At 68.2% G+C, this 112,719-nt stretch carries 113 protein-coding genes and 1 tRNA gene (2 of these 114 only partly in view); 71 read left to right on the top strand and 43 right to left on the bottom strand.

The window, feature by feature from the left end:
* The 3 genes from KF889_16255 to KF889_16265 form a co-directional block, all read right to left on the bottom strand.
* A protein-coding gene (locus KF889_16255; GenBank protein ID MBX3500993.1) for an LLM class flavin-dependent oxidoreductase crosses the window boundary here: on the bottom strand, positions 1-215 show its start. The gene continues 1,021 nt to the left of window position 1, outside the view; only the first 215 of its 1,236 coding nucleotides appear in the window; the start codon lies at positions 213-215; its stop codon lies beyond the left edge, outside the window.
* 91 nt (positions 216-306) lie between these two features.
* Positions 307-627, bottom strand: a complete 321-nt coding sequence (sugE, locus tag KF889_16260) for a quaternary ammonium compound efflux SMR transporter SugE (GenBank protein MBX3500994.1) — start codon at positions 625-627, stop codon at positions 307-309.
* A gap of 105 nt (positions 628-732) precedes the next feature.
* Positions 733-1,125 (bottom strand): nuclear transport factor 2 family protein, encoded by a 393-nt coding sequence (locus KF889_16265; GenBank protein ID MBX3500995.1) that lies wholly within the window; start codon positions 1,123-1,125, stop codon positions 733-735.
* A gap of 104 nt (positions 1,126-1,229) precedes the next feature.
* Between KF889_16265 and KF889_16270 the strand changes: the two genes are divergently transcribed.
* On the top strand, positions 1,230-2,006 hold the full coding sequence (locus KF889_16270; GenBank protein MBX3500996.1) for a glutathione S-transferase family protein: 777 nt from the start codon (positions 1,230-1,232) through the stop codon (positions 2,004-2,006).
* A 1-nt stretch (position 2,007) separates the two neighbouring features.
* Here the strand turns inward: KF889_16270 and KF889_16275 are convergent, their stop codons facing one another.
* The 3 genes from KF889_16275 to KF889_16285 all read right to left on the bottom strand — a co-directional run bounded on the left by KF889_16275 (position 2,008) and on the right by KF889_16285 (position 4,458).
* The gene (locus KF889_16275) at positions 2,008-2,817 is read right to left on the bottom strand and encodes an SDR family oxidoreductase (protein ID MBX3500997.1); all 810 of its coding nucleotides are present in this window, start codon (positions 2,815-2,817) and stop codon (positions 2,008-2,010) included.
* Between the two features lie 144 nt (positions 2,818-2,961).
* Complete coding sequence (locus tag KF889_16280) at positions 2,962-3,462, bottom strand: DUF992 domain-containing protein (protein MBX3500998.1); 501 nt, start codon at positions 3,460-3,462, stop codon at positions 2,962-2,964.
* Positions 3,463-3,546: 84 nt separating this feature from the next.
* Positions 3,547-4,458, bottom strand: coding sequence for a LysR family transcriptional regulator (locus KF889_16285; GenBank protein ID MBX3500999.1), 912 nt, complete (start codon positions 4,456-4,458; stop codon positions 3,547-3,549).
* 95 nt (positions 4,459-4,553) lie between these two features.
* On the opposite strand from KF889_16285, the gene KF889_16290 reads away from it, so the two are divergent.
* On the top strand, positions 4,554-4,754 hold the full coding sequence (locus tag KF889_16290) for a DUF1127 domain-containing protein (GenBank protein MBX3501000.1): 201 nt from the start codon (positions 4,554-4,556) through the stop codon (positions 4,752-4,754).
* 3 nt (positions 4,755-4,757) lie between these two features.
* Positions 4,758-8,339, top strand: a complete 3,582-nt coding sequence (locus KF889_16295; protein ID MBX3501001.1) for an ABC transporter ATP-binding protein — start codon at positions 4,758-4,760, stop codon at positions 8,337-8,339.
* A 3-nt stretch (positions 8,340-8,342) separates the two neighbouring features.
* Here the strand turns inward: KF889_16295 and KF889_16300 are convergent, their stop codons facing one another.
* Both KF889_16300 and KF889_16305 read right to left on the bottom strand, forming a co-directional pair.
* A complete protein-coding gene (locus KF889_16300; protein ID MBX3501002.1) occupies positions 8,343-8,567 on the bottom strand; it encodes a hypothetical protein in 225 nt (74 codons plus the stop codon).
* A gap of 17 nt (positions 8,568-8,584) precedes the next feature.
* Complete coding sequence (locus KF889_16305; protein ID MBX3501003.1) at positions 8,585-9,469, bottom strand: LysR family transcriptional regulator; 885 nt, start codon at positions 9,467-9,469, stop codon at positions 8,585-8,587.
* A gap of 46 nt (positions 9,470-9,515) precedes the next feature.
* Between KF889_16305 and KF889_16310 the strand changes: the two genes are divergently transcribed.
* Positions 9,516-10,634 carry a TauD/TfdA family dioxygenase gene (locus KF889_16310; protein MBX3501004.1) on the top strand — a complete coding sequence of 373 codons (1,119 nt, stop codon included), beginning with the start codon at positions 9,516-9,518 and terminating at the stop codon, positions 10,632-10,634.
* Here the strand turns inward: KF889_16310 and KF889_16315 are convergent.
* The 6 genes from KF889_16315 to KF889_16340 form a co-directional block, all read right to left on the bottom strand.
* A complete protein-coding gene (locus KF889_16315) occupies positions 10,631-10,918 on the bottom strand; it encodes a hypothetical protein (GenBank protein ID MBX3501005.1) in 288 nt (95 codons plus the stop codon). The genes KF889_16310 and KF889_16315 overlap by 4 nt on opposite strands.
* A gap of 64 nt (positions 10,919-10,982) precedes the next feature.
* Positions 10,983-12,173, bottom strand: coding sequence for a PLP-dependent transferase (locus tag KF889_16320; protein ID MBX3501006.1), 1,191 nt, complete (start codon positions 12,171-12,173; stop codon positions 10,983-10,985).
* A gap of 84 nt (positions 12,174-12,257) precedes the next feature.
* Positions 12,258-12,860: an aminodeoxychorismate/anthranilate synthase component II gene (locus tag KF889_16325; GenBank protein ID MBX3501007.1), complete on the bottom strand. Its 603-nt coding sequence runs from the start codon at positions 12,858-12,860 to the stop codon at positions 12,258-12,260.
* Between the two features lie 31 nt (positions 12,861-12,891).
* Entirely contained in the window at positions 12,892-13,728 is an 837-nt protein-coding gene (locus KF889_16330) for a hypothetical protein (protein ID MBX3501008.1), read from the bottom strand.
* Between the two features lie 2 nt (positions 13,729-13,730).
* Positions 13,731-14,249 carry a GNAT family N-acetyltransferase gene (locus KF889_16335; GenBank protein MBX3501009.1) on the bottom strand — a complete coding sequence of 173 codons (519 nt, stop codon included), beginning with the start codon at positions 14,247-14,249 and terminating at the stop codon, positions 13,731-13,733.
* Complete coding sequence (locus tag KF889_16340) at positions 14,246-14,842, bottom strand: helix-turn-helix transcriptional regulator (protein ID MBX3501010.1); 597 nt, start codon at positions 14,840-14,842, stop codon at positions 14,246-14,248. Before KF889_16340 ends, KF889_16335 begins: the two co-directional genes overlap by 4 nt.
* Before the next feature lie 205 nt (positions 14,843-15,047).
* Here KF889_16340 and KF889_16345 point away from each other — a divergent pair, with 205 nt between their 5' ends.
* The 5 genes from KF889_16345 (at position 15,048) to KF889_16365 (ending at position 22,140) form a co-directional block, all read left to right on the top strand.
* Positions 15,048-16,643 carry a peptide ABC transporter substrate-binding protein gene (locus tag KF889_16345; protein MBX3501011.1) on the top strand — a complete coding sequence of 532 codons (1,596 nt, stop codon included), beginning with the start codon at positions 15,048-15,050 and terminating at the stop codon, positions 16,641-16,643.
* Positions 16,644-16,792: 149 nt separating this feature from the next.
* A complete protein-coding gene (locus tag KF889_16350; protein ID MBX3501012.1) occupies positions 16,793-17,692 on the top strand; it encodes an EamA family transporter in 900 nt (299 codons plus the stop codon).
* 52 nt (positions 17,693-17,744) lie between these two features.
* Positions 17,745-18,929: a divergent polysaccharide deacetylase family protein gene (locus KF889_16355; GenBank protein ID MBX3501013.1), complete on the top strand. Its 1,185-nt coding sequence runs from the start codon at positions 17,745-17,747 to the stop codon at positions 18,927-18,929.
* A gap of 48 nt (positions 18,930-18,977) precedes the next feature.
* Positions 18,978-20,429, top strand: coding sequence for an amidase (locus tag KF889_16360; GenBank protein MBX3501014.1), 1,452 nt, complete (start codon positions 18,978-18,980; stop codon positions 20,427-20,429).
* A gap of 103 nt (positions 20,430-20,532) precedes the next feature.
* Positions 20,533-22,140 (top strand): AMP-binding protein, encoded by a 1,608-nt coding sequence (locus tag KF889_16365; GenBank protein MBX3501015.1) that lies wholly within the window; start codon positions 20,533-20,535, stop codon positions 22,138-22,140.
* Here the strand turns inward: KF889_16365 and KF889_16370 are convergent, their stop codons facing one another.
* The 3 genes from KF889_16370 to KF889_16380 all read right to left on the bottom strand — a co-directional run bounded on the left by KF889_16370 (position 22,141) and on the right by KF889_16380 (position 24,687).
* Positions 22,141-22,983 (bottom strand): sigma-70 family RNA polymerase sigma factor, encoded by an 843-nt coding sequence (locus KF889_16370; GenBank protein MBX3501016.1) that lies wholly within the window; start codon positions 22,981-22,983, stop codon positions 22,141-22,143.
* A 29-nt stretch (positions 22,984-23,012) separates the two neighbouring features.
* Positions 23,013-23,669, bottom strand: a complete 657-nt coding sequence (locus tag KF889_16375; GenBank protein ID MBX3501017.1) for a glutathione S-transferase family protein — start codon at positions 23,667-23,669, stop codon at positions 23,013-23,015.
* A 73-nt stretch (positions 23,670-23,742) separates the two neighbouring features.
* Complete coding sequence (locus KF889_16380; protein MBX3501018.1) at positions 23,743-24,687, bottom strand: hypothetical protein; 945 nt, start codon at positions 24,685-24,687, stop codon at positions 23,743-23,745.
* A 54-nt stretch (positions 24,688-24,741) separates the two neighbouring features.
* On the opposite strand from KF889_16380, the gene KF889_16385 reads away from it, so the two are divergent.
* The 4 genes from KF889_16385 to KF889_16400 all read left to right on the top strand — a co-directional run bounded on the left by KF889_16385 (position 24,742) and on the right by KF889_16400 (position 28,709).
* Positions 24,742-25,566 (top strand): hypothetical protein, encoded by an 825-nt coding sequence (locus KF889_16385; protein MBX3501019.1) that lies wholly within the window; start codon positions 24,742-24,744, stop codon positions 25,564-25,566.
* A gap of 71 nt (positions 25,567-25,637) precedes the next feature.
* Positions 25,638-26,849: an acyl-CoA dehydrogenase family protein gene (locus KF889_16390; protein ID MBX3501020.1), complete on the top strand. Its 1,212-nt coding sequence runs from the start codon at positions 25,638-25,640 to the stop codon at positions 26,847-26,849.
* Positions 26,850-26,867: 18 nt separating this feature from the next.
* A complete protein-coding gene (locus tag KF889_16395) occupies positions 26,868-28,082 on the top strand; it encodes an acyl-CoA dehydrogenase family protein (GenBank protein ID MBX3501021.1) in 1,215 nt (404 codons plus the stop codon).
* A 126-nt stretch (positions 28,083-28,208) separates the two neighbouring features.
* On the top strand, positions 28,209-28,709 hold the full coding sequence (locus tag KF889_16400; protein ID MBX3501022.1) for a hypothetical protein: 501 nt from the start codon (positions 28,209-28,211) through the stop codon (positions 28,707-28,709).
* A 4-nt stretch (positions 28,710-28,713) separates the two neighbouring features.
* Here the strand turns inward: KF889_16400 and KF889_16405 are convergent, their stop codons facing one another.
* The 8 genes from KF889_16405 to KF889_16440 form a co-directional block, all read right to left on the bottom strand.
* A complete protein-coding gene (locus KF889_16405; GenBank protein MBX3501023.1) occupies positions 28,714-29,841 on the bottom strand; it encodes a glutathionylspermidine synthase family protein in 1,128 nt (375 codons plus the stop codon).
* Between the two features lie 12 nt (positions 29,842-29,853).
* Positions 29,854-30,294, bottom strand: a complete 441-nt coding sequence (locus KF889_16410; GenBank protein MBX3501024.1) for a hypothetical protein — start codon at positions 30,292-30,294, stop codon at positions 29,854-29,856.
* 17 nt (positions 30,295-30,311) lie between these two features.
* Entirely contained in the window at positions 30,312-30,722 is a 411-nt protein-coding gene (locus tag KF889_16415) for a DUF350 domain-containing protein (GenBank protein MBX3501025.1), read from the bottom strand.
* A gap of 38 nt (positions 30,723-30,760) precedes the next feature.
* Positions 30,761-31,531 carry an SDR family oxidoreductase gene (locus KF889_16420; protein ID MBX3501026.1) on the bottom strand — a complete coding sequence of 257 codons (771 nt, stop codon included), beginning with the start codon at positions 31,529-31,531 and terminating at the stop codon, positions 30,761-30,763.
* Between the two features lie 10 nt (positions 31,532-31,541).
* Positions 31,542-32,354: an enoyl-CoA hydratase/isomerase family protein gene (locus KF889_16425; GenBank protein MBX3501027.1), complete on the bottom strand. Its 813-nt coding sequence runs from the start codon at positions 32,352-32,354 to the stop codon at positions 31,542-31,544.
* 111 nt (positions 32,355-32,465) lie between these two features.
* On the bottom strand, positions 32,466-33,089 hold the full coding sequence (locus KF889_16430) for an N-acetylmuramoyl-L-alanine amidase (protein ID MBX3501028.1): 624 nt from the start codon (positions 33,087-33,089) through the stop codon (positions 32,466-32,468).
* Positions 33,090-33,195: 106 nt separating this feature from the next.
* Positions 33,196-34,719 (bottom strand): anthranilate synthase component I, encoded by a 1,524-nt coding sequence (locus tag KF889_16435; GenBank protein ID MBX3501029.1) that lies wholly within the window; start codon positions 34,717-34,719, stop codon positions 33,196-33,198.
* 95 nt (positions 34,720-34,814) lie between these two features.
* Positions 34,815-36,752, bottom strand: a complete 1,938-nt coding sequence (locus KF889_16440; protein ID MBX3501030.1) for a peptidyl-prolyl cis-trans isomerase — start codon at positions 36,750-36,752, stop codon at positions 34,815-34,817.
* A gap of 153 nt (positions 36,753-36,905) precedes the next feature.
* Between KF889_16440 and tpiA the strand changes: the two genes are divergently transcribed.
* Positions 36,906-37,643 (top strand): triose-phosphate isomerase, encoded by a 738-nt coding sequence (gene tpiA / locus KF889_16445; GenBank protein ID MBX3501031.1) that lies wholly within the window; start codon positions 36,906-36,908, stop codon positions 37,641-37,643.
* A gap of 4 nt (positions 37,644-37,647) precedes the next feature.
* Here tpiA and KF889_16450 read toward each other — a convergent pair whose 3' ends face one another.
* Complete coding sequence (locus tag KF889_16450; protein MBX3501032.1) at positions 37,648-38,061, bottom strand: four-helix bundle copper-binding protein; 414 nt, start codon at positions 38,059-38,061, stop codon at positions 37,648-37,650.
* Positions 38,062-38,215: 154 nt separating this feature from the next.
* Between KF889_16450 and secG the strand changes: the two genes are divergently transcribed.
* The 3 genes from secG to KF889_16465 all read left to right on the top strand — a co-directional run bounded on the left by secG (position 38,216) and on the right by KF889_16465 (position 41,138).
* Entirely contained in the window at positions 38,216-38,569 is a 354-nt protein-coding gene (gene secG, locus KF889_16455; GenBank protein ID MBX3501033.1) for a preprotein translocase subunit SecG, read from the top strand.
* Positions 38,570-38,728: 159 nt separating this feature from the next.
* Positions 38,729-40,357 carry a CTP synthase gene (locus KF889_16460; GenBank protein ID MBX3501034.1) on the top strand — a complete coding sequence of 543 codons (1,629 nt, stop codon included), beginning with the start codon at positions 38,729-38,731 and terminating at the stop codon, positions 40,355-40,357.
* Between the two features lie 100 nt (positions 40,358-40,457).
* Positions 40,458-41,138, top strand: coding sequence for a DJ-1/PfpI family protein (locus KF889_16465; protein MBX3501035.1), 681 nt, complete (start codon positions 40,458-40,460; stop codon positions 41,136-41,138).
* Positions 41,139-41,150: 12 nt separating this feature from the next.
* On the opposite strand, the gene KF889_16470 is transcribed toward KF889_16465, so the two are convergent.
* The gene (locus KF889_16470; GenBank protein ID MBX3501036.1) at positions 41,151-41,618 is read right to left on the bottom strand and encodes an MAPEG family protein; all 468 of its coding nucleotides are present in this window, start codon (positions 41,616-41,618) and stop codon (positions 41,151-41,153) included.
* A 25-nt stretch (positions 41,619-41,643) separates the two neighbouring features.
* Entirely contained in the window at positions 41,644-41,973 is a 330-nt protein-coding gene (locus KF889_16475) for a helix-turn-helix transcriptional regulator (GenBank protein MBX3501037.1), read from the bottom strand.
* Positions 41,974-42,091: 118 nt separating this feature from the next.
* On the opposite strand from KF889_16475, the gene KF889_16480 reads away from it, so the two are divergent.
* Together KF889_16480 and eno are read left to right on the top strand one after the other, a co-directional pair.
* Entirely contained in the window at positions 42,092-42,796 is a 705-nt protein-coding gene (locus KF889_16480; protein ID MBX3501038.1) for a glutathione S-transferase family protein, read from the top strand.
* A gap of 64 nt (positions 42,797-42,860) precedes the next feature.
* On the top strand, positions 42,861-44,144 hold the full coding sequence (eno, locus tag KF889_16485; protein ID MBX3501039.1) for a phosphopyruvate hydratase: 1,284 nt from the start codon (positions 42,861-42,863) through the stop codon (positions 44,142-44,144).
* On the opposite strand, the gene KF889_16490 is transcribed toward eno, so the two are convergent.
* Both KF889_16490 and KF889_16495 read right to left on the bottom strand, forming a co-directional pair.
* Positions 44,108-44,614 (bottom strand): N-acetyltransferase, encoded by a 507-nt coding sequence (locus tag KF889_16490; GenBank protein MBX3501040.1) that lies wholly within the window; start codon positions 44,612-44,614, stop codon positions 44,108-44,110. The two genes, eno and KF889_16490, sit on opposite strands and share 37 nt — an antisense overlap.
* The gene (locus KF889_16495) at positions 44,611-45,102 is read right to left on the bottom strand and encodes a cupin domain-containing protein (GenBank protein ID MBX3501041.1); all 492 of its coding nucleotides are present in this window, start codon (positions 45,100-45,102) and stop codon (positions 44,611-44,613) included. The genes KF889_16490 and KF889_16495 overlap by 4 nt, the downstream gene beginning before the upstream one ends.
* Positions 45,103-45,269: 167 nt before the next feature.
* Between KF889_16495 and KF889_16500 the strand changes: the two genes are divergently transcribed.
* The 11 genes from KF889_16500 to KF889_16550 all read left to right on the top strand — a co-directional run bounded on the left by KF889_16500 (position 45,270) and on the right by KF889_16550 (position 56,593).
* Positions 45,270-45,566, top strand: coding sequence for a septum formation initiator family protein (locus tag KF889_16500; GenBank protein ID MBX3501042.1), 297 nt, complete (start codon positions 45,270-45,272; stop codon positions 45,564-45,566).
* A gap of 108 nt (positions 45,567-45,674) precedes the next feature.
* Positions 45,675-46,646: a TAXI family TRAP transporter solute-binding subunit gene (locus tag KF889_16505; protein ID MBX3501043.1), complete on the top strand. Its 972-nt coding sequence runs from the start codon at positions 45,675-45,677 to the stop codon at positions 46,644-46,646.
* Between the two features lie 131 nt (positions 46,647-46,777).
* Positions 46,778-48,832, top strand: a complete 2,055-nt coding sequence (locus tag KF889_16510) for a TRAP transporter permease (protein MBX3501044.1) — start codon at positions 46,778-46,780, stop codon at positions 48,830-48,832.
* Between the two features lie 173 nt (positions 48,833-49,005).
* Positions 49,006-50,064 (top strand): pyruvate dehydrogenase (acetyl-transferring) E1 component subunit alpha, encoded by a 1,059-nt coding sequence (gene pdhA, locus KF889_16515; GenBank protein ID MBX3501045.1) that lies wholly within the window; start codon positions 49,006-49,008, stop codon positions 50,062-50,064.
* Positions 50,065-50,093: 29 nt separating this feature from the next.
* On the top strand, positions 50,094-51,482 hold the full coding sequence (locus KF889_16520) for a pyruvate dehydrogenase complex E1 component subunit beta (GenBank protein ID MBX3501046.1): 1,389 nt from the start codon (positions 50,094-50,096) through the stop codon (positions 51,480-51,482).
* Between the two features lie 12 nt (positions 51,483-51,494).
* Positions 51,495-52,793, top strand: a complete 1,299-nt coding sequence (locus tag KF889_16525) for a pyruvate dehydrogenase complex dihydrolipoamide acetyltransferase (protein MBX3501047.1) — start codon at positions 51,495-51,497, stop codon at positions 52,791-52,793.
* Between the two features lie 11 nt (positions 52,794-52,804).
* Positions 52,805-53,170: a cupin domain-containing protein gene (locus KF889_16530; GenBank protein ID MBX3501048.1), complete on the top strand. Its 366-nt coding sequence runs from the start codon at positions 52,805-52,807 to the stop codon at positions 53,168-53,170.
* A 1-nt stretch (position 53,171) separates the two neighbouring features.
* A complete protein-coding gene (gene lpdA / locus KF889_16535; GenBank protein ID MBX3501049.1) occupies positions 53,172-54,584 on the top strand; it encodes a dihydrolipoyl dehydrogenase in 1,413 nt (470 codons plus the stop codon).
* A 4-nt stretch (positions 54,585-54,588) separates the two neighbouring features.
* Positions 54,589-55,077: a hypothetical protein gene (locus tag KF889_16540; protein ID MBX3501050.1), complete on the top strand. Its 489-nt coding sequence runs from the start codon at positions 54,589-54,591 to the stop codon at positions 55,075-55,077.
* A gap of 81 nt (positions 55,078-55,158) precedes the next feature.
* The gene (gene lipA / locus KF889_16545; GenBank protein MBX3501051.1) at positions 55,159-56,121 is read left to right on the top strand and encodes a lipoyl synthase; all 963 of its coding nucleotides are present in this window, start codon (positions 55,159-55,161) and stop codon (positions 56,119-56,121) included.
* Between the two features lie 7 nt (positions 56,122-56,128).
* A complete protein-coding gene (locus KF889_16550; protein MBX3501052.1) occupies positions 56,129-56,593 on the top strand; it encodes a type II toxin-antitoxin system RatA family toxin in 465 nt (154 codons plus the stop codon).
* 87 nt (positions 56,594-56,680) lie between these two features.
* Here KF889_16550 and KF889_16555 read toward each other — a convergent pair whose 3' ends face one another.
* The gene (locus KF889_16555) at positions 56,681-57,181 is read right to left on the bottom strand and encodes a CinA family protein (GenBank protein MBX3501053.1); all 501 of its coding nucleotides are present in this window, start codon (positions 57,179-57,181) and stop codon (positions 56,681-56,683) included.
* Positions 57,181-58,383, bottom strand: a complete 1,203-nt coding sequence (locus KF889_16560) for a bifunctional 2-C-methyl-D-erythritol 4-phosphate cytidylyltransferase/2-C-methyl-D-erythritol 2,4-cyclodiphosphate synthase (GenBank protein ID MBX3501054.1) — start codon at positions 58,381-58,383, stop codon at positions 57,181-57,183. The genes KF889_16555 and KF889_16560 overlap by 1 nt, the downstream gene beginning before the upstream one ends.
* Before the next feature lie 85 nt (positions 58,384-58,468).
* Between KF889_16560 and dusB the strand changes: the two genes are divergently transcribed.
* The 11 genes from dusB to KF889_16615 all read left to right on the top strand — a co-directional run bounded on the left by dusB (position 58,469) and on the right by KF889_16615 (position 70,982).
* Positions 58,469-59,521 (top strand): tRNA dihydrouridine synthase DusB, encoded by a 1,053-nt coding sequence (dusB, locus tag KF889_16565; protein MBX3501055.1) that lies wholly within the window; start codon positions 58,469-58,471, stop codon positions 59,519-59,521.
* 1 nt (position 59,522) lies between these two features.
* Positions 59,523-60,662 carry a PAS domain-containing protein gene (locus KF889_16570; protein MBX3501056.1) on the top strand — a complete coding sequence of 380 codons (1,140 nt, stop codon included), beginning with the start codon at positions 59,523-59,525 and terminating at the stop codon, positions 60,660-60,662.
* Positions 60,663-60,680: 18 nt separating this feature from the next.
* Positions 60,681-62,168 (top strand): nitrogen regulation protein NR(I), encoded by a 1,488-nt coding sequence (ntrC, locus tag KF889_16575; protein ID MBX3501057.1) that lies wholly within the window; start codon positions 60,681-60,683, stop codon positions 62,166-62,168.
* A 175-nt stretch (positions 62,169-62,343) separates the two neighbouring features.
* On the top strand, positions 62,344-64,599 hold the full coding sequence (locus KF889_16580; protein MBX3501058.1) for a PAS domain-containing sensor histidine kinase: 2,256 nt from the start codon (positions 62,344-62,346) through the stop codon (positions 64,597-64,599).
* Between the two features lie 34 nt (positions 64,600-64,633).
* Positions 64,634-66,034 (top strand): sigma-54-dependent Fis family transcriptional regulator, encoded by a 1,401-nt coding sequence (locus tag KF889_16585; GenBank protein MBX3501059.1) that lies wholly within the window; start codon positions 64,634-64,636, stop codon positions 66,032-66,034.
* 176 nt (positions 66,035-66,210) lie between these two features.
* Entirely contained in the window at positions 66,211-67,071 is an 861-nt protein-coding gene (locus KF889_16590; GenBank protein ID MBX3501060.1) for a D-amino-acid transaminase, read from the top strand.
* Positions 67,068-67,724, top strand: a complete 657-nt coding sequence (locus KF889_16595) for an HAD hydrolase-like protein (protein ID MBX3501061.1) — start codon at positions 67,068-67,070, stop codon at positions 67,722-67,724. Before KF889_16590 ends, KF889_16595 begins: the two co-directional genes overlap by 4 nt.
* Positions 67,725-67,845: 121 nt before the next feature.
* Complete coding sequence (gene hfq / locus KF889_16600; GenBank protein ID MBX3501062.1) at positions 67,846-68,106, top strand: RNA chaperone Hfq; 261 nt, start codon at positions 67,846-67,848, stop codon at positions 68,104-68,106.
* Positions 68,069-69,499: a GTPase HflX gene (hflX, locus tag KF889_16605; GenBank protein MBX3501063.1), complete on the top strand. Its 1,431-nt coding sequence runs from the start codon at positions 68,069-68,071 to the stop codon at positions 69,497-69,499. The genes hfq and hflX overlap by 38 nt, the downstream gene beginning before the upstream one ends.
* Before the next feature lie 333 nt (positions 69,500-69,832).
* Entirely contained in the window at positions 69,833-70,120 is a 288-nt protein-coding gene (gene groES / locus KF889_16610; GenBank protein ID MBX3501064.1) for a co-chaperone GroES, read from the top strand.
* A 19-nt stretch (positions 70,121-70,139) separates the two neighbouring features.
* Positions 70,140-70,982: an inositol monophosphatase gene (locus KF889_16615; GenBank protein MBX3501065.1), complete on the top strand. Its 843-nt coding sequence runs from the start codon at positions 70,140-70,142 to the stop codon at positions 70,980-70,982.
* On the opposite strand, the gene KF889_16620 is transcribed toward KF889_16615, so the two are convergent.
* From KF889_16620 to KF889_16630, 3 genes are read right to left on the bottom strand one after another with little or no spacing between them, the layout of a single operon-like run.
* Positions 70,928-71,335 (bottom strand): response regulator, encoded by a 408-nt coding sequence (locus KF889_16620; GenBank protein MBX3501066.1) that lies wholly within the window; start codon positions 71,333-71,335, stop codon positions 70,928-70,930. The two genes, KF889_16615 and KF889_16620, sit on opposite strands and share 55 nt — an antisense overlap.
* Before the next feature lie 44 nt (positions 71,336-71,379).
* Complete coding sequence (locus tag KF889_16625; GenBank protein MBX3501067.1) at positions 71,380-74,910, bottom strand: PAS domain-containing protein; 3,531 nt, start codon at positions 74,908-74,910, stop codon at positions 71,380-71,382.
* 28 nt (positions 74,911-74,938) lie between these two features.
* Positions 74,939-75,988 carry a chemotaxis protein CheB gene (locus KF889_16630; protein ID MBX3501068.1) on the bottom strand — a complete coding sequence of 350 codons (1,050 nt, stop codon included), beginning with the start codon at positions 75,986-75,988 and terminating at the stop codon, positions 74,939-74,941.
* A gap of 266 nt (positions 75,989-76,254) precedes the next feature.
* Here KF889_16630 and KF889_16635 point away from each other — a divergent pair, with 266 nt between their 5' ends.
* Positions 76,255-76,482 (top strand): hypothetical protein, encoded by a 228-nt coding sequence (locus KF889_16635; protein ID MBX3501069.1) that lies wholly within the window; start codon positions 76,255-76,257, stop codon positions 76,480-76,482.
* A 3-nt stretch (positions 76,483-76,485) separates the two neighbouring features.
* Here KF889_16635 and KF889_16640 read toward each other — a convergent pair whose 3' ends face one another.
* Entirely contained in the window at positions 76,486-77,580 is a 1,095-nt protein-coding gene (locus tag KF889_16640; GenBank protein MBX3501070.1) for a helix-turn-helix domain-containing protein, read from the bottom strand.
* Between the two features lie 144 nt (positions 77,581-77,724).
* Here KF889_16640 and KF889_16645 point away from each other — a divergent pair, with 144 nt between their 5' ends.
* The gene (locus KF889_16645; protein ID MBX3501071.1) at positions 77,725-78,030 is read left to right on the top strand and encodes a hypothetical protein; all 306 of its coding nucleotides are present in this window, start codon (positions 77,725-77,727) and stop codon (positions 78,028-78,030) included.
* Here the strand turns inward: KF889_16645 and KF889_16650 are convergent.
* Positions 77,996-78,613 carry a DUF938 domain-containing protein gene (locus KF889_16650; protein ID MBX3501072.1) on the bottom strand — a complete coding sequence of 206 codons (618 nt, stop codon included), beginning with the start codon at positions 78,611-78,613 and terminating at the stop codon, positions 77,996-77,998. The genes KF889_16645 and KF889_16650 overlap by 35 nt on opposite strands.
* A 122-nt stretch (positions 78,614-78,735) precedes the next feature.
* On the opposite strand from KF889_16650, the gene KF889_16655 reads away from it, so the two are divergent.
* The 4 genes from KF889_16655 (at position 78,736) to KF889_16670 (ending at position 85,360) form a co-directional block, all read left to right on the top strand.
* On the top strand, positions 78,736-79,872 hold the full coding sequence (locus tag KF889_16655; GenBank protein MBX3501073.1) for an alcohol dehydrogenase catalytic domain-containing protein: 1,137 nt from the start codon (positions 78,736-78,738) through the stop codon (positions 79,870-79,872).
* A 116-nt stretch (positions 79,873-79,988) separates the two neighbouring features.
* Positions 79,989-80,144 carry a hypothetical protein gene (locus KF889_16660; protein MBX3501074.1) on the top strand — a complete coding sequence of 52 codons (156 nt, stop codon included), beginning with the start codon at positions 79,989-79,991 and terminating at the stop codon, positions 80,142-80,144.
* A gap of 135 nt (positions 80,145-80,279) precedes the next feature.
* A complete protein-coding gene (locus tag KF889_16665) occupies positions 80,280-81,614 on the top strand; it encodes a Rieske 2Fe-2S domain-containing protein (protein MBX3501075.1) in 1,335 nt (444 codons plus the stop codon).
* Between the two features lie 188 nt (positions 81,615-81,802).
* On the top strand, positions 81,803-85,360 hold the full coding sequence (locus KF889_16670) for an autotransporter outer membrane beta-barrel domain-containing protein (protein ID MBX3501076.1): 3,558 nt from the start codon (positions 81,803-81,805) through the stop codon (positions 85,358-85,360).
* Positions 85,361-85,469: 109 nt separating this feature from the next.
* Here the strand turns inward: KF889_16670 and KF889_16675 are convergent, their stop codons facing one another.
* Together KF889_16675 and KF889_16680 are read right to left on the bottom strand one after the other, a co-directional pair.
* Positions 85,470-85,727, bottom strand: coding sequence for a GIY-YIG nuclease family protein (locus KF889_16675; protein MBX3501077.1), 258 nt, complete (start codon positions 85,725-85,727; stop codon positions 85,470-85,472).
* Positions 85,728-85,824: 97 nt separating this feature from the next.
* Positions 85,825-85,914: transfer RNA gene (locus KF889_16680), tRNA-Ser, on the bottom strand.
* Between the two features lie 218 nt (positions 85,915-86,132).
* Here KF889_16680 and KF889_16685 point away from each other — a divergent pair.
* The 4 genes from KF889_16685 (at position 86,133) to KF889_16700 (ending at position 89,586) form a co-directional block, all read left to right on the top strand.
* Positions 86,133-87,185 (top strand): TRAP transporter substrate-binding protein, encoded by a 1,053-nt coding sequence (locus tag KF889_16685; GenBank protein MBX3501078.1) that lies wholly within the window; start codon positions 86,133-86,135, stop codon positions 87,183-87,185.
* Positions 87,186-87,248: 63 nt separating this feature from the next.
* Positions 87,249-87,878 (top strand): TRAP transporter small permease, encoded by a 630-nt coding sequence (locus tag KF889_16690; GenBank protein MBX3501079.1) that lies wholly within the window; start codon positions 87,249-87,251, stop codon positions 87,876-87,878.
* A 5-nt stretch (positions 87,879-87,883) separates the two neighbouring features.
* A complete protein-coding gene (locus KF889_16695) occupies positions 87,884-89,170 on the top strand; it encodes a TRAP transporter large permease (protein MBX3501080.1) in 1,287 nt (428 codons plus the stop codon).
* Between the two features lie 62 nt (positions 89,171-89,232).
* Positions 89,233-89,586 carry a cupin domain-containing protein gene (locus KF889_16700; GenBank protein ID MBX3501081.1) on the top strand — a complete coding sequence of 118 codons (354 nt, stop codon included), beginning with the start codon at positions 89,233-89,235 and terminating at the stop codon, positions 89,584-89,586.
* Between the two features lie 81 nt (positions 89,587-89,667).
* On the opposite strand, the gene KF889_16705 is transcribed toward KF889_16700, so the two are convergent.
* The 3 genes from KF889_16705 to KF889_16715 all read right to left on the bottom strand — a co-directional run bounded on the left by KF889_16705 (position 89,668) and on the right by KF889_16715 (position 91,916).
* The gene (locus tag KF889_16705; GenBank protein MBX3501082.1) at positions 89,668-89,994 is read right to left on the bottom strand and encodes a hypothetical protein; all 327 of its coding nucleotides are present in this window, start codon (positions 89,992-89,994) and stop codon (positions 89,668-89,670) included.
* A 144-nt stretch (positions 89,995-90,138) separates the two neighbouring features.
* Positions 90,139-90,675: an aromatic-ring-hydroxylating dioxygenase subunit beta gene (locus KF889_16710; protein ID MBX3501083.1), complete on the bottom strand. Its 537-nt coding sequence runs from the start codon at positions 90,673-90,675 to the stop codon at positions 90,139-90,141.
* Positions 90,636-91,916 (bottom strand): Rieske 2Fe-2S domain-containing protein, encoded by a 1,281-nt coding sequence (locus KF889_16715; GenBank protein MBX3501084.1) that lies wholly within the window; start codon positions 91,914-91,916, stop codon positions 90,636-90,638. Before KF889_16715 ends, KF889_16710 begins: the two co-directional genes overlap by 40 nt.
* A 200-nt stretch (positions 91,917-92,116) precedes the next feature.
* On the opposite strand from KF889_16715, the gene KF889_16720 reads away from it, so the two are divergent.
* From KF889_16720 to KF889_16730, 3 genes are all read left to right on the top strand, one after another.
* Positions 92,117-94,648, top strand: a complete 2,532-nt coding sequence (locus KF889_16720) for a PAS domain S-box protein (protein MBX3501085.1) — start codon at positions 92,117-92,119, stop codon at positions 94,646-94,648.
* A gap of 64 nt (positions 94,649-94,712) precedes the next feature.
* Positions 94,713-95,705, top strand: coding sequence for a DUF2332 domain-containing protein (locus KF889_16725; protein ID MBX3501086.1), 993 nt, complete (start codon positions 94,713-94,715; stop codon positions 95,703-95,705).
* Positions 95,706-95,732: 27 nt separating this feature from the next.
* Positions 95,733-96,641, top strand: coding sequence for an acetamidase/formamidase family protein (locus tag KF889_16730; protein MBX3501087.1), 909 nt, complete (start codon positions 95,733-95,735; stop codon positions 96,639-96,641).
* Positions 96,642-96,803: 162 nt separating this feature from the next.
* Here KF889_16730 and KF889_16735 read toward each other — a convergent pair whose 3' ends face one another.
* Positions 96,804-97,589, bottom strand: coding sequence for a class II aldolase/adducin family protein (locus tag KF889_16735; protein ID MBX3501088.1), 786 nt, complete (start codon positions 97,587-97,589; stop codon positions 96,804-96,806).
* Positions 97,590-97,650: 61 nt separating this feature from the next.
* Between KF889_16735 and KF889_16740 the strand changes: the two genes are divergently transcribed.
* The 17 genes from KF889_16740 to mazG form a co-directional block, all read left to right on the top strand.
* Entirely contained in the window at positions 97,651-97,902 is a 252-nt protein-coding gene (locus KF889_16740) for a hypothetical protein (protein MBX3501089.1), read from the top strand.
* Positions 97,896-98,162, top strand: coding sequence for a hypothetical protein (locus KF889_16745; protein MBX3501090.1), 267 nt, complete (start codon positions 97,896-97,898; stop codon positions 98,160-98,162). Before KF889_16740 ends, KF889_16745 begins: the two co-directional genes overlap by 7 nt.
* Positions 98,163-98,725: 563 nt before the next feature.
* Positions 98,726-99,763, top strand: coding sequence for an ABC transporter substrate-binding protein (locus KF889_16750; GenBank protein ID MBX3501091.1), 1,038 nt, complete (start codon positions 98,726-98,728; stop codon positions 99,761-99,763).
* Positions 99,763-100,692: an ABC transporter permease gene (locus tag KF889_16755; GenBank protein MBX3501092.1), complete on the top strand. Its 930-nt coding sequence runs from the start codon at positions 99,763-99,765 to the stop codon at positions 100,690-100,692. The genes KF889_16750 and KF889_16755 overlap by 1 nt, the downstream gene beginning before the upstream one ends.
* Positions 100,682-101,509, top strand: a complete 828-nt coding sequence (locus KF889_16760) for an ABC transporter ATP-binding protein (protein ID MBX3501093.1) — start codon at positions 100,682-100,684, stop codon at positions 101,507-101,509. Before KF889_16755 ends, KF889_16760 begins: the two co-directional genes overlap by 11 nt.
* Positions 101,510-101,537: 28 nt before the next feature.
* Positions 101,538-103,079, top strand: coding sequence for an amidohydrolase family protein (locus KF889_16765; GenBank protein ID MBX3501094.1), 1,542 nt, complete (start codon positions 101,538-101,540; stop codon positions 103,077-103,079).
* A gap of 124 nt (positions 103,080-103,203) precedes the next feature.
* Positions 103,204-104,076, top strand: coding sequence for a lytic murein transglycosylase (locus KF889_16770; protein MBX3501095.1), 873 nt, complete (start codon positions 103,204-103,206; stop codon positions 104,074-104,076).
* 31 nt (positions 104,077-104,107) lie between these two features.
* Complete coding sequence (locus tag KF889_16775) at positions 104,108-105,046, top strand: septal ring lytic transglycosylase RlpA family protein (protein ID MBX3501096.1); 939 nt, start codon at positions 104,108-104,110, stop codon at positions 105,044-105,046.
* A 65-nt stretch (positions 105,047-105,111) separates the two neighbouring features.
* The gene (locus tag KF889_16780) at positions 105,112-106,311 is read left to right on the top strand and encodes a D-alanyl-D-alanine carboxypeptidase (GenBank protein MBX3501097.1); all 1,200 of its coding nucleotides are present in this window, start codon (positions 105,112-105,114) and stop codon (positions 106,309-106,311) included.
* Positions 106,299-106,943: a dTMP kinase gene (locus tag KF889_16785; protein MBX3501098.1), complete on the top strand. Its 645-nt coding sequence runs from the start codon at positions 106,299-106,301 to the stop codon at positions 106,941-106,943. Before KF889_16780 ends, KF889_16785 begins: the two co-directional genes overlap by 13 nt.
* Positions 106,943-108,049 (top strand): DNA polymerase III subunit delta', encoded by a 1,107-nt coding sequence (locus KF889_16790; protein ID MBX3501099.1) that lies wholly within the window; start codon positions 106,943-106,945, stop codon positions 108,047-108,049. Before KF889_16785 ends, KF889_16790 begins: the two co-directional genes overlap by 1 nt.
* A gap of 32 nt (positions 108,050-108,081) precedes the next feature.
* Positions 108,082-109,659 carry a methionine--tRNA ligase gene (gene metG / locus KF889_16795; protein ID MBX3501100.1) on the top strand — a complete coding sequence of 526 codons (1,578 nt, stop codon included), beginning with the start codon at positions 108,082-108,084 and terminating at the stop codon, positions 109,657-109,659.
* Between the two features lie 9 nt (positions 109,660-109,668).
* Positions 109,669-110,469: a TatD family hydrolase gene (locus KF889_16800; GenBank protein MBX3501101.1), complete on the top strand. Its 801-nt coding sequence runs from the start codon at positions 109,669-109,671 to the stop codon at positions 110,467-110,469.
* Between the two features lie 68 nt (positions 110,470-110,537).
* Entirely contained in the window at positions 110,538-111,245 is a 708-nt protein-coding gene (locus KF889_16805; GenBank protein ID MBX3501102.1) for an MBL fold metallo-hydrolase, read from the top strand.
* Between the two features lies 1 nt (position 111,246).
* Positions 111,247-111,936 carry a hypothetical protein gene (locus tag KF889_16810; protein ID MBX3501103.1) on the top strand — a complete coding sequence of 230 codons (690 nt, stop codon included), beginning with the start codon at positions 111,247-111,249 and terminating at the stop codon, positions 111,934-111,936.
* Positions 111,937-112,184: 248 nt separating this feature from the next.
* Entirely contained in the window at positions 112,185-112,589 is a 405-nt protein-coding gene (locus tag KF889_16815; GenBank protein MBX3501104.1) for a hypothetical protein, read from the top strand.
* Positions 112,589-112,719 carry the beginning of a nucleoside triphosphate pyrophosphohydrolase gene (gene mazG, locus KF889_16820; GenBank protein ID MBX3501105.1) on the top strand. It continues 694 nt past the right edge of the window, so 131 of the gene's 825 nt are visible here — the first part of the coding sequence; its start codon is at positions 112,589-112,591; its stop codon lies off the right edge, out of view. The genes KF889_16815 and mazG overlap by 1 nt, the downstream gene beginning before the upstream one ends.

Here is a 112,719-nt window from a genome sequence, read left to right on the forward strand (position 1 = left end):
CCGTAGGCGTTGGCGTGGTGCTCGTTCACGCCCAGCGCGTCGAAGCCCATCTCCTCGGCGAATTCGAGCTGGTCGAAATAGTCGTGATAGACGTGATGGCCGCGCTTGGCGTCGTACAGCGTCGTCGGGATATCGACCCACACCGAGCGATGCTTCTCGCGGAAGTCATCGGGCAGGTAGGGCCACGGCATCAGGTGGAACCAGGTGAACTTCATCGTGTCCTCCGGCGGTCTCGACGACGTTACCGGCCGACATGGGCGCCGAACAAGGAAAGATGACGCCCACGTCACGCGGGGCGGAATACCGCTAGTCGGTCGCCAGAAGCTTCAGTCCGACGATGCCGCCGACGATCAGCGCGATCGAGATCAGACGGCCGGCGCCGGCGCTTTCTCCAAGCCACAGAATGCCGGCAATGGCCGTGCCGACGGTGCCGACGCCTGTCCACACCGCATAGGCCGTGCCCAACGGCAGGCTGCGCAGCGCCAGGCCGAGCAGGCCAAGGCTGGCGATCATGCACGACGCGGTGAGGAGAGAGGGCAGTGGCCGCGTGAAGCCCTCGGTGAGCTTCAGGCCCATGGCCCAGCCGATCTCGAGCAGGCCGGCGAAAAAAAGAACGACCCACGCCATGGATCCTCCTCTGGGAGCCATGGCAGGGTCGTCCCTGCCGATGCAGCGATGACACGGGGTCGTCCCCGCACCGATCGACGCTAGATGGTGATCAAGTCACCGATTTCAAGAGGTCGCGGGCAGCGTGCGCTCGACGTGATAGGCCTTGGCGGTGATCAGCCACTCGTCGTCGAAGCGGTGATAGGTGAGGTAATCGACGAAGACGAGGTTGTTGATTCGCACCCGCAGCTTGATGAAGGCCTGGGTGTCCGACGCGAAATCGACCAGCAGGATCTCCTCCTCACGCGGCGCGCCCAGCGCCTTGGGCGAGGTGCGCTTGGCGAGGATGTCGCGATAGACACCGGCCGGCCACACCGTCATCGCGCCGTCGCGATAGCCGTGCAGGTTGGCAGTGTCGCGGAAGACGCGATCGAAGCGCGAGACGTCGCAATCGTGCATGAGGTCGAAGTAGCGTCCGACCGACTCGGTCAGCGCGCGCAGATTGTCCTGGTCGTGCATCGGTATCCCCTCCGTGTGCTGCTCGCCGCCGATCGCCATCGTGGCTTGCGTTCGAAGTGGGGCGCGGCGGACAATGTGCAACCTGTCACGCGGGAACAAGACCGATGCTGCTCTACGAACATCCGCTGTCGTCGTACGTCCAGAAGGTGAAGATCGCGCTGCGCGAGAAGGGCATTGCCTTCACGCCCGAACTGCCGGTCGGCATCGGCTCGGGCGCCGCCGCCGGCGGCTTCGTCGAGGCCAGCCTGCGCGCCGAGGTGCCGGCGCTGGTCGATGGCGACGTACGCATCTTCGATTCGACGATCATCCTTGAGTACATCGAGGACAGGTTCCCGACACCGCCGCTCCTGCCGCGCGATCCCGCCGAGCGCGCCCGGGCGCGCATGATCGAGGACATCTGCGACACGCATTACGAGGCGATCAACTGGGGCCTGGGCGAGATCAACTGGTTCAAGCGCGCCGAGGGCGCGCTGAAGGACTCCTTGATCGCCGCCGCCAGAACGCAGACGGCGCAGATCCATGCCTGGCTGGAGCGGCAGCTCGGCGACCGCAGCTGGTTCAACGGCGCGAGCTTCGGCTGGGCCGACCTGTCGGTCGCGCCCTATCTCAACCGCTCTTTCCACTACGGCATCGGGCCCACCCCGGACTCCACGCTCGATCGCTGGCTCAAGCGCATCAAGGAACGGCCGTCTGTGGCGCAGACCTTCGCCGAGTTCGAGGGCGCCAAGGCCGGCATGGCCAACGCCGCCGAGCGCGTCGCCTCAGGCCAGATGCGCCGCGAGTACCGCGATCACCGCCTGGAATGGATGATCAAGTCGGGCGGCATCCAGGTCGTGCTCGACGGCCTGGCCAGGAACAATATCCGCTTCAGCTGGCCGTAGCCTAGTCCAGCCGCCTCACCTCCATCGCCTTGCCGGTGGACCCATGGTTGACGCCGGCGGTGCGCAGGAAGGGATTGTCCTTGCCGGCGCCCCACAGCGCGATGCCCTGGGCCAGCAATCCGCCATCGACCTTCAGCACCTCGCCGGTGATGAAACGCGAGTCGTCGGAGCACAGGAACGCCGCGGCGGCGGCGATGTGCGTGCCCTCGCCGCGCTCCGGCCAGGGCTGGCGGGCGAATTGCTGCTCGAACTTCTCCGGCCGGCCGCGATGCACCAAAGGCGTCGAGATCACCCCGGGGGCGATGGCGTTGACGCGGATGCGATGCGGCGCCAGCTCGGCGGCGACGTTCTCGGTCAGGCTGATCACCGCGGCCTTGGCGGCGGAGTAGGCGTGGCTGCCGCCGCCGCCGACAATGCCGGCGATCGAGGCGGTGCTAAGGATGGCACCGCCGCGGCCATGCGATTTCATGGCGATCGAGGCGTGCTTCATGCCGAGGAAGACGCTGCGGGTGAGCACCGCGAAGGTGTAGTCCCAGCCCTCGACCGTGGTCTCGGCGATCGGGCCGAAGGCCCCGCCCACTCCGGCATTGAGGTAGGCGATGTCGAGTGTGCCGAAAAGCCGCTGCGCCTCGGCCACCATCGCCGCCACATCGCGCTCCTCGGCCACGTCGGTGCGGATGAAGCCGATGCGCTCGCCCTGGCCGCGCGCCCGCGCCAGGGCCAGCGTCTGCCTGCCGTTGTCCTCGTTGAGGTCGGCGACCAGCACCTTCGCGCCCTCGTCGAGGAAGCGCAGCACCGTGTCGCGGCCCATGCCGCTGCCGCCGCCGGTGATGATCGCGACCTTGTCCTGAAGCTTGCCCGCCACGCGTCCGTCCTCCCTGTGTTGTGCCGAGCCTACACGCAGAAAAAGCCTCCCGTCCCGAGGGCCGGGAGGCTTCTTCCGGTGTGCTATCGCTTACCGAACCGGCGGATGCAGCGAGATCTCGGCGACGCCCACGGCCACGTTCAGGCCGACCGAGCCCTCGACGCTGATCGGCTGCAGCGTGATCTGCCGCGGACCGCCGCCGACCAGCACGTTGGCGCCGACGCCCAGGCCGGCCGCGACCGCGGCGCTGACGCCGGCGTAGTTGCCGACCAGCGCGCCCGGCTCGACGTAGCCCGGTGCCGCGACCAGCCAGATGATGTGGGCCTCCTTGGTGAAGCCGATATCGACGCCGAAGCGCTTGATCTTGCCCTGGTAGACCTCGGCGCGACCGTCATCGCGATAGAAGATGCAGTTCAGGTCTTTCGATGAGCCGAAGACGAAGCTGACGCCGCCAGCCACGCGGCAGTTCAGCGAGCCGACATTGACGCCGCCACGCGGCGGCGGCTGAGTGGCGACGTTCTGGGCCTGGGCGACGCTTGCACCGGCAAGGGTGCCGGCGAGCAGCGCCGCGGCGGTGATTCGCGCAAGCATGATCCTGCCTCCTTCGAGGAACGACCCCTGATGGCCGTCCGCGAAGAACGCCCGCGAAATGGCGGCGTTGCTGCGAGGCAGGATTTAGGCGGCCACGCGTGCGCCGCGATCGCGGCCTTCCAGCACCGCTTTGTGACGCTGAAACAGATCGATCACGGCATCCATCACGGCGCGCACGCGCGGCAATGTGCGCAGATCGCGATGCACCAGCAGCCACTGCTCGACGGCGACGTCCTCGAGAATGCCGCCGACGCGCCGCAAGCTGCCATCGGTGTCGCCGAGATAGCAGGGCAGCACGGCCAGCCCGGCACCGAAGCGCACGGCCTCGTGCAGGACCAGCCAGTTGTTGGTCCGCGTCGCCGGCTTGTCGCCGTCGAGCAGCTCGGTGACCCATTTCTGGCCGGGCATGTAGCTGTGGTCCTCGTCGAAGCCGATCCAGGGCAGGGCGCGCAGCCTGTCGCGCGACGGCCGGCCGGCGGGCGCAAGCTGCGGCGCGGCATAGATCGCGTAGGCGACGCGGCCCAGCTTGCGCGCGACGATGTCGGCGAGATCGGGCACCTGCTCGCGGATCATCAGATCGGCCTCGCGGCGCGACAGGTTGGCCAGCATGTGGCTGGTCACCAGCTCGAACTCGATCTCGCGCAGGGCGGCGCGGAGGTCGCCGACGTGACGGGCGAGCAGGGTGGTCATCGCCTCGCCGGCCGAGATGCGCACGACGCCGCGCGCGGTATCGGTGAGCCCGGCGCTGCGCCGGCCGATCGATTCGGCGGCGCGCTCCATCATCTCGGCGTCGTCGAGCAGCTCTTCGCCGGCCGAGGTCGGCACGAAGCGGTCCGGCAGGCGATCGAACAGCCGCGCACCGATGCGCTCCTCCAGCGCGTGCACGCGCCGCGCCACGGTGGGATGGCTGACGCCCAGACGCCTGGCGGCCATGGTCAGGCTGCCCTCGCGCGCCAGGGTGAGGAAAACCCGCAGATCGTCCCAGTCGGCACTCATGTACAAGAATGTACAGGAACTGGTCATTCTTGTCGAATGACGAACGCAGGCGTACGGCCTAGCCTTGCTTGCGAAGTTGCACAGGGAGTTGATCCATGGCCTTCGTGACCGACGCATCGCTGCCCGGTCGTTGGCAATTAGAGCTGCCGCGAACCCTGTACGGCGCGGTTCGTCGTCGCCTGGAATTGGCCCGCACGCGCGAAGCGCTTCTCGAGCTCGACGCGCGCCTGCTGGCCGATGTCGGGCTGGACCGCGCGGCCGCCACGGCCGAGGGCGGGAAGGGGTTCTGGAGCTAAGCCATGCATGTTGAACGGCGTCTGTTCAGTTTCACGGCGGGGGTGCGCGGCCGCATCGCCTGGGCGGTGGCCATCGGCTTGGCGGCGGTCGTCGCCGGCGTGGCGCGCCTGGCGCTGCTGGGCTGGCTGATCGCCGAGATCTTCCTCGGCAGGGACCTCGACGCGCTGATATGGCCGATCGCGGCGGTGGCCGCGGTGATGATCCTGCGCGGCGCGCTCGAGCACGCGCGCACCATGGTGGCGCACGAGACCGCCGCGGTCGTGCAGCGCAAGCTCCGGCGCGCGATCTTCGACCGCATCGCCGCGCTCGGCCCGGCGGCCGTGGCGCGGCGGCGCTCTGGCGCGCTGACGCTGTCGCTGGTCGACGGCGTCGAGCAACTCGAGGTCTATTTCGGCCAGTTCCTGCCGCAATTCCTGATCGCGCTGCTGACGCCGCCGCTGATCTTTCTCGCCGTGGCCTTCATCGACCTGCCGGTGGCGCTGGCGACACTCGCCTTCGCGCTCCTGGCGCTGTTCGCGCCGGCGCTGTGGCACAAGAAGGACGCGCAGGCCTCGCTCGAGCGACAGCGTGCCTACGCCGCCTTCGCCGCTGACTTCCTCGACTCGATCCAGGGTCTGGCGACGCTCAAGGCCTTCGGCCAGAGCGGCGTGCGCGCCGATCGCCTGGCCGAACGCGCGCGCGAGCTGTTCCGCCGCACCATGTGGGTGCTGGCGACCAACTCAGCGGCGCGCGGCATCACCGATACCTCGATCGCCTGCGGCGCGGCCGCGGCGTTGGCGCTGGGCGCCTGGCGGGTCGAGAGCGGCGCGCTGTCGATCGCCGGATTGCTGGTGATCCTGATGCTGGGCATCGAGGTCTATCGGCCGATGCGCGAGCTGCGCTCGGTGCTGCACCAGGGCATGGTCGGGATGTCGGCCGCCCAGGGCATCTACGCCATCCTCGACGACCAGCCGTCGGTAAGCGACGCGCCGGCGGCGACGCTGGGTGGGCCGCTGACGCCGTCCATCGCCTTCGAGGACGTGGTCTTCCGCTACCCGGGCAGCCCGCGCACGGTGCACGACGGGCTGAGCTTCAAGGCCGAGGCGGGTGAGCGCATCGGCATCGTCGGCCCCTCGGGCGGCGGCAAGTCCTCGGTCGTGCGCCTGCTGTTGCGCTTCCACGATCCGGACACCGGGCGCATCACCATCGGCGGCCATGACCTGCGGAACCTGTCGTTCGAGCAGATCCGTTCGATGATTTCGGTCGTGAACCAGGACACTTTCCTGTTCCACGGCACCGTCGAGGACAACATCCGCATGGGCCGGCCCGACGCGACGCACGAGCAGGTCGAGGCTGCGGCGCGCGCCGCCAATATCCACGACTTCGTGACGGGCCTGCCCAACGGCTACGCCACCGTGGTCGGCGAGAAGGGCATCAAGCTCTCCGGCGGCCAGCGTCAGCGCGTCGCCATCGCGCGCGCGCTCTTGCGCGACACGCCGATCCTGGTGCTCGACGAGGCGCTGTCGGCGGTCGATGCCGAGAATGAGGCGGTGATCCAGGAGGCGCTCGATGGCCTGATGCGCGGACGCACGACCCTGGTGCTCGCACATCGCCTCTCGAGCGTCATCGGCTGCGACCGCATCCTCGTGCTCGACGGCGGCAGGGTGGTCGAGAGCGGCGCGCACGACGCGCTGATGCGCCGGGGCGGTGTCTACGCCACCCTGATGGCCGAGCAGGCGCGCGAGCGGCAGGCGCAGGAGCAGGCGCCGGTCGCGCCCGAGTCGGAGCGCGACGACGTTGCCACCGAGCGCGCGGTGACGTTCAAGGCGGCGCAGACCGAGGGCATCCTGCGCGCCGAGGGGCTGGGCTGGTTCCGGCTGACCGTCGAGCTGATGAAGATGATCCTGCCGTGGAAGGGCAAGCTCGGCCTGACCTTTGCCTTCGGCGTGCTGCGCGTACTTGCCTTCATCGGCGTCGGCGTGCTGGGCGCGCTGGCAGTGCAGGCGCTGAAGAACGGCCAGCCCTACGCACCCTATCTGTGGGCGCTGGCCGTCGTGGCGCCGCTCTCGGGCCTGCTGCACTGGCTGGAATCCTGGCTGGCGCACGACATGGCCTTCCGTCTGCTGGCCGAGATGCGCATTGCCACGTTCCGCAAGCTCGACGCGCTGGCGCCGGCCTATCTGACGCGGCGCAGGACCGGCGACCTGATGTCCCTGGCGACGCACGACATCGAACTGGTCGAGTACTTCTTCGCCCATACGGTGGCTCCGGCCTTCGTCGCCATCCTGGTGCCCGCCGTGGTGCTGATCGTGCTCGGGCAGGCCAGCGGCTGGATCGTGCTCGCGCTGCTGCCGTTCCTGATAGCCGTCGGCCTGAGCCCGTTCCTGATGCGCAAGCGCGTCGACCGGCTGGGCTCGCGGGCGCGCGAGGCGGCGGGCGAGCTTGGCGCCTTCGCCGTCGATTCGGTGCAGGGCCTGGGCGAGATCGTCGCCTTCCAGCAGGAGAAGGCGCGCGGCGAGAAGCTCGACGCGCTGACCGCGCGGCACGCCGGCCTGCGCCTGCCGTTCTTCCGCGAACTCACCCTGCAACACAGCCTGACCGAGATCTTCACCGGTTTCGGCGGACTCGCCGTCGTCGCCGCCGGCGCCTGGCTGGCGTCACGCGGCGCGATCGATTCCTCGGTCCTGCCGCTGCTCGCGCTGCTGGCGATGGCGGCCTTCCTGCCGGTGTCGGAGATCGCCCATGTCGGCCGCCAGCTCGCCGACACCATGGGCTCGACGCGCCGCGTCTATGCGCTCGACAACGAGCCGGTGCCGGTGACCGACGGCAAGGGCGTGCCGGCGACCTCCGGCGCGGCGGCGCTAACCCTGGAGAACGTGCGTTTCACCTATCCCGGTCATGATCGGGCGGCGCTGCATGACGTGAGCTTCGCGGTGCCGGCCGGCAAGACCGTGGCGCTGGTCGGCATGTCGGGCGCCGGCAAGACGACCACGGCGCAATTGCTGATGCGCTTCTGGGATCCCGACCAGGGCCGCATCACCTTCAACGGCGCGGACCTGCGCGACTGGAAGCTCGACGATCTGCGCCGCAACATCGCCCTGGTGGCCCAGGATACCTACCTGTTCAACGACACGCTGCGCGCCAACATCCTGATCGCGCGGCCCGATGCCAGCGAGGCCGACCTGCTGGCCGCGGTCGAGCACGCCTCGCTGAAGGATCTGGTCGCGGCGCTGCCGGAAGGCCTGGAGGCGCCGGTCGGCGAGCGTGGCACCAGCCTGTCGGGCGGCCAGCGTCAGCGCGTCGCCATCGCCCGCGCGTTCCTGAAGGACGCGCCGGTGCTGATCCTCGACGAGGCGACGTCGCACCTCGACGCGGTCAACGAGCAGGCGGTACGCGGCGCGCTCGACCGGCTGAAGGCCGACCGCACGACCATCGTCATCGCCCACCGCCTGTCGACGGTACGCGACGCCGACCTGATCGTGGCCATGGACGAGGGCAGGGTGGTCGAGACCGGCGATCACGCCAGCCTGATCGCCCGGGGTGGGCTCTATGCCCAGCTCGTGTCGCGGCAGATGGCCGGGCCGATGGCGGTGGCGGCGCAGTAGCGGCTATCGCCGCCAGCGCGGCGGCAGGGCGGGTGTCGAGCGGGTCGCTGGAATGACGATGCGCGTGCCGTCGGAGTTGCGCAGCACGATGTCGTGCTCGCGCCGGATGATCACTGTCGCGCCGCTGGGCTGGCGGTAGACCTGGACGCGCTGACGCGGCGCGGGATCGGCCGCGAAGGAGTCGATCGGCGCGAGCATCAGGCAGAAGGCGAACGCCACCAGTCTCATGCGTGCACCATACCATCTCAGCCGAGCCGCTTCAGCGCCTTGATCACCTCGCGCAGGCCGCGGCCCAGGACCTTGTCGCGGCGCATCACCAAAGCCAGCTTGCGGCTCAACCGCGGCGACAATGTGTGCGTCGTGATCGGCAGGCGCTCGCCCCTGCGGCGGATCGCGCTGCCGGGGAGGACGGCGACGCCCAGCCCGGCGGCGACCAGCTGCTTGATCGCCTCGACATTGCCGAGGTCCATGACCGGCGTGGGATGCACGCCGGCCCTGGTGAACCAGGCGTCGGTCAGGCGGCGCGTGTTGCCGGCGGTCTCGTACAGGATCAGCGGCCGCCGGGCGAGCTGGGCCGCCGTCACCGTTCTCGGCAGTGGCTCGCCCTCGGCCGGCGCGATGGCCACGAAGTCGTCGTCGAGCAGGGGCGTGACGGCAAAGGCGCGACCGGGCGCCGGCAGCGTCACCAGACCGATATCTACCGCGTTGCCCTCCAGCGCCTTCAGCACGTCGATGGTGTTCTGCGAGGTCACCGTGATCTCGAGCGCCGGGAACCTGCGACGCAGATCGCGCAGGATCGGCGGCAGGAGGTAGATGCTCGCCGTGGCGCCGGTGCCGATGCGCACTCGGCCGAAGGCGCCGTCGCCATACGCCGCGAGATCGTCGAGCGCGGCGCCGACCGCTTCCTCGATCCGTCCGGCATGCGCCAGCAGGCGCCTGCCGCTGTCGGTCGCCATCGCCCGCTTGCCGACGCGCTCGACCAGGCGCACGCCCAGCCGCTTCTCGAGCTGGCGTACCTGCAGGCTTACCGCCGGCTGGCTGATGCCCAGACGCTCGGCCGCGGCCGAGAAACCGCCAAGCTCGATGACCCGGGTGAAGGTGTGCAGCTGGTCGAGGCGGAGATCGCGCATGCCAAAGGATTGCTTATGATTGGTATTACCTTCAACAGCTTCTTTTATGAGAGCGGCGGCAGCATGCTGGGCGCGTCAAATCCGGAGGATATCCGTGCCCGCGACCAAACCGACGCCGATCGGCGGCCCCTCATCTTGGCTCGCCAGCGACTGGCAGGGCCGCGACGACTGGATGCTCAAGCTCACCGATGCCGACCGGGCGGAGATCGACGAGACGGTCCGCCGGACCCGCTCGCTCGATATCCAGGCCATCACGCGAGACGACTTCGCGCTGCCGGGGCTGGCGGCGCGCCTGCGGGCGTTGCGGGCTCGTATCAAGGACGGTGCGGCCTTCGGCTACGTGCGCGGCCTGCCGGTCGAAGGTTACGACCGCGAGACGCAGCTGCGCGTCTACTGGGGCCTGTCGCGCCATATCGGCGATCCCATCCCGCAGAACCGCAACGGGCACATGATAGGCCATGTCATCGATGTCGGTGACCGGCCCGACAATGTCGACCGCCGCCTGACCCAGAGCAACGCCGAGCTCGCCTTCCACTCCGATTCCTGCGACGTCGTCGGCCTGCTCTGCGTGCGCACGGCGATGCGCGGCGGCACCAGCGCCATCGTCAGCGCCATCGCCGTGCACGACGAGATGCTGAGGCGCGACGCCAATCTCTGCGCCGCGCTCTACGAGCCGGTCGTGCTTGATCGCCGCGGCGAGGTGCCGCCGGGCCGGACGCCGTGGTTCGAGATGCCGGTCTTCACCATGCACAAGGGGCAGTTCAACGGCTATGGCCCGCTGCCGCAGTACATCGAATCGAGCCAGCGCTTCGCCGACGCGCCGCGGCTGACGGCACGGACCCGCGCCGCGGTCGAGCTGTTCTACGCGATCTGCGCCGAGGACCGGTTCTGCCTGCGCATTCCCTTCGAGCCGGGCGACATCCAGTTCCTGCAGAACCATCTCATCTTTCACTCCCGCACGGCGTTCGAGGACTGGCCCGACAAGGCGCACAAGCGCCACCTGATCCGCATGTGGCTGTCGCTGCCCGACGGCCGCGAGCTGCCGCCGATCTTCCTCAACAAGTGGACCAGCATCGCGCTGGGCACGCGACGCGGCGGCGCCGTCGTTAGCAAGGGCAGGGCGCCGATGATCCCCTTCGAACCCGAGACCCGCGCCTTCGCCTAGTGCCGGCGCCGCGGCGACGGCGGCACGACGCGGACGTAGCCGTCGGAGCGCACGATCGTTCGCGTGCCGTCGCGGTCGCGCTGGATGATGGTGACGCCGCGATCGGTAACGATCGTCCTCTCGCGGTAGCGGCGCTCGCTGCCGCTGCTGGTGGTGCTCGTCGAGGAGTAGTTCGACGGCGTGCTGTAGGACGGCGTGTAGCCGGCGCCGTCGTGATCGGGGAAACACGCTGTCAGGCAGCCGGCCAGCCCCATCAGGCCGAGCACCCCTCGCGCTTTCGTCATCGCCGTGACCTCCGGCCGATGACACAGCCTAGCGCATGGCCAGACGACGGCGTGCGTCGGATGGTTACGCGGTGTTGCGGCGGTGCGCGCTCGCCAGCGCCTGGTCGAGGTCGGCGTAGAGGTCTTCCTTCGCCTCGATCCCGACGCTCAGCCGCAGCAGGTCGGCCGGCGCCGGCGTGCCGGCTCCCTCGACGCTGGCGCGATGCTCGATCAGGCTCTCGACGCCGCCCAGCGAGGTGGCGCGCTTCCACAGCCCGACCTTCGCCGCGACGGCGATGGCGGCCGCCTCGCCGCTGAGATTCAGCGTCGCATCGCTCTTGACGCGGATCGACATCATGGCGCCGAAGCCGCCCGCCATCTGCCGCGCCGCGATGTCGTGCCCGGCGAAGCCCGGCAGGCCGGGGAACAGAACCGCCTCGACCAGCGGATGCGCCGCGAGCCTGCGCGCCAGCCACTGGGCGTTGTCGGCGGCGGTCCGCACGCGCGGGAACAGGGTGCGCATGCCGCGCAGCAGCAGGTAGGCTTCCAGCGCGCCCAGGATCGTGCCGAGCTGGGCGCGGATCAGGCGGATGCGCTGGAAATGCTCGTCGTCGCGCGCGCCGACCAGGGCGCCGGCCATCACGTCGCTGTGGCCGGCGAGGTACTTGGTAGCGGCGTGCATCACCAGGTCGGCGCCGTGCTCGATCGGCCGGGTGAATACCGGCGTCGCGCAGGTCGAATCGACGGCGAGCAAGGCGCCGGCGTCGTGGGCAATCCTGGCGCAGGCGGCGATATCGGAGATGCACCACAGCGGGTTGGCCGGCGTCTCGAGCCAGATCATGCGGGTCTTGCCGGGCCTCACCGCCCGGCGCACGGCCTCGACCGAATCGGCGTCGACGAACTCGACCGCCAGGCCCCAATGGGTGGCGAAGTTCAGCAGCCAGTTGCGCAGCGACCAGTACATCACCCTGGGCGCGATCACATGGTCGCCCGGCGCCAGCGCCAGGAAGCAGGCGGTCGCCGCACTCATGCCCGATGAGAACACCAGCGCCCCCGCGCCGCCTTCGAGCTTCGCCAGCAGCTCCTCGGGCTGGTTGTAGTTGGGCGAATCGGCGCGGCTGTAGACGCGGCCCGAGCGGTACTGGTTGTCGGGATCGCGCAGGTAGGTAGTCGCGAGGTGGATCGGCGGCACCACCGCGCGCGTCGCCTCGTCGACCCAGCCCAGCGCCTGGGCGGCGAGCGTTTCGGGAGAAAGAGGGGGCTTCTTGTCTGTCATTCCGAGCGCAGCGAGGGATCTAGGGAGAGTTGCCTGGATGTCTCGCTTCGCTCGACATGACAGGGGCGTTGCGATGCGGGCGGCCTACGCCACGCGCTTCCGCTGGCTGGGGTGGTCGCCGGCGATGCGCAGGAAGTTCTCGAGGATCCTGTGGCCGTGCTGCGAGGCGATGCTCTCGGGATGGAACTGCACGCCGTGGATCGGCAGGCTCCTGTGGCGCATGCCCATGATCATGCCGTCGTCGAGCTGGGCGACGATCTCGAGCTCGGCCGGCAGGCTGGCCCGCTCGACGATCAGCGAGTGGTAGCGCGTGGCTTCGAAGGGCGACGGCACGTCCTCGAACACGCCCTTGCCGGTGTTGCGGATCGACGACAGCTTGCCGTGCATCGGCACGCCGGCGCGCACCACCTTGCCGCCGAAGGCCTGGCCGACCGCCTGATGGCCGAGGCAGACGCCGAGCAGCGGCACCTGCTCGACGGCGGCCGCCCTGATCAGCTCGAGGCAGATGCCGGCCTCGTTGGGGGTGCAGGGGCCCGGCGACAGCACGATGCCCGCAGGCTTGCGCGCCAGTGCTTCGGCCACGGTGATCTGATCGTTGCGGTGCACGTCGCACACGCCGCCGACATCGCCGATGTAGTGCACGAGGTTGTAGGTGAAGCTGTCGTAGTTATCGATGACCAGCAGCATGGAATGTCCTTTCGCGGCGCAACCTAGCCCGTCACGCCAGCCGCAGCAACGGCACGGCACCCGCCGCCAGCAGGACGGCGAGGATGCGCGTGACGGTGAACGGCTCGCGCAGCCAGACGATGGCGATCAGGATGGCGAAGACCGAGCTGGTGTCGCGCAGCGCCGATGACGGGGCGATCGGCGCTTCACTCCAGATCCAGAGGATCAGCAGGTAGGAGGCGACGGAGGCCACGGCGGCCGGCGCGGCGACGCTCCAGTTGCCGCGCGCGAGCCGGAGCGGACCGCCAAGGTGCCGGTTGCGCCACCACATCGCCGCGGCGTTGGTGATCGAGACCACGAAGCCGTAGGCCCAGGGCGATCCCGCCGCCCGTGCGCCCTGCGCATCGCACATCACGTAGATCGCGGAGGCCACGCCGGCGATCGACACCCACAGGAGCGCGCGCGACGGAAAAGAGCGGTCGCGGCCGGCGCCGCCGGCCAGCAGGCCCAGGGCGGCGACGATCAGCGCGATGCCGAGAAGCGTGGTCAGCCCGAGCCGGTCGCCGGCGAGCAGCGCCGCCATCGGCACCACCAGCACCACCGAGATGGCGCGCACGAGCGGGTAGACGAGGCCGAAGCCGGCCTGCTCGTAGGCTTTCAGCAGCGCCATCACGGCGACGGTGTTCGACAGCGTCGATGCGGCGACCCACTGCCATGCCGCCGGCGCCGGCAGTCCTGTCCACAGCAGGAAGGGCAGGGACAGCGCGGCGCTCATCAGCATCTGCGCCGCCATGGCCTCGGCCGGACGCGGGCTCGCCTTGACGGCGGCGTTCCACCCGGCGTGCAGCGCGGCGCTGGCCAGCGCCGCCACGACATGGATCCCGTCCATCGTCAGGCGAGCTTGCGGTAGTAGACATGGGTGGCACAGAGGCCGCCATGCGGGAGCAGGGCGTAGTCGGGAATTACGCCGGCCAGCGTCCAGCCGGTGCGCGCGTAGAGGCGGCCGGCGTCGTCGCTGGCGGTATCGAGCACCAGTAGAGTCTTGCCGGCGTTACGCGCGGCATCCTCGGCGGCGCGCATCAGCGCAGCACCGATACCGAGCCGCCGGGCGCGGCGATGCACCAGCATCTTGGAGAGGTCGGCGCGGTGCGGCTGGTTCTCGGGCTGGCCGAGCACCAGCTGGACCGTGCCGACGATGCCGATGTCGTCCTCGGCGATCAGCAGGGCGCGTGCGCCGCTCTCGACGTCCGCGGCGACGCCGCGCCAGAAGGCAAGCGCCCTGGTGCGCGACAGCGGATGCATGAAGCTCACCGAGGCACCACCGGCGACGCAGTCGATCAGCACGTCGACCAGGCCCTCGAGCTGCTCCTTGTCGAGGCGGCTGACCTGGCGGACGGCGCAGCGGCTCATCGGGCGGCCGCCGGTTGGCCGACGATGACGACCGCGTAGCGGGCCTTCCTGCGGGAGCGGTTGCGGAAGGCGGTGGGGCGGTCGAGAACGAATGCGAAGCAGTCGCCCGCGCGCAATTGATGCCGCTCGTCGCCGACGCTGACCTCGACGGCGCCGTCGAGCACCCAGACCTGCTGGTGCACGCGGGTGTCGCGCGCGCCGCTGTCGAAGGCGACATGGGCACCGGCGGGGAACTCGACCTCGACGATCTGGATCGGCGAAGCGACGCCCGCGGGAGAGACGTTGCGCCTGACATAGCCCGATGCGGGATCGCGCCATTGCGGCTGCTCGGCACGGCGCGCGACGGGATCGCCACTCGGGGCCGGCGGATCGAACAGGCTGGCGAGCGACACGCCCAGGCCGGCCGCCAGCTTTTCCAGCAGCGCCGCCGTCGGGCTGCTCTCGCCGCGCTCGATCACCGAGATCATCGAGCGGCTCACGCCGCTGCGCTCGGCCAACGCGTCGAGGGTCAGCCCGCGCATCGCGCGGAGGTCGCGCAGTCGGGTGGCGATCCGCTGGTCGAGGCTGGCGTCATCCATAATGATGGATGACATTCCACTATCCTGGAATACACGTCAAGTACCCTGACTGTTTCCCGGCGGCTTGGCGTGCTTGCGGTCGACGCAGGTGCCAGCGCATCCTCGCCGCACGCGTCCGCCCGGCAGGTGCGCGCGTCAGTTGGAGTAGAGGAGGAGCGTTAGGAAACACGGCAGGCCGGCGTGGCGTAGCAGCGCGTGCGGTCGCAAGGGAGGAACGACAATGAAGTTCAGCAACGGGTGTATCGCCTTGCTTGCCGCGGCGGCCGTCACGGTCGCGACCGCGGATGGCGCCTGGGCGCAAAAGCGCGGCGGCGTGCTGAAGATCCAGCACATGGACACGCCGCCAAGCGCCTCGATGCACGAGGAAGCGACGATCTCCACCAACATGCCGTTCATGGCGATCTACAACAACCTGGTCATGTACGACCAGCAGAAGCCGCGCAACAGCTTCGAGACCATCGTGCCGGATCTGGCGACGAGTTGGTCGTGGAGCGCCGATGGCAAGGCGCTCACCTTCAAGTTGCGCCAAGGGGTCAAGTGGCACGACGGCAAGCCGTTCACGTCCAAGGACGTGGTCTGCACGGTGGATCTGCTCACCGGCAAGGCCACGGACAAGCTGCGCCGCAATCCGCGTGGTGCCTGGTTCGGCAATATCGAGAAGGCGACGGCCAACGGCGACTTCGAGGCGACGATCCACGTCAAGAATCCGCAGCCCTCGCTGCTGGCGTTGCTCGCCTCGGGCTACACACCGATGTATCCCTGCCATGTCCCACTGGCCGACATGCGGCGCAAGGCCGTTGGCACCGGCCCGTTCAAGCTCGTCGAGCTCAGGATGAACGAGGGCATCAAGCTGACCCGCAATCCGGACTACTGGAAGCCGGGCAGGCCGTATCTCGACGGCATCGAGTACACGATCATCCAGGATCGCTCGACGCGCATGCTATCGTTCATCAGCGGCAATTTCGACATGACGTTCCCGACCGACGTCACGGTGCCGCTGCTCAAGGATATCAAGAAGGACGCGCCGCACGCGCAGTGCACGATGCGGCACACTGCGGTCAGCACCAACCTGATCGTCAACCGGGACTCGCCGCCGTTCGACGACCTGCGCATCCGCAAGGCCATGGCGCTGACCCTCGATCGCAAGTCGTTCATCGACATTCTGAGCGAGGGCCAGGCGGCGATGGGCGGCACGATGCTGCCGCCACCGTCGGGCGTCTGGGGCCTGCCGCCGGAGGAGCTCACGACCGTCTTCGGCTACGGCGACGTCGAGAAGAACCGCGAGCAGGCGCGCGCGTTGATGAAGGAGGCCGGCTACAGTCCGGAAAAGCGGCTGAAGATCAAGGTCAGCACCCGCAACATCGCTCCCTTCCGCGATCCGGCGGTGATCCTGATCGACCAGCTGCGGCACATCTTCATCGACGGCGAGCTCGAGATCATCGACACCGCGGTGTACTACAGTCGCATGTTCAAGAAGGAGTACACGGTGGCGCTGAACCTCACCGGCAGCGGCGTCGACGACCCCGATCAGCACTTCTTCGAAAACTACGCCTGCGGCTCGCTGCGCAACTACAACAATTACTGCGATCCGGAGGTGACGAAGCTGTTCGAGGCCCAGTCGCGCGAGACCGACCTGAACAAGCGCCTGAAGATGGTGCGGGAGATCGACCGCAGGCTGCAGGAGGACGTCGCCCGGCCGATCATCTCCCACAACGTCGCCGCCGGCTGCTGGCAGCCCCATGTCAAGGGTGTCGTGATCCAGACCAACAGCATCTACAACGGCTGGCGCTTCGAGGATCTCTGGCTCGACAAATAGGGCCTCAAGCGGGAAGGCTGCCCGTCGGGCGGCCTTCCTGACAAGCGTCGAAATTGTCGAGCACGGGGACCGCAGACGGCGGCGCGACGGCAGCCTATGGTGGCTGCAACAAAAACGTCACACGCCGTCCTTCCTCCCTCATGGCCACCGTGCTCGACCCGCTCGTCATCGCCCTGCTGCTTGCGGCGGCGGTCATGCACGCGAGCTGGAATGCCATCCTGAAATCCGACCGTGCCGACCGACTGGCGACGTTCGGGGTGATCATGGCTATGGGCGCGCTGCAGGGCGCGATCCTGGTACCGTTCCTGCCGATGATCGATCCGGCGGCATGGAAATGGGCAGCCTGCTCCGTGGCGGCCCATCTCCTCTATTACGTCTTCCTGCTCAAGGCCTACGCCTACGGCGATCTCAGTCACGCCTATCCCATCGCCCGCGGATCGGGTCCGCTGCTCGTGGCGGTGTTTTCGGGTCGCCTGCTCGGCGAGGCGCTGCGCTCCCAGGACGTCCTGGGCGTCGTTCTGCTGTCGGCCGGACTGATCGCCCTGGCGTTGCCGGAGCGCGATGGTCGCGCCACCGGAGAAGCATCGCCGGGAGCGCGCCGCCGCCATCGGCTGGCTACTCTCTTCGCGCTGCTCACCGGCGTCACCATCGCGCTCTATATCGTGGCGGACGGCCTGGGCGTGCGTGCCGCCGGCCCCACCCTGGAGCACAAGATCAGCTACATCGCTTGGCTCAACCTGCTCGAGGGACCGTGGCTGCTGCTCTTCGCGATCTGGCGGCGGCCGCGCGCGGTGGTCGGCTACCTGCGCACCAACTGGCATCGCGGCGTGGCGGGCGGACTGGTGGCGCATGGCGGCTACGGCATCGCCATCTGGGCGCTGTCGCAGGGGCCGATGGCGCATGTCGCGGCGCTGCGCGAGACCTCGGTGCTGTTTGGCGCGCTGATGGGCGCACTGCTGCTGGGCGAGAGCTTCGGTCGCCGCCGCGTCGCCGCCGCGGCGGTGATCGTCGCAGGCCTCGTGCTGATGAATGCACCGCGCCTGTTCTGAAGCGCCGATGTGCTAGAGTGCCGGCAACGACAACGAAGCGATTTCCCCTCGCATGGCAGCTTCCAAAGGGCGGACCCGCAAGAGCGGCGGCGGCAAGACGCGCGCGCGCAAGGGCAAGTCGCGCAAGGCGGCGCCGGCGACAATCGGCGCGCGCCTCGATGAGGCGCTTGCCGCCGTCGGCGCCTACGGCCGCGGCCTGTTCGACGCCATGCTGGCGCGGCGGCTGGCGTTCGGCGCGTTGGCGCTGCTGTGCCTGGCGGTCCTGGGCATCGGTGGCGGCTTCTGGCTGACCGGCATTCTCAATGGCCCACGTCCGTCGCCGCCGGCGACGATTGCGGCGAAGCCCGAACCGTCGCGGCCGGCGCCGACGACGAGCAGGCCGTCACCGCCGCCGCGCTACGCCAGCATCGAGCAGGTACCGGGGCTGCCGGTGTACAGCGAGTCGGAAGGCAAGCCGCAGCCGAACTACGAGGAACGCCGCGCACCGCCATCGACGCCGCGCGCGGCGCCGGCGGGCGCAGCATGGCAGCGCAACGCCATCGCCTTCAGCGACGATCGTCGCCGGCCGCTGATCGTCGTGGTGATAGACGACATGGGCCTCGACCGGCCGCGCTCGCGTCGGATCACCGAGCTGCCGCGTCCACTGACCCTGTCCTATCTGCCCTATGCGCGCAACCTCGCCGAGCAGGCAACGGCGGCGCGCGGCCGCGGGCACGAGCTTATGCTGCATCTGCCGATGGAGCCGTTGTCGCGCGGCGTCGATCCAGGACCCAACGCGCTGCTCACCAACCTGTCGCTCGACATGATCCGCCGGCGCACGGTCGCGGCACTGGACTCGTTCTCCGGCTATGTCGCGGTCAACAATCACATGGGCAGCAGGTTCACGACCTGGCGTCCCGGCGTCGAGGTGTCATTGCGCGAGATGAAGACGCGCGGGCTCGCCTTCCTCGATTCGCGCACGCATGCCGACACGGTGGGTGGCCTGGTGGCCGAGGAACTCGGCATGCCCAACGTCGATCGCCACGTGTTCCTGGACGATGTCATGGCCATCGACGCCGTGCGGCGACAGCTTGCCGAGACCGAGGTGCTGGCGCGCCGCCAGGGCTTCGCCGTCGCCATCGGCCATCCGCACGACGTCACCATCCAGGCGCTGGCGGAGTGGCTGCCCGGCCTGTCGGGCAAGGGCTTCGTCCTCGGCCCGATCAGCGCGGCGATCCGCCGACGGGGTTGGCAGTAGCCCGCGGCGCGTTCTAGCGTCGCCCCCTCGACGAACGGAGGAACGAATATGGACGCGACGTGGATGGCGGCGGGCGATCTCGCGGCGGCGGTGCGCGCCCGCAAGGTCTCGGCGGTCGAGCTGCTCGAGCATTTCCGCCGGCGCGTCGATCAGCACAACCCGAAGGTCAATGCCGTCGTCGTCTTCGACTGGGAGCGCGCGAAGGAGCGGGCAGTCGAAGCCGACAAAGCGCTGGCCAAGGGCAAGCCGCTCGGGCCGCTGCATGGCGTGCCCATGACGGTGAAGGAGTGCTTCGACGTCGAGGGCCTGCCGACCACCGCCGGTGCCGTTGCCCTGAAGGCCAACGCCGCGCTGCGCCATGCCGATGCGGTGAACAAGCTGGTCGATGCCGGCGCGGTGATCTTCGGCAAGACCAACACGCCGCTCTACGCCGGTGACTTACAGACCTACAACGAGGTCTACGGCACGACCAACAATCCCTGGGACCTGACGCGCGGCCCGGGTGGCTCCTCGGGCGGCTCGGCGGCGGCGCTGGCGACGGGCATGACACCGCTCGAGCTGGGCAGCGATATCGGCGGCTCGATCCGCAACCCGGCGCATTTCTGCGGCGTGTACGGCCACAAGCCGAGCTTCGGCGTGGTGCCGTTGCGCGGGCATGTGCCGGGACCGCCGAACTCGCTCTACCTGCCCGACATCGCCGTTGCCGGGCCGCTGGCGCGCAGCGCCGACGACCTCGACCTCGCGCTTTCGGTGCTGGCCGGGCCGGGCGAATGGGACGCCACCGCTTGGCGCATCGACCTGCCGGCGCCGCGGCGTACCGCGCTCGCCGACTACCGGATCGCGATCTGCCCGGACGATGCGTTCTGTGCGGTCGAAACGGAAATCGCCGACGCCATCAGTCGCGCCGCTGACGCGGTCGCCAAGTCCGGCGCCACCGTGCGGCCGTCCAGGCCGGCGCTCGATTTCGGCGACAGCTTCCGCCGCTTCTACCGCATGCTCGCCGCCGCCCTGGCGCCGGGCTACGACGAGGGCCTGCTGGAACAGCTGGCGATCGGTGCCAAGGCGGTGACCGACCCGCGGGCGATGAGCACGCTGTTCATGCGCGGCTCGACCATGCGCCACGTCGACTACGTGCGCGAAGCGGCGGCCCGCCAGGAAGAGCGCGCGCGCTGGGCGGACTTCTTCACCGGCTACGACGTCTTCCTGTGCCCGATCGTCATGACAGCGGCCTTTGCGCACGACCATTCGCCGGACCTGCAGGCGAGGCGTCTGACGGTCAACGGTGTGCAACGCGGTTACCTGGAAGCGATCGGATGGGCCGGGCTGATCGGCAATGTACGACTGCCTGCGACCGTGGTGCCGGTGGGACGCAGCAGGGCCGGCCTGCCGATCGGCATGCAGGTGGTCGGGCCCTATCTGGAGGACCGTACCTGCATCGATCTGGCACGGCGATTGACGGATGTCATCGGTGGCTTCACGCGGCCATCGGGCTACGCCTGAACGTTGACGAAAAAGCCCACTGAGCGCAGCGAAGCCGATTTCCGTCCCTGCGATCGATTGGCTATCCTCGACTCCGACAAGAACGAGCGTCGAGGAAGTGCCCATGTCGTTTACGCCCGTCGATTGGCGCGGAAGCATCGTCAACCCCTTCGCCGGGCGCGACGTCACCTGGCTGCTCGACTTCCGCGCCGAGACACGCGGCGATCATCCGTACCTGGTGTGGGAGCCGTTCGAGGGCCCGCGCCAGGTCTGGACGTACCGGCAGTTCCGCGATCGCGTGCAGCGCGTCGCCTCCGGCCTGCACAGGCGCGGAGTGAAGGCCGGCGATTTCGTGCTGGCTCATCTCGACAATTCGCCCGAGCTGGAGTTCGTCTGGTTCGCGTGTGCCCGGCTGGGCGCAGTGGTCGTGACCACCAACACGCGCTCGGCCGGCGAGGAGCTGGCGTACTTCGCCGATCACTGCGGCGCTGTCGGCGCCATCACCCAGCCGGAGCTGGCGGAAACGGTCGCAGCGAACGCCCGCAACATCAAATGGCTGGTCGTCACCGAGCATATGGTCGAGGGCGGCGAGCCGCCGGCCGGGCTGCGGCCGCAGAAGGCCAACGCCTTCTCCTCGCTCGACGGCGATCCCGCCGACCTGCCGAAGCTCGAGGCCGATCCCTGGCGGCCGGGCTCGGTGCAATACACGTCAGGCACCACGTCGCGGCCCAAGGGCGTCCTGTGGACGCAGGGCAACGCGCTGTGGGGCGCGCGGACATCGGCGATCCACCAGAACCTCAACGAGGCCGACGTGCATCACGTCGTGATGCCGTCGTTCCATACCAATGCGCGCGCCTACTCGATCCTGCCGGCGATGTGGGCCGGCGGCACCGTCGTGCTGCAGCCGAAATTCTCGGCGCGGCGCTTCTGGGACGTGGCGCTGCGCAACCGCTGCACCTGGCATTCGACCCTGCCGTTCTTCCTCAAGGCGCTGATGCAGCACGACATCCCGCCGCATCACTTCCGCATGATGGGCAACGCCATCAACGAGCCGCCGTTCGACGAGGTGTTCAAGGTACGCACCATCGGCTGGTGGGGCATGACCGAGACGGTGAGCCAGGGCATCATCGGCGACGCACTGCTGCGCAATCGACCGATGACCACGGGCCGGCCGGCCGCGGGCTACGGCATCCGCATCCTCGACGAGGATCTGGCGACGCCGATCGCGCCCGGCGGCATCGGCCACCTGCAATGCCAGGGCACGCGCGGCATCCAGATCTTCGCCGAGTATCTCGACAACGCACAGGCCACGGCCGACAGCTTCACCGAGGACGGCTGGTTCATGACCGGCGATCGCGTGAAGCTGGAGGAGGACGGCTACATCACCTTCAGCGACCGCGACAAGGACATGCTCAAGGTCGGCGGCGAGAACGTCGCCGCCTCGGAGATCGAACGCGTCATCGCCCTGGTGCCCGGCGTGCAGGAATGCGCCGTGGTGGCGCAGAAGCACCGCATGCTCGACGAGGTGCCTGTCGCGTTCGTCATTCCGGCGCCGGGAATCGCCATCGAGGGCAACAACGAGCTGCCCGACCGCATCCTGGGCGAATGCGCCGCCAAGCTCGCCGACTTCAAGCGGCCGCGCGCGGTGTTCCTGGTCGAGGACATGCCGCGCTCGACGCTGGAGAAGGTGCACAAGGTGGCGCTGCGCGCTCGCCTGTCGGTCGCCGGCTGATCATGTCTTATCGGCCGGCCGCAGCCCGGCCGCTTCGTTGGCGTAGCGGGCATAGCGGAAGTCGCGGATCTCCAGCAGGCGGCCATCCGCGAAACGCAGCACCGAGAAGTGCACTGGCGTCGCCGTGGGGTCGTTCGGATCGATGATGATTGCCGCCGGCCGGCCTTCGACCTCGCCGGCGACCATGCGCCAGTCGTCGCCGCGCGACGCGTTGGCGAAATAGCGACCGACTTCCTCGCGGCCCTTCATCCGGGTGCGGTTGAAGACCTCGACCCGGACCTCGTCGGCGAGCATGGCGCGGATGGTGTCAAAGTCACGGGCGTTGAAGCGATCGACATAGGCCGCCAGCAGCGAGCGATCGGATTCGGCCAGGGCCGGCAGAGGCTCATCGTCCGGCTCGGCCGCCAGTTCGCGAAGACGCGCTCGACCGCGATGCAGCGCCGCTTTCACGGCGGGGACCGTAGCGTCGACCACGGCCCCGATCTCGTCGAGGGAATGGCCCAGCACGTCCATCAGGATGACACAGCTGCGTTGTGCCACCGGCAGCCGCATGAAGGTGCGCAAGGCCGCGGCCGATGCCTGGCGGGCGGCGATTTCGTCGGCCGGATCGACGACCATCTCAAGGTCCTCATCGGCGCGCAGCGCGTCTTGCCGCGCGCGGCGGCGCAGGTGGTCGAGCGCCGCGTTGTGGGCGACGCGGAACAGCCAGCCCTCGGGATTGGCGATCGGACCGGCCCGCGGGAAGGCCTCGATGGCCTTGAGCATCGCCTCCTGCAGCACGTCCTCGCCCTCGATCACCGAGCCGGTCATGCGGGCGCAATAGCGGTGCAGCTTTGGCCGCATTTCGACGAGAAGGCGCTCCAGGCTCTCACTCACGCGGCCACCGCCTCGCGCTTGCGGGCGAGATCGGCCGGCGTCCAGAACTCGCCGCGCTGCCAGGCAGGCATGGCGCGCAGGCGCGCCAGATAGGCGGCGATAGCCGGGAAGGGTGCGAAGTCGAAGCCGCCGAGAGCGGCGGCGTCGAGCACGGGGCCGAAGCCGCAGTCGACCAGGGTGAGATCGTTGCCCATCAGCCAGGGCGATGCGGCAAGGCGCGTCTCCAGCAGCCTGAGCGGCTTCTCCAGATCCGTCTCGCCGCGCGCCGCAGCCGCCTCGTCGCTCGGGCCGCCGACCAGGGGCATGAAGAAGCGATGGAACCACACGGCGCTGGCGGGCTCGCGCAGGTAGTGCGCCTCGACGAACAGCCAGCGCAGCGCCTCGGCGCGCGCCTCGTAGCCCTTTGGCCACAGGCCGTAGCGCTCGCCGAGATAGGCGACGATGGCGTTCGACTCCGGCAGCACGAAGCCGCCATCGACCAGCACCGGCGCCTTGCCGACGGGATTCAGCGCCAGGAATGCCGGCGTCCGCTGCTCGCCGCCGGCGAGATCCATCCGGTGCACCTTGTGCGGCAACTCCAGGGCGTTGAGCGCCAGGCGCGCCTTCTGCGGGTGCAGACTGGGGTACCAGTACAGTGTTCTTTCGATCGTCATGGCGGGGCTCCTCGTGGCTGCCTGATTCCAAGACGTGCGGCATCAGGCAAAGGATTCGGCCGAGCGACGATTTTCACACCGGCATGGCCCGCTTCTGATGAGCGCGGCCGACCTTGGCGGTCTCGGGGTCGTGGCCGGCGACGACCCGCACGCCCTCGTCGATGCGACCGGCGATGTTGTCGGGCGCGCAGCCCTCGAGAAAGGCGATGCCGCGGGCGCGACAGGCCTTCAGGACGCGATCGCGCGCGGCTTTCATCTCCGGCGGGAAGGGCTGGCGCGGCACGGTGCGGTAGCCCAGCGACAGGCCGAGGTCGCCCGGCCCGAGCTCGGCAAAGCCCAGGCCCGGCACGTCGAGGATCGCCTCGCAATTGGCGATTCCTTCCGGGCTCTCCAGCTTGACGCCGAGCAGCAACTCGCCCTCGGGATTGAGCGGCCAGGGATCGCAGCGGCTGAGGTAGTCGAGCTCGCTGATACCCCAGATCGGCGCCGCCGTCGGCTCCGAGCCGCGGCCGCGCGTGCCGATGCCGAGCTTGCCGCCCGTCGGCTGCGGTCGCACGGCACCGCCCAGGCGGTCGACCGGCGAGGGCAGGGCGGCGTCGACCCCGGCCAAGTTCGGGGGATAGCGGCAGGACTCGACGAAGGCGCGGGTGGCGTCGGGGGTCTCGGCCTGGCACAGCAGGATGCCGTGCACGCCGCGGCCGAGGATCTGGCGGAACTGCCAGGCGTTGAAACGCACATTGGCCTCGTCGGTGCCGTTGACCGGCGCCTCGACAATCACCGCCGGCGTGCGATGGCCCGAGCGGGTCGGGCCGGCCTCGACCATGCCGCGCATGTACTCGGCCAGCCCGGTCATGTCGAAGGCGCCGTGCTCCATGCCGACATTGATGTAGTCGGCCCAGGTCTCGGCATCGGCGCGGCCCTGCGCGTAGGTCAGCACGTGGCCGGTATGCGGGCCGTCGTAGTAGATCGCCTGATCCTGTCCCAGCAGCTCAACGGCGCGATTGATACGGCTGGCCATGGGCCCTCCCGGCGTTTGTCTCCCGGCGGCGAGCATAGCGTCCTATGATCCGACATGCCGCACGAGATCGTCTCGACCATCCGACCGCTCAAGTCGTCGCCTTGCGCCGGCGTGCGGCACCCGCGCGTGGCGATCTTCGCTCCCGCGCGCTTCGCCGCCGATCGGCCGTTCCTTGTCGTGCTGTTCTTCCACGGCTTCGAGAGCCTGTGCGCCAGGGGCCATCCTCGGCCCTTCGAGGAGTCGCTGCGACGGCACGCGCTGGCGCGCCAGCTCGCGGCTTCGGATCGCAATGCCATCATCGTCGCGCCGCGTCTTGCGCTGTCACCGCGCGAGCACCGGCGCGGTGCGCCTTTTCAGACCCGGCGCAGCATCGATGCGGTACTGCGAGAGTCGGCACAGATCACGCGCCGAATGCTGGGCACGTCGACGCGATTTGCGACGGCGTTCGCGGGCGCCCCGCTGCTGCTGACGGGCTTCAGCGCCGGCCACCATGCGCTCTCGGCGTGCAGCGCCCATCCCGACCTCATGGCGCGAACCAGGGCGGTCGCCTTCTTCGATGCGCTGTACGACGACGACCGCTACGCGCGCGATCCACGGTCGATGCTCGAGCACGCGGCGCTGATCTGCGTCAATCGCCGGGGCTACGATCGTGACAACGGACCGAAGGAGGCGCGCTACCGCAGGCGCCTGGCGGCCGCCGGCGTGCGCCTCACGCGCCTTGCCGCGATCGGCTCGCTCGGTCGTGGGATGGCGGTCATCGAGCGCATCGCCGTGGCGGACCACTGCACGATGCTCGCCGCCAGCGACGGCCTCGCGCGCGTGATGGCGAAGACGCCCCAAGGCTTCCGCCTGTTGAAACCCCGAGCCGCAGTGGGTTGAAGGACCCGCCCCGCGGCGATACCGTCCCACCAAAACCAGTACTGGCCGCCCAGGGCGGAAGGACCACCCGCATGCACATGAACTTCACCGACGCCGACCGCGCCTTCCAGGGCGAGGTGCGCGACTGGCTCAAGGTCAACCTGACGCCGGAGATCGTCGGCGAGAGCAAGGTGGCGCGAAACGCGCACATGCCCAAGGAGCGGCTGCTCGACTGGCAGAAGCGCCTGGCCGCCAAGGGTTGGCTGTGCACCAACTGGCCCAGGGAGTTCGGCGGCCCGGGCTGGACGCCGACGCAGAAGTACATCTTCGAGATGGAGATGGCGAACGCCGGCGCGCCGGGCACCTCGCCCTTCGGGCCCAAGATGTGCGCGCCCGTGATCATGAAGTTCGGCACCGACGAGCAGAAGCGGCGCTACCTGCCGCCGATGCTCAACAGCGACCTGATCTGGTGCCAGGGCTATTCCGAGCCAGGCTCGGGCTCCGACCTCGCCTCGCTGCGCACGCGCGCGGTGCGCGACGGCGATCACTACGTCATCAACGGCTCGAAGACCTGGACCACCGGCGCGCATATCGCCGACTGGATGTTCTGCCTGGTGCGCACCTCGACCGAGGGCAAGCCGCAGGACGGCATCTCCTTCGTCGTCTTCCCGATGAGCACGCCGGGCGTGAAGGTCGAGCCGATCGTCACCGCCGACGGCAATCGCGAGGGCAACCACGAGGTCAACCAGGTCTTCCTCGACGACGTGCGCATCCCGGTCGACCAGCGCATCGGCGAGGAGAACAAGGGCTGGACCTGCGCCAAGTACCTGCTGGAGTTCGAGCGCGGCGGCAATCCCTACAGCCCGCGCCTGCGCTCCTCGTTCGAGCGCCTGAAGCGCATGGTGGGCGAGGCGGCCAACGGCGAGTCGAAACTGGGCGGCGATCCGGCCTGGCGCGAGAAGCTGGCGCGCACCGAGATCGAGATCTCCGGCCTGGAGATGTTCGAGATGGAGTTCTACTCCAAGCTCAGCGGCGGCCAGAATCCGGGCCCGCTGTCCTCGATGATCAAGCTGCGCGGCACCGAGGTCATGCAGCAGGTCCAGGAATACGCCGTCGATGTCGCGGCGCACTACGCGGCGCCATTCCCCAACCAGCGCAAGCCGAACTCCAACGAGGAGCCGATCGGCCCGGAGGGTTCCGACGTGCTGGCGCCGCGCTACTTCAACGGCCGCAAGATGACGATCTACGGCGGCTCGTCGGAAGTGCAGCGCGGCATCATGGCCAAGGCGATGCTGGGTCTCTAGCGCGCGAGGGAGGAGGGCATGCATCTGCAGTTCACGGCCGAGGAACTCGCCTTCCAGACCGAGATCCGCACCTGGATCGCACAGAACATGCCGAAGGAGGTGGCGGAGGAATCGCGGCGCAGCCGCAGCAGCCACGTCTCGCGCGAGCGGCTGATCCAGTGGCAGAAGATCCTCGCCGCCAAGGGCTGGCTGACGCCGAACTGGCCCAAGGAGCACGGCGGACCGGGCTGGAACTCGACGCAGAAGTTCATCTTCGAGATGGAGATGGCGCGCGCGGACTCGCCGTACCTGTCGTCGTTCAGCCTGAAGATGGTGGCGCCCGTGCTGATGAAGTACGGCAGCGACTGGCAGAAGGAGCGCTTCCTGCCGGCGATCGCGCGCGCCGAGGAACTGTGGTGCCAGGGCTACTCGGAGCCCGGCTCGGGCTCCGACCTCGCCTCGCTGCGCACGCGCGCGGTGCGCGACGGCGACGACTACGTCGTCAACGGCCAGAAGATCTGGACGACCAACGCGCATTGGGCGGACTGGATCTTCTGTCTGGTGCGCACCTCGACCGAGGGCAAGCAGCAGGAGGGCATCAGCTTCCTGCTGATCGACATGAAGTCGCCGGGCATCAAGGTCGAGCCGATCTACCTGACCGACGGCACGCGTACGCCGATGCGGCACGAGGTCAACCAGGTGTTCTTCGACAACGTCCGCGTGCCGGTGAAGAACCGCGTCGGCGAGGAGAACAAGGGCTGGACCTACGCCAAGTACCTGCTGGAGTTCGAGCGCGGCGGTCAGGCGCATGGCCCGCGCCTGCGCAAGTCGCTGCGCCATCTTGATGACCTGGCCGAGCTCTGGGTCAAGGACGGCAAGCCGCTGTCTTCGGATCCGGCGTGGCGCGAGAAGATGGCGGCGCTGCGCATCGAGATCGACGCCGTGGAGATGAACGAGCTGGCCTTCTACAGCTCGCTGAAGTCGGGCGACTCGCCGGGCCTGCAGGCTTCCGTGGTCAAGATGCGCGGCACCGAGGTCGGCCAGAAGATCACCGAGATGGCGGTCGAGGCGGTAGGCAGCTATGCCCAGCCCTTCACCGAGCTGCGCAACTACGACTCCAACGTGGTGCCGGTCGGGCCGGGCTACAGCGACGACGCCGCGCCGCGCTACTTCAACCAGCGCAAGACGACGATCTTCGGCGGCTCCTCCGAGGTGCAGCGCAACGTGCTGTCGAAGGCGTTGATCGGCCTGTAGCGACCCGACGGAGCCCGATCCTTATCCACATCGGGTTCCTGTTGGCGCGGTCCGGTCAACCCCGGTAGCCTTGCACCAACGGAGGCGCGGATGTTTTGGCCGATCCGCAGGGCAGCGACACTAGCCATGGTCGCGCTGGTCATGGGCTGCACGCAGCCGCCGGCGCGACAGGGCGCTAGCCGCTCGCCGACCCATATGCCGAGCCAGCCAGCGATCGTCCAGCTCGCCAGTGCGGCGGCCGCGTCGGACCATGAACGCGAGCGCCATCGCCGGCAGGACATCGATGTTCCGCCGCGGGCCGCCGCCGGGGCAGGCCACGCGTCGCTGCCCGTGCCGCCCGTCTCGAGCGTGCGCCACGCCCCGTCACGCTTGCTGCGTCACTCGGCCGACCTGCTGAGCATCACCCAGGTCAGCCTCAATGCTGGGCCCGCCGGCCGCGACCTGGCGGCGGATGCGCTCGATTGGCTCGAACGCCGGCTATATCGCAGCGCGGCGCAGCATCGCGCCGACGCATCCGAACCACGCAGGTTGATCGATCCCGCCGAGTCGCTGGCGGCGTTTCTCGGCGCCAGCCGTCCGACAACGGGCGCCTCGCCGCCGACGATGGGCGAGCTGGGCTCGGACTGAGCCTTCAGAAGTAGTGCGGCACGAAGCGGCTGTGGTTGTTGAGGATCGGCCCACTGTCCTCGCGCACGCCGATGCCGGCGGGCTGGCCGTCGACGATCCACGAGCCGATCACCACGTGGTTGCCGTCGAATACCGGCAGCGGCTGGTAGGTCTGGAAGATGTAGCCCTCGGCGCCATAGGTGCCATCGGTGGTCTGGCCCAGCCCGGGCCCGACGAGCTGCACGTTGCGGCCCTCGCGGCCGAGGATCGGCTTGCGCACATAGCGCTCGCCCAGGCGTTGGTCGGCCTCGAAATAGGCCGGCAGCAGATTGGGATGGCCGGGGAACATCTCCCACAAGAGCGACAGGATCGCCTTGCTCGACAGGATCGCCTTCCACGCTGGCTCGAGGAAGGCGGTGGTGTCCGACAGGATGAAGCGGCCGAACTCCTCGCGCATCATCCATTCCCACGGGTAGAGCTTGTGCAGCACCTGCACCGGCACCTCGTCGAGATCGGTGAAGCGCGAGCCGTTCCAGCCGATCTCCTCGACGTTCAGCGTCTTGGTCTGCAACCCGGCCTGCGAGCAGGTGTCGCGCATGTACTCCGACGTGACCCAGTCCTCCGGTTCCTCCTCCATGCGGGCGAAATGCACGATGGCGTCGGGCGGCAGGATTCCGGCGACCTTGCGCCAGGCGTCGATCAGCTTCTCGTGCGCGCTGTTGAACTGGTCGGCGCCGGGCAGCACGTCCTTCATCCAGAACCACTGGGCCACCGCCATCTCGAGCAGCGAGGTCGGCGTGTCGGCGTTGTACTCCAGCAGCTTGGGCGGCGACTTGCCGTCATAGGCGAGATCGAAGCGGCCGACGATGGTCGGATCCTGGCGGAACCATACCGATTCGATGTAGGAGCCGAACTGCTCGGGAATCGCCAGCGGCTTCCACAGCCTGTTCTTCACCACGTACTCGACGGCCTTCAGGCATATCCTGTGCAGCTCGGCGGTGGCGTCGTCGAGCTCGTCGACTTCCTTCTCGGTGAAGCGATAGCGCGCCTGCTCGAACCAGTACGGCTTGCCGTCGAGATGGTGGAACTCCAGCCCGACCGACTCGACCTTCTTCTCCCAGTCGATGCGCGCCGGCGACCATTCACGCTGCACGGCAATCTCCGGTCACGAGGAACCCGAGCCGTGCGATCTCACGCTGGTCCCGAAGCCGCCGCGCGAGCTGGTGCCGCCACTGGTGGTCGTCGTCACGCTGGTCGGGCGCGACGTCGTCCTCACGCTGGTCGGCCGTGACGACGGCGTCGTCGTCGTGTCGCGGCCCCGGCCTCCGAACCAGTAGACCGGGTGCGAGTTGTACCAGCGCGAGCCGGTGCTGGTCGTCCCCGTCGTGCAGTTCGTGGGCACGAACATCGTGCCGTCTGGCCGACACGTCGGATTTCCCGCCGCCTGGCATTCGGCGACCGTCGCGAAGCGGTTGGCGCTGCAGCGCAGCCCACCGGCAATATTCTCCGGACTGCTGGCGCTCGACCCCATGAACGGAATGGTCGCTGCGCCGACGCCGGCGGCGCCCAGCATGGTGAGACCGATCACTGTCGAAGCGCGTGCCATGAGCGAGCCCTCCGACTCTAGTAGGTGAGGCAAGCCGCGTTGAGGATGCCGAAGCCGAGGGACAGGCAGCAGGCGGTCGCGCCCACCGAAACCATGCCGCTCTCGATCAGCCGCACCATGTCCTTGATGATCACCCGGGACAGGAAGTGCACGCCGATCTGCAGGAGCATGGCGATCAGTGCCCACATCGCGACGTCGGGAATGCTCACGCTGTGGGCGATGGTGCTCGCCAGCGGCAGGCAGAAGCCGAGCAGGGCGCCGCCAAGGCTGAGGCCTGCCGCCAGATTGCCATTGCGGATGAGGTCGAGCTCCGAGTAGGGCGTCACCCAGATGTAGATCGTCAGGAACAAGCCCAGGAGAACCACGGCGAGGCTGAAGTAACCGATGAAATGCGGCAGAGCCTTCAGCAAATAGGCAAATTCTTCCATGTGCATCCCTGAGCGTTCACTTAGTCAGTTTCTCATCATTAGCCTGCCATCGTCAATCCACCTGACACGCTGATGGTCTGGCCGGTGATGAAGGCGGCGTCGTCGCTGGCGAGGAAACAGACGGCGCCCGGGATGTCCTCGGGCTGGCCCACGCGCTTCATCGGGATTGCATTGACGAGCGCGGCGCGCACTTTCTGGCCGCGCTCGGATTCGCCCGCGACCTGGGCCAGCAGGGGCGTGTCGGTCGGGCCGGGGCAGACGGTGTTCAACGTCACGCCGCGGCGTGCGGTCTCGCGCGCCACGGTCTTGGTGAAGGCGATGATGCCTCCCTTGCAGGCGGAGTAGACCGCCTCCTGCGAGGAGCCGACCCGGCCGGCATCGGAGGCAATGTTGACCACGCGCCCCCAGGCGCGTTCGAGCATGCCAGGAAGGGTGGCGTGGTGCAGGTTGAGCGGCCCCTTGAGGTTGATGGCGATCAGCGTTTCCCAGAGGTCCGGCGTGGTGTCGACGAAATTGGCGAAGCGATCCCAGCCGGCGTTGTTGACCAGGATGTCGGCCGCGCCGACCTCGCGGGCGAACAGGTCGACCGCGTCCTTGACCGCTGCATAGCTGGTGATGTCCACACCGACCGGCTCGGCCACGCCGCCCCCGCTGCGGCGGATCCCGTCCGCCACCCTGGTTGCCGCCTCCAGGTTCTTGTCGAAGACGCCGACGCGCGCGCCATAGGCAGCGAAGCGTCGGCAGATGGCGCCGCCGATCGCGCCGCCGCCACCGGTGACGATGACGTTCCTGTCCTTCAGGCCACGCATGGCGCGCTCCTCAGATCGGCGAGTAGGGATCGAAGCGCGGCTTGCGCTTCTCCAGGTGCGAGGCCAGGCCCTCCTTCACCTCGGGCCCCATGAAGCCCAGCATCTCCAGCGCCGTCGAGGCGTCGAAGGACGGCCCCATCATGCGCAGCCAGTTGTTGAGCGCATACTTGGTGAAGCGGATCGAGGTCTGGGCGCCTTCGGCCAGCTTGGTGGCGACCTCCAGGCCCTTGGCCTCGAGCTGGTCGTCCTCGACGCACATCGACACCAGGCCGATGCGCTCGGCCTCCTCGCCGTCGACCGCCTCGCAGAGCAGCAGGTAGTACTTGGCCTTGGCCATGCCGCAGAGCAGCGGCCAGACGATGACCGCGTGATCGCCGGCGGCGACGCCCAGCCGCGTATGCCCGTCGATGATCTTGGCCTTCTTCGAGACGATCGAGACATCGGCCAGGATTCCGGCGACCAGGCCGGCACCCACGGCCGGCCCGCGCATGGTGCTCACGATCGGCTTGGAGCAGTTGATGACGTTGTAGACGATGTCGCGCGCCTCCTTCCAGGTGCGCAGGAGCGCGTTGAAGTCCTTCATGTTGTTCTCGATCAGGTCGAAATCGCCGCCGGCCGAGAACACCTTGCCGCCGGCGCCCTGGATGATCACGCAGTTCACCGTGTCGTCGCCGTCGATGTCGCGCCAGACGTTGACCAGCTCGGTATGCATGATGGCGTCGGTGGCGTTGTACTTCTCCGGCCGGTTCATGGTGACGCGCAACACCTTGGGGTGCGGCCGATCGAAAAGTAGACGCTGGTACCGCTGCTGCCACGCCGACATGTCGCTTCCTCCCCTGATGGCGGAGAAGCCTAGCGCGTGGCGGCGAGCCGTGGCTAGCCGGGCGGGTTCGCACCGCGCGCTGCGGGCGAATATTCCGCCGATCGGCTTGAGCTACATCAGGGCGCGGCGAACCGAGGCGAGCACGGCGATGGTGTTCATCTGCGCGATGATCGCCGGTCCGGGGCACGTGGTCTTCGGATCGTTGGGCGGCCGCTTCATCAGGAGGCCATGCTTCTTGCCGACGATCTCGACGAAGCTGTGGCCGGTAATGCCGCGCTGGTGCCTGTCGCCCGGATCCTTGTTGCTGGTGCCGACCGGCACCAGCCGCACGGCGGGGTGCTCCTTCTGGATCCACGCCATGAGCTCGGCGCCCGCGTGGAGCTGCTGCAAGGTCAAGGGGTCGTTCTGCGAGGCGAACTCGATGTGAACCGCTTGCGTGTTGAATGCACCGGTGCTCATCGCGCCATCCTTGGTGTCGACGTGCTGGATGATCTGACCGGTGGATTCGACGGTGAAGTGCGCAGATACCCCGAACTGGGAACTGGGATTCGCCTTGCGCGCGGCACGCGTCTCGGCGGTCCAGTAGTTGACGTTGCTTTGCGCCTGATTGGTGTTCGACTGAGGCGCCCAGGTCTGGTGCATGACAATGCGCACCACCTCGCCGTTGCCGTTGGGACGGGTCGATCCCGGCTCAGTCATCAGAATCGTGCCGTTGCGCGCTGGATACATGGCCATTGATCACCTCCCGCGACGGGTGACGACAATGGACGAGCAGGTTACACCACGGCGCTTCGCCGTGGTGTCGCTCCCGTGAATTTGATGGCTGTCAGGCCACCATCAGTCAGCGCGGCAGGTTCGCGCCGCGGGCCGCAGAGGCGAACTTCACCGCTTCCTCCGCCGCGCGTACCAGGGCACGTGCCTTGTGCAGGCTTTCCTGGAATTCCGATTCGGGATCGGAGTCGGCGACCACACCGACGCCGGCCTGGACATACATCGTGCCGTCCTTGACCAGCGCGGTGCGCAATAGGATGCAGGTATCCATCGTGCCGTTGGCGGCGAAGTAGCCGGCGGCACCGGCGTAGATGCCGCGGCGCACCGGCTCGAGCTCGTCGATGATCTCCATTGCGCGCACCTTCGGCGCGCCCGACAGCGTGCCCGCCGGGAAGCCGGCTGCCAGCGCGTCGATCGCGTCGAGCCCCTCGCGCAAGGTGCCCTCGACATGGCTGCTGATGTGCTGGACGTGACTGTACTTCTCGATGGTGAACTGCTCGACCACCCGCACCGAACCCAGCTTGGCGACGCGGCCGACGTCGTTGCGCGCCAGGTCGACCAGCATCAGGTGCTCGGCGCGTTCCTTCGGATCGGCGAGCAGCTCCTCGGCCAGGCGCTTGTCTTCCTCCGGCGTGGCGCCGCGCGGCTTGGTGCCGGCGAGCGGACGGATGGTGACGATGTTGTCGCGCAGGCGAACGAGGATCTCGGGCGAGGAGCCGACGATGGCGAAGTCGCCGAAGTCGAAGTGGATCAGGAATGGCGAGGGATTGATCCGCCGCAGCGAACGATACAGCGCCAGCGGCGGCAGCTCGAAGGGCAGGGAGAAGCGCTGCGACGGCACGATCTGGAAGGCATCGCCGGCGTGCACGTACTCCTTGCAGCGCTCGACCATGTCGAGGAAGGCCTGCTTCGTCATGTTGGCCTGCGGCGCCGGCAGCTCCTCGAGCTCGCGCCCGGTGTCGCGGCGCGGCAGGGTGCGCTCGAAATCCGCCATGGCGTCGGCCAGGCGCTCGCGCGCCAGGTCGTAGGCGCTTTCGGGATCGACGTCGGGACGCGGCCAGACCGGCGTGATCACCGTCACCATGTCCTCGAGCCGGTCGAAGATGCAGATGATGGTCGGCCGCAGCATGATCGCTTCCGGCAGATGGGTTGGATCCGGATTCCTGTCCGGCAGCCGCTCCATCTGACGCACCATGTCATAGCCGAGGAAGCCGAACAGGCCGGCGGCCATCGGCGGCAGGTTGGGCGGCATGTCGATCTGCGATTCGTTCACCAGCGAGCGCAGGGTCTCCAGCGGCTTGCCGGGCAGGAGCTCGAAGGCATGCGGCGCGGTGCGCGCCTTGCGATTGACCTCGGCCTGGCCGCGGATGCAGCGCCAGATCAGATCGGGCTTGAAGCCGATGATCGAGTAGCGCCCGCGTACCGAGCCGCCCTCGACCGATTCCAGCAGGAACGAGAAGGGCCGGCCATCGGCCAGCTTGATGAAGGCGGAAACCGGCGTCTCCAGGTCGGCGACGAGTCGGGTCCACACCAGCGACGGTTTTCCGGCGCGATAGGTGGCGGCGAAGGATTCGTAGGCAGGCTCGACGGTCATGGCAGGCTCTCGGGCAGGCGTGTCAGCGGATCGGTGAAAGCGGAGGCCTCAGCCCCGCCATCGCCCATCTCGCACCTGCTGCCAGAGACTGCCGTTCATTGTTGCTGCTCACCCGGTCGGAAGACCGTCGCCAGAGCTTCGGGATCGCGCGCCACACCATAGCGCCTTTCCAGCAGCTGGACATAGGCGTCGCGCATCGCGCGCGCCGTGACGGCGTCGAGTTCCTTGTCGAGCTGCTGCAGCTCGGCGGCCGCCTTGGCGGGATCGGCGGCGACAATTTCCTTCAGCCGCACGATGGTGGCGCCGCCGGTATCCGGCACCACCGCGGCCTCGCCCGGCTTGAGCTTGAACAGCGCCGTGACGCCGGCCGCCGCGAGGCCGTTTGCCTCGTCGCGGTCGCTACGGTCCACCGGCTTGGACGTCTTGACCGCCAGCCGCAAGGCCTGCGCCTGGGTGTCGAGGTCGGTCACCGCGCCAAGCTTGTCGACGATCGACTTGGCCTGCGCCTCGGCCGCCTTGCGCCGCTCGGCCTCGATCCACGCCACCACGACCTGCGCCTTGATATCCTCCAGCGGCGGCGTGCGCGCCGGAATCACCCTGTCGACGCGCACGACATAGAACGCGCCGCTGCGCAGCTCCTTCACACTGCCGGTCTTGCCCTCGGTCATGCCCCAGGCGGCGCCCAGCATGTCGGCCGCGGCCTCGCCACCGACCGCCGGGCGTCCGGCCGTGTCGAAGCCGCGTTGATCGACCGCCTCGACCTTCTGCAGCTTGAGCTTGGTCGCCTCGGCCGCGGCGTCGAGATTGTCGGCGCGGCCGAGCTCGCGGTCGAACTCGCCGATCAGGCGACCGAGCACCTCGCTCGCCAGTTCCTTGCGCAATTCGGCCTCGATGCGTGGCTTCAGCGACTCGAAGGAGGGGTTCTCGCCGGGCTCGATCTTGGTGACGCGCGCCACGTGCCAGCCCAGCGGCGACTTCACCGGCGCCACGGCGCCTGGCTCCTTGAGCGCAAAGATCGCCTTGGCGAGATCCGGCGGCAGCTCGCGCTGCTCGACGCCGCCCAGCCCGATCACCGCGCCGTCGCGCTGCAGGATCTCCTTGCTGGCATCCTCGAGCGACTTGCCTCCGGCAACCGCGGCGGCGATCGCCTTGGCCTTGTCCTCTTCCGCGACGACGACCTGGTCGACCTCGCGCTTCTCCGGCCGTGCGTAGCGCGCCAGCCGTTCGTCGAAGGCCTGCTTCAGCATGTCCTCGGTGATGTTCACCAGCTCGAGGACGTCGCTTTCCTCGACCATGACGAAGCTCAGCGAGCGCCGCTCGGCGACCTGGAAACGGCTCTTGACCGTCTCGTAGAACGCCTTGAGCTGCTCGTCCGTGGGCTGCGGCGGATCGGGCATACGCACTGCCTCGAGTGTCAGCGTCTCGGCGATGCGCTGCTCCTTGCGAAAGCGGAACAGCGCGTCGCGCAACGGTGCGGGCGTGTCGGCCGCATCCATCATCGCGCCGACCAGCTGGTTGGCCGCCATCTCGCGGCGCTTGTCCTGCAAGTAGAGCGCCTCGGGCACGCGGTTCTGCTGCAGGATGTAGCGAAACTGCACCGGGCTGAACCTGCCGTCGGCCTGGAAAGCCGGCTCGCGTTCGACCGCGGCGCGCAGTTGGGCGTCGGTGATGACAATGCCGGCATCGGCGATCGCACGGTCGAACAGCACGCGCTCCTCCAGGCCGCGCAGCGCCTGGAAGGGCAGGCCCATGGCCATGGCCGCCTCGTTGGTGAGCTGGCCGCGGAATTGCTGGTTGAAGCGGTCGTACTGGCGACTGTACTCGTCGCGCACCTCGCGGCCCTTGATCTGGGTACCGCCGAAATGGAAGGGACCGACCTGAACGCCGCCGATGCGCGAGACGGTGGCGTCGGCGCCGGCCATGCGAAGGGCGCTGCTGACGCCGGCGATGTCGCTGAAAACGAAGGCAATCAGCAGCACGCTGAGCAGCAGGGCGAGGACAATCGAGGCGGCTATCTTGCGGAAACGGTTCATCAGCCTGTCCGGATGCGCCCAAGGCGCGGAAGGCGCATCCCTACCACTGGCCCGCGGCGCGCGGCAACGGCCAAACCCGCGCCGGATCAAGGCGTTCGCGGGGCAAGCGATGACATGTTAGAGAGCCGCGAAACGAGCGGAGAGCTGACGCCCATGCCCGACCGACGCCCCCTGATTGCCGGCAATTGGAAGATGAACCTGATGGTCAAGGACGCTGTCGCCCTTGCCGAGGCTTTGCGCGCGGGCGCCGTGTCCGCCAGCGCGGAGGTCGTGGTGTGCCCGGTGACGGTGCAGATCGCCGCTGTCGCCCAGGGCCTGTCCGGCAGCGCCATCGGCGTCGGAGGCCAGGACTGCCACGCCGATGTGTCGGGAGCCCATACCGGCGACGTCTCGGCCGAGATGCTGGCCGATGCCGGCGCGCGCTGGGTGATCGTCGGCCATTCGGAGCGACGTACGGATCATGGCGAGACCGACGAGCAGGTTCGGGCCAAGGCGGCGGCGGGGTTGCGCGCCGGCCTGACGCCAATCATCTGCGTCGGCGAAACCCTGGCGCAGCGCAAGGCGGGCGAGACGCTCGACGTGCTGGCGCGACAGATCGCCGCCAGCGTGCCGCCGGGTGCGCCCAGCATCGTCATCGCCTACGAACCGGTCTGGGCGATCGGCACCGGGCTGACGCCGACCACCGCCGAGATCGACGAGGCCCACCGCCATCTGCGCGCACGGCTTGCCGGCGTCGTGCCGGATGCGCAGGCAGTGCGCATTCTCTACGGCGGCTCGGTGAAGGCCGCGAACGCCGCCGAGATCCTGGCCGTCGCCGATGTCGACGGCGCGTTGGTCGGGGCTGCCAGCCTCAAGGCCAGCGACTTCCTGCCGATCGTGGCCGCCGCCTAGCGGCCTATTGCAGGCGCTGGCGCATGGCGCGCAGGACGTCGCGGCAGGCGCTCTCGCAGCGCCGGCAGGCCTCGGCGCAGATGCGGCAATGCTCATGCTGCCGCGCGTGCATCTCGCATTCCTCCGCGCACAGCAGGCAGATCGCGGCACAGGTATCGAGCATCGAGACCAGAACGGCGTCGCTGGATCCGGTCCGCCGCGAGGCGACCTTGCCGGTCGCCAGGCAAATATCGGCGCAGTCCAGGTCGAGTCTGATGCAGCGGGCGAGCTCGCCGACCATGTCCTCGCCGAGGCAGGCGTCGGCGCAGGCGGTGCAGGCCTGGGCGCAGCCGAAGCACTCCTCGATGCAGCGGATCAGGGTGGCATCGGCGCGACCCGCGACATCAGGGTGCGAGCCGAGCATGGCCTGGGTGTACATGGCGTCCTCCCAAGGTCGGAAACTGAGCCGCCAACGCCACCGTGGCCGGCGACGTTCCCCGGGCTGGCGCTGTAGCGGCAAACCGACTAGAACACCGGCCGATTCGCAGTTCGGGCCGCCTGCGGCCCAAGGGAAACAAGTCTCGATGCAAGCCATCCAGAATGTCGTGCTGGCGCTCCATGCCCTGATCGCCGTGGCGATGGTCGTGGTCGTGTTGCTGCAGCGCAGCGAGGGCGGCGGGCTCGGCATGGGCCGCTCGTCCGATGGCATGATGAGCGTGCGCGGCCAGGCCAATCTCCTGACCCGCACGACGGCGATCCTCGCCGCCGTGTTCTTCGCCACCAGCATCGCTCTGGCGGTGTTCGCCGGCACGTCGAACAGGCCCCCGCCGATCATCCCGACCGGCCCGTCCGCGCCGGTGGCGCCGGGCGCCGCCCCGACTCCGGGTGCCGCGCCGGCTCCGGCGACGCCCGCGCCGCCCACGGCTCCGGCCGCCCCGACCCGCTAGGGTCGGCGGTATTCGATCCCGAGGAGGGCGAGCGCCCGGGCGTTCGCCCTTTTTCGTTGTGGCACGATGGCAGGGGGCCAGCGTTTTCCACACGTCCGTTCCTACGCTCGCCACGTCCGTCTTGGCTGAGACCCCCTATCAGTAGTAGGTAAGAGGTCCATGACGCGCTTTATCTTTATTACGGGCGGCGTGGTGTCTTCCTTGGGGAAGGGGCTATCGTCAGCCGCCCTCGGCGCGTTGTTGCAGGCCAGGGATTACAAGGTCCGCCTGCGCAAGCTCGATCCCTACCTCAACGTCGATCCGGGCACGATGAGCCCGACCCAGCACGGCGAGGTCTTCGTCACCGACGACGGCGCCGAGACCGACCTCGATCTGGGTCATTACGAGCGCTTCACGGGGGTTGACGCCCGGCAGAGCGACAACATCACCACCGGCCGCATCTACTCGGAGGTGATCAAGCGCGAGCGCCGCGGCGACTACCTGGGTGCCACCATCCAGGTGATCCCGCACGTCACCGACGCCATCAAGGAGTTCATCCTCGCCGACCCGGGTGAGGCGGATTTCGTGCTGGTCGAGATCGGCGGCACGGTGGGCGACATCGAGGGCCTGCCGTTCCTCGAGGCCATCCGCCAGCTGCGCAACGAGCTGGGCGAGGAACGCACGATGTTCGTGCACCTCACCCTGCTGCCCTGGGTGCCGACCGCCGGCGAGCTGAAGACCAAGCCGACGCAGCATTCGGTGAAGGAGCTGCTGAGCGTCGGTATCCAGCCCGACCTGCTGCTCTGCCGCAGCGATCGTGCCATCCCGCCCAACGAGCGCAAGAAGATCGCGCTGTTCTGCAACGTGCGGCCCGAGCGCGTGATCGAGGCGCTCGACGCCGACACGATCTACCAGGTGCCGATCTCCTATCACGATCAGGGCTACGACCGCGAGATCTGCCGCTACTTCGACCTGCCGGCCGACGAGGAGCCGTCGCTGGCCCAGTGGCGCGGCATCGTGCGCGCCGCGCGCGATCCGGAAGGGCAGGTGAGCATCGCCGTCGTCGGCAAGTACACCGGCCTGCTCGACGCCTACAAATCGCTGTCCGAGGCGCTGACGCATGGCGGTCTGGCCAACAACGTGAAGGTCAAGCTGGAGTGGATCGACTCCGAGATCTTCGAGCGCGAGGACGCAGTCGTGCACCTCGAGAACGTGCACGGCATCCTGGTGCCCGGCGGCTTCGGCGAACGCGGCTCGGAGGGCAAGATCCAGGCGGCGCGTTTCGCACGCGAACGCCGCGTGCCCTATTTCGGCATCTGCTTCGGCATGCAGATGGCGGTGATCGAGGCGACGCGCAACCTCGTGGGCATCAGGAGCGCCGGTTCGACCGAGTTCGGACCGACCGATGAACCGGTGGTCGGACTGCTGACCGAGTGGCTCAAGGGCAACGAGATCGAGCGGCGCAACTACGGCAGCGATCTGGGCGGCACCATGCGCCTGGGCGCCTACATCGCCCATCTCGATCCCGACAGCCAGATCGCGCGCATCTACGGCTCCGATCGCATCAGCGAGCGTCATCGCCACCGCTACGAGGTCAACACCGACTACAAGGCTCGGCTGGAAAGGGCGGGCATGAAGTTCGCCGGCATGTCGCCCGACGGCGTGCTGCCGGAGACCATCGAGATCCCGGGCCATCCGTGGTTCATCGGCGTGCAATACCACCCCGAGCTGAAGTCACGCCCGCTGCGGCCGCATCCGCTGTTCCGCTCGTTCATCGAGGCGGCCAAGACGCAGAGCCGGCTGGTCTAGAGGGTTCTGCGAGCTGGCAGGAATCCTCTGATAGTTGGCGTTTCACGCTGTCCGGCACGAGGTGTAGGACTCGGCCTCGACTGTTCGATGGAGGCCCGCCTTGCCCAGCTTCAACGTCGGCTTCGTCATCTTTCCCCACCTGACGCAACTCGACTTCACGGGGCCGCTACAGGTGCTGTCGCGCCTGCCCGGCGCCGCCGTTCAGATCGCGGCAAAATCCGCAGCGCCTGTGCCCAGCGATTGCGGTCTCTCACTGGTGCCGACGCACACCTTCGCCGACTGTCCGCAATTCGACCTGATCTGCGTGCCTGGCGGGGCGCAAGGCGTGGTCGACGCGATGGGCGATCGGGAGACTGTCGACTTCGTGCGCCGGCAGGCGAGCGGCGCAAGGTACGTCACCTCGGTGTGCACGGGCGCGTTCATCCTCGGTGCCGCGGGCATGCTCAAGGGCCGCCGGGCGACCACGCATTGGGCTTTCACGGATCTCCTGCCGCTGGTTGGCGCGATCCATGAGAAGGCCCGCGTGGTGCGGGATGGCAACGTCGTTACCGCCGGAGGCGTCACATCGGGCATCGATTTCGCCCTGGGCATCGTCGCGGATATCGCCGGCGAGGCGGCGGCGCATGCGGTCCAGCTCGGCATCGAATACGATCCCGCGCCGCCGTTCGACAGCGGCCATCCCGATCGTGCTCCCGGCGCCGTCACGACGAGCGTGTCGGATCGATATGGTCGCGTGCACTCGGCCTATCGCACCAGCCTCGAAGGAATGGCGGTGGCCTGATGCCGCCGAGGGTCACGCGCCCAGCGCGACGATCAGCGTCCAGCCCGTAATGCCGATCAGGATCAGCGAGCCGATGGTCCACAGGGTCGCGCGCATGTCGTGGGTCTGCGCAGTGAAGTAGGCCGCGAAATGCAGCAGGCGCGAGGCGATGTAGCCGTAGAGCAGGATCTGCGCCCACAGCAGCGACGGGCCGGCGAGGACGAACAGCAGTCCCGCCACGAGGAAGAACGGCAGGTTCTCCAGGTCGTTCATCTGGATGCGGCGGATGCGCTCGACGCGTTCGTTGGGCAGCAGCTGCTTCGGATCCGGATCGGGATTGAGCGGCGTCCGGCGCAGATCCTCGGGCGAGCGGTAGCCGCCCTTCTCCTGCATCATGCGCACGACGGTGAGCCACGACATCGACACCGCCTTCAGGATCATGATCGTGGCGGCGATGGCATAGGTCGCGAAGACCGGATTCTGCAGGCCGATCTTGTCCATGGTTCGTGTCCCCCTCGTTCTGGTTCTACTCGGCCGCGATCTGCGCGGCGCGTGTTGTCTGCCACCAGTCGCTGAGCGAGCCGATGATCGGCATCAGGCGCACGCCCGACTCGCTCAGCGCGTAGTCGACGCGCGGCGGCACCTGCGGCGTGATCGTTCGCGTGATCACGCCGGCTTCCTCGAGCGCGCGCAGCTCGCGCGTCAGCATCTGCTGGGAGATGCCGGCATTGGCGCGCCTGAGCTCGTTGAAACGCATCGGCCCGCGGCTGAGATAATACAGGATCAGCGCCCGCCAGCGGCCGCTGAGCAGGACCATGGCGCCCTCGATCGGGCAGTGGGACACGCGATCGCGCATGTGCTGTCGTCTCCTGTGGTCCTATGGATGTGACCGGGTCAGAATATTTTGCGTTCTTGGCGTCGCAATTGCAGCACTCTATGTGGGCGTTCCATTCACCAGCAAGAAGGTCTGAACGATGGAACCGATCCTGCTCTATGGACATCCTCTCGGCAGCTCGATGGGACTGGTCGCGGCGCTCGAATGGCTCGGCGAGCCTTACCGGCTGTCGCGCGTTCTGATGCCGGACGACATGCTCGACGAAACCTACGCTCGACTCAACGGCCGGCAGGAGACGCCGGTGCTGATCACCGAGGATGGCCGCGTGCTGAGCGAGACCATGGCCATCGCCCTGTGGCTCGAAGCGCGCGACACCCAACGGCGCATCAGCTTCGCGCCGGGCAGCGCCGAGGCCGATCGGCTGCACCAGGTCATGGCCTTCCTCAACACCGGCTTCACCGCCGCGTTCAGTGCCTACTGGGTGGCGCTGGAGATGGCGACACCCGACGCGGCCTACCAGGCGGCACTGCGCCGTTTCGGCCGCGCGCAGGTCAACAACCGACACCGCAAGCTCGAGACCATGATGGGCGACACGCCGTATCTGGCGGGCGATCGGCCGACGCTGGCCGACGCGCTCTTCGTCGGCGTGGCGCGCTGGGCGGATTTCCATGACGCGATCGATGCCGCCGAGTATCCCCGCATCGCCGCGCTGCGCCGGCGGTTGGACGCCGATGCGGCGGTACGCTTCGCCACCGCCATCGAGAACGGCGAGACGCCGGCGGGCGTCGGCGCATTGCGCGGCCATGTGGCTCTGTCGGAGGTGCCGCGACTGCTCGCCGCCTGATCCTTGCGCGGGCGCGACCTGCTGGCTACAAGGCCGCGCCCGCCCTCCCTGAAGGATCACTCCGATGAGCGCCATCGTCGACATTCGCGGCCGTGAGATTCTTGACAGTCGCGGCAACCCGACGATCGAGGTCGAGGTCAGGCTCGAGAGCGGCGCCTCGGGTCGTGCGGCAGTGCCGTCGGGCGCCTCGACCGGTGCGCACGAAGCGGTCGAGCTGCGCGACGGCGAGAAGGCCCGCTACGGCGGCAAGGGCGTGCGCAAGGCGGTCGCGAACGTCAACGGCGAGATCTTCGACCTGCTGTCTGGCCTCGACGCCACTGACCAGATCAAGATCGACCGCGCGATGATCGAGCTCGACGGGACGCCCAACAAGGGAAGGCTGGGCGCCAACGCACTGCTCGGCGTCAGCCTCGCCGTGGCGCGCGCCGCCGCGATGGATGCCGGCCTGCCGCTCTATCGCTATGTCGGCGGCAGCCACGCCAACACGCTGCCGGTGCCGCAGATGAACATCATCAACGGCGGCGCCCATGCCGACAATCCGATCGACATCCAGGAGTTCATGATCCTGCCGGTCAAGGCGCCGAGCTTCGCCGAGGCGCTGCGCATGGGCGCCGAGACCTTCCAGGCGCTGAAGAAGCAGCTGCACGATGCCGGCCACGGCACCAATGTCGGCGACGAGGGCGGCTTCGCGCCCAACCTCGCCTCGGCCGACGCGGCGCTGGGCTTCATCATGAAGTCGATCGAGGCCGCCGGCTACCGGCCGGGCGAGGATATTGTGCTGGGTCTTGACGCCGCCGCGACCGAGTTCTTCAAGGACGGCAGGTACGTCATGGAAGGCGAGGGCAAGACGCTCGACGGGCAGGGCATGGCCGCGTACCTCGCCGACCTGTGCAATCGCTACCCGATCGTGTCGGTCGAGGACGGCATGGCCGAGGACGACTGGGCCGGCTGGAAAGCGCTGACCGACAGCGTCGGCAGAACGGTGCAGCTGGTCGGCGACGATCTCTTCGTCACCAATCCGACGCGGCTGGCCAGGGGCATCAGGGACGGCGTCGCCAACGCCATCCTGGTCAAGGTCAACCAGATCGGCACCCTGACCGAGACCATGGATGCGGTGTCGATGGCGCGCACCAACGCCTACGGCGCCGTGATGTCGCACCGCTCGGGCGAGACCGAGGACACGATCATCGCCGACCTCGCGGTGGCGACCAATTGCGGGCAGATCAAGACCGGCTCGCTGTCGCGCTCCGATCGCCTGGCCAAGTACAACCAGCTGCTGCGCATCGAGGAGCAGCTCGGCGGCCAGGCGCGCTACGCCGGCGTGTCGATCCTGAAGGCGCGCGGATAGCGCACCGTGCCGGCGGCGCCGGCGAGCGCATCGGATCTCAGTTCCAACGCCATGAACGCCTCGCCGGAAAACGGCGCGGCGAGCCTGGCGGCGAGCGCGGCCGAGAAGCCGAAGCGCGGGTAGTAGTCGGGGTGGCCGAGCACGATCACGGCCTCCCAGCCGCGATCCCTCAGCACGTTCAAGCCGTGACGCACGAGCCTCGAGCCGACGCCCCCGCGTTGCCGGGCCGGCGCGACGGCCATCGGCGCCAGCGCCACGGAGCGGACCGCGCGTCCGTCGACCGCGACGTCGAGCGCGCTGAAGAGAATATGGCCGACGATGCCCCGGGCGTCGCGCTCGACCAGCGACAACACGAGAAGCCCGTCACGGCGCAACCGGTCGATGATCTCGACCTCTTCCTCGCCGCCGAAGGCCGCGCGATTGAGCGCGGCAATGGCGTCGACATCGGCCGGCGTCTCCTCGTCGATCACTTCTTGGGATCGTGATCGTGGTCGTGCGGATGCGGATGGGTGGGGTCGACCCAGTACACCGTCTCCGGCTTCTCGACCGGGGCGATGTCGATGTTGATGGCGATCGCCTCGTTGTCCGAGCGCACCAGCACGCATTCCAGCGCCTCGCTCTGTGAGGCGTTGATCTCCTGGTGCGGCACGTAGGGCGGCACGTAGATGAAATCGCCCGGGCCGGCCTCGGCGGTGAACTGCAGCTGCTCGCCCCAGCGCATGCGCGCGCGGCCCTTCACGACGTAGATGACGCTCTCCAGGTGGCCGTGGTGATGCGCGCCGGTCTTGGCGTCGGGATGTATGGTGACCGTGCCGGCCCACAGCTTCTGCGCGCCGACGCGGGCGAAGTTGATCGCCGCGGCGCGGTTCATGCCCGGCGTCTGGGCGGTGTTGGTGTCGAGGCTGCCGGCGGGGATCACCCGCACGCCGTCGTTGCGCCAGTCCGTGGCCCTGCTCATGGTCTTCCCTGTCGATCTGCTGCGGGCGGCTTATCGGCCCGCCCGGTCCACGGTCAAGCAATCGATCCTAATGCCGCTGCAAGGCTTCATCACTGGAGCCTAAGACTCTCGTTTCATTGATGTTTCTTGCCTGCGTTCTCGAATCGTGGGACACTGCCCGTGCGCTTATGTTTCGCTTTCGTCAGATCCTCACGCCCGTCCTGTTCGCCTTGGTGTTCGGCTATTTCGGCTATCACCTGATGCATGGCGAACGCGGCGTCCTGGCCCTGCTGCAGTTGCGGCAGGAGGTCGCGCGTGCCGAGGCCACACTGGCCGAGACCGAGGCGACCAGGCGCATCTGGGAGCGTCGCGTGGCCGGCCTGCGCAGCCAGAGCCTCGATCCGGACATGATCGACGAGCGGGCGCGCACGTTGCTGCATGTCGCCTGGCCCGACGACATCGTCATCTTCACGCCGTCGCGCTGATCCGGCCCGGCTTGCGCCGCGCACCGAGCGCCACTATTGAAGGCGGCGGCGTCGATATCCTGGCGACGCCGGGCGGACACTGAATTTGAATTCCGGAGGAAACAGACGATGACCATCATCCGTCGCGGCGTACTGGCCGCAACGGCCCTCGTGGCCATTGCCGGCGCGGCCGGCGTGGTGGCGCAGCCCAGGGGCATGACGCTGGGCACGGCCTCGGTCGGAGGCACCTACTTCATCTATGGCGGCGTGGTCGCCAAGATCCTGACCGACAAGCTGGGCGTGCAGGTCTCGACACAGCAGACCCAGGGCCCGAACCAGAACGTCATCCTGGTCGACGACAAGAAGATCGAGCTGGGCATGACCACGATGGGCGTGGCGCTGCAGGCCTGGAACGGCTCGGCCGAATGGACCAAGGGCAAGAAGTTCTCCAACATCCGTGCGCTGTTTCCGATGTACGACACGCCGCTGCAGTGCGTGGCGCTGAAGAAGTCGGGCATCACCAGCTTCAAGCAGCTCGACGGCAAGACGGTGGGCGTCGGTCCGCGCGCCGGCACGCCCGGCACCTACTTCCCGCTGGTGTTCACCGCGCTGGGCATGAAGGCCACGATCCGCAACGGCCAGGGCGCCGACATGGGCGGACAGCTCGGCGACGGCATCCTCGACGCGTTCTGCTTCGGCGCCGGCCTGCCGATCCCGATCTTCTCGCAGATCGACGCCGAGCGGGAGGCCGTGTTCTTCACCTGGACCGACGAGGAGCGGGCCAAGATCCGCAAGGCCATGCCGGAGTTCTCCGAGGCGGTGATCCCCGCGGGAACCTACAAGCAGCAGACCGCCGACCAGAAGACGATCGGCCTGTACAATTTCGGCATCGCCCACAAGGATCTGCCGGACGACGTCGCCTACAACGTCGTCAAGACGATCCTCGACAACAACGCGGCAATGGTGCAGGGCCATGCGTCGGCCAAGGAGACGCTGGCCGCCAACGCTTCGCGCAACGGCTTCCTGCCGTTCCATCCCGGCGCGGTGAAGTACTACAACGAGAAGGGCATCAAGCTCGACCCGGCGACCGTCCCGAAGTGACGGCGGCGCGGTAACGCATCGGCGCACGCCCGCTCCCCTTGGGGCGGGCGTTTTGCTATCCAAAGGGTAAGGGAAGCGCTGCGGCTCGATCGGCTGAAGACCGGCGGCCGCATCCGGGGACGGGTGGTTTCATGGCGAACGTGAACGCGGCTGCCGACGTGCGCGAAGTCGGCGCGGTCGATGTCGAGGAACTGGAGCATTCCGGCGGCCGCCGCGAGCACCGCCCGTGGGAGCAGGTGCTGTTCTTCTGGCTGTGCGCCGCCTTCACCGGCTTCCATCTGTGGATCCTGGTCGGCCCCGTGGTGCTCAAGCAGCTCGACGCGCTGCTGGGCATCGGCGACTTCCTCTACAAGGCGATCGCACCCAACATCGACCAGGAGCTGTTCCGCGCCATACACCTCGCGTGGGGCGCCACCCTGGGCTTCGGTTTCTTCACCATCGCGAAGGGGCGCGGCCGCGACGGCACGCCCTGGTACGACTGGCTGTTCATGCTCGGCGCGATCGCCTGTGCCGTCTACATGTGGCAGAACCTCGACGAGCTGCAGATGAACCAGGGGGCGGTCTACGACCTGCCCGATCTCGTCTACAGCCTGGTCGGCCTTGTCGTCGTCTTCGAGTTCACGCGGCGGACCGCCGGCAATGCGCTGACCATCATCGCCGGGATCTTCATGCTCTACGCGATGTTCGGGCACGTCTTCCCGGAGTCCTGGGCGCTCTACCACAACAAGTCGCTCAGGGATCTGTGGTTCGGCTTTCCCTACATCTTCAGCAATCTCGGCGTGTTCGGCCCCACTCTCGAGGTGTCGTCGACCTTCATCATCATGTTTACCGCGTTCGCCGCGTTCCTGACGCGCTCGCGCGCCGGCGAGTATTTCAACGACCTGTCGGTGGCCCTGGTCGGCTGGGCGCGCGGTGGCCCGGCGAAGGTCGCCGTGCTGTCGGGCGTGATGTTCGGATCGGTCAGCGGCTCGTCGGTGGCCAACGTCGTGGCTTCGGGAGCGGTCACCATCCCGATGATGCGCCGGGTCGGATACGACCGTGCCTCCGCGGGCGCGATCGAGGCCACGTCGTCGACCGGCGGCCAGATCACGCCGCCGGTGCTGGGCGCCGCGGCCTTCCTGATGGCCGAGGCGACGGGCATCAAGTATGCCGAGATCGCCGCTGCGGCGATCATTCCCTGCCTGCTGTTCTACGTCGCCTGCTATGCGCATTGCGATCTGCACGCGGCCAAGCACGGCCTGCGCGGCATCCCCCGCGCCGAGCTGCCGCCGCTTGGTCCGCTGCTGATGCGGCTCTACATGATCGCGCCCATCGCGGTGCTGATCGGCGCCTTCGTCAGCGGCTACTCCGCCTTCCTCGCCGCCGGCCTCGGCATGGGGCTGTGCATCCTGGTGAGCTGGCTCAACGGCATCGCGCGTCTGCCGAACGGCAGGCTGGGCTGGCGGCGCGGCGACGACGTGATGGGCGGCAAGGCGATCGTCCAGGCGCTGGAGATCGGCGCCAAGGACAGCATCCAGCTCGTCGCTGTCTGTGCCGCCGCCGGCGTCATCGTCGGCGTCATCGCGCTCACCGGCATCGGCGGCCGCTTCGCGCAGATCATGCAGGCCATCGCTGGCCAGAACCAGCTGCTGGCGATGTTCTTCACCATGATCATCGTGGTGATCCTCGGCATGGGCATGCCGACCACGGCCGCCTACGCCATCGCCGCCGCCGTGGTCGCGCCCGGCCTGCAGCAGGTCGGCGTGCCCAAGCTGGTCGCCCACATGTTCATCTTCTACTTCGCGGTGCTGTCGGCGATCACGCCCCCGGTCGCGGTCGCCTCATTCGCCGCCGCCGGCATGGCCAGAGCCGATCCCTGGCGAACGTCGTGGATCGCCGTGAAGATGGGCCTGGCAACCTTCATAGTGCCGTTCATGTTCTTCTACAGCCCGGTGCTGCTGGGGCAGGGCAGCTTCATGGAAATCGCACACGTCACGGTCACCGCCATGATCGGCGTCTGGCTGCTGGCCTGCGCCACCGAGGGCTGGTTCACGGAACGGCTGGCGATGTTCCCGCGAGTCCTGTCCGGCATCGCGGCACTTGCCCTCATCACGCCCGGTGCGATCACCGACCTGGTCGGTATCGCTCTCGCAGTTGCGGCATGGGGCACGCAGCGCTTCTACTTTCGCTCGCGGATGACCACCTAGGGCGGGTCAGCAAGAAAGTTTCGGACGCCGCGCGATGTTTTGCAACAATCCGCGCGCCGCGCCGCGGCGGAATGTTGGACAAGAGTTTTTCCTAGGCAGATCAAAGTCTCTTCATCACAGTCGGTTATGAAGCCGGGGACAAGAGCGCAGCGTTCGTGTCGGGAGGACAGCCGATGGCCAAAGCAGCCGCCGCCAAGTCGAAACCGTCCGCATCGGTCGAGTCGCCAAGCAGGACCGGCGACAACAGCATCGCTCCCGAGCAGCTCCGGCAATTCTACCGAGACATGCTGCTGATCCGGCGTTTCGAGGAACGCGCCGGACAGCTCTACGGCATGGGTCTCATCGGCGGATTCTGCCATCTCTACATTGGCCAGGAAGCCGTCGTCGTCGGCATGCAGGCGACCATCGACAGCACCAAGGACGCCGTGCTGACCAGCTATCGCGATCACGGTCACATGCTTGCCTGCGGCATGGATCCGCGCGGCGTGATGGCCGAGCTCACCGGCCGCGAGGGCGGCTATTCGCGCGGCAAGGGCGGCTCGATGCACATGTTCTCGAAGGAGCGCAATTTTTACGGCGGCCACGGCATCGTCGGTGCGCAGGTGCCGATCGGCACCGGCCTGGCCTTCGCGCGCAAGTACCGCGGCGAGAACAGCGTGTCGCTGACCTACTACGGCGACGGCAGCGCCAACCAGGGCCAGGTCTACGAAGCGATGAACATGGCGGCGTTGTGGAAGCTGCCCGTCGTCTACGTCATCGAGAACAACAAGTACGGCATGGGCACCTCCGTCGAGCGCGCGTCCGCCGTCGTCGACCTCTACAAGCACGGCGAATCGTTCGGCATTCCCGGCGAGCAGGTCGACGGAATGGACGTGATCGCGGTCAAGGCCGCCGGCGAGCGCGCGGTCGAGCATGCACGCTCGGGCAAGGGACCTTACGTGCTGGAGATGCTGACCTACCGCTACCGCGGCCACTCCATGAGCGATCCGGGCAAGTATCGCACCAAGGAAGAGGTCGAGAAGATGCGTGGCGAGCGCGACCCGATCGAGCGTCTGAAGAAGCGCATGACCGACGCCAGGGCGATGGACGAGGCGGCGCTGAAGGCGCTCGACGCCGAGGTGCGCCGCATCGTCGCCGACGCCGCCGAGTATGCGACCACGAGTCCGGAGCCCGATCCCAAGGAGCTGTGGACCGACGTGCTGGTGGAAAGCAAGCCACCGCAAGCCACCTGACACGCATCGATCGGAACGGATTCTCAGTCATGGCCATCAACGTCCTGATGCCGGCGCTGTCGCCGACGATGACCGAAGGCAAGCTCGCCAAGTGGCACGTCAAGGAAGGCGACAAGGTCACCGCCGGCATGGTGATCTGCGAGATCGAGACCGACAAGGCGACCATGGAGGTCGAGGCGGTCGATGAAGGCACCGTCGGCAAGATCCTGATCACCGAGGGCACCGAGAACGTCGCCGTCAACACGCCGATCATGGTGCTGACCGAGGAAGGCGAGAGCGCCGACGCGGCTCCGGCACCCGCGCCGGCTGCGGCGCCGAAGGCGGAAGCCGCGCCGCAGGACGAGAAGCAGGCGCCCCTCACCAAGCCGGCAGCACCTGCAGTCGCAAGCGCGCCGCCTGCGGCGAGGCCGGCGCCCGAGCCCGAGTGGGGAGGCGCCACCAAGAAGCTCTCGGTGCGCGAGGCCCTGCGCGACGCCATGGCCGAGGAGATGCGCGCCGACGAGAACGTCTTTCTGATGGGCGAGGAGGTCGCGCAGTACCAGGGCGCCTACAAGGTCAGCCAGGGCCTGCTCGACGAGTTCGGCGCCCGGCGAGTTATCGACACGCCGATCACCGAGCACGGCTTTGCCGGGCTCGGGGTCGGCGCCGCCTTCGGTGGGCTCAAACCCATTGTCGAGTTCATGACGTTCAACTTCGCCATGCAGGCGATTGACCAGATCATCAACTCGGCAGCCAAGACTCTCTACATGTCGGGCGGCCAGATGGGCTGCCCGATCGTTTTCCGGGGTCCCAACGGCGCCGCCTCGCGCGTCGCCGCGCAGCACTCGCAGTGCTACGCCAGCTGGTACGCGCACGTCCCGGGGCTGAAAGTGGTGGCGCCGTGGAGCGCCGCCGACGCCAAGGGCCTGCTGAAGGCGGCGATCCGCGATCCCAACCCGATCATCTTCCTCGAGAACGAGATCCTTTACGGTCAGAGCTTCGATGTGCCCGATACCAGCGACTTCGTGCTGCCGATCGGCCGCGCCAAGATCGAGCGGCCGGGCAAGCACGTTACCATCACCGCCTTCTCGATCATGGTCGGCAAGGCGCTGCAGGCGGCCGATGAGCTGGCCAAGGAAGGCATCGAGGCCGAGGTGATCAACCTGCGCTCGCTGCGTCCGTTCGACACCGAGACCATCGTCGAGTCGGTGAAGCGCACCAACCGGCTGGTGTCGGTCGAGGAGGGCTGGCCCTTCGCCGGCATCGGCTCGGAGATCGCCGCCCTGGCGATGGACCACGCCTTCGACTGGCTCGACGCGCCGGTCAAGCGCGTCGCCGGGCTCGACATTCCGCTGCCCTATGCGGCGAATCTCGAGAAGATGGCGCTGCCGCAGCCCCAGGACATCGTCGCCGCCGCCAAGGCGGTCTGCTACCGCTGACGGGGACGAGCCATGGCGATCAACATCCTCATGCCGGCGCTGTCGCCGACCATGACCGAAGGCAAGCTGGCCAAGTGGCATGTCAAGGAAGGCGACAAGGTCACATCAGGCAATGTCATCTGCGAGATCGAGACCGACAAGGCGACCATGGAGGTCGAGGCGGTCGACGAGGGCATCATCGGCAAGATCGTGGTGCCGGAGGGCACCGAGGGCGTCGCCGTCAACGCCGTGATCGCGATCCTGGTCGAGGAAGGCGAGGAAGTGCCGGCCGGTGATGCCAAGCCGGCTGCTTCCGCGCCTAAACCCGCAGCGTCACCCGCGCCCGCCGCAGCGCCTGCATCAGCGCCTCAAGGTTCGGCGCCTCCTCAACCAGCCACTGCAGCACCGGCTCCAGCGAATACATTGGAAGGTGGGCGCGTGTTCGCCTCTCCTCTGGCCAAGCGCCTTGCGGCGGAGGCGGGGCTCGATCTGTCGAAGATCAGTGGCTCGGGCCCGCACGGCCGGATCGTGAAGGAAGACGTTGAGCACGCCGCCAAGGCGGGCACGGCCAAGCCGGCTGCGGCGCCCCAGCCCGCTGCCGCGAAAGGTCCGGCCCAGCCGCAATTCGTGGTACCGGGCGAGGCAACGACCAAGATTCCGCACACCTCGATCCGCAAGGTCATCGCGCGCCGCATGAGCGAGTCCAAGCAGACGGTGCCGCATTTCTACCTGACGGTGGATTACGAGATCGATGCGCTGCTCGAGGCACGCAAGGCGCTCAACGCGCTGGCCGAGAAGAGCAAGGGTGCCAAGGTCTCGGTCAACGACATGGTGATCAAGGCCTGCGCCATGGCGCTGCGCGACCATCCCGACGTCAACGCCTCGTGGAGCGAGGAGGCGATGATCCAGTACAACACCGTCGACATCGCCGTGGCGGTGGCGACGGATCGCGGCCTGGTGACGCCGATCGTGCGCAACGCCGACCTCAAGGGTCTGGGCCGCATCGCCGCCGACATGAAGGACCTCGCGTCCCGTGCGCGCGAGGGCAAGCTGAAGCTCGACGAGTTCCAGGGCGGCGGCTTCACCATCTCCAACCTCGGCATGTACGGCATCAAGGATTTCCTGGCGATCATCAACCCGCCGCAGGCCGCGATTCTCGCGGTCGGCGCCGGCGAGGAGCGCGTGGTCGTGCGCGACGGCCAGATGGTGATCCGCAACATCATGAGCTGCTCGCTGTCGGTCGATCACCGCGTCGTCGACGGCGCGCTGGGCTCGGTCTTCCTGCAGACGCTGCGCTCGTACATCGAGCAGCCTGCGACGATGCTGCTGTGAGGAGCTGAGCCATGGCCGAGGGTGTGCGCATCTGCCTCGCCGACAAGCTGGCGAGCTTCAGCGACAAGTGGCAGCCGAAGATCGTCGAAACGATCGACGACTACGAGATCAAGGTGGTGAAGGTCGACGGTGATTTTGTCTGGCACGAGCATGCCGATGCCGACGAGTTGTTCATCGTCATCAAGGGCCGGCTCCGCATGGATTTCCGCGACCGGCAAGTGACGCTCGGGCCGGGCGAGCTGATCGTCGTGCCGCGCGGCACCGAGCACAAGCCGTATGCCGAGGACTGCGAGATGATCCTGCTCGAGCGTCGCGGCGTGCCCAATACCGGCGACGGGCCTGCCAACGATCGCACGGCCCAGCCGATGAGGATCTGACATGGCCGATACCAGCTTCGACCTCATCGTCATCGGCAGCGGACCGGGCGGCTACGTCACCGCGATCCGCGCCGCGCAGCTCGGCATGAAGACGGCGATCGTCGAGCGCGAGCTGCTCGGCGGCATCTGCCTGAACTGGGGCTGCATCCCGACCAAGGCGCTGCTGCGCTCGGCCGAGGTCTATCATCTGATGAAGCACGCCGATGCCTATGGGCTGTCGGCCAGCGGCGTGGCGTTCGACGCCAGGAAGGTCGTCGAGCGCAGCCGCAAGGTCGCGGGCCAGCTCAACAGCGGCGTGACCTTCCTGATGAAGAAGCACAAGATCGCGGTCTTCTTCGGCAGCGGCAAGCTCGACGGCGTCGCTGGCGGGCTGCGCAAGGTCGCGGTCGCCGGCAAGGACGGCAAGGCCACCGCGCTCACAGCCAGGAACGTCATTCTCGCCACCGGCGCGCGGGCGCGCGAGCTGCCGGGCATGGAGGCCGACGGCAAGCTGGTGTGGACGTATCGCGAAGCGATGGTGCCGCCTTCGATCCCCAAGTCGCTGCTGGTGATCGGCTCGGGCGCGATCGGCATCGAGTTCGCCAGCTTCTATCGCACCTTCGGCGCCGAGGTGACGGTGGTGGAGGTGATGGACCGTGTGCTGCCGGTCGAGGACGCCGACATCTCGGCCTTCGCCAGAAAGGCGTTCGAGAAGCAGGGCATGAAGATCATGACCAGCGCCACGGTGAAGGCGCTGAAGAAGGGCGCGAGCAACGTCACGGCGACGATCGAGGCCGGCGGCAAGACGCAGGACATCACCGTCGAGCGCGTGATCTCCGCCGTCGGCATCGTCGGCAACGTCGAGACGCTCGGGCTGGAAGGCACCAAGGTGAAGGTCGATCGCACGCATGTCGTGGTCGACGGTTGGGGCGCTACCGGCGAGCCTAATGTCTATGCCATCGGTGATCTCACCGGTCCACCCTGGCTGGCGCACAAGGCGAGCCACGAGGGCGTCACCTGCGTCGAGAAGATCGCCGGCGTGAAGGGCGTTCATCCCTTCGAGACCAAGAACATCCCGGGCTGCACCTATTGCCATCCGCAGGTCGCCAGCGTCGGCCTGACCGAGGCGGCGGCCAAGGCGGCGGGGCACCGGGTGAAGGTCGGTCGCTTCCCCTTCATCGGCAACGGCAAGGCGATCGCGTTGGGCGAGGCCGAGGGGCTGGTGAAGACGGTGTTCGACGCCAAGACCGGCGAGCTCCTGGGCGCGCACATGGTGGGCGCCGAGGTCACCGAGCTGATCCAGGGCTACACCATTGCGCGTACGCTCGAGTCGACCGAGGCCGAGCTGATGCATACGGTGTTCCCGCATCCGACAATCTCCGAGACGATGCACGAGGCCGTGCTCGACGCCTACGGGCGGGTGCTGCACGTCTGAGCCGATGCGCAGCGAGCGGGAGATTCTCGAGTTCATCCGCCAGGCGCTGCGGGAGAAGGACGAGGCGCGGCGGCTCGAGCAGATCCGCCGCCAGGAGGAGAACGAGCAGAAGAAGGTCTTCTACCAGGCCGCACGCGCGGTGCTGACGCATGTCGTCCTTCCGGGCATGACGAGGGTGCACAACATCAGCGCCCAGGCCGGGCTGCGCGCGGCGATCGGCGACACCGGCGACTTCTACCTGCCCGACCAGCCCGACCCGACTTTGGTGGCGAAGTTCGCCATGCCGCTGCCGAAGACGGCACCCGAGCTGCCGCTCTGCGTGTCGTTCAAGGCGGTCTTCCCGCACGGCTTCGCGGTCTACTTCACCGATGTCGACAAGTCGCAGGCCGACGCCAAGGGCACCGTCGAGGAAGTGCCGCTGGAGGACGTCACGCCGGAGATGGTCGAGATCTGCCTGCTGCGCGTGCTGCGCAACCACCTGCACGAGATGTGACCACCTCCCCTCCGTCCCTGGGATGCCGGGGGTCCCATGGCCAACTTGACGTCGCCCACCGAACGCATCACCTGTAGCTGCATGGAACCCACTCTCGACAAGCCCGCCGTCGCGCGTGCCGAGCGACATCCGGAGAAGGCGCACCGGCCGGACAATCCCGTCGCGCGCAAGCCGGCCTGGATCCGGGTCAAGGCGCCGAACTCGCCGCAATTCGCCGAGACGCGCCGCCTGATGCGCGAATACGGGCTGAGCACGGTGTGCGAGGAAGCCGCCTGCCCGAATATCGGTGAGTGCTGGAAGCACAAGCACGCCACCTTCATGATCATGGGCGACACCTGCACGCGGGCCTGCGCCTTCTGCAACGTGCGCACTGGCATGCCCGGCGCGCTCAATCCGCACGAGCCGGTCAACGTCGCCGAGGCCGTCGGCAAGCTCGGCCTGAGCCACGTCGTCATCACCTCGGTCGATCGCGACGACCTGCCCGACGGCGGGGCGGCGCATTTCGTCCAGGTGATCGAGGCGATTCGCCGCGCCTCGCCCGATACGACGATCGAGATCCTGACGCCGGACTTCCTGCGCAAGCGCGGCGCGATCGAGGCCGTGGTCGCGGCCAGGCCCGACGTGTTCAACCACAACCTCGAGACCGTACCGCGGCTCTACCCGACGATCCGCCCGGGCGCGCGCTACTTCGCCTCGCTGCAGCTGCTGGCCAAGGTCAAGGAGACCGACCCGGCACGCTTCACCAAGTCGGGCCTGATGGTCGGCCTCGGCGAGACCAAGGGCGAGATCCTGCAGGTGATGGACGATTTGCGCGCCGCCGACGTCGACTTCCTCACCATCGGCCAGTACCTGCAGCCCACCCCCAAGCACGCCGCGGTCGAGCATTTCTGGACTCCCGAGGAGTTCGCCCAACTCGCCAGCGCGGCGCGGGGCAGGGGCTTCCTGATGGTCTCGGCCTCGCCGCTGACGCGCTCGAGCTACCACGCCGGCGACGACTTCCAGCGCCTGCGCGCCGCGCGCGAGGCCAGGCTGGCATCCGGCTGAGGCGATCATGCCGGTGCATCGCGAACGGCGGGTGCTGCCCTACACGCCGCGCCAGCTCTTCGACCTCGTGGCCGACATCGAGGCCTATCCGCAATTCCTGCCGTGGTGCATCGGCGCGCGCATTCGCCGCCGCGACGGCGCGCGGATCATCGCCGACCTGATCATCGGCTTCCGCCTGTTCCGCGAGCGCTTTACCTCGACGGTCTCGCTGATGCCGGGCAATCCCGACGGCCCGCGCATCGACACGATCTACGCCGACGGCCCGTTCAAGCGGCTGGAGAGCTACTGGATCTTTCACCCGCATGCCGGCGGCTGCGACGTCGAGTTCTTCGTCGACTTCGAGTTCAAGTCGCGCCTCCTGCAGGCGACCATCGAGCTGTTGTTCCACGAGGCCGTGCGCCGCATGGTCGCCGCCTTCGAAACCCGCGCCGCCAAGCTCTACGGCGCAATTCCCGGGGCACGACCGGCGTAACGCCACACTGTCATTCCGAGCGCAGCGAGGAATCCAGTGACCGCCCTGGATTCCTCGCTCCGCTCGGAATGACAGAGAGAGTTGCGATCAGCGCACCGCGTCGCCCAGCATCGCCAGCGCCGTCTCGACGGCGCGCGCCCGGATCTCGTCGCGATCACCGGGAAACACGTGTCGGGCCGTCACCGTCGGCCGGCCGCGCCGGGCACAGCCGAAATGCACCAGTCCCACCGGCTTCTCGGTGCTGCCGCCGCTCGGCCCGGCGACGCCGGTGATCGACACCGCGACATCGGCCAGCGATTCTACCAGCGCGCCCTCGGCCATGGCGCGTGCGACGGGCTCGCTCACCGCGCCGTAGGACAGCAGGGTCGCGCGCGGCACGCCGAGCATCTTCTCCTTGGCTTCGTTGGAATAGGTGGCGAAGCCGCGCTCGACGACATCGGACGAGCCGGGGATCGCGGTCAGGGTCGCGGCGACGAGGCCGCCGGTGCACGACTCTGCTGTCGCCAGCTTCAGCCCGGCGCGGCGGTAGAGCTCGAGCAGGTCGGTGGCCAGCGCGCGCCAGGTCCCGGGGAAGAGAGCGTCGGTCATCATTGCTCCTGGGCCGGCACGGCGACGGTGGCGATGGCCTGTGCGGCGATACCTTCGCCGCGGCCGGTGAAGCCGAGCTTCTCGGTCGTCGTCGCCTTCACCGCGACGCGATCGACGGCGATGTCGAGGATCTCCGCGACGCGCGCGCGCATGCGTTCGCGATGCGGCCCGACCTTGGGGCGTTCGCAGATGATGGTGACGTCGAGGTTGACGATCCGTCCGCCGCGCTTGGTCACGAGGTCGGCGGCATGGCGCAGGAAGCGGTCGGATGACGCGCCGCGCCATTGCGGATCGGCGGGTGGGAAGTGCGCACCGATGTCGCCGGCGGCGATCGTGCCCAAGAGCGCGTCGGTCAGCGCATGCAGCGCGACATCGGCGTCGGAGTGGCCGACGAGCCCCTGGGTGTGCGGCACGGACACGCCGCACAAGCTCACCGCGTCGCCCGGACCGAAGGCGTGCACGTCGAAGCCGGTGCCGGTGCGGGTCTCCATGGCCAGGGCAAGCTCCCGTTCGGCGCGCGCGAGGTCGGCGTCGGTGGTGATCTTGAAGTTGCGTTCCGGGCTCTCGACCAGGGCGATCCGGCAACCGGCCTGCTCGGCCACGGCCGAATCGTCGGTCAACGCCGTGGCCTCGTCGTTGCCAAGCGCGGCGACGGCGCGGTGGGCGGCGAGGATGCGCTCGAAGCGGAAGACCTGGGGGGTCTGCGCGCGCCACAGCAGCTGGCGCGAAATGGTGGCCGCGACCATCGTCTCGCCGTCGGCGCGCTTGAGCGTGTCGGCCAGCGGGACCGCGGCGAGGGCGCCATCGACGCCATCGCGTGCCGCAGCCTCCAGGGTGCGGGTGATGGTGCCGGCATCGACCAGCGGCCGGGCGGCGTCGTGGATCGCCACCAGCTCGACGCCCCGGCCGGCCAGCCCCTCCAGCCCGTTCAGCACCGAGCGCTGGCGGGTGGACCCGCCGGTGACCGGCGGCGGCAGCTCGAGCCCGGCGGTGGCTGCGTCATAGAGCGGCAGGTCGGCATCGGCGATCACCACCTGCACCAGGCCGATCCCGGGATGGCGGACGAAGCGCTCGAGCGCATGTCGCAGGACCGCAACGCCCGCTAGGCCCAGATATTGCTTCGGAAGGGCGGCTCCAAGCCGATGGCCGCGGCCGGCGGCCACGATCAGCGCGGCGGTACGCGGGGCGGACGATGGGGGCATGGCGCGATCATACAGGGTTGAAAGTGCCGGGGCGACGCGGTACCAAGGTGGTCAAGATTTACGCACTTCAGAAACTGCATAGAAAATGAGCAGCGTAGGGACTACTCCATCCATCAGCCCGGCGCCGATCGCCATCGGCGGCGTGACCCTGGAGGCGCCCGTGATCCTGGCGCCGATGTCGGGCGTCACCGACCTGCCGTTCCGCCGGCTGGTCAAGAGCGAGGGGGCGGGACTGGTGGTGTCGGAGATGATCGCCAGCCAGGCGATGATCCGCGAGAACCGCAAGACCCTGCTGATGGCCGCGCGCGGCGAGGGCGAGGAGCCGATGGCGGTGCAGCTCGCCGGCTGCGAGCCCGAGGTGATGGCCGAGGCGGCGAAGCTCAACGAGGACCGCGGCGCGCAGATCATCGACATCAATTTCGGCTGCCCGGTGAAGAAGGTCGTCAACGGCCATGCCGGCTCCTCGCTGATGCGCGACGAGGTGCATGCCGCAAGGATCCTCGAGGCCACCGTCCGGGCGGTGAAGCTTCCGGTGACGCTCAAGATGCGCAAGGGCTGGGACGAGCGCTCGCAGAACGCGCCCAGCCTCGCGCGCATCGCCGAGCAGAGCGGCATCCGGATGATCACGGTGCACGGCCGCACGCGCTGCCAGTTCTACGAGGGGCAGGCCGACTGGACCTTCATCCGCTCGGTCAAGGAGGCCACGCGCCTGCCGGTGATCGTCAACGGCGACATCGTCTCGTTCGACGACGTGACGACGGCGCTGGCGCAATCGGGCGCCGACGGCGTGATGATCGGCCGCGGCGCCTACGGGCGGCCCTGGTTCTTGCGACAGGTCGCACATTTCCTGAGGACCGGCGAGCGCCCGGCCGACCCGCCGCTGGCAATTCAGTATGAGTTGCTGTCGCGCCACTACGAGGAGACGCTGGCGCACTACGGCGAGCATGCCGGCGTGCGCATGGCGCGCAAGCATATCGGCTGGTACTCCAAGGGCCTGCCGGGCTCGGCCGAGTTCCGCTCGACGGTCAATCGCGTCGCCGACGCGGCCGAGGTGCGCCGCCTGGTGGCCGCCTTCTACGCCGCCGCGATCGATCGCGGCCACACGCGCAGCTTCATCCCCGAGCGCGAGGCCGCCTGACATGGCCCAGCGCGCCGCCGCCCTCGCGCGATCCGAACGCAGCGGCCCGATCCCGCCGGCCGAGGCGATCCTCGCGGCGCTGGTCGAGGCGACCATCGTGGTCGATGGCGGCGATACCATCCTCTATGCCAACCCGGCGGCCGAGCAGTTCTTCGGCACCGGCGCCGCGCTGCTGATCGGCCACCCGCTCGAGGACTTCCTGCCCCGGGACTCGCCGGCCTTCTCGCTGATGACCCAGGTGCGGCTGAGCGCGGCGGCGGTGAGCGAGAGCGGTGTGACCTTGAGCTCGCCGCGCATCGGCGCGCGCTTCGTCGCCATCCTGATGGCGCCGGTGCACGACGGCGACGACCGCATCGTGATCTCGCTGCTCGAGCAGTCGATCGCCCGCAAGATCGACAACCAGATGCTGCACCGGGGCGCGGCGCGCTCGGTCAGCGCCATGGGCTCGATGCTGGCGCACGAGGTCAAGAACCCGCTGTCGGGCATCCGCGGCGCGGCCCAGCTGATCGAGCAGTCGCTGGGCGAGGACGAGCGCGAGCTGACGCAGCTGATCTGCGAGGAGACCGATCGCATCGTCGCCCTGGTCGACCGCATGGAGGCCTTCGCCGACGGCCGTCCGGTCGAGCGCGGCCCGGTCAACATCCACCAGGTGCTGGGCCACGTGCGCAAGGTCGCCGAGAACGGCTTCGGCCGGCGCGTGAGGTTCGTCGAGAACTACGATCCGTCGCTGCCCTCGGTCTGGGGCAATCGCGACCAGCTCATCCAGGTGTTTCTCAATCTGGTGAAGAACGCCTGCGAGGCGGTTCCGGAAGAGGGCGGCGAGGTGATTCTCTCGACCGCCTATCGGCAGGGCGTGCGGCTTGCCGTTCCGGGCGTGCGGACCAAGGTGCATCTGCCGCTGGTCGTCTCGGTGCAGGACAACGGTCCGGGCATCGCCGAGGCGATCCGCGACCAGGTGTTCGACGCGTTCGTCACCAGCAAGGTCAACGGCACCGGGCTCGGACTCGCCCTGGTGGCAAAGATCGTCAATGACCACGGAGGGGTCGTCGAGTTCGACAGCGAGCCGAGGCGTACGGCCTTCAACGTCATGCTGCCCATGCAGCCGGTGACGGTGGAGGAACCGACCCGCTTCGGTGGCTAGTACGCAACGGAGCCCCCCATGTCCCCCGCCAACGCCGTCATCCTGGTCGCCGACGATGATCGGGCGATCCGCACGGTGCTCAGCCAGGCGCTCGGCCGCCAGGGCTACGACGTGCGCTGCACCGGCAATGCCGCCAATCTGTGGAGCTGGATCCAGGACGGCATCGGCGATCTGGTGATCACCGACGTGGTGATGCCCGACGACAACGGGCTCGACCTGATTCCACGCATCCGCAAGCTGCGGCCCGACCTGCGCATCATCGTCATGAGCGCGCAGACCACGCTGCTCACCGCCGTGCGCGCCGCCGAGCGCGGCGCCTTCGAGTACCTGCCCAAGCCGTTCGACCTGAAGGAGCTGGTCGCCGTCGTCGGCCGCGCGCTGGCGACGCAGCCGGTGCGCAGCAGCGAGCCGGAGCTGCCGGAGAACGCCAACGGAGAACGCCTGCCGCTGATCGGCCGCTCGCCGGCGATGCAGGAGATCTACCGCACGCTGGCGCGGCTGATGTCGACCGACCTGTCAGTGATGATCTCCGGTGAGTCCGGCACCGGCAAGGAGCTGGTGGCGCGCGCGCTGCACGACTACGGCAAGCGGCGCAGCGGCCCGTTCGTCGCCATCAACATGGCGGCGATCCCGCGCGAGCTGATCGAGAGCGAGCTGTTCGGCCACGAGCGCGGCGCCTTCACCGGCGCCACCCAGCGCATGGCCGGCAAGTTCGAGCAGGCCGCCGGCGGCACGCTGTTCCTCGACGAGATCGGCGACATGCCGATCGAGGCGCAGACCCGTCTGCTGCGCGTGCTGCAGGAGGGCGAGTACACCACGGTCGGCGGCCGCCAGCCGATCCGCGCCAACGCCCGAATCGTCGCGGCGACGCATCAGGACCTGCGCCGCCTGATCCAGCAGGGCCTGTTCCGCGAGGATCTATTCTACCGGCTCAACGTCGTGCCGATCCGCCTGCCACCCCTGCGCGACAAGCCCGAGGACATCGCCGAGCTGGCGCATCACTACCTGCGCAAGGCCGCCGCCGACGGCCTGCCGGAAAAGGTGCTGGCGCCCGAGGCGCTGGCGCTGATGAAGGCCTATCGCTGGCCCGGCAACGTGCGCGAGCTGGAGAACCTGGTGCGTCGCCTGGCGGCGCTCTACTCGCAGGAGATCATCACCGTCGACATCATCGAGGCCGAGCTCGCCGAGCAGGTCAGCGTGCCCGCACAGGCGGCGGCCCAGGCGGCCAACGGCGCGGTCCCGACCGTGTCGTCGAGCGTCGAGACCCTGAGCGAGGCGGTCGAGCGCCACCTGCGCGACTACTTCGCCGCCCACAAGGAAAGCCTGCCGCCCAACGGCCTGTACGACCGCATCCTCGCCGACATGGAGCGGCCGCTGCTCGCCCTGACCCTGGGCGCGACCCGCGGCAACCAGGTCAAGGCGGCGCAATTGCTGGGGCTGAACCGCAACACCCTGCGCAAGAAGATCCGCGAGCTCGACGTCCAGGTGGTGCGCAGCCCGCGGTAGCGATCTTCCCCCGTCTTCCCTTCTCCCCCGCCTTCGCAGGGAGAAGGGAAGCGCGCAACAGCCCGTCCCCCTCCGGGAGATGGCGAGGACCGCGAGATAGCCAGCGGGGGCGGGGCTGCGGTAGATTGAGAGTCCCCGGCCGGCGCGCCGTGCGCCGCCCAAGACTTGCGGTGCGATGAGCGTTCCATCGGCCTCCGTTCCGGAGCGTCCCCTGATCGTCTGGCTGGCGCGCTTCGGGCAGCTGTTCACCGGCCGCGCCGCGGCCCTGGCGCTGGTCGTGCTGGCGATGATCGCCGGCGCGCTGACCTACGCCGCCTTCGGCGGCCTGCTGCCGATGACCTTCGCCAATCGCTGGTTCGTCGGCGGCCTGCTGGCGGCGGACGTCGTCATCGCCATCGGGCTGGCCGCGGTGGTCGGCGCGCGCGTGGTACGCGCCCTGCTGGAGCAGCGCCGCGGCGCCGCCGGCGCGCGCCTGCATGTGCGCATGGTGCTGCTGTTCGGCCTGTTCGCCGTGGTGCCGACCTTCGTCGTCGCCATGGTCTCGGGCTACTGGCTCTCGATCGGCCTGCAGGAGTTCGTCAACGAGCGCATCGCGCGCGGCATGGACAGCGCCCGCCTGCTCGGCAACTCGGCGCTGGAGCCGCAGCGCGCCGCCGTGCTGACCGATGTCGAGCGCCTGTCGAGCGCGCTGCAGCTGCTCGGCCCCGATACCGTGGGCGACAGCGAACGCGCGCCGGCGACGCTGGCGCGGCTGGCACCGGGCTCGCCGACGCTGTTGGACGCGGTGATCGTCGATTCCTCGGGCCAGACCATCGCCTCGATCGGCCTGATCGCCGGCCGGCCCGCGCCGTCCTACGTGCCGCCATCCTCGTCGCTGGCCAGGGCCGCGGCCGAGGCGGGACCGCTGGTCGAGTTGCGGCAGACCGGCGTCTACGTCGTGCTGCACCTCTTCACCGGCGGCAACCTGTTCCTGGTGACCGGCCACAATGTCGATCCCGGCCTGTGGTTCCACGTCGACCAGATCGCACGCGCCGATGCCTTCCTGACCCAGCTCGAGAGCAACTCGATCGACAACCAGCTCAGGGTGTTCGCGGTCTACGCCGTGATTGCAGCGCTGATGCTGCTGTCGGCGGTGTGGCTGGCTCTGAACTTTGCCTCGCGCCTGGCGCAGCCGATCGGCAATCTGATGACGGCGGCCGACCAGGTGCGCAAGGGCGACCTCTCGGCGCGCGTGCCGGAGGAGGGCGCCGACGACGAGCTGAGAAGGCTGGTGCGCGCCTTCAACCGCATGACGCGCCAGCTCGACGAGCAGCGCCGCGATCTGGTCGACGCCAACCGCCAGCTCGACGAGCGACGCCAGCTCACCGAGGCGATCCTCTCGGGCGTCTCCGCCGGCGTGCTGAGCATCGGCACCGCCGGCGAAGTGCTGCGCGCCAATCGTTCCTCCGCCGACCTGCTGGGCCTGCCGTCCGACCAGATCGAGGGCCGCCGGCTGCTCGACGTCCTTCCCGAGCTCGACGACGCGCTGGAGCAGGCACGTGCCCGGCCCGAGCGCGCCTATCAGCGGCAGATCGACATCCGCCGCGACGGTGTGTCGCGCACCCTGCTGGTGCGCATCTCGACCGAGCGGGGCGAGGACGGGCTGCGCGGCAATGTCGTGACCTTCGACGACGTGAGTGACCTCATGGCGGCCCAGCGGATGGCCGCCTGGGCCGATGTGGCGCGGCGCATCGCGCACGAGATCAAGAACCCGCTTACCCCGATCCAGCTCTCCGCCGAGCGGCTCAAGCGCAAGTACCTGCGCCAGATCACCGACGATCCCGACACCTTCACCATCTGCACCGACACCATCGTGCGCCAAGTCGGCGACATCGGCCGCATGGTCGACGAGTTCTCGTCCTTCGCCCGCATGCCCAGGCCGACGCTCGCCAGGGAGGACCTCAAGGAACTCTGCCAGCAGGCGCTGTTCCTGCAGCGCACCGCCCAGCCGCAGATCGAGTTCATCGCCGAGCTGCCCGAGGCGCCGCCGATCGTGGTCTGCGACCGACGTCAGATCGGCCAGGCGCTGACCAACCTGCTGAAGAACGCCGGAGAGGCGATCGAGGGACGCGATCCGCCGTCAGACGGCGGCAAGCTTCCGCCGGGCCGGATCCAGCTGCGGCTGCTCGATCGCGGCGGCGAGTTGCGCGTGGTGATCGAGGACAACGGCAAGGGCCTGCCGCGCGAGGGCCGCGAGCGGTTGACGGAACCCTATGTCACCACGCGAAGCAAGGGCACCGGCCTGGGGCTGGCGATCGTCAAGAAGATCATGGAGGACCACGGCGGCGCACTGCTGCTCGACGATTGCGAGGGTGGCGGAGCACGGATCTCTTTGCTATTCCATCGCGCCGCTGAACAGGCTCGCCCGGCCGCCACCGCCGCGTCCGCCTGATAGCCTGTAGCTCGAGCCCCCGATCCCCGCCGCCATGGCCCATGAAATCCTCATCGTCGACGACGAACGCGACATCTGCACGCTGATATCGGGCATCCTGGAGGACGAGGGCTACGCCACGCGCCGTGCGCATGACAGCCGCGAGGCGGTCGAGGCGTTCCGCCTGCGCCGGCCGGCGCTGGTGATCCTCGACGTCTGGCTTCAGGGCAGCGAGCACGACGGGCTCGAAGTGCTGAAGATCATCAAGCGCGACGATCCCAGCGTGCCCGTCGTCATGATCAGCGGCCATGGCACGATCGACACCGCCGTCGCCGCCATCAAGTCGGCGGCCTACGACTTCATCGAAAAGCCGTTCAAGTCCGACCGTCTTCTGCTGGTCGTGCAGCGCGCCATCGAGACCGCAACCCTGCGTGCCGAGAACGCCGCCCTGCTCAAGCGCGCCGGCGGCGAGGAGACCCTGATCGGCAACTCGGCGGCGATGGGCCAGCTGCGCGCGGCGATCGAGCGCGTGGCGTCCACCGGCAGCCGCGTGCTGCTGAGCGGTCCGCCGGGCTCGGGCAAGGAACTGGTCGCACGCCTGATGCACCGGGCATCCAAGCGCGCGGGCGGGCCGTTCGTCACCGTCAACTGCGCGGCCTTCTCGACCGAGCGGCTCGAGATGGAGCTGTTCGGCAGCGAGAACGGCGACGGCGAGAACGGTGGCGACGGCGTGGCCGTGTTCGGCGCCTTCGAGCAGGCGCATGGCGGCACCCTGCTGCTCGATGAGGTCGGCGAATTGCCGGCCTCGACCCAGGGAAAGGTGATCCGCGTCCTGCAGGAGCAGGCGTTCTTCCGCGACGGCGGCAAGTCGCGCGTCGAGGTCGACGTGCGCGTGATCGCCTCGACGACGCACGACCTGCAGCCCGACATCGCCGCCGGCCGCTTCCGCGAGGACCTGTTCTACCGCCTCAACGTCGTGCCGATGCGCGTGCCGTCGCTGGCCGAGCGGCGCGACGACATTCCGGAGCTCGCCAACCACCTCGTGCAGCGCGTCGCGGCCGCCGCCGGACTGCCGGCGCGACCGGTGGGCGAGGACGCCATCGCCGCCCTGCAGAGCTACGACTGGCCCGGCAACGTGCGCCAGCTGCGCAACGTCGTCGAGCATCTGCTGATCGTGGCGCCTTCCGACGGCACAGCGCCGCTGCGCGCCGACATGCTGCCGGCCGATTTCGGCGACATCTCGCCCTCCGTGCTGCGCTGGGAGAAGGGCGGCGAGATCATGCAGCTGCCGCTGCGCGAGGCGCGCGAGGTCTTCGAGCGCGAGTACCTGATGGCCCAGGTGACGCGCTTCGGCGGCAACATTTCGCGCACCGCCGCCTTCGTCGGCATGGAGCGCTCGGCGCTGCATCGCAAGCTCAAGTCGCTGGGCGTGCACGGCGACGAGCGCGGCGGCTAGCGTTTTCCTTCTCCTCGCGAAGGCGGGGAGAAGGTGCCCGAAGGGCGGATGAGGGGCTTCTCGCCGTCTCGACAACGGCGATCGAGGTCGTTGCGCGAGGAAGCCCCTCATCCGCCTCGCTGGCGCTCGGCACCTTCTCCCCGCCTTCGCGGGGAGAAGGAATGAGAGGGGAGTTCATGTCGCGTATCGCTTACGTCAATGGACGCTACGTGCCGCACCGCGACGCGCAGGTGCATATCGAGGACCGCGGCTATCAGTTCGCCGACGCGGTCTACGAGGTGATCGGCATCGCCGATGGCCGCTTCCTCGACGAGGACCCGCATCTCGATCGTCTCGGTCGTTCGCTCAACGAGCTGCGCATCGCCTGGCCGATCGATCGCAAGGCGCTGAAGTTCGTGTTGCGCGAGGTGGCGCGGCGCAATCTCGTGCGCCATGGCCTGGTCTACTTCCAGGTCTCGCGCGGCGTGGCGCGGCGCGACTACGGCTTTCCCAAGGACACCAGGCCGGCGCTGGTCGTCACATCCCGGCATACGCCGGCACCGTCGCCCGATACCGGCCCCGGCGTCGCCGTCATCACCACGCCCGACCTGCGCTGGAAGCGCGTCGACATCAAGACCACCGGCCTGCTGGGCGGCGCGCTGGGCAAGCAGCAGGCGCGCGAGAACGGTGCCTTCGAGGCCTGGCAGGTCGACGAGAACGGCTTAGTCACCGAAGGCACGTCGAGCAACGCCTGGATCGTCACATCGGGCGGCGAGCTGGTGACGCGGCCGCTGGGCAACGACATCCTGGCCGGCATCACCCGGGGTACCGTGGCCAGGGTCGCCGCCGCGCTGCAGCTCAAATTGACCGAACGCCCCTTCACCGTCGCCGAGGCGCAGCAGGCGCGCGAGGCGTTCATGACCAGCGCCACCTCCTTCGTCACACCGATCGTCAGGATTGACGGCAAGGCGGTGGGCGGGGGCCGTCCCGGCGACACGGCACGCCGCCTGCGCGCGGAATATTTCCGCGTCGTGTCGGAGGCACCGTCATTCCTGTGAGCGACGCAGCCCCGCCGCCGCCGCCGCGCGCGGTGATTTTCGATTGGGACAACACGCTGGTCGACACCTGGCCGACCATCACGCGATGCTACAACTCGGTCTTCACAGCCTTCGAGATGGACTGCTGGACCGAGGATGAGACACGCTCTCGCGCCCACGGCTCGCTGCGCGACGTCTTTCCGAAGCTGTTCGGCGAGCGCTGGGAGGAAGCGCGCGAGATCTTCTTCGGCACGTTCAACGCCTGCCACCTGGCGGCATTGCGGCCGCTCGACGGCGCCCACGAGCTGCTGCGCGAGCTTGTCGCACGCGGCGTCTATCTCGCCATCGTCAGCAACAAGACAGGTTCCGCGCTGCGCGCCGAGGTCGGCCATCTCGGCTGGGACGCCCTGTTCGCCAGGGTGGTCGGCGCCACGGATGCCGCGCGCGACAAGCCGGCGCCCGATCCGGTCACCATCGCGTTATCGGGCGCCGGATTGCAGCCGGGTGATCCCATCTGGTTCATCGGCGATACCGTCGTGGACCTGCAATGCGCCCATGCGACAGGCTGCGTGCCGGTGCTGGTTCGTGCTCAGGAGCCCGGTCCCGGGGAACTTCTGGAGTACCCGCCCCGGCTTTATGCACGCAACGTTCATGCACTGCGGGCGTTGATGTAAGGGGTTTCCGGGACTATATCTCCCACGAGTAGGCGGCACGCGGTTTGCGTGTGCTCTCGTGTCGCGTCATCCCGGACACCATGGCGGTGCTCGGCAACAGCCACCAAAGGGGGCCAAGAAGGTGTCGGAAAAAGCACAAAATGTTCAGGACGTGTTCCTGAACCACATCCGCAAGACCAAGACGCCGGTCACGATCTTCCTCGTCAACGGCGTGAAGCTCCAGGGCATCGTCACCTGGTTCGACAATTTCTCGGTCCTGCTGCGTCGCGACGGTCATTCGCAGCTTGTCTACAAGCATGCGATCTCGACCATCATGCCGGTGACTCCGGTCCAGCTGTTCGAGAATGAGAAAACACCCGCAGCCGCCACCGCGGATCATTGATCCAGCCGAGATCCCCGAACAGACGCTGATCGACGGCGAGGAAGAGCCGCGCCGTCGACGCGTGTCCGAACCGCAGGACACCGCGGCCGGCCCGATACTGGCCGCCGTCATCTGTCCGCTGGCGCACGAACGCGCGAGCGGCGGCGATCAGCCGGCGGCGCGCGGCAGCCAGGCCGTGCTGGCCGAGGCGATCGGCCTGGCGCGCGCCATCGACCTCGACGTGCGCATCGCGCAGACGCTGGCGCTGCGCCAGCCGGTGCCGGCGACCCTGCTGGGCCGCGGCGCGGTCGAGCGCCTCAAGGACGCCATCGCCGAGCAGCACATCAAGGTCGCCATCGTCGACACCCGGCTCAGCCCGGTGCAGCAGCGTAACCTCGAGAAGGCGTGGAACTGCAAGGTCATCGACCGCACCGGCCTGATCCTCGAGATCTTCGGCGCGCGCGCCCGCACGCATGAAGGCCGCCTGCAGGTCGAGCTGGCCTCGCTCGACTACCAGCGCAGCCGGCTGGTGCGGTCGTGGACCCACCTCGAACGCCAGCGCGGCGGCTTCGGCTTCCTCGGCGGTCCCGGCGAGTCGCAGCTCGAGCTCGATCGCCGCATGATCGAGGCACGCATCCTGCACATCAAGCGCGACCTGGCGAAGGTCAAGCAGACGCGCGGCCTGCATCGCGCCGGCCGGAAGAAGGGCGCGATCCCGACCGTGGCGCTGGTCGGCTACACCAACGCCGGCAAGTCGACGTTGTTCAACCGCATCGCCCGGTCCGACGTCTTCGCCAAGGACCTGCTGTTCGCCACGCTCGATCCGACGATGCGCTCGATCCGCCTGCCCAACGGGCAGCGCGCCGTGCTGTCCGACACGGTGGGCTTCATCGCCGACCTGCCGACCAGCCTGGTCGCCGCATTCCGCGCCACGCTGGAGGAGGTGATCGAGGCCGACCTGATCGTGCATGTGCGCGACGTCGCGCACGAGGACAGCGAGCGCCAGCGCCACGATGTCGAGTCGGTGCTGCGCGAGCTTGGCCTCGAGGAACGCATCGCCGAGGGCGACATGATCGAGGCGCTCAACAAGATCGACCTGCTGCCGATGGCCGATCGCCTGCGCCTGGAGACCGTGTCCTCGACCGGCCGAGACCGGCGGTCGGTGTTCCCGATCTCGGCGGCGACGGGCGAGGGCGTCGATACGCTGCTCGAGGCCATTGCGGAGCGTCTGGCCGCCGCCGCCGCGCCGATAGAGGTCGAGCTGCCGCTGGCCGACGGCGCCACCATCGCCTGGCTCTACCGCCACGGCGACGTGCGCGCGCGCCACGAGCTCGACGACCGCGCCGTCTTCACCGTGGCGATGGACGCCGAGACCCGCGCCCGCCTGGCACACCGCCTGGGCCGCGACGTCTGATTTGACGACTGTCTTCGGGCCGCGCCGCTCCAGCGGCGCTCATGATGCGTCGCTGGAGCGACGCGGCCCAAACACCTTGAAGCCGCTCCCGGTTGGATACGCGATCACCCTTCCCCCGGAGGGGGAAGGTGCCCGAAGGGCGGAAGGGGGATGTCGAAGACGAACTGAGGAGTCCGTCTTCGACATCCCCCATCCGGCGCTGCGCGCCACCTTTCCCCCTCCGGGGGAAGGTAAGATCGAACCGATCGTCCGGACGTGAGACGGGTTGACGAGAGACGGGCCGGTTCCTAAAACCGCGCCCGGAACGCCATTCAGTCACTCCGGGGAAAACCGATGAAACTCAAGCCCTTGCACGATCGTGTCCTGATCCAGCCGACCGATGCCGAGACCAAGACCAAGGGCGGCATCATCATTCCCGACACCGCCCAGGAGAAGCCGCAGCAGGGCAAGGTGGTCGCCGCCGGCAAGGGCGCGCGCCTCGAGGACGGCCGCCTGCAGCCGCTCGACGTCAAGGTCGGCGACGTGGTGATGTACGGCAAGTGGTCGGGCACCGAGGTCAAGCTCGGCGGCGTCGACTACGTGATCCTCAAGGAAAGCGACATCATGGGCGTGGTCGGCTGAGCCGCCGACGCCGAATGACATGACGCTGCGCGACGGCGATATCGAGAACGTCGCCGAACTCATGAAGGAGAGCGCGACGGCGGAACTGCTGTCGCGCTTTCGTCGTCTTCAGGAAGGCGACATCCGCGAGAAGGCGCCGGGCGACCTGGTGACCGTGGCCGACGTTGCCAGCGAGCAGCGTCTCGCCAGCGGGCTGTCGAAGATCCTGCGCGGCGCGCCCGTCGTGGGCGAGGAGGCGGTCGCCGCCGAGGCCGGGCTGATCTCGCACATCGCCGAGGCCGAGGCCGCGTGGATCGTCGATCCGCTCGACGGCACGTCGAACTTCTCCAAGGGCATCGAGCGCTTCGCCATGATCGTGGCCCTGGTACGCGGCGGCGAGACCGTCGCCGGCTGGATCTACGAGCCGGTGCGCGGGCGCATGGCGATCGCCACGCTGGGCGGCGGGGCAACGATCGATGGCGTGCGCATGGAGTTGCCGGCGACCGGCCCCCTGCGCGACGCGCATGGCTTCGTCGGCTACAAGATCAAGCGCGAGGTCGAGCGCAGCATGCGCGGCGGCGCCAGGCGCCAGTTCGGCGGGCTCTCGACGCTGGCCTGCGCCGGCATCGAGTATCTCGAGATCCTCGCCGGCCAGGCGCATTTCTCGCTCTATCGCCGCACGCGCGCCTGGGATCATGCCGCCGGCACCCTGCTGCTGCGCGAGGCAGGCGGGCTGGCCAACCGTCACGACGGCAAGCCCTATCACCCGACCCAGCCCGATAGCGCCGGCATCCTCACGGCGCCCGACGAGAAGCGCTGGGTCGAGCTCTACGAATTGCTGCTGGGGGCGCCGGCGCCGCTGCTCGATCGCGGCTCGTCCTGATCCGCATCGGGCACGAAGTGCAGGGCGGCGGCCCGGACGACCTCTGGCCCGTCGAACGGCTTGGCGAGGCGCGGCGCATTACGGAACTCCGGCGGAATCAGCTCGGCCTCGCCGTAGCCCGTCAGGAACATGATCGGCACGCCTGTGTCGAGCAGCCGCCGGGCCAGCGGGAAGCAAAGCTCACCGGCGAGATTGATATCGAGGACGGCGCCATCGAGGGCACCCTCTTCAGCGCGTTGCATCGCCTGGTCCACGCGCCCGACGGGGCCGACAACCTGGCAGCCGCATTCCTCGAACAGCTCGCGGATCGTCTCGGAGACGAGGAAGTTGTCCTCGACGACCAGGATGCGCAGTCCACGCAGTTCGGGTGGCGGGCTCATTGCGCCCTCCCCGCAGGTCAGTTGCCCTGGATGTTGCCCTTGGCGGGAAACTCGATGCTCCAACGCACACCGGTGCTGGAAGGCTCCATGCTCGCCGTGCCCTGAAGCTCGAATTCGACACTGCGCTTCACGAAAACCGTGCCGAAGCCGTCGACCAGCGGGCCGTTCACAGGCGGCCCATCGCTTTCCGTCCAGCTGAGCGTCATGCTGCCATTCGCGTCGACCGGGCGCCACGCGACATCGACGCGACCGCCGTTCTTCGACAGGCTGCCGTACTTGGCCGCGTTGGTCGCCAGTTCGTAGAACACCATGCCCAAGGTCGCGGCCGCGCCGGGCGTCAGGCGCAGATCGGTGCCGTGCAAGGCGACATCGGCGCTGTCCTTCTCGACATGGCCTTGCAGCGCCGTGCCGATCACCGCGCGCAGGCTGGCGCCGGTCCAGTTGGTGCGCGACAGCAGGTCGTGCGTCGACGCCATCGCGCGCAGCCGGCCGAGGAAGGCTTCCGAGAAATCGGTCAGCGACTCGCTGCTCTTCATCATGCGCGAGGCGAGCGCGCCGATCGTGGTGATGATGTTCTTCACCCGGTGCTGCAGCTCGTAGAGCAGTACTCGCTGATGCGCCTCCGCCGCCTTGCGCTCCGAGATGTCGACGAGCGCGGCGATTCCGCCGCGCACCTGGCCGGCCTCGCCGAACAGCGGAGTCGCCGACATCATGACGTCGACCCGGCTGCCGTCGGCGCGCACCAGGTGGCCCTCGAAGCCGGGCACCGCCTGGCCCGATTGCGCCGCGCGCTGCAGCGGATGCTCGGCGGGCCTCAGCTCGCGGTCGCCCTCGAACACACGCAGCGCCGTCGTCACCGGCCGCGGCCCGCCGGCCTCGAAGTCCTCGCCATTCTGGCCCAGCAGGTGGGCGCCGTAGCGGTTGACGCGCACGCGCTCGCTGCGGTTGTCCTCCATGATCAGGATGCCGACCGGCAGCAGGTTGAGCAGGGTCTCAAGGCTCTGCACCCGATTGCGAAGGTCGGTGGTGAGCTCGCCGATGCGCGCCTCGGCGGCGGTGATTCTGGTGACGTCCATGAAGGTGATCACCACGCCGCCGATGACGTTGTCGACGGTTCGATAGGGCATCATCCGCATCACGTAGCGCGTGTCGTTGTGGGTGCTCTGGACCTGCCGCTCGATGGTCGCCAGTGTGCGCATCACGCGCTCGGCGTCCTCCTGCACCGAGTCGAGCTCGAAGCGGGCGCGCACATGCGTGATCGGCCGGCCCGTGTCGCTCTCGACCAGGCGGAAGAGATCCTTGGCCGCGGGGGTGAAGTTCTTCACCGATAGGTTGCGGTCGAGAAAGATGGTGGCTATCTGCGTGCTCTCCAGCAGGTTGGCGACGTCGGAGTTCGCCCGGCTTAGCTCGTCGACGCGTGCGTTGAGCTCGGCGTTGACGGTCTGCAGCTCCTCGTTGATCGACTGCAGTTCCTCCTTGGAGGTCTCGAGCTCCTCGTTGGCGGACTGCAGCTCCTCGTTCATCGAGGACAGCTCCTCGTTGCCCGACTTCAGCTCCTCGTTGGAGGATTCCAGCTCCTCGGTGGTGGTCTGCAGGCGCTCCTTGGTGGCGCGAAGCTCCTGCTCGATCTGGCGCAGGCCGGCGCTTTCCAGGTCTTCGCCCGCCACCGACAGCTCTTCCTCCGCCGCGGTCTTGATGCCGCCGACGTCCTGGAAGATCACCATGAAGAGCGGATCGTGGGCAGGCCCGGGCCGGATCGGGTGAATGATCAGGTCGAGCGACTGGCGACCGCCATTGGTGCCGACCGCGACATTGCGCTGGGTCACGGTCTGGCCGGTGCTGACCGCCTTGTGCACCGCGGCGCGCAGGTCCGGCCGCAGGCCCTGGCGCGCCATGCTGAAGATGTCGATACGCGGCGCGCCCGGCGCCAGCTCCAGGTACTTGCCGGTGCGCGCCGAGCCGTGCAGCAGGTCACCGTCGGCGTTGATCACGACGTAGGCCGGCGCAAAGCGCTCCAGGAGCTGCCGCTCAGCCAGGGTCTGGATCGGCTCCTGCGCGACCTGTACGCGGTCGCCGGGCGCGAGGCGCCGGCGCGCGATGTCCGGCGTGGTCAGCGGGAACTCGGGCAGCCGGCGGTCGATCTGCGGGCGCCGGCGGAAGATGCGGTGCGTCTTGTCGACGGTCGAGAACATCCGCGAATGACGCGTGACATTCTCCGACGTGCCGAGGAACAGGAAGCCGGGATCGTTGAGCGCGTAGTGGAACAGGGGAATCAGCCGGTTCTGCAGATCGGGCGTCAGGTAGATCAGCAGGTTGCGGCAGCTGACGAGGTCGAGCTTGGAGAACGGCGCGTCACGCAGCAGGTTGTGCGCCGAGAACAGGCAGATTTCGCGCAGGTCGCTGGCGATGCGGTAGCTGCCGTCCTCGCGCACGAAATGCCGTTCCAGCCGCGCTGGCGAGACGTCGCGTGCGATCGTCGAGGGGTAGCGGCCGACGCGCGCGATCTGCAGCGACTGCTCGTCGATGTCGCTGGCGAAGATCTGCAGCCTGGGCGCGGCCTGCGTCTTGGGCATGTGTTCGCGCAGCAGGATGGCGATGGAGTAGGCCTCCTCGCCGGTCGAGCAGCCGGGCACCCAGACGCGCACGGAATCGTCCGGCCCCTTGCCGTGGAACAGCGCCGCAATGACCTCGCGCTCCAGAGCCTCGAAGGCAGCCGGGTCGCGGAAGAAGTTGGTGACACCGATCAGCAGGTCCTGCAACAGCGCGTCGAGCTCCTGCGGCTCCTTGCGCAGGCGCTCGATGAACTCGGGGATCTGATCGATCTGCAGTACCTGCATGCGCCGCTGCACGCGGCGCGCCACTGTCTTGTCCTTGTAGCCGGTGAAGTCGTGCCCGGTGCGCAGGCGCAGCAGAGTGGTGATCTGCGAAAGGTGGTCGACGGTCTCCTGCAGGACGCCATCGGGGCCTTTGCGGCCATCGATGCGCGTGAGGTGCTGGAAGTAGTCGGTGAGCTTGGCCGCGATCTCGTCGATCGGCAGGACGAAGTCGACCATGCCCGTGCGCACGGCGCTGCGCATCATGCCGTCGTACTCAGCGCCGTCCTGGGCGAGGGTCAGGCCGCCATGCTCCTTGATCGCGCGCAGGCCGATGGTGCCGTCGCTGCCGGTGCCCGAAAGGATGACGCAGGCGGCGTTCTCGCCCTTGGCGGCCGCCAGCGACAGCAGGAACGCATCGATCGGCGTGCGCAAGCCGCGCTGCTCGGTCACCGGTCCAAGATGCAGGCGGTCGTCGGCGATGGTCAGCGTCTTGTTGGGCGGGATGATGTAGATGTGATCCGGCTCGATGCTCATGCCATCGCCTGCCTCGACCACCGGCAGGTCCGCGGTGCGATCGAGCAGGCCGGGCAGGACGCTGGCGTGCGACGGATCGAGGTGCTGGACGATGACGTAGGCGATGCCGCTGTCCGGCTTGAGGATCGGCAGCAGCGCCTCGAGGGCGCCGATGCCGCCGGCCGAGGCGCCGATGCCGACGACCGGGAGATTGACCACCGGCTGATGGTCCGCGGCCTCCGTGGTCCTAGGCTTCCTGCTCATCGCGCGTGGTGCCCCCGCTCTGGGCACTGGGTAGCATTTCGGCGGTCCCACCGCCATCGCGCATCAGTTCCATGATGAGCTGAACATCGCGGCTGTAGTCCAGGGCACGCTCGGCCAGGTGATCGGCGAGCCCGTCGCGGCCCTGCTCGCGCTCGTGGGCGGACATGCGCCGGGCCAGCGCGGCGCGCTCCTGGTGCGAGCGAAGCAGCGTGCCGAGAAGGCGGTCGGCCTCGGCGCCCTGCGAGCTCAGCACCGTATCGGCGTTGTAGGCGTGCCCGACATGGCAGCGATATCGAAGCATGCCGTTGTCCTCGATCTCCCACAAAGCGCCGTGGCATTCGGGACAGGTGAAGCGCGAGGGCGTACCCAGCATGTCGTCGACTTTCATGTCGGCCAACTCCTGTGCCGCGATGGCGGTTTCCAGCCTGATGTCGAACGGGATCTCCGGCGTCGGCCCGGCGGGCTGCCGCACCAGCCTCGCCAGCAGCGGGCCCAGGGCATCGGCATCGGCGACGTGATCAATCTCGACGTGGCGCATCGCGCTTTGCGGCATGTGCGGCACCATGGCGTCGGCCGGATCCTGCACCACGGCCAGGCCGCCGCAACGCTTGATCGCCTTCAGGCCGGCGGTGCCGTCGGACAAGGCGCCGGACAGCACCACACCGATCACGTGGCTGCCGAAGGTGGCGGCGGCCGAGCGGAACAGCGGGTCGATCGCCGGCCGTGACAGGTTCTCGCGCGGGCCGCGGCGCAGCAGGATGTGATCGTCGTGCAGCATCAAATGGCGGTCAGGCGTCGCGACGTAGATGTGCCCGGGCTCAAAGACCGCGCCGTTGGCGGCCTCCATGACAGGCAGGGCACTCACTCGGTCCAGGATGCGGGCGAGGTGGCTCACGGCACCGGTGTGCACGACGACGAAGATCGCCGCCGGCAGGTCTTCCGGCAGATTCGCCACAATGCGCTGCAGTACCTCCAGGCTGCCGGCCGATCCACCGATGACCGCAATGTCGTGTATGCCGGCGGGATGCCGCATGTCTCGTCCTCAGCTGCTCAGGGGCAACGCCGGCAGCGGGCTCACGTTGCCGCGGCTTCGTACGGCAAGGTACTGACCTGCCGGGCGCTCTGGCGCGGGCGCGGCGCGGGTGCCAGCATGACTCGGGCTTCTTCGCAGTACCCCCAGGAGCGGAGGCTTGGCGACCGCACGCGCGGCGAGCGGTGCCCGTGCTCCGTGTCGAGCGACCGGCCACGCCCCGCCGACGGGCGTGGCCGGCTTTTCGCCCTCAGGAAGGAGGCGTCATCATGGCCGGCACACCACGCCTCAGCACCGGCGACCATGCCGCGCTGCGCGCGATTGAAGCGGGCGGCGCGGACATTGACCAGGTCAGCCGGTACTGGCTGTCGTTCTACAGATTGATCGACGAGACGCCGGCCGGCTGTCGCATCACCGCCCGCGGGCGCGACTATCTCAGGCGACTAGCGAGCCTGACCTATGGCGACGTCGTGCCCGCGACCGTACCCTGCTCCTGACAGTCACTCCGCGGCTCGGGGAGACGCACCGCTGATCTCCGCCGGCAGCGGCTGGTAGATTCCCTCGACCGAGCGGACCAGGCGGTCGCGATCGACGATCTGCACCGATTTGCGCGTGGCCCGGATGAATCCTTCGCCCTCGAGCACCTGCAGGGCAATGGTGACGCTGGCGCGACGCACGCCCAGGGCCAATGCCAGCGACTCGTGGGTCATCACCAGCCGCGACGCGCGCAGGCGGTCCTGGGCCATCAGCAGACGGCGCGCCACGCGCTGCGCGACCGTGCCGTGGCCGTGGGCGATCGCCGATTGCGTGACTTGGGCGAGCAGCGCGTGGCTGTACGCCAGCATGTGCCGGCCGAACGCGTCGCTGGCCAGCAGGCGTCGCTCGAGAAGCCGCGCATCGAGGCGATAGCCACTGCCCTCGACGTCGACCCGCGCATCGAAGGCCGGCGGCGTGCCGAGCAGCGACGTCAGGCCGGTGGCGCCTTCGAAGCCGGTCAGGCCGATTTCGATCGTACGGCCCAGCGCCTCCCCGGTCAGCGAAACCAGTCCTCCGGTGGGGAAGACGACCGAGGCGCTGCGGTGCTGGCGCGAATCGATCAGCCGGCCGGGGATCAGCGCCACCGGCTTCAGCAGGGGCGTCAGCTCCAGCCGGTCGGCCAGCGGCAGAGTGTCGAGCAGAAGGTTGCCGGTGCGTGTCGAGGTTCCGGCGATCATCGTGTCGAGCGCCAGGCGGAACGTCGACGGCTCGACCGGCTTGGCCAGGAGGTCGCTGGCGCGCAGCTCCGGCGGCAGCGCGGTATCGGGGTAGCCGGTGACGAAGAGGAAGGGGATGCCGCGCTGTTGCAGCAGCGAGCAGACCGGGAAGCTGTTAACGCCGTGCAGGTTGATGTCCAGCACTGCCCCATCGAGCGCGCCGTGGCGCGCCGCGGCCAGCGCTTTGTCCAGGGTGCCGACCATGGCGGCGACCTCGAATCCGTGGTCGCGCACGAGGTCGCAAATGCCTTCGGCCGCCAGGTGGTTGTCCTCGACGACCAGGACGCGGGGTACCGCAGGCCGAACCGACCGCGGGACAAGGTGCGGAGCGGACGTGTTCACGCATCAGCTATGACGCCTCTTCAGACGCCGGTCAACGACCGGACTGTACGCCATCGCACAGAAAGCTGTCGCGGCGGCGCGCGAAGCGGGTGCGGCATCGCACGGTAACTGAATCGCTGCGCGCGCGTTTAACCGGTTCAGATCATGCCGAACTCTCGCACACGCCGCCTGCCGCACGCCGCCGCCATTGCACTGGACGTGATCGCCGATGTCGGCTCGCGCCAGATCCGGGTGCACGAATTCGAGCTGCGCATGCATCAGCGCGGCTGCGATTCGCGCGCCGTGTCCGAGGCGCTGCGCGCCTTCGAGCGGCGCGGCTGGAAGGAGATCAGCGGCGGCATGATCGAGTTCAGCGAGGCGGCGTACCAGGCCGCGCAGAACGGCGGCGCGGAGGCGCCGCGAAGGACGCACCGTCTCAGGCGGCAGCGGGCGATCCCAAACCTTTTCTGAACACCACCGTGAGATTGTTGGCGGGCATCTCGACGATCTCGTCGAGCGCCAGCCCATGCGTCGCCGCGCCGGCGCGCACCTCGGCGAGGTCGCGGATGCCCCATGACAGATCCTGGCGCCGCAGCTCGGCATCGAACGCCGCGTTCGATCGCGCGGTGTGCCGGCCGTCGCGCATGAACGGACCGTAGAGCACGAGCGGCGCATCGGCCGGCAGCACCCGGCCGGCGCCGCGCAGCATGCCTTCGGTCACGGTCCATGGCGCGATGTGGATGACATTGGCGCTGAACATCGCCTCGGCGCGACGCACCGGCCACGCATCGGATGCGGCATCGAGCACGAGAGGCGCTTCGACCGTCGTCGCGCCATGCTCGCGCGCCCATCCGGCGATGCTGGCGAAGTCGCGGGCGCCGACATCGCTCGGCTGCCAGCGCAGCGGCGCCAGCGCGGCGGCGAAGAAGGCGGCATGCTCGCCGCTGCCCGAGCCGATCTCCAGCACGGTGCCCACTCGCGGCAGCACGCGGCGCAGCACCGCGAGGATCGGCTCGCGATTGCGCAGGGTGGCGGGTGCGTGGCGCAGGCTCATGCCGAGTGGATGCCACGGATGCGCCTCGTCGGCAAAGCGGCGAGGCGTTGCAGATGAGGCTGCCCGACCGGCCTTCTCGCCGCTAAGCTCGGGATCGACGAGATCGACCGGGAGACAACGCCATGAAGATGCGCGCCGCCGTGCTGACCACCTGTTCCGCGCCGCAGCCTTTCGCCAGGAGCAAGCCGCTCAGCATCGAGGAGATCGAGCTCGATCCGCCGGGCGAGGGCGAGGTTCTGGTCAAGGTCGGGGGCGCCGGGCTCTGCCACTCCGACCTGTCGATCATCAACGGCGATCGGCCGCGGCCGGTGCCGATGGTGCCGGGCCACGAGGGTTCGGGCGAGATCGTCGAGGTCGGCGCCGGCGTGCACGATGTGAAAGTCGGCGACCATATCTGCTTCACCTTCAACGTCAGCTGCGGCCGCTGCCGGCGCTGCCTTGAGGGACGGCCGTACATCTGCGAGCGCTCGGTGGCGCCGCGCGCCGCCGGCGCGCTGCTCTCGGGCGCCCAGCGACTGAAGCGCGGCGGCCAGTTCATCGGCCATGCCTCGGGCGTCTCGTGCTTCGCCGAGTACGCCGTGGTCGATCGCGGCTCGGTCGTGGTGATCGACCGCTCGCTGCCGCTCGACGTCGCCGCGCTGTTCGGCTGCGCCGTGGTCACGGGCGTGGGCGCCGTGGTCAACACCGCGCAGATCCGGCCGGGCAGCACCGTCGCGGTGGTCGGCCTGGGCGGCGTCGGCCTCAGCGGCCTGTTGGGTGCGGTGCTGGCGGGTGCGGGACGTATCATCGCCATCGACCTGTCGGACGAGAAGCTCGGCCTGGCGCGCCAGCTGGGCGCCACCGACACGGTCAACGCCGGCGAGGCCGACCACGTGCAGCAGGTGCACGACCTGACCTCAGGCGGCGTCGACTACGCCTTCGACTTCGCGGGCACGATCAAGGCGATGGAGACGGCGTACATGGTGACGCGCTGGGGCGGCACGACGGTGAGCGCCGGGCTGTCGCCCAACGCCGCCAAGTTCTCGTTCGCGCAGAGCGTCCTGGTCAGCGAGGAGAAGACCATCAAGGGCAGCTACATGGGCAGCTGCGTGCCGGTGCGCGACATCCCGCGCTTCATCGGCCTGTACCAGCAGGGCAGGCTGCCGGTCGACCGCATGGTCAGCCGCCGCGTCTCGCTCGAGGAGATGAACGAGGGCTTCGACCGGCTGCAGGCGGTGGCGACGGTGCGCCAGCTTCTGGTGCCGCACGGGGCGGCGTGATGATTCCTGTCGCGCGCAAGAACGCGCCGATGTGATCAGAATGGATCAATCCGGCATGGCGTGCGTGCGGCTGCGGACTTAGCCTGCCGGCATATTCGAGCCTACAGGAGCAATTAATGTTCCGCCGCCGCCCGACCATCGAAGCCGACCGGACCCCTGCCGTCAGCCGCGTCATCGACGCGGCGCGGGCGCTGTCGAACCTGTTCACCATCCTGTTCTTCGGCGGGGCGATCAGCATCGTCGTGCTGAGCTTCGGCGGCGGCGGCGTCTGAGACGTCAGGGCCTCCGGCAGCGCCGGGGGCCGCGGACCAGGAACGAGGGCATGTCGAGGGCGCGGCCATCGCCTTCGACATGCCCTTTGCATTTGGCACGGGTGGCGTATCCTTCGGGGGCACCCGGAGGCACCCATGACAAGCTCGGCCGAAGGCGCGGAACTCACCCGGACCGGTCCCGGCACGCCCATGGGCCAGCTCATGCGCGAATACTGGATTCCGGCGCTCAAATCCGCCGAGCTCGAGCGCGACGGCGATCCTGTGCGCCTGATGCTGCTGGGCGAGAAGCTGATCGCCTTTCGCGATAGCGCCGGCCGGGTCGGCGTCATGGACCATCGCTGCCCGCATCGCTGCGCCTCGCTGTTCCTCGGACGCAACGAGGAGGGCGGCCTGCGCTGCCTCTATCACGGCTGGAAGTTCGATGCCTCGGGGCAGTGCATCGACATGCCGAGCGTGCCGCCGGAGCAGGATTTCAAGCACAAGGTCAGGGCCGCCGCCTACCGCACGCTCGAGCGGGCTGGGCTGGTCTGGGTCTACATGGGCGCGCGCGCCGAGGCGCCGCCGCTGCCGGGCCTGCAGATCCTCGACGCGCCCGACGACGAGATCAACGTCAGCATGGTCCGGCGCGACTGCAACTACCTGCAGGCGATCGAGGGCGAGATCGACACGGCGCATTTCGGCTACCTGCATGGCGGCCACGTCGATCCCGCCAGGCTGAGCGAGGACGAACCGCTGTTCCACACCGTCAACATCCGCGCGCCGCAGTACAGCGTCGCCGACGTGCCCTGGGGCACGCAGTACGGCGCCTACCGATCGGCGGGAGAGGGCAGGACCTACTGGCGCTTCGCCAACTTCCTGTTTCCCTTCTGGACGCAGGCGCCCAACGGCGAGTTCGATAGCCATGCCCATGGCCGCGCCTGGGTGCCGCTCGACGACCATCACACGATGTACGTCTTCATCTGGTGGAAGCGCGCCACCTCGGCGATGTCGCTGCCCCAGCCGGCCTACCGCGACGGCACGCCGATCGGCGGCACCGGTCGCGGCAACCGGCTGCTGCCCAACACCACCGACTGGCTCGGGCGCTGGCGCATGGCCGACAACGAGGCCAACGACTGGGGAATGGACCGCCGCGCGCAGCGCAGCAGCGCGATCTACAGCGGCATCGACGGCATCCACCTGCAGGACCAGGCGATCACCGAGAGCATGGGGCCGATCGTCGATCACACGCGCGAGCATCTCGGCCCGTCCGACCAGATGATCACGCGCACGCGGCGGCGCCTGCTGATGGCCGTTCGCGCGCTCAGCAATGCGGGCACCCTGCCGCCCGGCGTCGAGGATGGCGGCGTCTATCGCGGCGCGCGCAGTGGCTATTTCGTCAGCGACGATCAGGGCGCGTGGCGCGAGGTGTATGACCGGCGGCTAGCCGCCGCCGCGCGGCCCACGAGCCCGTCCGCGCGCGCAGCGGAGTAGCGCACAAATCGGATCCGTACGTCCTTTGCACCCGCGATGCAGGAGCGGAAGCAGACCTGCATGCTCCTGCGGTAGCAGGGCAGTCGGGTTTCGGCGTCCTCGGCAGTCAAGCGGCGCAGGTGTTTCCCGAGAGTCTGGCGGTGTGGTACAGCCCAGTCGCCTTGTCTTGTTGCCTGACATACTCGAAGTTGTCCACGCAGGCGATTCGCCTGCGTGCAGGGCTTGCCGTGCTGGGTTTCCGGCTCAGCCAACGTTCCTTGCCGGTCATTGCGGGAACATTCCTGTCGATTGCGGCCTTCGCATCGGCGGGAGCGCAGACCCTGAGTTTCGGCCCGACCGGTGCCGGAGGCACCGGCGCCTGGGACAACACGACCGTCAATTGGTTCGACGGCGCGATGGCCGTGCCATGGGCGAGTGGAGGCACCGCCGTGTTTGGCGGCACGGCCGGCACCGTGACCGTGAACGGCACGGTCTCCGCGGGTGGCCTCGTCTTCAACACCAGCGGCTACACGATCACCGGCGGCGCGCTGGCGCTCAGCGGGACCACGGCGTCGATCACCACGAACACCGGCGTTTCAGCCACTATCAGTTCGCCGCTCTCCGGTTCGGCCGCTCTGGTGAAGACGGGCGGCGGAACATTGACCATCGGCAATGTCGTCAGCACCTACACAGGAGGCACCACGGTCTCACAGGGCACCCTGGTCTTCGGCGGGAACCAGGCTCTCGGCAGCGGAACGGTGATCCTCGGCGATGCCAATACCGGTGCGTCGAGTGTTTCGTTGCTGGCGAACTTCCCCAACTTCTTCATCGGAAACATCCCGAACAACATTGTCGTCAACAGCTCGGGCGCCGGCACCGTCTCGATCGGCACGACTGTCTTCAACCCGGGCAGCAACGGCACCATCTTCGGCGGGACCATCACCCTGAATGGTGATGTCACCTTCGTCGGCGGAAGCGCGGATCGAACGAGCTTCAATGGGCCCATCACTGGTACGGGCAACATCACCATCTCGGGCGGCCGGCGGATAACCATCGACAGCAGCGCCAACGATTTTGTCGGCAGTGTCACGATCAACCCGGGCAACCTCCTGCAGGTGAACGCGGTCTCCGTCTTGCCGGGAACCACCACGCTGAACATGCTCGGCAACGCTCGATTCCGATTTGCCAATACCGGTCACCAGACCATCGATGCTCTCAATGGCTCATCGAGCGCCTTCATCGATCGAGTCACTGGCGGGCAGACGATCCTGACCGTCGGCGCGGCAGGCGGGTCGGGAGTCTACGAGGGCGTGATCGGCAGCGGGATATCCTTCACCAAGGTCGGCGCCGGCACGCAGGTCATGTCCGGCCTCAACGCCTATAACGGTCCAACTACGATCTCCGGCGGCGTTCTCAGCACGCCCAATCTTGCCAATGGCGGCGCGCAAAGCGGCATCGGCCTGTCCTCCAATGCCGCGTCCAATCTGGTTCTGAATGGCGGCGTGCTGCAATACACCGGGATCGGCGCCAGCACCGACCGCCAGCTCACGCTGACGACGAACGGCGGCGGTCTTGCCGCGTCCGGCTCAGGCGCGCTGAGCTTCACGAGCGCTGCGTCCATTGCGCTGAGCGGCGCGGGCGCACGCACCTTGCTGCTGACCGGCGACAATACGTCGGCCAACACGTTGAGCCCCGTCCTGGGCGACAGCGGCGGCTCGTCTTCCCTCACCAAGACCGGCGGCGGCACCTGGGTGCTGACGGGCGTCCACAGCTATACGGGCTCCACGCAAATCAGCGCCGGCACGCTCGCCCTGTCGGGCTCGGGCGCGGTCGCGACCTCCACCAGGGTGATCGCGGACGCGACCTTCGACATCTCGGCTGTGACGGATCCAAGCTCGAGCATCAGAAGCCTTGCCGGCAACGGCAGCGTGAGCGTCGGCACCAGGACGCTCGTCATCACCGCCGCGAACGACACCTTCGCGGGCGGCATCTCCGGAAGCGGCGGATTGACGCTCGCCGCCGGCACGCAGACCTTGAGCGGCGACAACACCTACAGCGGCGGCACGACGATCTCCGGCGGCACGCTGCGCCTGGGCGATGGCGGCACGTCGGGCATGATCGTCGGCGACGTCGTCAACGACGGCGTCCTGGCCTTCAACCGCGCCGACGCGCTGGTCTTCGGTGGCCTCGTCACCGGGACCGGCGGCCTCAGCCAGATCGGCACCGGCAGGACGACCATCAACCTCGATCTCTCGGGCCTCACCGGTCTGTCGCAAGTGCTCGCTGGCACGCTGGAAGTCAACGGCACGCTGGGCGGCACGATGGAGGTGCTGGGCGGCCGGCTCCAGGGTACCGGCCAGGTTGGCCCGACCACCAATTTCGCCGCCGGCACGATCGCGCCGGGCAACTCCATCGGCACGCTGACCATCAACGGCGACTATGTCGGCGCTGGCGGCACGCTGGAGATCGAGGCCGTGCTTGGCGGCGACGCCTCGCCCAGCGATCGGCTCGTCGTTACCGGCAATACGTCGGGGACCACCAACATCAGGGTGATCAATCTCGGCGGCCCTGGCGCACTGACCGTGGACGGCATCAAGGTCGTCGATGTCGGCGGCGTGTCCAACGGCACCTTCGCTCTCGTGGGCGACTACGTCTTCGAGGGCGAGCCGGCGGTGGTCGCCGGCGCCTATGCCTATCGGCTGTACAAGGACGGCGTCAGCACGCCCGGCGATGGCGACTGGTATCTGCGCTCCGCCCTGACGGCGAGCCAACCGAGCGCGCCGCTCTTCCAGCCCGGCGTGCCGCTCTACGAGGCCTATGCCGGTTCCCTGCAGGTGTTCAACGGACTGCGAACCCTGCAGCAGCGCATTGGCAACAGGTCCTGGGCGTCCTCGAGCAACGGCAATGGAGGCGGCAATGGCGCCCACCTCAGCGGCGTCTGGGCACGCATCGATGTCGCCCGTGGCGACTTCGAGCCGAAGATATCGACCAGCGCCAGCCGCTACGATGCGACCACCTGGAGGCTTCAGGCCGGCTTCGACGCCCTTCTCTACGAGAGCGAGGCCGGACGCCTGATCGGCGGCGCCGCCGTCCACTATGGCCGGATAGCCACCAGCGTCACCTCGGCCTTCGGCTCCGGCAGCATAGACACGAGTGGCATCGGCCTGACGGCGGCGCTGACCTGGTACGACGCGTCCGGCTTCTACCTCGACGGCCAGGCGCAGGTGACGCGGTATCAGAGCGATCTTCACTCCGCCACGGCCCGGCGAATCCTCGTCAACGACAATGGCGGCAGGGGCTACGCGCTGGGCATCGAAGCCGGCCAGCGCATCGCGCTCGATGACGCGCTGACGCTGACGCCGCAGGCGCAGCTCACATACTCCTCGGTGCAGTTCGATCGCTTTACCGACAGCTTCGCTGCCGACGTGTCGCTCGACAGGAGCAGGAGCCTGGTCGGCCGCCTCGGCCTGGCCGTCGACCACCGCCGCGAATGGCGCGATGCGCAGGACCGTGCCGCCCGCGCGCATCTCTACGCGATCGCCAACCTCTACCACGACTTCGCCGACGGCTCTCAGGTGGACGTGGCGGGAACGTCCTTCAGAAGCAGGAATGACTCATGGCGCGGCGGCATCGGTCTGGGCTGGTCGGCCAGCTGGGCCGACGACAGGTATTCGTTCTTTGGCGAGGCGCAGGTCAATACGAGCCTGGAGAGCTTCGGCCGGAGCAACATCCTGAGCGGCACCACGGGGTTCAGGATGCGCTGGTAGTCCGCAATCAATAGTCCGGCGGGCTGGCGGGAAACGGGGTGCCAACCCTCAGATGGCAGGTTATGTCCGATAGTGATGATCACTACGTTTGCGCCATGACCTTCTGGGGTCACTGAGGAGGCCTGCTCTTACGAATCAGGCGTTTGAGGGCGACCGCTTTTCCCGAGCCGGACTTGAAATAGCCTTCAAGCTCTCTCGCATGTTCCTCTGTCTCGACTGCGACGTAGGATTTCAAGGATGCTGGTACGTACGCCTTGGTCGACAGGACATGCCCGGCCTGGTGTGAGGATAATCTCCGCTTCAAGTCGTTGGTCGAGCCAACGTAGATGTCGCCGTTGCTCAATTGTAGGAAATAGACATACCACATGGGCTCAAGGGTCTCCCTGCGCGGCTTCGCCGTTTCGGGAGATCACCCTACGCCTCCGGCGTGGGCTGGCCAGCCACCCGAAGCCGAAGGCGTAGGGTGGCGGACGGGGTGGGATTCGAACCCACGGTGAGCTTGCACCCACGCCGGTTTTCAAGACCGGTGCCTTAAACCGCTCGGCCACCCGTCCGTCCGAGGATGGCAGCGACATAGCGGCGGCGGGCGGGGCCGTCCAGCGCGTCGTGGCCGGTCGCCGGCACCGCGGGGTTGCACAAATCCTTCCGGTCCAGCAATCTGGCCTCAACGAGGCGGCCATTCGATGCATTCTCGGCTTCGGGGACGACTCGGCAAACAAAGACAAGAAGCGAGCCCGAACGGGCTTCTCCAAACAGGATCAGGGAGGCAATGATGCGCCGACTACTCGCCGCCATCGGCATGACTGCAGCGCTGTGTGTGGTCACGGGCGCGCACGCGCAGCAGATCGACCAGAGAAAGTTCAATGTCGTCGGCACCTGGAACTTCCTGACCAACTGGAAGATGCTGGAAGTGCCGTTCTGGAACGAGGAACTGACGGCCGCGTCGGGCGGCAAGCTCACCGCCAACCTCAAATCCGTCACCGAGCTCAGCCTCAAGGGCACCGAGGTGCTGCGTCTGCTGAAGACCGGCGTATTCGACTTTGCCGCCGCGCTGCCGATCTACGTCGAGGACGGCGCGGCGATCGTGGAGGCGGTGGACATCGCCGGCGTCGCCAGGACGTTCAAGATGAGCCGCGACATCATCAACGACTGGATGCCCGAGATGCAGGCGGTGATGCGCGAGCGGCACGGCGCGTTGGTGCTCGGCACCTTCACCTGGCCGGAGCAGAACTTCTACTGTCGGGGCGACATCAAGAGCGTCGCCGACCTCAAGGGCAAGAAGGTGCGCGTGCAGGGCACCTCGCAGGCCGATCTCGTCAAGGCGCTGGGCGGATCGGCCGTGACCCTGCCCTTCGGCGAGGTCGTGCCGGCGCTCGAGAAGGGCGTGGTCGATTGCGGCATCACCGGCACGATGCCGGCCTACAAGGCGAAGTGGCACGAGGTGACGGATACGCTGTTCCGCCTTCCGGTCGGCTTCACCGCCTCGGTCTGGGCGGTCAACCTGCGGACCTGGAATTCGCTCAGCCCGGCGACCCAGGCCCTGCTGAAGAAGGAAATCGATCGACTGTCCGACAAGTCGTGGGCGCTGGTCGAGGCGGAGACGAACGAGGGCGTCGCCTGCACCACCGGCAACGGTAAGTGCACTGTCGGCGCGCCGGGCAAGCTCAAGCTCGTCGTGCCCTCCGCCGACGATCTTGCGGCGCGCGACAAGGCGCTGCTCGACGTGGTGCTGCCCGCCTGGGCGGGCCGCTGCGGAAAGGAATGCGCCGCCAAGTGGAACGACATGGTCGGCAAGAAGTACGGCCTCACGGCGAAGGCCAACTGACGTCGCGGCGCGCGCCAGGAGAAGGCGCCCCGGCATTGCTCGATGCCGGGGCCCGTGCGGCCCATGGAAACCATCTGGAACGCGACCGCGAGGATCTCGCGCCTGTGCGCCTGCATCGGCGGCATTCTGCTGCTGGCGGCCGCGGTGCTGGTTTCGGCCGAGGTGATCTCGCGGAAGCTGCTGACCGTGGTCTACTCGGGCTCCGACGAGATCGCCGCCTATCTGTTCGCCGTCGGCACGACGTGGTCGCTTGCCTACGTCCTGGTGACCCGCGGGCATGTACGGATCGACGCGCTGTACGCCCGCCTGCCGCTGCGGGTACGCGCCGCGCTCGATATCGTGGCGCTCCTCGCGCTGGGTATCGTCGCGTACACCCTGCTGGATAGCGGCTTTCGCCTGGTCGAGGCCAACTTCGTAGAGGGTAATCGCGCCAACACTCCGCTGCGCACGCCGCTGGCGCTGCCGCAGATCCCGTGGCTGTTCGGGCTGGGGCTGTTCTTCTTCTCCATCATCGTCGCCACGCTGCGCACTTTGGCCGCGCTGCGCCGCAGCGACTACGTCACCGCAAACCGGACCGCGGGCGTGGTCTCGCAGGACGAGGAGATCGAGAGCGAGCTTGCCGAGCTCGGCATCGCTTCAGCCAGGCGTCCCGGCGCGGATCTGACGGCTCGCCCCACAGACGACAGGCGCTAGATCCGATGCTCGTTGCCGCGCTTCTCATCCTCGTCGTGCTGCTCGCCATCAGCGTTCCGATCGCCGCAGTGATGGGCGTGCTCGGCCTGGCGCTCAACGAGTTCTTCTCGTCGATGCCGCTGTATCGGGCGATGGGCGAGATCCTGTGGAACTCGAACTCCGAGTACATCCTGATCGCCATCCCGCTCTTCGTCATGCTGGGGGAAATCCTGCTGCGCTCCGGCATCGCCGAGCGGGTCTACAACGCGGTGGCGCAGTGGCTGTCGTGGCTGCCGGGCGGGCTGATGCACGCCAATGTCGGCACCTGCGCCATGTTTGCGGCGACGTCCGGTTCCAGCATCGCGACCGCCGCGACCGTCGGTATCGTCGCGTTGCCGCAGATCGAGCAGCGCAAGTATGACGAGCGGCTGTTCCTGGGGTCTCTGGCGGCCGGCGGCACGCTGGGTATCCTCGTTCCACCCTCGATCAATTTCATCCTTTATGGCCTGCTGACCAACACCTCGGTTCCACGCCTCTATCTCGCCGGCCTGATCCCGGGCGCCATCCTGGCCGGCCTGTTCATGCTTTATGTCCTGGTCAGATGCCTCCTGGTGCCCAGCCGGGGCGGGCTGAAGCTGGAGACGACGTGGCGGCGGCGCATTCTCGCGCTCAAGGATCTCGCCGCGCCGTTGCTGATCTTTCTCGTCGTCGTCGGGTCGATCTATGCCGGCTGGGCCACGCCCACGGAGGCCGCTTCGCTCGGCGTGATCGCCGCCCTGCTGCTCGCCGCCTGGGAACGCAGGCTGAGCCTGTCGATGCTGCGCGCCGTGCTCGAAGGCACGATGCGCACCACGGCATTGATCATGCTGATCATCATGGCCGCGCAGTTCCTCAATTTCGTGCTCGCCGCGATCGGGCTGACCGACGGCATGGGCAAGGCCATCGAAAGCCTCGGCCTCGGCAAGTACGGCACGCTGCTGCTGATCCTTGTCTTCTATCTGGTGCTCGGGTGCTTCATGGAGACGATCTCCATGATGATCCTGACGACGCCGTTCATCTTCCCCATCGTCCAGAACCTCGGATGGGATCCGATCTGGTGGGGGATCGTGCTGACGATCCTGATCGAGGCCGCCCTGATCACGCCGCCCGTCGGGCTCAATCTCTACGTCGTGCAGAGCATGCGCCAACGCGGCACCATTGCCGATGTGATCTGGGGCTCGCTGCCCTTCGTCAGCCTGATGATGGTCCTGATCGGAATGCTGATGATCCTGCCGAATGTCGCCCTGTGGCTGCCCAGGCTCGTGATGGGTTGATCCCGGAAGATCCTCGCGCGGGCGTTGACAGCGGAGCCGCTGCGCGCGCCAAATCCCCAGCCATGACTGCCACCCGCAAGCTTGAGCCGGTGAAGGACGCCAGCCACCTCTACGAGGTCGAGCGCCGCGCCTATCATCTGCAGCGCCCGGGCTTTCGCATCGCCGAGCTGCAGCTGTCGCCGACGCAGAAGGTGCCGTGGCACTGCCACAGCAACATCAGCGACACGTTCTACGTGCTCGAGGGCGAGATGCGCCTGTTCCTGCAGAAGCCGAAGCAGGAGGTGCGGTTGAAGCCGGGCGAGAGCTTCGTCGCCGAAGCCGGCCGGCCACACCTGGTGACCAACGCCGGCCAGACCTCGCTGACCTTCCTGATCATGCAAGGCGTCGGCGAGTACGACTACGTGCCGCTCGTGTAGCGCGTCGAGCGTGAGATCGATATCCCCCTGTCATCACGAGCGCAGCGAGGGATCCAAGGCCGGTCTGGGTCCCTCGCTGCGCTACAGGGGCCGCGGACGGCCCCGAGGATGACATGTGAGCTCGATTGACCACTCGCCGCTTTGGTCGGGCGTCGCGCTCGTTGCCGCGCGCAGCGTGTCCTCGATCAGGTGCCTGAGGATCCCGCGGCCGCGGGCGATCTCCAGCGTGCCGTCCTGGCGTACCCGATAGGCTTTCCAGCTGCCGGTCGCGGCGGCGCCGGTCGGCTTGCTCATGCGGCCGTTATCGGCCAGCCGATAGCCGGTCGGCATGAAATCGTAGATGATGATGAACGGCTCGGCCGCACCGGGACCGCTCACGGTTCGGGGCATGAAGGTGGTGTCGCGCATGGGCCGAATATGGCGCCGCCGGCAGTTCGATTCAGGGGATATGTCCAAATCGGATCGTTGCGCCAAGGTATTGTTCACAGATGATATTTTGTGCCTGGAGCAGCGAGTGGAGGGGTGGTAGCACGCGTCTTGCCGCGCGTCGGCCTAGATCAGGAACGCCATGTTCCACTGCGGCGCCTCGGCGGTGACCAGCTCGACGACCTTTCGGGACATGCGCAGCCTGCCCTCGACGCGGCGCAGGCGGTGGGTGACCCGGCCAGGCCAGACGCGCAGCGCCGCGCCGGCCTGCACGGCCAGCTCGTAGAGCACGAAGTTCGAGCCCACGGTGTAGACGCCGGCCTCGTGGTCGACGGCCAGGATCTCGATGTTCGAGACCATGCGCCGCATGGGCGAGGGCGGCGTCTGGGCGTGGCGCAGCCCGGTCTTGAGCTGGCGGATGCGGGTGGCCAACCGGGCGCGGTTGTCGTTGATGTAGGACAGGCGGTCGGCGGGATCATAGTCGGCGCGGCCGCGCGGCACCCAGTACTGCATGTCGTCGGCGACCAGCGCCTCCCATTCCTCGTAGCGCGACTCGTCGGCCAGCCGCGCCTCGAGATAGAGGAAATCCTCGATCTCGCGCCGCAGCGGCTCGGGCAGCGGGCTCACGCGCGGCTCTCCATCACATGGCGGTAGTGGCGCCAGAAGGCGCGGTTGGTCGTCTCGTCGCTGACATGGCCCACCCGCGTGCCGTCGTCCGCGCGGCTCTCGCGCGCGCGGCCGCGGCTGAGGTCGATCCAGCCGGGGCCATTATCTCCGCCATTGAGCGGCGGCTGCAGGCCCTGGAAGCCGATCTGCATGCGCTCGGCGATGATCGCGTCGTCGGGCACGATGAAGCTGGCCGGCCCCAGCCCGGCCTCCGATTGGCGCACCAGGCGACGATTGAGCACTTGGTCGACGCCCTCGAGCTGCAGCGCCGTATGGACGTGCAGCACCGTGCCGACATCGACCGGATCGACGCGCGCTACGTTGCCTTCGCCGAGGAACAGGTTGGGGAAGATGAAGCCGTGCGGCGGGCCGTCCCACAGCAGGCGATCGGCGCGCTCCTTGCCGTGCCTGGCCTCCAGCGCCGCGCAGTACGAGGCGATCTTGTCGCGCGTCGTGCCCAGCCACGCGAGCTCACGGCGGTAGCTCGGCCGCAGATCGAGCTCGCTGACGCCGCCGCCATGGTCGATGGCGCGCGAGACGTTCTTTGATTCGCCGCCGATCACCGTCTCGTCATAGTAATTGTCCGGCACGGCGCGCAGCATCGAGGCGTGCACGAAGTCGAGATGGTAGCCGTCGCTGTCGCTCTCCGGCCACATCTTCCAGTTCGACTCTATGCGATGGCCGATCCAGCCGGCGCCGAAATGGATGTTGCCGGTGGGCGAGAGATCGCACAGCCGCTCGATCAGGTCGCGGCCGCCGACGCCCAGATGATCGGCCAGCGGCCCCGCGTCGCCCGACATGTTGGCGAAGATGAAGCCGCGATGGCTGCCGACCTGGCCGGCACGGTCGAGCGGCATGTCGGCGCGGTCGCGGTCGAAGCCAGCCTTGTGCGAGACGGCACGCAGGCTGCCGTCCAGGCCGAAGGTCCAGCCGTGGTAGATGCACTGGAAGCGGCTGTCGTGGCCGCGCTCCTTCCAGCACAGCCGGTTGCCGCGATGGGCGCAGCGATTGGCCAGCACCTGGATCCGACCCTCGCGGTCCCGCACCAGGATCACCGATTCGAGCCCGATCGGCCGGACCACCCAGTCGCCCGGCGCGGCGATCTCAGATTCATGGCCGAGGAAGACCCAGCCGCGCCGGAAGATGCGGTCCATCTCTTCGACGAAGATGCGCGGGTCGGTGTACAGGCTACCGTGCACGCGATCCTCGCGCACCAGGGCGGCGTATCGGCCCGTCATGACATGTCCTCCCGCGCCTTTGCCCGCATTCAAGCCCCCGGCCGCCGACCTGACAACCGGTTCGGGTGGCCGCGTTCATGCTGCAGCATCGCTTCAGATTGGATCATTTGGGCCCGCATCGCATCGGCACGATGTGGGACAAGCGTCGATCGTGGCGCGGCGCTGGCGTTCGCCCGGCACCTGGAGGGTTTGTGGAAATCGTGCAGGACCGTAGCCAGGACGGCCCGAGACCGCCACAGGGCCTGCTGCGCCGTGTGAACCTGCCGCTGCGCCTGCGCCTGAGCCTGCTGGTGCTGGCCGCCGTCGTGCCGATGACTGCGTTCGGCCTGATCGACGGCTACCGGGATTATCGCGCCACCGTCGAGCGCGTCGGTCGCGAGCGGCAGCTGCTGGCGCGGGCGATGGCCATCGCCGTCGACAGCGAATTGCGGCGCAGCATCGCCGCCATGCAGGTCCTGGCCCAGTCGCGCCGCCTGCTTGAGCAGGACATGATCGGCTTCCGCCGCCGCGCCAACGACGTGATCGACCAGCAGTTTCCCGGCGCCAACATCCTGCTGCTGCGCCCCGACGGCCAGCAGCTCATGAACACGGCGGTTGCGCCCGGCGAGCTCTTGCCGCGGCGGCGCGACCTCACCACGCTGCGGCAGGCTCTGGCGACGGGACAGCCGAGCGTGTCCGACCTGTTCTATGGACAGGTCGTGCGGCGCTTCGTCGTATCGATCGACGTGCCGTTCCACGACGAGCACGGGCAGCTCGCCGGCGTGATCGCGCTCAATCCCCAGGCAGCGACCTTCGCCGGCCTGGTCGACCAGCACCGCCCGCCAGGCGACTGGATCGTCGAGCTGGTCGACCGGCAGGGCGTGATCATCTCGCGCTCGCCGCACTCGCTGCGCCATGTCGGCCAGAAGACCCAGCCCGCCCTGCTGGAGGCACTGCGGGCGGGGCCGTCAGGTGTGGTGGAGCTGTCGTCGCGTGACGGCGCGCCGTTGCTGGCGGTGTTCACCCGCGGCGAGACCTTCGGCTGGACGGTCATCCTCGGCATCCCTCGAGAGCAGCTGACCGGACCGGCGATCGCCTCGGCCCTGCGCACGCTGGCGATCGGCGGCATCTTTCTCGCGATTGGACTGGCGCTGGCCCTGATCGCGGCGCGGCGCATCGCCGAGCCGATCGGCAATCTGCGGACGATCGCCGCGACCGCTGGCAGCGACATCGTGCTGCCACCGGCATCGACCGGGCTGCGCGAGACCGACGACGTCGCCACCGCCCTGTGGGCGTCGCAGAACCGGCGCCAACGCAGCGAGCAACGCTATCGCACGCTGTTCGACGCCACCCCCGACGCGGTGTGCGTCTTCGACCTCGACACACGGCGCTTCCTCGAGGTCAACGCCGCCACGATCCGCCAGTACGGCTGGACGCGTGACGAATTGCTCTCGATGACACTGTACGACACCCATGCGCCGCAGGAGCCCTCGCGTCTGCGCGGCCCCATCGCCGATCTGCCGGACACGCCTTACCTTATGCGGCACCGGCGCAAGGACGGCACCATCTTCGACGCCGAGTGCGCCGTGCGGATCATCGAGTATGACGGCCGTCGGGTCGGCCTGGCGCTGGCGCGCGACGTCACCGAGCAGAAGCTCGCCCGCACGCGGCTGGCCGAGGCGATCGAGGCCTTTCCCGGCAGCTTCCGCCTTTACGATCGCGACGAGAAGCTGGTGCTGACCAACGGCAAGAGCTGGGCGCCGGCCGACACCAGGCTGAACGCGCGCATCGGCCAGACCGTCGAGGAGACGGTGCGCGCCGCCGCCGAAAGCGAGGCCTATGCCGCCTGCGTCGGGCGCAAGGAGGCCTGGTACCGCGAACGTCTGGCCGAGTTCCGCCGCGGCCAGACCGACAGCGAGGTCCGCCTGCGCGACGGACGCTGGATCCAAGTGCTGGAGCGGCGCACCGCCGATGGCGGCACGATCAGCGTGCGCATGGACATCAGTGCTCGCAAGGCGATCGAGGATCAGCTGCGCCAGGCACAGAAGATGGAGACCGTAGGCCAGCTCACCGGCGGCATCGCCCATGACTTCAACAATACGCTGGCCGTGATCATGGCCAGCTTCGAGGACATCGTCGCGCTCGAGCTCGAGGGCACCGACATCCACGCCTGCGCCGAGACCGGCTTGAAGGCGACCGAGCAGGCGGCGGCGTTGACCAACCGCTTGCTGGCCTTCTCGCGCCGCCAGGAGCTGGCGCCGGTCGAACTCGACGTCGTCGACGTGGTCCGGGACCTGCACAAGATGCTGCGTTCCGCCGTCCCGCCGGCCATCGAGCTGGTGGTGCAGACCGCGCCCGGCCGCAAGCGCTGCGTGCTCGACCGTACCCAGCTCGAGACCGCCGTCATGAACCTGGTGGTCAACGCCCGCGACGCCATCGGCGAGAGAAGCGGCGAGATCGGCATCGCCATCGACAATCGCGTCATCGGTCCGCGCGAGGCCGCCGCCTCGAGCGAGCTGCGCCTCGGGCACTGGGTGGCCGTCACCATCAGCGACAATGGCAGCGGCATGCCCGAAGACGTGCGCGCGCGCATCTTCGAGCCCTTCTTCACCACCAAGGAAGTCGGCAAGGGCACCGGGCTGGGGCTGAGCCAGATCCACGGCTTCGTCGCGCAGTCCGGCGGCTTCGTCACCGTCCAGTCCGACATCGGGCTGGGCACGCACATCGTCCTGCACTTTCCCGCAAAGGCCTGAGCACTTTCCCTTCTCGCCGCGAGAAGTTGGCGCGTGCCGCGTTCGCCTGCGATGGTGATGCCGCATGGACGACCAGGAACGCCACAGGCTCGCCGCCCGCTATCTGCGCTTCGCCGAGGAGGAGGCGCGCGGCCGCTCGCCGCTCTACGAGGGCATCACGCGCGGCATCGTCGGTGATATCGAGGTTCTCAACTTCCTGGCGGGCCTGCCGGAAGCAAAACGCCAGCCCAACCTGCTGCTGGCGGCGGTGCGTCATCTGCACGGCATGGCGCCGGACTGGCAGCGCTTCCGCGCGTCGCTGCTCGGCGACAGCGACGCGGTTCGCGCGCTGATGCTGGCGCGCTCGACGCAGACCAACGAGCCGGCGCGCTCGGCCGTGCTGCTGCCGATCCTCGCGCGGCTGCCGCAGCCCATCGCGCTGATCGAGGTCGGCGCCTCGGCCGGCCTGTGCCTGTTGCCGGATTTCTATGGCTACGATTACGGGCGGCGGGCGCTGGCGCCGCGGCCGCTGCCGATCGAGGCGCCGGTCTTCGCCTGCCAGGCCGATGCCGACACGCCCCTGCCCGAGGCACTGCCCTTCATCGTCTGGCGCGCCGGCCTCGATCTCGAGCCGATCGACGCCGCCGATCGCGCGCAGGCGGCGTGGCTCGAGACGCTGGTCTGGCCCGAGCAGAGCGAGCGCCTGGATCGGCTGCGGCGCGCGCTGAAGATCGCGGCACTGCAGAAGCCGCGCATCGAGCGGGGCGACCTGTTGGGCGAGAAGCTCACGGAGCTCTGCGCGCTGGCGCCGAAAAGCGCGACCCTGGTCGTCTTTCATACCGCGGTGCTGGGCTATGTCGCCGACCGCGCCGCGCGCCAGCGCTTCGCCGCGACGGTGCGCACGCTTTGTCCGTGCTGGATCGCCAACGAATCGCCGCGCGTCTTTGCCGAGCATGCCGAGGGCGCCGGTGAGCCGCCGCGCGCCGGCGATTTCCTGATGGCGGTCAACGGCGCGCCGGTCGCCTGGACCGATCCGCACGGCGCCTCGCTGCGATGGATCGCCGACCCAGCGCTCTGATAGCCTCGCGGGGCAGGGGAGGAGTCCATGCCGCGTCACGCCTATCTGTTCAGCATCAATCCCAACACGCCGCCGGTGATGAAGGTGCAGCCGGACGAGGAGTTCCGCATCGAGGTGCTTGGCTCGCTGGCGGAGATCGAGGATGTGCGCACCGTGCCGGTGCCGTTCACGCCGGAATGCGAGGGCCATCCGCTGACCCCGATCGCCGGGCCGATCGTCGTCCATGGCGCGGAGCCGGGCGATGCGGTGGCCATCGACCTGCTGGAGATCACGCCGGGTCCCGACGGTGTCACCGCGATCCTCAGGCAGTTCGGCGTGCTGAAGGAGGAGTTCGCCGAGCCCAAGGCGCTCGCCTGTCCGGTGCGCGACGGCAAGGCGTGGTTCGGAGGGCGGATTCCGATCCCGCTCTACCCCAATCTCGGCACGATCTCGACCATGCCGCCCGATGGCTACAAGCCGAGCCATGCCGGCGCCTATGGCGGCGACTTCGACCAGCGCGATGTCGGCGTCGGCTCGCGCGTGCACCTGCCGGTGATCCATCCCGGCGCCCAGGTCTTCTTCGCCGACCCGCACGCGGTGATCAGCGACGGCATCATCTCGGGGACCGGTGTCGAGTGCGGCGCCTCGGTGCGCGCCCGGATCGGGCTCAACAAGAACGTGGCGCTCGACCGGCCGATCATCGAGCAGAAGGACACCATCCAGATCCTCGGCTGGGGCCCGACCGTCGAGGCGGCCACCGAGGACGCCTCGCGCGGCGCCGTAGATTTCGTCGCCGCCCACACGAATCTTTCGCGCGAGGAGGCCTACATGCTGCTGGGCATCACCGGTGAGTTGCGTGTCGGGACCTCGCCGCGTCCCGTCATGTGCGCCCGGCTGATGATCCCCCGCGCAGTGCTCGAGGCGGCCGGGATGAGGGAGGTGGTGCGAGCGGGATGACGGCTCATGACGGCTCGGACGGCTCTTTGCACCTTCCTACTGGCGATCGGCGAGGGTAGTCCGGGTCGACCCTGACGGCTGTGACGGCTTCCCCCCATCTATCTCCTCCTCTCCCTTCAACAGAAGGAGGAGGCAGAGAGCCGTCAGAGCCGTCATGAGCCGTCAGTCGCGATAGCTCGGATCGCTCGCATCGAGCAGGCGGATCAATGCCGGCCATTCGAGGATGCCCCATGGCCGGCGCACCTTGCGGTCGTAGAGATGGGCGGCGCCGGCGGCGGTCTGCGCCGTCGGCAGGGTGAGTTCGGTGTTGGCCGCCATGGCGTCGGCCTGCACCTTGCAGGCCATCTCCAGCCAGTACATCGCGTTGAACGCTTCCTCGATGGTCTGTCCGCAGGTCAGCAGGCCGTGGTTGCGCAGGATCATGGCGTCGTGCGGTCCAAGATCGGCGACCAGGCGCGCGCGTTCGTCCATGTCGACGGCGGGGCCCTCGTAGTCGTGATAGCCGATGCGGCCATGGAAGCGCATGGCATGCTGGGTCAGCGGCAGCAGCCCGCATTTCATCGTCGACACCGTCATGCCGGCACGGGTGTGGGTGTGCAGCACGCACTGTGCCTCGGGCCGCGCCGCATGGACGGCCGAGTGGATGACGAAGCCGGCCTGGTTGACGTCGCAGCCCATCGCCGCCTCGGGCCGGTGCACGACCCTGCCGTCGAGGTCGATCCTGATCAGCGAGGAGGCCGTGATCTCGCGATAGAGCAGGCCGTAGGGGTTGATGAGGAAGTGGTGGTGATCGCCGGGCACGCGGGCGGAGATGTGGGTGTAGATCATGTCGCTCATGCCGTAGCGCTCGACCAGCCGGTAGCAGGCCGCCAGCTTCACCCGCGTCTCCCACTCCGCCGGGCTGACGCTCTCGCGCACCGAGGCGCCGATCGTGCGACCACCGTCCATTGCTGCCCACTCCGTGCCATGATGCGCCGCCAGTCTAGCGCCGGTTGAGAAGGAGCGGGTGATGAAGTTCGCGGTTCTGATGGTGGCTGCCGGCCTTGTCCTGTCGACGTTGGGCGCCTGCACGCCGCAATCGCCGCCCCCGTCCGGCAGGCCGCAGAGCACCGTGTGCACCGGCCAGCGGCCGCAGATGTGCACGCGCGAGTACCGGCCGGTCTGCGGCACCGACGTGCGCGGCGCCTCGCGCAGCTTCGGCAACGCCTGCGAGGCCTGTGCCGACAAGCAGGTGGTGAGCCACAGGCCCGGCACATGCTGAGGCGCCTGCCATTTCAGCCGAGCCTGGCTCTCGGACTGATGCTGCTGGCCTCCGGCACCGCCGCGCAGCAGAGCGACCGGCCCTCGCCGACAGTGCCGCCCACGGGCACCGCCTGCAGCGAACCGCGGCCGCAGATCTGTCCACAGATCTACCAGCCGGTGTGCGGCTACAAGGCCAACGACGCGCGGCACACCTACAGCAATGCCTGCACGGCGTGCGCCGACAAGCAGGTGGTCGGCCATCGGCCGGGCCCCTGCTAGGGGTAGGGCGATCGCATATGGATTGGTGGTGTCTTCGGGCCACGCCGCTCCAGCGGCGCTCATGATGCGTCGCTGGAGCGACGCGGCCCGAACGGGAAGCTGCCTGGTCGGGGCGCGCCACTCCGGTGACGCGTCTTGTCGATCGTCCGCCGCGCCACAGGAGTTGCGCGCCCCCAGCCTGTTGAGGGCTATATGCGATCGCCCTTCTGCTAGGGGCGGCGGGCAGGGCGGCGCGACGCGTGGCGGGCCTCGACATCAAGAAATAGCCATCTGACCAACTCTTGGGCGCGCCGCGTGGCGCGCGTGCGCGGATGCGGCGTTGCCGCGCCGCGCACGCGTGGCACGCCGCTTGCACATGCTTGCCCAGCGCAGGCCGCTGCTGAGCGGTTCTTTCCGGTTGGCGTGCCGACAACTCGATGACGATCGCCCGCGTGGCGATCGCCGGGATTGGTCAGGGCCGGAGCACCGAAACATCCGAAATCCCTTCACCACTCTGATGTCCAAGGAGGACCGTCATGTGTGACCGCGTTGACTGTACCCACCTGCCAACCAAGCTTTCCACGATGGACCTCTCGAGAAGCGCCGCCGCCGCGCCGTCGCGGCGCGGCATCCTGAAAGGAGCGGTCGCCGCTGGCGCGATCACCATGGCGCTGGGACCGGGCATGGGCGGACCGGCGCACGCCGCCAGCGGGATCAAGTCGACGCACGGTTCGGGCTTCTGCAACCTCAACATCTTCCTCGCCCATTCCCGGCAATACGCCAAGGCGAGCGGCACCGAGCTGGTGTTCATCAACACGCCGACCTCGGCCGAGATGGTGACCTTCCTGGGCATGGGCCAGGTCGATATCGGCCTGATGCCCTACACCAGCTTCATGGCGCTGTACGACAAGGGCGCGCCGGTCAAGATCGTCGCCGGCGGCGGCGTCGAGGGCTGCGCCATTGTCGCGCGTCCCGGCCTCGATTCGCCGCAGAAGCTCAAAGGCAAGACGCTCGGCACCTTCCAGATGGATACGCTGGAGGTCATGCCCTACGACTATCTCAAGAAGAACGGCATCCCGTTCAAGGACGTGAAGGTCCGCTACATGGGCAACACGCCGGAGGCGGTCGAGGCCTTCAAGGCGGGCGCCATCGACTGGATCTGCACCATCGAGCCCTACGCCTCGGCGCTGGTCAACGACGTCAAGGGCGCGGTGATGCTGACCAACGGCATCGACCTCTACGGCAAGGGCTACACCGACTGCGTGCTGGCGGCCCGGGCAAGCCTGATCAAGGACAATCCGGCCGGGCTGAAGGCGATCATCAAGGGCATGATGCAGGCCCAGCTCGACGCCGAGACCCAGACCGAGGCGGTGCTCAAGGAGCTGGTCGGCAAGTACTACAAGACGTCGATGGAAAACGCCAAGATCGCCCAGGGCAAGCAGCCCGCCGTGGTCGACGCGCGCAGCCAGACCGACTTCATCCTGCAGCGCACCGACAGCGTCGTGGAGATGGGCTACATCAAGAAGAAGCCGGGCCGCGACGCCATCGACTGGACTATGCTCGAGGCGGTGATCAAGGAGAATCCCGACCTCTACGGCAAGCTCAAGTACAAGTCCGCCTGATGGCCGTCGTCGCGCGCGGCGAGCACGAGGGCGCCGCCCGGCCGGCCGGCCCGGCGACGCCCTCGCGGCCGCTCATTCCGGCAGCGGGCCTCGACATAATGTCCAAGATCGGCTGGGGCTGCCTGTCCGTCGGTCTGTTCGCGGGCATCTGGGAGCTGTGCTGGGCGGTGGGCTGGGCCGATCCCCAGCTGCTGCCGCCGCCGCACATCTTCCTCAGCAATTTCGCCGAGCAGGGCAAGTTCTTCAACACCGCGACGCGCTGGCAGGTCGGCAACGCCATGGGCGAGAGCCCGTCGGCCCTGGAATCGGTGATGATCACTGTTGCCGCCACGACGATGCGCGTGTTCGTCGGGCTGGTGCTGGCCTCGGTCCTGGCGATCGGCATTGGCGTGCTGATCCGCTACAATCAGCTCTTCGACAGGCTGGTGCTGCCCACCGTCACGCTGCTGTCGCCGGTGTCGCCGATCGCCTGGCTGCCGGTGGCGATCTTCCTGTTCGGCATCGGCAACGCGCCGGCCATCTTCATGGTCGTGGTGGCGCTGTTCTTCCACATGGTGCTGGCGACCATCAACCAGATCGACGGGGTGAGCCCCAACCTGATCAACGTGGCGCGCACCATGGGTGCCACCAAGCGGCAGATCTACGGACGGGTGATCGTGCCCGCCATCCTGCCCGGCATGCTGGCGGTGCTGCGGCTGAACCTGTTCGGCGCCTGGATGGTGGTGCTGGTCGCCGAGTCGACCGGCGTCGGCTACGGCATGGGCCAGGTCATCATGCTGGCGCGCAACACCTTCAACCCGTCGCTGGTGTTCTTCACCATCGCCGTGATCGGCGTGCTGGGCTTCGCCTTCGACTGGCTGCTGCGCATGGCGCAGAAGCGCATCCTCTACTGGCTGCCCGACACCAAGGAGAAGCTGCGTGGCCTTTGACAAGGCGCCGACCCTCTCGTCCAGGGACGCCGTTGTCTGCCGCGGTGCGGGCAAGACATGGGCGGCCGGCACCCGTCGAGCCCACGAAGCGTTGCGCGACATCGACCTCGACGTCGCGCCGGGCGAGTTCGTGGTCTTCCTCGGCCCGTCGGGCTGCGGCAAGAGCACCTTGCTCTACCTGATCGCCGGCCTCGAGGACGCCACGTCAGGCAGCATCTGGTCGTTCGGCGAGATCATCGATTCGCCTTCGCCGCAGCGCAGCCTGATCTTCCAGGAGACCTCGCTGTTTCCCTGGCTGACGGTGTGGGAAAACGTCAGCTTCGGCCTGTCGATACGCGGCGCGCCCAAGGCGGAGCGCCGCGCCGTCGCCGCCGAAGCCCTGCAGCGCGTGGGCCTGATCGCCGCCATGGCGAAGCGTCCCGACGAGCTGTCGGGCGGCATGCGCCAGCGCGTCGCCGTCGCCCGCGCGCTCGCCATGCGGCCCAAGGTGCTGCTGATGGACGAGCCGTTCGCGGCCCTCGACGTGCAGACCCGAGCGCGCATGCAGGACTTCCTGCTCGACGTCTGGCGCGATTCCGGCGCTTCTGTACTGTTCGTCACCCATCACATCGACGAGGCGGTGGCGCTGGCCGACCGGGTCGTCGTGTTCACCGCGCGGCCCGGCCGCATCAAGACCATCGTGCCGATCGACCTGCCGCGACCGCGCAACCTGTTCTCGCGCGAGGCCGAGGCGCTGCGCATCCAGCTCAGCGACCTGCTGCGCGATGAGGTCGATCGCGCTTTCGCCGAACAGGAAGCCCTGGCCGTCACCGCCTGAATCCCAAGTAACGCCGGAGGAAATCCACATGGCCACCAGCCTGATCCGCAGCCGTGCCGCCGTCACCGGCACCAGGGACCGGTTCACCTGGAACGAGATCAAGGACGGCGCGGTGCTGCAGGAGGACGGCGTGATCGCCGCCGTCGGCACCTACGAGGACCTGCACCGAAAATATCCCGACGCGCCGGTCATCGGCACCGGCAAGGAGATCCTGCTGCCGGGCTTCGTCAACGGCCACCATCATGTCGGCCTGACGCCGGTGCAGCTCGGCTCGCCCGACATGCCGCTGGAGCTGTGGTTCATCACCCGCATGGTGATCCGCAACGTCGACCTCTATCTCGACACGCTCTATTCGGCGTTCGAGATGATCGGCTCGGGCATCACCACGGTGCAGCATATCCAGGGCTGGATGCCGGGCACGCTGCCCGATGTCGAGAGGCGGGCCAGCGACACGATCCGCGCCTACGAGGATGTCGGCATGCGCGTCAGCTACTGCTACGCGGTGCGCGACCAGAACCGGCTCGTCTACCAGGCCGACGACGAGTTCGTGAAGTCGCTGCCCACGGAGCTGCAGGGGCCGATGCAGCGCTGGTACGACCGGTTCCGCATGGGCCTCGACGATGCGATGGACATGTTCAGGTCGTTCCATGCGCAGCATCACAACAAGCGGCGGGTCAAGATCCAGCTGGCCCCCGCCAACCTGCACTGGTGCTCGGACGAGGCGCTGACCAAGCTCTCCGACGCCTCGTCGAAATACGACGCACCGATGCACATGCATCTGGTCGAGACCGCCTACCAGAAGGAATACGCCTGGCGGCGCGGCAAGTGCACGGCGCTGGAGTACATCGACCGCTTCGGCATGGTGACCAGGCGCCTGACCCTGGGCCACGGCGTGTGGCTGAACGAGGCCGACATCGACCGCCTCGCCGCTGCCGGCGGCTGCGTCTGCCACAATTGCTCCTCCAACTTCCGCCTGCGCTCGGGCGTGGCGGCGCTCAATCACTTCGAGAAGAAGGGCGTCAACACGGCGATCGGACTCGACGAGGCCGGCATCAACGACGATCGCGACATGCTGCAGGAGCTCAAACTCGTGCTGCGTGCCCATCGCGTGCCCGGCATGATCGAGGCCGACGTGCCGACCATGGCGCAGGTGCTGCGCATGGCAACCGTCGGCGGTGCGAAGACCACGCCCTACGGCGAGACGCTCGGCACCCTGGAGGTCGGCAAGGGCGCCGACATGGTGCTGATCGACTGGGACAAGGTGGCGTATCCCTATCTCGACGAGCTGACACCGACGCTCGACGCTGTCGTGCAACGGGCGAAGAACGACGCCGTCACCATGACCATGTGCGACGGCGAGGTGATCTACCAGGGCGGCGTGTTCACCAAGGTCGACCGGACGGCGGCGCTGAAGGCGCTGCACGACGATCTCAGCAAGGCGCTGGCCGACGACGAGGTCGAACGGCGCAAGCTCTCGGTGGCCTTGCTGCCGCACGTGCGGAAATTCTACGAGGGATACATCGACACCTCGAAGCACCAGCCGTTCTATCGACCGAGCTCGATGATCTAGCGACGGCGCCCCGACCGGCTCCCCGCGCGACCGCGCCGGCGGCGCGGCATCTGCCCGCTTGCGACCTCTTCCATCATGCACTATCGACCAACTATGGCGGCGGGAGGAGGGCAGCGTGACGTCAATCGATCGCCGGAGCCTGCTCTGCGGTGCGGGCGCGCTCTTGCTGTCGCCGGCGGCGCTGGCGCAGGGCGCCTGGAACGCCTGGCTGCAGGGCGTGCAGCGTGAGGCCATGGGCAAGGGCGTGCCGGCGGCTGTCGTCGACCGCGCCTTCACCGGCCTGCAGCCGATCGAGCGCGTGCTCGAGCTCGATCGTCATCAGCCCGAGTTCAGGCTAACCTGGTCGGAGTATCTCGGCCGCGTCGTCACCGAGGAGCGCGTCAGGCGCGGCCGCGCGCTGTTTCGCGAGAACGCCGCGCTGCTGTCGCGCACGACCGGGCCGCACGGCGTGCCGGCGGCGGTCGTCGTCGCCCTGTGGGGCGTGGAGAGCAACTACGGCACGCGCATGGGCGACTTCAACGTCATCGCCGCGCTGGCGACGCTCGCCTACAACGGCCGCCGCACCAAGTACTTCCGCGCCGAGCTGATCGCCGCCCTGCGCGTGCTTGCGGGCGGCCACGTGCCGTTCGAGCGGATGGTGGGATCGTGGGCCGGCGCGATGGGCCAGTGCCAGTTCATGCCCTCGAGCTTCCTGGCGCTGGCGGTCGACGGCGATGGCGACGGCAAGCGCGACATCTGGGGCAGCCGCGCCGACGTCTTCGCCTCGGCCGCCAACTACCTGCGCAAGGCCGGCTGGAAGGCGGGCGTGGGCTGGGGCGCCGAGTTGCGGCCCGGCGAGTCGATGGCGGGCAAGGGCGACCGCATCGTCACGCCCGAGGGGCCGGGCGGACGGCGCTACGCAACGACAGTGAATTTCCGCGCCATCCGGCGCTGGAACCCGGCGGATTTCTTCGCACTCTCGGTGGGCATTCTGTCGGACCGGATCGCCGCGGCGTGACGATGTTGCGCCGGCCCGGCCCGTGGTATTAATGCAACACCCCTCTGAACGCCGAAACCCCGGGCCTATGATCTCACACCATCCCGCGCCGTTGCGCGCTACCGGCGCCGTCGTGTCCATCCTGATGCTGGCCGCCTGCGGCGCCACGCCCAAGCCCGACGGCCGCAGCAGCTACAAGGTCGGCGGCACCTACGTCATCGCCGGCCAAGTCTATACACCGGACGAGAACTACGGCTACAGCGAGTCCGGCATGGCCTCGTGGTACGGCCCGGGCTTCCATGGCCGACGTACGGCCAACGGTGAGGCCTATGACCAGCGCGCCATGACCGCCGCCCACCGCACGCTGCCGATGCCCTCGGTGGTGCGCGTCACCAATCTCGGCAACGGCAACAGCGTGATCCTGCGGGTCAACGACCGCGGCCCCTTCGCGCACAACCGCATCATCGACGTCTCGCGCGCCGCCGCCGAAAAGCTCGACATGGTCCGCGCCGGCGTCGCCAGCGTGCGCGTCGAGATCCTGCCGGAGGAGAGCAGGCGGGTGAAAGACATCGCGCGCAATGGCGGCAGCGTGTCGGAGCAGATATCGGCGATGCGCGATGCGCCCGCCGCGCCATCGCGTACAATGGTCGTCGCCGCGCCGTCACCGCCACCTCTGCCGGCTGCCCGGCCTGCGCCTGGCCCTGCGCCCGTGGCGTCACCCTCTGTCTCCGCCATCGCCGGAGCCGCGTCGCCGCCGGCCGCTTCCGGCTATTTCGTGCAGGCTGGCGCCTTCAGCACGATCGACGGCGCCGAGCGCGTGCGCGCCACCCTGGCGCGTTTCGGCGAAAGCGCCGTCAGCCCGACGAGCTTCGGGCCGACCACGCTGTACCGCGTGCGCCTGGGCCCCTATGCCAGCGCCGACAGCGCACAGTCGACCATGGGCCGCGTCCATCAGGCCGGCTATCGCGACGCACGCGTGGTCAACGAGTAGTCCGCCGGGGAGGTGAAGCCATGCCTTCTTTGTCGCGACATCTGATGAGTGTCGCCGCCCTGGCGATGGCGGCGTCGCTGATCTTCGCCGTGGCTTCGGCTCAGCAGGCCAAGCCCGGCAAGCCGGCGCCGACCCGCCAGGTCAAGCCGCGCCAGCCGCCGCCCAACTACGACGCGCTGCCGCCCTCGCAGATCGGCATCGGCACGCTGGCCAAGACCGCGTACCTGGTCGACGCGGTGACCGACACCGTCCTGCTGTTCAAGGACGCCGACCAGCGAACCTCGCCCTCGTCGATGGCGAAGATGATGACGGTGTACATCATCTTCGAGGAGCTCAAGGCTGGCCGCCTGAAGCTCGACAGCAAGTTCCGCGTCAGCGAGCGCGCACGCAACATGGGCGGCTCGCGCATGTTCGTCGAGCTCGGCTCGGAGATCGCGGTCGAGGACCTGATCAAGGGCATCATCACGCTGTCGGGCAACGACGCCTGCGTGGTGATCGCCGAGGGGCTGAGCGGCACCGAGGAGAACTTCGCCGCGCTCATGACCAAGAAGGCGCGCGATCTCGGCATGCCCAACACCGTGTTCAAGAATTCCAGCGGCTGGCCGGCCGAGGGCCAGTACACCACCGTGCGCGATCTTGCCGTGCTGGCGAAGCGCACCATCGTGGATTTTCCCGAGTACTACCGGTACTACGCGATCGCCGATTTCGCCTGGAACAACATCCGGCAGGAGAATCGCAATCGCCTGCTCAGTATCACCCCGGGCACCGACGGGCTGAAAACCGGCCATACCGAGGAGGCCGGGTTCGGCCTTGCATCCTCCACCATTCGCGACGGACGGCGCATCATCCTCGTGGTCAACGGTCTGGCCGACATGCGCCAGCGCGCCAGCGAATCGGCGCGGCTCACCGAGTGGGCGTTTCGCGAGTACACGAACAACGTCGCGTTCCGGGCCGGCGACAAGGTGATCGACGGGCAGGTCTGGCTCGGCGACCGGCGCACCGTGCCCCTGGTGGCGCAGCGCGCCATCGCCGCCACGGTGCCGGTGGGTCAGGACGCCAATGTACGCGTCACCGTGCAGTACAACGGACCGATCCGCGCGCCGATCCGCAAGGGCGACCAGATCGGCAAGGTGATGGTTTCGGCCGCACCGGGTGCGCGGGCCGTCGAGTACCCGCTCTACGCCGGCGCCGATGTACCGCGCCTGGGCGCCTTCGGTCGCGCCGTGGGCGTGATCAAGCACTACCTGTTCGGCTGGATGGCGTGAGCCCGCGCGGTCGCTTCATCACGCTCGAAGGCGGCGAGGGCGCGGGCAAGTCGACGCAGATCGGCCTGCTGGCGGCCTTCCTGCGCGGCCAGGGTAGGCAGGTCGTCGCCAGCCGCGAGCCGGGCGGCTCGCCCGGCGCCGAGATGATCCGCAGGCTGCTGGTTGAGGGACCGACCGACGCGTGGGATGGACAGACCGAGGCGCTGCTGATGTTCGCCGCGCGCCGCGACCATCTCCTGCGCACGGTATGGCCGGCGCTGGAGCGCGGCGCCTGGGTGATCTCAGACCGTTTTGCCGACTCGACACGCGCCTACCAGGGCCACGGCCACGGCCTTGCCATGGAGCACATCGAGTCGCTTTATCGCGTGTCCGTGGGTGACTTCGTGCCCGACCTCACACTGATCCTCGACCTGCCGGTCGATGTCGGTCTGGCACGCGCGGCCGCGCGCCGCGGGGCGGAGACGCGCTTCGAAGGTCTCGGCGCCGGTTTCCACGAGCGCGTGCGATCGGGCTTCCGCGCCATCGCCGCGGCCGAGCCGAAGCGCTGCGCGCTGATCGACGCATCGGGCGACATCGATACCGTGCATCGCGCGATCGTGGACGTGGCGCGCGAGCGTCTGGAGCTGTTCTGATGGCGCGCAAGCCGGAGAAGTTCGACCAGGCGCCGCCTTGGCCGCTGCCGCGTACCAACGCGCGGCTGGTCGGCCATGACGAGGCCGAGCGCGCGCTGCTCGATTCGTTCATTTCCGGCAAGCTGCCGCATGCCTGGCTGATCTCCGGCCCGCGCGGCATCGGCAAGGCGACGCTGGCGCACCGCTTCGCCCGCTTCCTGCTGGCGGGCGAGCATGGCGGCGGGCTGTTCGGCGGCGCGCCGACCTCCCTCGAGGTCGACATGCGCGCCCCGGCCGCGCAGCGACTGATCGCCGGTGGCCACGCGGACATGCGGACGGTCGAGATCGGCTACAACGAGAACACCGGACGCAAGCGCACCGAGATCGTCATCGGCAACGTGCGCGACCTCGGCTCGTTCATGCGGCTGACCCCGGCCGAGGGCGGCTGGCGCGTCGCGGTGATCGACGCCGCGGACGAAATGAACCGGGCCGCGACCAACGCCGTGCTGAAGCTGCTCGAGGAGCCACCGCCGCGTTCCGTGCTGCTGCTGGTAGCGCATGCGCCGGGTGGCCTGCTGCCGACGGTGCGCTCGCGCTGCCGTCGGCTGATGCTGAAGGCGCTGCCAGAGGACACCGTCGTCGAGCTGCTCGGCCAGTATATGCCGGCGCTGCCGGCCGATGAATCCATAGCGCTGGCGCGGCTGTCCGACGGCAGCATCGGCCGCGCGCTGGAGTTCGCCGACGCCGGCGGGCTGAAGCTCTACGGCGATCTTTTCGGCCTGCTCGACGGCTTGCCGAGGCTCGACGCTGCTGCCCTGCATGCCTTCGCCGAGCGCGTCGGCCGCCGCGGAGACGATGGCGAGCGCGATTTCCGCACCGTCGCCTTCCTGCTCGACTGGTGGCTCAAGACCCTGGTGCGCCAGGGCGCCGTGGGCGAGGCGCCGGCAAGCCTGCTGGCGGGGGAAGCGCCACTGCGTCTGCGCTTGCTGCAAGGCGCCGGCCTTGATCGCTGGATGCAGGTATGGGAGAAGGTCGCGCACCTGTTCGCCCGCGCGGATGCAGTGAATCTCGACCGTAAGCAGGTCGTCCTCGGCAGCCTGTTCGCCTTCCAGTCGGCGATCCGCTGATCGCGCGCCGGACAGGCGAAAGCAGGCGGAGCATGAGCGACAACAGGTTCTACATCACGACGCCCATCTACTACGTGAACGACGTGCCGCACATCGGCCACGCCTACACGACTCTTGCGTGCGATGTGATGGCCCGCTTCATGCGTCTCGACGGCAAGGACGTGCGCTTCCTGACCGGCACCGACGAGCACGGCCAGAAGGTCGAGCAGGCGGCGGCCAATGCCGGGATGGCGCCCCAGGCCTTCACTGACAAGGTGAGCCAGTCCTTCCGCGACCTGATTCCGGCGATGGGCTACAGCCCCGACAACTTCATCCGCACGACGGAGCCGCGCCACTATGCGGCTTGCCAGGCGCTGTGGAACAGGGTGCTGGCGGCCGGCGACATCTATCTCGGCAAGTATGCCGGCTGGTACTCGGTGCGCGACGAGGCGTTCTACGCCGAGAGCGAGACCGAGGTCGGTCCGGACGGCAAGCGCCGCGCCACCGCGAGCGGTGCGGAGGTCGCGTGGGTCGAGGAGCCGAGCTACTTCTTCCGGCTCTCGGCCTGGCAGGACCGGCTGCTGAGGTTCTACGAGGACAACCCGCGCTTCATCGCGCCGCAGAGCCGGCGCAACGAGGTGATCAGCTTCGTGAAAGGCGGGTTGCAGGATCTCTCGGTGTCACGCACCACCTTCAAGTGGGGCGTGCCGGTGCCGAACGATCCGCAGCACATCATGTACGTGTGGTTCGACGCGCTGACGAACTATATCACGGAGTGCGGCTACCCCGACAGCAATGCGCCGAACTGGAAGTACTGGCCGGCCGACCTGCATATGGTGGGCAAGGACATCGTGCGCTTCCACACCGTGTACTGGCCGGCCTTCCTGATGTCGGCCGGCGTCGCGCCGCCCAGCCGCGTCTTCGCGCATGGCTGGTGGACCAACGAGGGCCAGAAGATCTCGAAGTCACTGGGCAACGTGATCGACCCATTGGCCCTGGTGCGTGATTTCGGTCTCGACCAGACGCGCTACTTCCTGATGCGCGAGGTGCCGTTCGGCAATGACGGCGACCTGCGGCGTGCCTCGATCGTTCAGCGGATGAACGCCGACCTCGCCAACGACTACGGCAACCTCTGCCAGCGCGTGTTGTCGATTGTCGCCAAGAACTGCGGCGGCGCGGTCCCGGCGAAGGGTCCGCTGACCGACGCCGACAAGGCGCTGCTCGACAAGGCGCGCGGGGCGCTCGCCGCCGTTCGTGACCGGATCAACGACCAGGCCTTCCATGAGGCACTGGCGGCGATCTGGGACGTGATCGGTGACGCCAACCGCTATGTCGACACGCAGGCGCCGTGGACGCTGGCGAAGACCGATCCGGTGCGCCGCGATCACGTGCTGTGGGTACTGGCCGAGATCATCCGGCGCGTGACCCTGTTGGCGCAGCCCTTCATGCCCGGCTCGACGGCACGCATCCTTGACCAGCTCGCCGTGCCGGCGGACGGCCGTGATTTTGCCGCCTTCGATCGCGAGATGGTGAGCGGAACCGCGCTGCCGGCGCCGCAGGGCGTATTCCCGCGCTACGTCGATCCGACGGCACCGGCGCAAGCTCCCAGGCAGGCGCGCAAGAAGGCGTAAGCGGTGGCCATGCTGGTCGACTCTCACTGCCATCTCGATTTCCCCGAGCTGGCGAACGAACAGGATGCCGTCGTCGCGCGCGCCCGCGACGCCGGCGTCGGCGCCATGCTGACCATCGGCACGCGACTCGACCGCTTCGAGACCGTGCGTGCCATCGCCGAGCGTCATCCGAACATCTGGTGCAGTGTCGGGGTACATCCGCACGAGGCCAAGGAGGAGGGGCAGCGTGTCCCCGACCGCCTGGTCGCGCTGGCGCAGCATCCCCGCGTAGTCGGCATCGGCGAGACCGGGCTCGATTATTTCTACGAGCACAGCCCGCGGCAGGAGCAGGCCGAGAGCTTCCGCGCCCATATCGCGGCGTCGCGGACCACCGGCCTGCCGCTGATCGTCCACACGCGCGACGCCGACGAGGATACAATCGCGATCCTGCGCGAGGAGCAGGGGCTGGGTGCCTTCCCCGGTCTGATCCACTGCTTCTCCTCGGGCCGCGCCGTGGCCGACGCAGCGTTGGCGCTGGGGATGTACGTCTCGATCTCCGGCATCGTGACCTTCAAGGCGGCAGAACAGTTGCGCGACATCGTGCGCGACATCCCCCTCGATCGCCTGCTGGTCGAGACGGACGCGCCCTACCTCGCGCCGATCCCCAGGCGGGGCAAGCGCAACGAGCCGGCCTTCGTGGCGCATACCGCCGCCAAGGTCGCCGAGCTCAAGGGCGTCAGCATGGCCGAGCTCTGCGCCGCCACGACCGACAATTTCTTCCGGCTGTTCGGCAAGGCCGACCGCTCGGCCATCGTCGAGCGTGCCGCGTGAGGACAAAGGTCACGATCCTCGGCTGCGGCACGTCGGGCGGCGTACCGCGTCCCGGCGGTCCGGGCGGCATGGGCGCTTGGGGCGCCTGCGATCCCAAGAACCCCAGGAATGTCCGCCGGCGCTGCTCGATCCTGGTGGAGGAGGCGGGCAGGACCATCCTGGTCGACACCTCGCCCGACCTGCAGCGCCAGCTGATCGACGCGCGCGTCACGCGGCTCGATGCCGTGCTGTGGACACACGACCACGCCGACCAGACGCACGGCATCGACGACGTGCGGCCGCTGGCGATCCATCAGGGGCCGATCGATGCCTGGGCGTCGAAGTCGACGCTGGCGTCCCTGCAGTCGCGCTTCGGCTACGCCTTCGCCCAGCCCGATGTCAGCGTCTATTCGACGCTGTACCGGGCCCACGAGATCGGCGAGGAGCCTTTCAGCGCCGCCGGCGTGCGCGTGGTGCCCTTCGAGATGGACCATGGCTCGACCGTCGCGCTGGGCTTCCGCTTCGGCGGCATCGCCTATTGCAACGATGTCGTGCGACTCGACGATCGAGCCTTCGTGGCGCTTGAGGGGGTCGACACGCTGATCGTCGACGCCATGCGCTATCGGCCGCACCCGACGCACGCGCATCTCGACCTGACCCTGGAATGGATCGCGCGCCTCAAGCCGCGCCGCGCCGTGCTCACCAACATGCATGTCGACATGGACTATGATGAGGTGAGCCGCGTGACGCCGGCACATGTCGAGCCGGCTTATGACGGGCTTGTGCTTGAGGCATGATGTGCTTGCATTATGGAAAATACTGAGTCTGTTCGCCGCGGGACTGGCCTTGGCTTGGCCGGTCGCAGCCCAGGACGGCGGCCGCTTCAGCGGGCCGGCGACGACCTTTCGCACCTACTCGCTGGACGAGACCTCGCGCACGCTCATCGATCCTGAGGAGTTGCTGAACCGGCAGTACACGGGACAGACCCCCGAGAGCCTGCTGGAGCTGATCACGGTGGTCACCGCCGAGGGGTTCGCCCGGATGCGCTCGCGGGCGGTCGACGCCGAGATCGCTATCCCGCTGGGCTGGCACGCCATCGAGGACAACGAGCGGGTCGCCATCTTCAACCCGCGGCGGACGGTGAGGGTAATTCTGTGGCGGGTCGACCTGGAGTTCGAGGGCGCGGCAGACATCGACAAGTTCCTGATCGCCAAAGCGGCGGCGCTGCGGACCCGATTCCCGACCATCAAGGCCAGCATGGAGACGATCTCCACGGGCGAGCGCATCGGACTGTTCGAGAACGTGCCGCCCAGGCGCGGCGATCGCGAGCAGAGGGTGGTGGCTGATCTGCTGATCCCGAACCCGCGGAATGCCAAGCGCGCGTTCCTGATAACGCTCGGCGCGCCGCAATCAGAAGCCGAACTCTATCTGCCGCTTCTTGTTCTGGTTAGGAATGGGATTCAAATAGCTTGGCATAATGACCGGTGATACTGAATTACCTAAGTTCTACTACCTATTACGAAATCATAAAATAACAGAGTTTTCCATAATATATATTATACGCCAACAATAATGAAACACATTAGGATAAGGCTATACTGTAATGATTCTATTCTCTTAATTTCCGCATCCCCTCGGCACTCGTAAGCACGCTGACGAGAGCGTATGCTCTCATCAATCCGCACGATCCGGACATCCAACCACTGCCGATTGACCAAGCTCAATAGCGCTGACCCATGCTCGCCCTGTTCTTCGAGCGACGGCACAATCTCCTGTTGGTTAGGCTCTCGGACCGTCTTGTGTCCGATGACCTCGCGCGGCTGGATACCACCGTCCGTGCCCTGGTGGCCCGTCAGGGATTGTCTCGCGCCTTGGTCGACTTCACCGGTGTGGATACCATCGAGATCGACACTGCGGAGTTCGTCAGCCGCAGCCAGCGGGCAGCGATCCTGACCGGCCAGGAACGGGTCTACGTCGCGCCACGTCCCGACCTGTTCGGCCTGGGCCGGATGTTCTCGACCTATCAGAAGATTGGGGGCAACCGCGAGCCGCTGGTCGTCCGCACCATCGAGGAGGCCTATAAACTGCTGGAACTGGTCGATCCTCAGTTCGAGCCGCTGCCAATCTCCGAGAGTCGCTGATGGCCACCAAGCCCACGCCTGAAGACCTGCCGGTCGAGCCGATGGACCGGCTGATCGCCATCATGGCGTGGCTACGCCATCCCGAGCGCGGCTGCCCCTGGGACCGCGAGCAGGATTTTGCCAGCATCGC

The sequence above is a fragment of the Alphaproteobacteria bacterium genome, from assembly GCA_019635875.1.
Lineage (GTDB): Bacteria > Pseudomonadota > Alphaproteobacteria > Reyranellales > Reyranellaceae > JAFAZJ01.

Bases quoted from the DNA above. Each gene is read 5' to 3' on its own strand.
- KF889_16305 (MBX3501003.1), bottom strand. From the start codon at position 9,469: ATGCGCGATCTCCGCCTCGACCAGCTGCACACCTTCACCCGGGTCATC.
- KF889_16345 (MBX3501011.1), top strand. From the start codon at position 15,048: ATGAAGTTCAGCAACGGGTGTATCGCCTTGCTTGCCGCGGCGGCCGTC.
- KF889_16570 (MBX3501056.1), top strand. From the start codon at position 59,523: ATGGCCCAGCGCGCCGCCGCCCTCGCGCGATCCGAACGCAGCGGCCCG.
- KF889_16495 (MBX3501041.1), bottom strand. From the start codon at position 45,102: ATGAGCAGGGCCACGGACTGGCGCAACGACGGCGTGCGGGTGATCCCC.
- KF889_16415 (MBX3501025.1), bottom strand. From the start codon at position 30,722: ATGGAAGAATTTGCCTATTTGCTGAAGGCTCTGCCGCATTTCATCGGT.
- KF889_16550 (MBX3501052.1), top strand. From the start codon at position 56,129: ATGCCGGTGCATCGCGAACGGCGGGTGCTGCCCTACACGCCGCGCCAG.
- eno (MBX3501039.1), top strand. From the start codon at position 42,861: ATGAGCGCCATCGTCGACATTCGCGGCCGTGAGATTCTTGACAGTCGC.
- KF889_16645 (MBX3501071.1), top strand. From the start codon at position 77,725: ATGCCGAACTCTCGCACACGCCGCCTGCCGCACGCCGCCGCCATTGCA.
- KF889_16765 (MBX3501094.1), top strand. From the start codon at position 101,538: ATGGCCACCAGCCTGATCCGCAGCCGTGCCGCCGTCACCGGCACCAGG.
- KF889_16520 (MBX3501046.1), top strand. From the start codon at position 50,094: ATGGCCATCAACGTCCTGATGCCGGCGCTGTCGCCGACGATGACCGAA.
- KF889_16540 (MBX3501050.1), top strand. From the start codon at position 54,589: ATGCGCAGCGAGCGGGAGATTCTCGAGTTCATCCGCCAGGCGCTGCGG.
- KF889_16320 (MBX3501006.1), bottom strand. From the start codon at position 12,173: ATGACAGACAAGAAGCCCCCTCTTTCTCCCGAAACGCTCGCCGCCCAG.
- KF889_16580 (MBX3501058.1), top strand. From the start codon at position 62,344: ATGAGCGTTCCATCGGCCTCCGTTCCGGAGCGTCCCCTGATCGTCTGG.
- KF889_16390 (MBX3501020.1), top strand. From the start codon at position 25,638: ATGCACATGAACTTCACCGACGCCGACCGCGCCTTCCAGGGCGAGGTG.
- KF889_16310 (MBX3501004.1), top strand. From the start codon at position 9,516: ATGAGAGCGGCGGCAGCATGCTGGGCGCGTCAAATCCGGAGGATATCC.
- KF889_16460 (MBX3501034.1), top strand. From the start codon at position 38,729: ATGACGCGCTTTATCTTTATTACGGGCGGCGTGGTGTCTTCCTTGGGG.
- metG (MBX3501100.1), top strand. From the start codon at position 108,082: ATGAGCGACAACAGGTTCTACATCACGACGCCCATCTACTACGTGAAC.
- lpdA (MBX3501049.1), top strand. From the start codon at position 53,172: ATGGCCGATACCAGCTTCGACCTCATCGTCATCGGCAGCGGACCGGGC.
- KF889_16695 (MBX3501080.1), top strand. From the start codon at position 87,884: ATGCTCGTTGCCGCGCTTCTCATCCTCGTCGTGCTGCTCGCCATCAGC.
- KF889_16510 (MBX3501044.1), top strand. From the start codon at position 46,778: ATGGCGAACGTGAACGCGGCTGCCGACGTGCGCGAAGTCGGCGCGGTC.
- KF889_16440 (MBX3501030.1), bottom strand. From the start codon at position 36,752: ATGAACCGTTTCCGCAAGATAGCCGCCTCGATTGTCCTCGCCCTGCTG.
- KF889_16755 (MBX3501092.1), top strand. From the start codon at position 99,763: ATGGCCGTCGTCGCGCGCGGCGAGCACGAGGGCGCCGCCCGGCCGGCC.
- KF889_16325 (MBX3501007.1), bottom strand. From the start codon at position 12,860: ATGCTGCTGGTCATCGATAACTACGACAGCTTCACCTACAACCTCGTG.
- KF889_16265 (MBX3500995.1), bottom strand. From the start codon at position 1,125: ATGCACGACCAGGACAATCTGCGCGCGCTGACCGAGTCGGTCGGACGC.
- KF889_16805 (MBX3501102.1), top strand. From the start codon at position 110,538: ATGGGCGCTTGGGGCGCCTGCGATCCCAAGAACCCCAGGAATGTCCGC.
- KF889_16365 (MBX3501015.1), top strand. From the start codon at position 20,533: ATGTCGTTTACGCCCGTCGATTGGCGCGGAAGCATCGTCAACCCCTTC.
- KF889_16420 (MBX3501026.1), bottom strand. From the start codon at position 31,531: ATGCGTGGCCTGAAGGACAGGAACGTCATCGTCACCGGTGGCGGCGGC.
- KF889_16360 (MBX3501014.1), top strand. From the start codon at position 18,978: ATGGACGCGACGTGGATGGCGGCGGGCGATCTCGCGGCGGCGGTGCGC.
- KF889_16775 (MBX3501096.1), top strand. From the start codon at position 104,108: ATGCAACACCCCTCTGAACGCCGAAACCCCGGGCCTATGATCTCACAC.
- KF889_16335 (MBX3501009.1), bottom strand. From the start codon at position 14,249: ATGAGCCGCTGCGCCGTCCGCCAGGTCAGCCGCCTCGACAAGGAGCAG.
- KF889_16505 (MBX3501043.1), top strand. From the start codon at position 45,675: ATGACCATCATCCGTCGCGGCGTACTGGCCGCAACGGCCCTCGTGGCC.
- KF889_16500 (MBX3501042.1), top strand. From the start codon at position 45,270: ATGTTTCGCTTTCGTCAGATCCTCACGCCCGTCCTGTTCGCCTTGGTG.
- KF889_16300 (MBX3501002.1), bottom strand. From the start codon at position 8,567: ATGAGACTGGTGGCGTTCGCCTTCTGCCTGATGCTCGCGCCGATCGAC.
- KF889_16385 (MBX3501019.1), top strand. From the start codon at position 24,742: ATGCCGCACGAGATCGTCTCGACCATCCGACCGCTCAAGTCGTCGCCT.
- KF889_16750 (MBX3501091.1), top strand. From the start codon at position 98,726: ATGGACCTCTCGAGAAGCGCCGCCGCCGCGCCGTCGCGGCGCGGCATC.
- KF889_16800 (MBX3501101.1), top strand. From the start codon at position 109,669: ATGCTGGTCGACTCTCACTGCCATCTCGATTTCCCCGAGCTGGCGAAC.
- KF889_16660 (MBX3501074.1), top strand. From the start codon at position 79,989: ATGTTCCGCCGCCGCCCGACCATCGAAGCCGACCGGACCCCTGCCGTC.
- KF889_16590 (MBX3501060.1), top strand. From the start codon at position 66,211: ATGTCGCGTATCGCTTACGTCAATGGACGCTACGTGCCGCACCGCGAC.
- KF889_16725 (MBX3501086.1), top strand. From the start codon at position 94,713: ATGGACGACCAGGAACGCCACAGGCTCGCCGCCCGCTATCTGCGCTTC.
- KF889_16700 (MBX3501081.1), top strand. From the start codon at position 89,233: ATGACTGCCACCCGCAAGCTTGAGCCGGTGAAGGACGCCAGCCACCTC.
- KF889_16475 (MBX3501037.1), bottom strand. From the start codon at position 41,973: ATGCGCGATCGCGTGTCCCACTGCCCGATCGAGGGCGCCATGGTCCTG.
- KF889_16470 (MBX3501036.1), bottom strand. From the start codon at position 41,618: ATGGACAAGATCGGCCTGCAGAATCCGGTCTTCGCGACCTATGCCATC.
- KF889_16730 (MBX3501087.1), top strand. From the start codon at position 95,733: ATGCCGCGTCACGCCTATCTGTTCAGCATCAATCCCAACACGCCGCCG.
- KF889_16740 (MBX3501089.1), top strand. From the start codon at position 97,651: ATGAAGTTCGCGGTTCTGATGGTGGCTGCCGGCCTTGTCCTGTCGACG.
- KF889_16650 (MBX3501072.1), bottom strand. From the start codon at position 78,613: ATGAGCCTGCGCCACGCACCCGCCACCCTGCGCAATCGCGAGCCGATC.
- KF889_16280 (MBX3500998.1), bottom strand. From the start codon at position 3,462: ATGCTTGCGCGAATCACCGCCGCGGCGCTGCTCGCCGGCACCCTTGCC.
- groES (MBX3501064.1), top strand. From the start codon at position 69,833: ATGAAACTCAAGCCCTTGCACGATCGTGTCCTGATCCAGCCGACCGAT.
- KF889_16685 (MBX3501078.1), top strand. From the start codon at position 86,133: ATGCGCCGACTACTCGCCGCCATCGGCATGACTGCAGCGCTGTGTGTG.
- KF889_16410 (MBX3501024.1), bottom strand. From the start codon at position 30,294: ATGGCACGCGCTTCGACAGTGATCGGTCTCACCATGCTGGGCGCCGCC.
- KF889_16780 (MBX3501097.1), top strand. From the start codon at position 105,112: ATGGCGGCGTCGCTGATCTTCGCCGTGGCTTCGGCTCAGCAGGCCAAG.
- KF889_16355 (MBX3501013.1), top strand. From the start codon at position 17,745: ATGGCAGCTTCCAAAGGGCGGACCCGCAAGAGCGGCGGCGGCAAGACG.
- KF889_16585 (MBX3501059.1), top strand. From the start codon at position 64,634: ATGGCCCATGAAATCCTCATCGTCGACGACGAACGCGACATCTGCACG.
- KF889_16395 (MBX3501021.1), top strand. From the start codon at position 26,868: ATGCATCTGCAGTTCACGGCCGAGGAACTCGCCTTCCAGACCGAGATC.
- KF889_16425 (MBX3501027.1), bottom strand. From the start codon at position 32,354: ATGTCGGCGTGGCAGCAGCGGTACCAGCGTCTACTTTTCGATCGGCCG.
- KF889_16735 (MBX3501088.1), bottom strand. From the start codon at position 97,589: ATGGACGGTGGTCGCACGATCGGCGCCTCGGTGCGCGAGAGCGTCAGC.
- KF889_16315 (MBX3501005.1), bottom strand. From the start codon at position 10,918: ATGACGAAAGCGCGAGGGGTGCTCGGCCTGATGGGGCTGGCCGGCTGC.
- KF889_16715 (MBX3501084.1), bottom strand. From the start codon at position 91,916: ATGACGGGCCGATACGCCGCCCTGGTGCGCGAGGATCGCGTGCACGGT.
- KF889_16790 (MBX3501099.1), top strand. From the start codon at position 106,943: ATGGCGCGCAAGCCGGAGAAGTTCGACCAGGCGCCGCCTTGGCCGCTG.
- KF889_16815 (MBX3501104.1), top strand. From the start codon at position 112,185: ATGCTCGCCCTGTTCTTCGAGCGACGGCACAATCTCCTGTTGGTTAGG.
- KF889_16635 (MBX3501069.1), top strand. From the start codon at position 76,255: ATGGCCGGCACACCACGCCTCAGCACCGGCGACCATGCCGCGCTGCGC.
- KF889_16555 (MBX3501053.1), bottom strand. From the start codon at position 57,181: ATGACCGACGCTCTCTTCCCCGGGACCTGGCGCGCGCTGGCCACCGAC.
- KF889_16630 (MBX3501068.1), bottom strand. From the start codon at position 75,988: ATGCGGCATCCCGCCGGCATACACGACATTGCGGTCATCGGTGGATCG.
- KF889_16525 (MBX3501047.1), top strand. From the start codon at position 51,495: ATGGCGATCAACATCCTCATGCCGGCGCTGTCGCCGACCATGACCGAA.
- lipA (MBX3501051.1), top strand. From the start codon at position 55,159: ATGGAACCCACTCTCGACAAGCCCGCCGTCGCGCGTGCCGAGCGACAT.
- KF889_16615 (MBX3501065.1), top strand. From the start codon at position 70,140: ATGACGCTGCGCGACGGCGATATCGAGAACGTCGCCGAACTCATGAAG.
- KF889_16675 (MBX3501077.1), bottom strand. From the start codon at position 85,727: ATGTGGTATGTCTATTTCCTACAATTGAGCAACGGCGACATCTACGTT.
- KF889_16295 (MBX3501001.1), top strand. From the start codon at position 4,758: ATGCATGTTGAACGGCGTCTGTTCAGTTTCACGGCGGGGGTGCGCGGC.
- KF889_16745 (MBX3501090.1), top strand. From the start codon at position 97,896: ATGCTGAGGCGCCTGCCATTTCAGCCGAGCCTGGCTCTCGGACTGATG.
- KF889_16690 (MBX3501079.1), top strand. From the start codon at position 87,249: ATGGAAACCATCTGGAACGCGACCGCGAGGATCTCGCGCCTGTGCGCC.
- KF889_16275 (MBX3500997.1), bottom strand. From the start codon at position 2,817: ATGGGCCGCGACACGGTGCTGCGCTTCCTCGACGAGGGCGCGAAGGTG.
- tpiA (MBX3501031.1), top strand. From the start codon at position 36,906: ATGCCCGACCGACGCCCCCTGATTGCCGGCAATTGGAAGATGAACCTG.
- KF889_16705 (MBX3501082.1), bottom strand. From the start codon at position 89,994: ATGCGCGACACCACCTTCATGCCCCGAACCGTGAGCGGTCCCGGTGCG.
- KF889_16380 (MBX3501018.1), bottom strand. From the start codon at position 24,687: ATGGCCAGCCGTATCAATCGCGCCGTTGAGCTGCTGGGACAGGATCAG.
- KF889_16340 (MBX3501010.1), bottom strand. From the start codon at position 14,842: ATGTCATCCATCATTATGGATGACGCCAGCCTCGACCAGCGGATCGCC.
- KF889_16330 (MBX3501008.1), bottom strand. From the start codon at position 13,728: ATGGACGGGATCCATGTCGTGGCGGCGCTGGCCAGCGCCGCGCTGCAC.
- dusB (MBX3501055.1), top strand. From the start codon at position 58,469: ATGAGCAGCGTAGGGACTACTCCATCCATCAGCCCGGCGCCGATCGCC.
- KF889_16480 (MBX3501038.1), top strand. From the start codon at position 42,092: ATGGAACCGATCCTGCTCTATGGACATCCTCTCGGCAGCTCGATGGGA.
- KF889_16270 (MBX3500996.1), top strand. From the start codon at position 1,230: ATGCTGCTCTACGAACATCCGCTGTCGTCGTACGTCCAGAAGGTGAAG.
- hflX (MBX3501063.1), top strand. From the start codon at position 68,069: ATGAGAAAACACCCGCAGCCGCCACCGCGGATCATTGATCCAGCCGAG.
- KF889_16655 (MBX3501073.1), top strand. From the start codon at position 78,736: ATGAAGATGCGCGCCGCCGTGCTGACCACCTGTTCCGCGCCGCAGCCT.
- KF889_16285 (MBX3500999.1), bottom strand. From the start codon at position 4,458: ATGAGTGCCGACTGGGACGATCTGCGGGTTTTCCTCACCCTGGCGCGC.
- pdhA (MBX3501045.1), top strand. From the start codon at position 49,006: ATGGCCAAAGCAGCCGCCGCCAAGTCGAAACCGTCCGCATCGGTCGAG.
- KF889_16560 (MBX3501054.1), bottom strand. From the start codon at position 58,383: ATGCCCCCATCGTCCGCCCCGCGTACCGCCGCGCTGATCGTGGCCGCC.
- KF889_16370 (MBX3501016.1), bottom strand. From the start codon at position 22,983: ATGCGGCCAAAGCTGCACCGCTATTGCGCCCGCATGACCGGCTCGGTG.
- KF889_16400 (MBX3501022.1), top strand. From the start codon at position 28,209: ATGGTCGCGCTGGTCATGGGCTGCACGCAGCCGCCGGCGCGACAGGGC.
- ntrC (MBX3501057.1), top strand. From the start codon at position 60,681: ATGTCCCCCGCCAACGCCGTCATCCTGGTCGCCGACGATGATCGGGCG.
- KF889_16375 (MBX3501017.1), bottom strand. From the start codon at position 23,669: ATGACGATCGAAAGAACACTGTACTGGTACCCCAGTCTGCACCCGCAG.
- KF889_16665 (MBX3501075.1), top strand. From the start codon at position 80,280: ATGACAAGCTCGGCCGAAGGCGCGGAACTCACCCGGACCGGTCCCGGC.
- KF889_16435 (MBX3501029.1), bottom strand. From the start codon at position 34,719: ATGACCGTCGAGCCTGCCTACGAATCCTTCGCCGCCACCTATCGCGCC.
- KF889_16450 (MBX3501032.1), bottom strand. From the start codon at position 38,061: ATGTACACCCAGGCCATGCTCGGCTCGCACCCTGATGTCGCGGGTCGC.
- sugE (MBX3500994.1), bottom strand. From the start codon at position 627: ATGGCGTGGGTCGTTCTTTTTTTCGCCGGCCTGCTCGAGATCGGCTGG.
- KF889_16530 (MBX3501048.1), top strand. From the start codon at position 52,805: ATGGCCGAGGGTGTGCGCATCTGCCTCGCCGACAAGCTGGCGAGCTTC.
- KF889_16430 (MBX3501028.1), bottom strand. From the start codon at position 33,089: ATGGCCATGTATCCAGCGCGCAACGGCACGATTCTGATGACTGAGCCG.
- KF889_16290 (MBX3501000.1), top strand. From the start codon at position 4,554: ATGGCCTTCGTGACCGACGCATCGCTGCCCGGTCGTTGGCAATTAGAG.